The following is a 115,343-nucleotide window of genomic DNA, read 5'->3' as shown; positions in this document are numbered from 1 at the left end:
AGGCCCGTCGCAGAAGCCGCAGGAGCCCATGCCCAGCGACCCACAGCCCGCCTCCGCACCGCAGAAGAAGAGCGCGGGACGGGACCTGGGCGCGGCCATAGGGGTGGGCGTCGGGCTCGGCGCGGTGATCATCGCGTCGTTGTTCATCGTCAAGGCCGTCTTCATCGGCGTGATAGCGGTCGCTGTGGTCGTGGGGCTGTGGGAGCTCACATCGCGGCTGGAGGAGCGCAAGGGCATCAAGGCGCCTCTCGTGCCGCTGGCGCTCGGCGGTGCGGCGATGGTCGTCTCCGGTTACGTCCGGGGCGCCGAGGGTGCGTGGGTGGCGATGGCACTCACCGCGCTGGCCGTCCTGGTCTGGCGCATGACGGAGCCCCCCGAGGGCTATCTGAAGGACGTCACGGCCGGTGTGTTCGCGGCCTTCTACATCCCGTTCCTGGCCACGTTCGTCGCGCTGATGCTCGCGGCCGACGACGGCTCATGGCGGGTGCTCACGTTCCTGCTGCTCGCCGTGGTCAGTGACACGGGCGCGTACGCGATCGGCTGGCGCTTCGGCAAGCACAAGCTGGCGCCGCGCATCAGCCCCGGCAAGACCCGCGAGGGCCTGGTCGGAGCGGTCACTTTCGCGATGGCCGCGGGTGCGCTGTGCATGGAGTTCCTGATCGACGACGGCACCTGGTGGCAGGGCCTGCTCCTGGGCCTCGCGGTCGCCGCCAGCGCCACGCTGGGCGACCTCGGCGAGTCCATGATCAAGCGGGACCTGGGCATCAAGGACATGGGCACGCTGCTGCCGGGTCACGGCGGGATCATGGACCGGTTGGACTCGCTGTTGCCCACAGCTCCGGTGGTGTGGCTGCTGTTGGTGATCTTCGTCGGGTCGGGCTGACCTGCTGTTGTGTATGCGTCTGTACGTCGCTGACGTGCGGGTTTGTCGGTGAGGGGCTCGTTGTCCACAGGGCGGCGAGTCCCTCTCCGTATGTCTGCGACACTGGTACGGCCATGCCTAAGCCCGGAGAACTCACATTCGTCGCCCCGCGCGGAGCCAAGAAGCCGCCGCGGCATCTTGCCGATCTCACGCCCGCTGAGCGTAAGGAAGCGGTTGCCGCGATCGGTGAGAAGCCGTTTCGTGCCAAGCAGCTGTCGCAGCACTACTTCGCGCGGTACGCGCACGACCCCGCGGAGTGGACGGACATCCCGGCCGCCTCGCGCGGGAAGCTTCAGGAGGCGTTGCTTCCCGAGCTGATGACGGTCGTGCGGCATCTGTCGACCGACCAGGAGACCACTCGCAAGACCTTGTGGCGGCTGTTCGACGGCACGCTCGTCGAGTCCGTGCTGATGCGGTACCCGGACCGGGTGACCATGTGCATCAGCTCGCAGGCCGGGTGCGGCATGAACTGCCCGTTCTGTGCGACCGGGCAGGCCGGGCTCGACCGGAACCTCTCCACCGGCGAGATCGTGCACCAGATCGTCGATGGCATGCGGGCGCTTCGGGACGGCGAGATCCCGGGTGGTCCGTCGCGGCTCAGCAACATCGTCTTCATGGGGATGGGTGAGCCGCTGGCCAACTACAAGAGGGTGGTCGGGGCGATCCGCGCGCTGACCGACCCCGAGCCGGACGGGCTCGGCCTCTCGCAGCGGGGCATCACCGTGTCGACCGTCGGGCTCGTCCCGGCGATCAACCGGTTCTCCGACGAGGGCTTCAAGTGCCGCCTCGCCATCTCCCTGCACGCGCCCGACGACGAGCTGCGCGACACCCTCGTCCCCGTGAACACGCGGTGGCAGGTGCGGGAGGTGCTGGACGCCGGCTGGGAGTACGCGGCGAAGTCCGGGCGCCGGCTCTCCATCGAGTACGCGCTGATCAGGGACATCAACGACCAGGCCTGGCGTGGCGACCGGCTCGGGCGGATGCTCAAGGGCAAGCCCGTGCATGTCAATCTCATCCCGCTGAACCCGACGCCGGGTTCGAAGTGGACCGCCTCGCGGCCCGAGGACGAGAAGGCGTTCGTCGAGGCGATCGCGGCCCACGGGGTGCCGGTCACCGTTCGGGACACCCGCGGTCAGGAGATCGACGGGGCGTGCGGTCAGCTCGCGGCCACCGAGCGGTAACCTGGGCAACATGGCTGCGTACGTGCATCCTTAGGTACCTACATCTTCATATTCCGACAGGGGAGCGCCACAGCGCTGAGAGTGCGGTAGCCGGGCCACCGGTGGGCCGCAGACCCTCAGAACCTTGCCCAGGTCATTCTGGGTAGGAAGTTCGGTCAATACTCAAGCTGTTGCGCCCTGCCCGGGAACTGTCAGAGGTTCCCGGGCAGGGCCGCGTCTCTTCCTGGTCATCCCAGGAGGAATTCAGTGAGCAAGAAGAAGACGATCACGGCCGTCGTCGCTGTCGGTGTGGGGTTGGGGCTCGTCACGCTCTCCGCGTGCGGCTCGACCGATTCCGGTTCCGGGAGCGGTGGTGACTCCAAGACGGTGACTCTCGTCAGCCATGACTCCTTCGCCTATTCCAAGGACGTGCTGAGCGCCTTCGAGAAGGAGTCCGGGTACACGGTCAAGGTCCTCAAGGACGGCGACGCGGGGCAGGCCGTCAACAAGGCGATCCTCACCAAGGACAACCCGCAGGGCGACGTCTTCTTCGGCGTCGACAACACCCTGCTGTCCCGCGCGCTCGACAACGGGCTCTTCCAGTCGTACGACGCCAAGGGCTCGGACCAGATCCTCCCGGAGTACCGGGTCGACGAGGACAAGCACCGGGTGACGCCCATCGACACGGGCGACATCTGCGTCAACTACGACAAGGCCTACTTCAGCGAGCACAAGCTGACGCCGCCGCAGTCCTTCGAGGATCTGATCAAGCCCGAGTACAAGAACCTGCTCGTCACCGAGAACGCCTCCACCTCCTCGCCTGGCCTCGGCTTCCTGCTCGGGACCGCGGCGAAGTACGGGGACGACGGCTGGCAGGACTACTGGACCAAGCTCAAGGCCAACGGCGTCGAGGTCGTCGACGGCTGGGAGCAGGCGTACAACGAGGACTTCTCCGGGTCCGCGGGCGGCAAGAAGGCCAAGGCGGACCGTCCGCTCGTCGTCTCCTACGCCTCCTCGCCGCCCGCCGAGGTCATCTACGCCGACCCGAAGCCGACGACCGCGCCGACCGGCGTCGCGACCGGCACCTGCTTCCGGCAGGTCGAGTACGCGGGGCTGCTGAGCAACGCGAAGAACACCAAGGGCGGCGAGGCGCTCATCGACTTCCTGATCACCAAGCAGTTCCAGGACGACATGCCGCTGAACATGTTCGTCTACCCGGTGGTGGAGGGCGCGAAGGTGCCGGCCGAGTTCACGGAGTTCGGGCCGCAGGCCAAGGACCCCGAGACCATGGCCCCCAGCAAGATCGCCGAGAACCGTGACCAGTGGGTCAAGTCGTGGACCTCACTCGTACTGAAGTAACGCCCCGGGCGCGAAGGAAGTCCCGTCGGGGAGGTGCGGCGCGGCTCGGGCTGATGGCCCTGCCGATCGCGTTCTTCGGCGTCTTCTTCGCCTACCCCGTGGCGGCGATCGTGGCCCGCGGCCTCAAGGTCGACGGGGTCTGGCAGTTCGGGCGGATCGGGGATGTCCTCGCGCAGTCCGACATCCGGCACGTGTTGTGGTTCACCACCTGGCAGGCGCTTGCCTCGACCGCGCTCACACTGCTGATCGCGCTCCCCGGCGCGTACGTCTTCGCGCGTTTCGATTTCAGGGGCAAGCAGGTGCTGCGGGCGGTGGTGACCGTGCCGTTCGTGCTGCCGACGGTCGTCGTCGGTACGGCGTTCCTGGCGCTGGTCGGCCGGGGCGGGCTGCTGGACGAACTGTGGGGCGTACGGCTCGACACCACCGTCTGGGCGATCCTGCTCGCGCACGTCTTCTTCAACTACGCGGTCGTCGTCCGTACCGTCGGCGGGCTCTGGTCGCAGCTCGACCCGCGTCAGGAGGAGGCCGCCCGGATGCTCGGCGCCTCCCGGTTCGCGGCCTGGCGCAAGGTGACGCTGCCGGCCCTGAGCCCGGCCGTTGCCGCCGCCGCGCTGATGGTGTTCCTCTTCACCTTCACCTCCTTCGGTGTGGTGCAGATCCTCGGCGGTCCCACCTTCTCGACCCTCGAAGTCGAGATCTACCGGCAGACCTCGGAGATCTTCGACCTCTCCACGGCGGCGGTGCTGACGATCATCCAGTTCGTGGCGGTGGGCGCGATCCTCGCCGTGCACGCCTGGACCGTACGGCGCCGGGAGACCGCCCTGCGTCTGGTGGCCCCGGAGACGACCGCACGCCGGCCACGCGGTGCCGGGCAGTGGGCGCTGCTCGCCGGGGTCCTCGCGACCATCGCCGTGCTGCTCGTGCTGCCGCTCGCTGTGCTGGTCCAACGCTCCCTGGGCGCCCCCGACTTCGGGTACTACAGGGCGCTGACGACCGACGACAGCGGCATCTTCCTCGTCCCGCCGATCGAGGCCATCGGCAACTCGCTGCAGTACGCGCTCGCCGCCACCGCCATCGCCGTACTCATCGGCGGTCTGGCGGCCGCCGCCCTCACCAGACGGGCGGGCCGTCTCGTACGAGGCTTCGACGCGCTGCTGATGCTGCCGCTGGGCGTGTCGGCGGTGACCGTCGGGTTCGGGTTCCTGATCGCGCTGGACGAGCCACCGCTCAACCTCAGAAGCAGCTGGATCCTGGTGCCGCTCGCGCAGGCACTGGTCGGTGTCCCCTTCGTCGTACGGACGATGCTGCCCGTGCTGCGGGCGGTGGACGGGCGTTTGCGGGAGGCCGCCGCGGTGCTCGGGGCGTCGCCGTGGCGGGTGTGGCGCGAGGTCGATCTGCCGATGGTGCGGCGGGCGCTGCTGGTCGCGGCCGGGTTCGCCTTCGCGGTGTCGCTGGGCGAGTTCGGGGCGACCGTCTTCATCGCACGGCCCGACAATCCCACGCTGCCGGTCGCCGTGGCCCGGCTGCTCGGGCGCGCGGGCGACCTCAACTACGGCCAGGCGATGGCCCTTTCGACCATCTTGATGGTGGTGTGCGCGGTGGCGCTGCTGCTGTTGGAGCGGGTACGGACCGACCGGACCGGGGAGTTCTAGATGCTGCTGAGCCTTGAGACCGCGACCGTACGCTTCGGCGGGCGGGCGGTGCTCGATGCCGTCGACCTCGCGGTCGCCGAGCACGAGATCGTGTGTGTACTGGGGCCGAGCGGCAGCGGCAAGTCGACGCTGCTGCGGGTGGTGGCCGGGCTCCAGACGCTCGACGCGGGCCGGGTGTTCCTCGACGACCGCGACCAGGCTCAGGTGCCCGCGCACCGGCGGGGCGTCGGCCTGATGTTCCAGGACCACCAGCTCTTCCCGCAGCGCGACGTGGGCGGCAATGTGGCCTTCGGGCTGCGGATGCACGGGGCGGACAAGGCCGAACAGGCTGTACGGGTAAGCGAGTTGCTGGAGCTCGTCGGGTTGCCGGGCGCCGAGCACAGGGCCGTCGCCGCGCTCTCCGGTGGTGAGCAGCAGCGGGTCGCGCTGGCGCGCGCCCTGGCGCCGCGCCCCCGGCTGCTGATGCTCGACGAACCGCTCGGCCAGTTGGACCGCTCGCTGCGCGAGCGCCTTGTCGTCGAACTCCGTGAGCTGTTCGGCGAGTTGGGTACGACCGTGCTCGCCGTCACGCACGACCAGGGGGAGGCCTTCGCGCTCGCCGACCGGGTCGTGGTGATGCGTGACGGGCGAATCGCCCAGTCGGGTACGCCACTTGAGGTCTGGCAGCACCCCGCGGACGAGTTCGTGGCGCGCTTCCTCGGCTTCGACAACGTGGTCGACGCGACGGTGAGCGGGGAGGCCGCGGACACTCCGTGGGGGAAGGTTCCGGTGCCGGAGGGCACCCGGCAGGGGCCGGGCACCCTGCTCGTACGGCCCGCGGGCGTACGGCTGGTGGACGCGGTGGAGGGGCTGCGCTGCACCGTGGTCGCACGGACCTTCCGCGGCACTCATGTCGCCGTACAACTGCAACCGGAGGACGCGCCCCGGCTCGAAGCGGCGTGCACGCTCAGGGATGCGCCGGTCCCCGGTGATCAGGTCGGGGTCGAGTTCGACGCCGCTGAGATCATCGTCCTCGGCTGACCGCCCGGCGCCCGAAAATGATGTACTCGCAGCACCGTCCGCCGCATAAAGTGCGGCTCATGACGTCACTCGGAGTGCTCGGGCATGACCGCTACTGCGACGCGATCGAGGTGCAGGTACGGCAGTTGAGGGACGTGGTGACCTCGGACGGCGTCGAGCTGTCCGCCACCGTGCCGACCTGCCCGGCCTGGTCGCTGGAGCAGCTCCTACGGCATACCGGCGGGGCGTTGCGCTGGGCCGAACTCCTCGTCCGTAAAAGGGTGCAGGAGTACACCCCCGACGGGAACATTCCCCTCGGTCAGGGGCCGGAGGCCGAGGGCGATCCCGCTGCCCTGGACGCCTGGCTCGCGGAGACCGGTGAGATGCTCGTCGGCACGCTGCGGGAGGCGGGGCCCGATGTGAAGGTCTGGGGGTGGGCCGGGGTTCTCACCTCCGGTTTCTGGGCGCGCCGGATGACACACGAGCTGGCGATCCACCGCGCCGACGCGACACTCGCCGCGGGGCTGCCGTACGAGGTCGACCCCGATGTGGCCGTCGACGCGATCGACGAGTGGCTGGGGATCGTGGAGTTCGTGCAGCGGACGCAGCCGCACGACGCGGCGAAGGAACTGCGCGGGCCCGGCCGCAGCATCCACCTCCACGCCACCGACCCGCCCCCCGAGTTGAACGCCGAGTGGGTCGTCGAACTCACCGAGGAAGGTGTCGCCTGGCGCCGGGGCCATGAGAAGGCGACCGTCGCGCTGCGGGGTCCGCTGACCGACGTACTGCTGGCCTTCTACCGCCGACTGCCGCTGGATGCCGGGCGGTTGGAGGTGCTGGGGGAGCGCGAGCTGCTGGATTTCTGGCTGGAGCGGGCGACGTTCGGGTAGGTCCGTGCCGCGGGTGCCACCAGGGGCACGTACTGCGCCGCGGGTGCCCATCAGGGTCATGTTCTGCGCCGTGGGTGCCATCAGGTCATGCTGCGCCGTGGGTGCCACCAGGGGCACGTCCCTGCTCCGCGGATGCCATCAGGGTCATGTCCTGCCCCGTGGGTGCCCGTCGGGGTCGCGTCCCGCGCCGCGGCTGCCCGTCAGGGTCGCACAGGCGTGTGGCCCGTCTCCTCGATGAGGGGACGGGCCACACGTTCGTACGGTGTGAGGATCAGGCCTTCGTCGCGCCACGGCGGCGCATGCCGAAGAACACCGCTCCGCCACCGACCAGGACGAACGCACCAGCGACGCCGGCGATCGCCGGGGTGTTGGAGTTCGCACCGGTCTCGGCGAGGTTGGACTCACCGGCCGCGGGGGACGGGGCGTTGCTGCCCGTCGTGGCGGGGGCGGTGGTGCTCTCGGCGGGCGACGGGGTCGCCGAGTCCGAAGGCGTCGCCGACGGGGCGGGCGTCTCCGAGGCCGGAGGCGTCGTGGCCGGCGGAGTGGTCTCCGTGGACGTGCACGCCTTGTCCGGCACGGTCAGGTTCGGGGAGATGTCCTCGTCGACAGCGTTGTTCTCGGCCTTGATGTGGACGCGGTACTTGGCCTTGGGGGCCCAGTCCTCCGAGAACGTGACGGTGGCGCCCTCGCGGGTGCCCACCACGGTCTCCTCGCCGACGAGCTTCGCGTCGGCGCCGTTCGACTCGAGGTAGACCGACACCGTGGCCTTCACGCCCGAGGCGTCGATGTCGGTGACGGAGATGGTGCCCTTCCCGCTGTCGTCGCACGCGGCGACAGCGGTGAAGTCACGGATGTTGCAGGCCATTGCGTTGCCGGCGACGCCGAGCGCGAGCGCGGCCGTGGCTGAAGCAACACCCAGGATTCGCACAGAACGTGCGGTACGGCGAGATATGGACACGATTGCCCTTCACGGGATGCGCAACTGCGGGGGGTGAGAGGGGCGTTCTGCTGCTCTGCTGCGACAACAGCGCCCCCAGTAGCCTCACTGGTTTATAAGCGCCAGCTAAGTGCTGTCAATGCATATGCCCTTGCCGAGGCGTTGGCTTTACCTTGTCGTTAACCACCGAGACGTTTGAGTGCGTCCGGAGCGTCCTCGATACGGTCAACAAGGGCGATTCGGGACTCCATCGCGCGCTCACGGGCGAGCGACTGGAGGAGGGGCCACGTCGGGTGCTTCTCGGTCCAGTGGGCGCGGTTCACGAGAACCATGGGCGTCGGCTCGCCACGGGACTCGTAGTAGTTCGGCGTCGCGTTGTCGAAGATCTCCTGTACGGTCCCGGCGGCGCCCGGCAGGAAGACGACGCCCGCATTCGAGCGGGCCAGCAGGCCGTCCTCGCGGGTCGCGTTGGCGAAGTACTTGGCGATGTGCGCGGCGAAGGCGTTCGGCGGCTCGTGGCCGTAGAACCAGGTGGGGATGCCGACCGAGGCGCCACCGGCGGGCCAGCGCTCGCGTACGTCGAAGGCGGCGCGTGCCCAGTCGGTGATCGAGGGGGTGAACGACGGCGCCCGCGCGAGGAGTTCGAGGGCCTCGGTGAGCATCTCGTCGTCGAAGGGGGCCGCGTACGCGCCGAGGTTCGCCGCCTCCATCGCGCCCGGGCCGCCGCCGGTGGCGACCGTGTAACCGGCGCGCGCCAGCTCACGGCCGAGGCGCGCCGCCCCCTCGTACGCCTGCGTGCCCCGTGCCATCGCATGGCCGCCCATCACGCCCACCACCCGCGCGCCGACGAGGAGTTCGTCGAGTGCGTCGGAGACCGAGTCGTCATGGATCGCGCGGAGCATCGACGAGAAGACGTCGCCGTCGGCCTTGGTCTGCTGGAACCAGGCGTACGCGCGGGCGTCCGGCGTGGCTTCGTAGCCCGCGTCGAGCCGCTCGAAGAGTTCGTCGGGGGAGTAGAGCAGGCCACGGTAGGGGTCGAAGGGCACGCCGGGGACGGGCGGGAAGACCAGCGCACCCGCCGCGCGTATCCTCCCCGCCGCGTCGGCGTCCATCGGGCAGCCGAGGAAGACGGCGCCCGCGGTGTCCAGGGCCAGCAGATCCCTCGTACGGGCCGTCAGGTCGACTGCCTGAACACGGAAGTGGGCGAGTGAGCCGTGCTTCGAGACCACCTCGTCGAACTCGGCGAGGGACTCGATCTCACGGTCCTGGGAAGCGTGGCTGGGGGTCGGTTGCGGCTGCACGCGGCCATGCTAGGCGCACGGGCGGCGGGGTTCGGGGGCGGCCCGGAAATGCGGCCGGGCTGGGGACGGGGTCGCCGGGGGCGGTGGGGGTGGTGGGGGCGAGGGGTTGCAGTTGGTGGTGCTTGAGGGGACGAGGGGCTGCTGTGGTGGTGCTGGGGAGGCGCGGGGCGGCAGTGGTGGTGCTGGGTGGGCGCGGGGCGGCAGTGGTGGTGCTGGGTGGGCGAGGGGCTGTGGTGGTGGTGAGTGGGCGGGGGCTGTGGTGGTGCCGAGGGGCTGCGGTAGGTGGTGGGGTGCCTTGGGCGACCTCGGGCGGGGCGGGGCGTTGGGGCGCCCGGTGCCGCACGCATGCCGCCTGTGCCCGGCGTTCGCGCCCGTGCCGGGCTTGCCGCTCGTGCCCGGCGCCCGCGGTTGTGGCTCGGGCCTGCCACCTGTGCCCGGCGCTCGCGCTTGTGGCTCGTGCCCGGCGCCCGCGCCCTGTGCCCGTGGCCGCGCTTGCCGCTCGTGCACAACGCTCGTGCCCGGCGCCCGCGGTTGTGGCTCGGGCCTGCCACCTGTGCCCGGCGCTCGCGCCTGTGGCTCGCGCCCGGCGCCCGCCGCTAGCACCCGCGCTCGTCGCCCACGCCCGCCACCCGTGCCTGCCGCCCACTGCCCCCCCCGTACGCCGGCCCCGCCCCCGTACGCCGCCCCCGTACGCGCCCATGTCCTCTGTCGTGAGGGAGCCGGGCGCCCGTGTGTGTGGGTCAGCCCTGGACCGCTGCCGGGTCCATCCACGTGACCTCCCAGGTGTGGCCGTCCGGGTCGTCGAAGGCGCGGCCGTACATGAAGCCGTGGTCCTGGGTCTCGCCCGAGGCCGAGCCGCCCGCCGCGATGGCGTTGTCGACGAGTTCGTCGACCTTCTCGCGGCTCTCGGCGCTCAGACACAGCAGGACCTCGCTGGTCTTGGTGGAGTCCGCGATCTGCTTCTTCGTGAAGTCGGCGTAGCGCTGCTTGCTCAGCATCATGGCGACGATCGTGTCGCTGATCACCACGCAGGCGCAGTCGTCCGTCGAGAACTGCGGGTTGATCGTGTAGCCCAGCTCGGTGAAGAACTTCTTCGAGGTGTCGACGTCGGCGACGGCCAGGTTCACGAAGATCATCTGCTGGTACATGTCCAGGTCTCCCATCGGTGCGGTACGGCGCTGTGGTGTCGTACGCAGGGATAGACCGGGGGTCCGCGCGGAACTCATCGCTCGGCGCGGACTTTTCTTCTCCGGGCGGTCAGCCGACCAGGGGGAGCGCCGCAAGTTCGGCGACCGCCCAGGTCAGCGGCCCGAATACGGCGAGCAGCGCGCCCACCCGCAGGGCGGCGGCGCTCCGGAGCATGGTCGCAGGCGCGCCCAGCCGTAGCAGTGCCGCCGTGGTGTCCGCGCGCGCCTGCTTGGCCTCCAGGGCGGCCGTCGCCAGGGTCAGCAGGGTGCACCCCGCGACCACCAGGACGCCGAGGGTGGTCAGCGGACCGAAGTCGGGGCGTGCGCCGGTGTAGAGCGTGGCCACCGCGTACCCCCCCGACGCCACCGCGCACACCACGCCGAGCGGCTGCCCGATCCGTCGCGCCTCCGCCTGGAGCACCCGGCCGGCGAGCAGCCGCACCGCGCCCGGTCGTACGGCCTGGAGCAGCCGCCCGCAGGCGTAGGTGATCGCAGGCCCGGCAAGCGCCAGGCCGACCGCGGTCAGAGCCCAGCCGGCCAGCACCCCGGCGGGGCCGCCCGCGAAACCGCCGGGCAGCGCGTGACCGGGGGCCGCGCCCGAACGGCTCGCGTACGTCTCCACGGCGAGGCCCGCCGCGAGCACGGCGGCGCCCCAGGGGAGGCCGCCCGGGGCGGTCTGGGAGGTGGGCGGGAGCCCGGGGACTTCGAGGAGCCGCGGGTCGTGGGTGCTCATGTTGTCGTCCGGGCTCGCGTCGCTGCGGGCGCTGCCGGAGCGGTCGTATGCGGCTGCGTCGTGCGACGCGGAGGCGGCGGTGACGTCGTACGTGTCCGCCTTCCTGGTGGCGGCGCTGATGTCGTACGTGTCCGCGCCCCCGGTGGCGCCGGTGATGTCGTACGTGTCCACGTCCCCGGCGGCGTCTGGCTGAGCGTGCGTCCGCGTGCCCTTTTCGGCCTGCTGGGGGTCGGACGCGCGGCCCTTCCCCGCATGTCGAGGCGCGCGCCGGGGTGTGCGCGCCGGGGCGTTGCCCACCGCGCCAGCGCGTGCCGCGAGCCACGCGCCCCCGCGGCGTACCGTCGCGTCCCGCGGACGCAGTACCACCGCGCTCGCCGCCGACGCCGCCAGCGGCACCAGTGCGAGCAGGGTCAGCGCGGCGGGCAGCGGGAGCGGCTGGTCCGCGGCGAGGAACTCCGCCGCCGCGCCGTCGAAGGGCATCCCCGTCAGGTCACCGCGCAGGTGCAGGAAGAAGAGCAGGGCGAGCAGTGAGCCGAGGGTGCTGGACAGGGCGGTGGTGACCGCCGCGATGGCCATCAGACGGCCGGGGCCGAGTCCGATGGCCGAGAGCCCGGGGCGTGGTCGGGTGCCCGGGTCGGTGCGGGCGACCGCGACCGCGAAGTACACGGTGGCGGCCAGCGGAGCGGCGCACCAGGTCAGGCGGAGCACCGAGGCGGCCGAGGCGTCCGGATGCGCCATGGCGTACCCCAGCGTGCACAGCAGCAGGAAGCCGGTGGCCGCCGACGCGGCGGTGACCAGGAGCCGGCGCAGCTGGACCAGGGGGTCGGCCCTGCGGGCTAGACGGAGAGCGAGCACGCGGCCCGGCCTTCCGACTCGGTGACCGGCGGCAGATGGACGGTGTTCACGCGCCGCCCGTCCAGGAGCGAGACCGTGCGGTCGGCGAGCGCCGCGATCTCCGCGTCGTGTGTGGCCAGGACGACCGTGATGCCGTGTGAACGGGCCGCCGTGGTGAGCGTACGCAGCACATGGGCGCGGTCGGCGCGGTGCAGCGGGGCGGTCGGCTCGTCGGCGAAGAGCACGGTGGGCGAGGGGACGAGCGCGCGGGCGACGGCGACGCGCTGGCGCTCGGCCTGGAGCAGGTCGTGCGGGCGCTTGCGGGCGCAGTTGCCGATGTCGAGGCGCTCCAGCCACTCCAGGGCGGCGGTCTTGGCGGCCCGGCGGCCGCAGCCGCGGAGCATCAGCGGCAGCGCGGCGTTCTCCCAGGCGTTCAGCTCGGGGACGAGGATCGGACTCGGGTCGATCCAGCCGAAGCGGTCGCGGCGCAGCCGTTCGCGGGTGAGTGGGCCCATGGTGTGCACGGGCGTGCTGTTGAACCAGATCTCGCCCTGGTCCGGCAGGAGCTGGCCCGCCAGGCACCGCAGCAGCGTTGTCTTGCCGCTGCCGCGCGGGCCGCCGACGGCGAGGATCTCGCCCTCCCGGACGCCGAGCGAGACACCGCTGAGCGCGGGCGAGCCGTTGTGCTTGACGTGCAGGGCGCGTGCCCAGATCACGTCGTTGTCAGGCGGGGCCACCATCGCGTACACCTCGGTTCAGATCTGATTTGCCTTGCCAAGTCCCCCGGTCGGGGGAACGAAGGCAGGGCCGATCGGTCACTGGGCACGCTAGGTAGTCGGGGCCGGGAGGCCGGACAGCACGCGGCCCCGGGCGGCCCATTCTCACTCGAACGGGCGGCACCGGGGCCGGTGTTGATCACAGGATCACAAGGATCCGGGGACCGGGGCGCGGGGCGCGGCTCAGAGCTTCGTCCACGCCTCCGTCAGTACCTGACGGACGATCCCCTCGATCTCGTCGAAGGTCGACTGGTCGGCGATCAGCGGCGGCGACAGCTGGATGACCGGGTCACCGCGGTCGTCGGCGCGGCAGTAGAGGCCGTACTCGAAGAGCTTCTTGGAGACGAAGCCGTAGAGCACGCGCTCCGACTCCTCGTCGGTGAAGGTCTCCTTGGTGGCCTTGTCCTTCACCAGCTCGATGCCGTAGAAGAAGCCGTTGCCGCGGACGTCGCCGACGATCGGCAGGTCGTGCAGCTTCTGCAGGGTCTGGAGGAAGTTCGCCTCGTTGTCCAGCACGTGCTGGTTGAGGCCCTCGCGCTCGAAGATGTCGAGGTTGGTGAGCGCCACCGCCGCGGAGACCGGGTGGCCGCCGAAGGTGTAGCCGTGCAGGAAGGTGTTGTCGCCCTGGTAGAACGGCTCGGCGATGCGGTCCGAGATGACGGTCGCGCCGATCGGCGAGTAGCCCGAGGTCATGCCCTTGGCGCAGGTGATGATGTCCGGGACGTAGTCGAACTTGTCGCAGGCGAACATCGTGCCGAGGCGGCCGAAGGCGCAGATGACCTCGTCGGACACGAGCAGCACGTTGTACTTGTCGCAGATCTCGCGGACGCGCTGGAAGTAGCCGGGGGGCGGCGGGAAGCAGCCGCCCGCGTTCTGCACCGGCTCCAGGAAGACCGCGGCGACGGTCTCGGGGCCCTCGAAGAGGATCTCCTGCTCGATCTGGTCGGCGGCCCAGCGGCCGAAGGCCACCGGGTCGTCGCCGTGGATCGAGGCGCGGTAGATGTTGGTGTTCGGCACCTTGTGCGCGCCCGGGACGAGCGGCTCGAAGGGGGCCTTCAGGGCCGGCAGGCCGGTGATGGACAGGGCGCCCTGCGGGGTGCCGTGGTAGGCGACCGCGCGTGAGATGACCTTGTACTTCGTGTGGTTGCCGGTGAGCTTGTGGTACTGCTTCGCCAGCTTCCACGCGGTCTCGACGGCCTCGCCGCCGCCGGTGGAGAAGAACACCTTGTTCAGGTCGCCCGGCGCGTAGTGCGCGAGGCGCTCGGCGAGCTCGACGGCCTTGGGGTGGGCGTAGGACCAGATCGGGAAGAAGGCCAGCTGCTGCGCCTGCTTGAACGCCGTCTCCGCGAGTTCCGTGCGGCCGTGCCCCGCCTGGACCACGAACAGGCCCGCGAGACCGTCGAGGTAGCGCTTGCCCTTGTCGTCGTAGATGTAGGTGCCCTCACCACGCACGATGGTGGGAACGGGCGCGTTCTCGTACGAGGACATGCGGGTGAAGTGCATCCACAGGTGGTCGTACGCGGTCTTGCTGAGGTCCTTGGTGCTCACGGCTATCGGGTTCCCCACATGTAGGTCTGTTTCTTGAGCTTCAGGTAGACGAAGCTCTCGGTGGAGCGCACGCCGGGGAGGGCCCGGATGCGTTTGTTGATGACGTCCAGCAGGTGGTCGTCGTCCTCGCAGACGACTTCTACGAGGAGGTCGAACGAGCCCGCGGTCATCACCACGTACTCGACTTCCGGCATCGCGGTCAGGGCGTCGGCCACCGGCTCCAGATCACCCTCCACGTTGATGCCCACCATCGCCTGCCGGCGGAAACCCACGGTGAGCGGGTCCGTGACGGCGACGATCTGCATCACGCCCTGGTCGAGCAGCTTCTGGACGCGCTGACGCACGGCCGCCTCGGAGAGGCCGACGGCCTTGCCGATCGCGGCGTACGGGCGGCGTCCGTCCTGCTGGAGCTGCTCGATGATGGCGAGGGAGACGGTGTCCAACGAGGGACTGCCGTTCCTGGACTCGCGGGAGTCCCTGGGGTCTGCGCTTCGACTGGCCACGGCTTCACTCTGCACGACGTCTCGACGGATCCGCAAGGCCGATGCGATGAAATTCGTTGTTTAGGGGTGTCAGTGTTGCGGATTTCGCAGTTCTGGGGCGATCGGGGGTGTTGAAAACGTGGGTGCACGGATTAGGGTGGGTGTCTCAGTGAATGGACATCCGACGTCACCTGAGGTCATGGATGTCCGCAGTCATCCGAAGTCATCCGAAGCCAATGGACACCTGAACCTGGAGGGCCGGCAGTGAGCACCGAGCTGCGTCGTCTGCGCAACTACATCGATGGTGAGTTCCTGGACGCCGCCGACGGGCGGACCACCGAGGTCATCAACCCCGTGACCGGCGCGGCGTACGCGACGGCACCGCTGTCCGGTCAGGCGGACGTGGACGCCGCGATGGCGGCCGCCGCCGCGGCCTTCCCGGCCTGGCGCGACCAGACGCCGTCCGAGCGTCAGCGCGCGCTCCTCAAGATCGCGGACGCGTTCGAGGAGCGTGCCGAGGAGCTGATCGCGGCCGAGGTGGAGAACACCGGCAAGCCGATCGGGCTGACCCGCTCCGAGGAAATCCCGCCGATGGTCGACCAGATCCGCTTCTTCGCGGGCGCCGCCCGGATGCTGGAGGGGCGCAGCGCCGGCGAGTACATGGAGGGCCTGACCTCCATCGTCCGCCGCGAGCCGATCGGGGTCTGCGCGCAGGTCGCGCCGTGGAACTACCCGATGATGATGGCGGTGTGGAAGTTCGCCCCCGCGCTCGCGGCCGGCAACACGGTTGTCCTGAAGCCGTCGGACACGACTCCCGCCTCCACCGTCCTGATCGCCGACATCATCGGCTCGATCCTGCCCAAGGGCGTCTTCAACGTCGTCACCGGCGACCGCGACACCGGCCGCCTGATGGTCGAGCACCACACCCCGGCGATGGCCTCCATCACAGGCTCCGTGCGCGCGGGCATGTCGGTCGCCGAGTCGGCGTCCAAGGACCTGAAGAGGGTTCACCTGGAGTTGGGCGGCAAGGCTCCGGTCGTCGTCTTCGAGGACACCGACATCGCCAAGGCCGTCGAGGACATCTCGGTGGCGGGCTTCTTCAACGCGGGCCAGGACTGTACGGCCGCCACCCGCGTGCTGGTCCAGGAGACCATCCACGACGAGTTCGTGGCCGCGCTCGCCAAGGCCGCCGCCGAGACGAAGACCGGGCAGCCGGACGACGAGGACGTGCTGTACGGCCCGCTGAACAACCCCAACCAGCTCAAGCAAGTCTCCGGGTTCATCGAGCGGCTCCCCGCCCACGCCAAGGTCGAGACGGGCGGCCACCGGGTCGGCGAGGTCGGCTTCTTCTACGCGCCGACCGTCGTGTCCGGTCTCAAGCAGGACGACGAGATCATCCAGAACGAGGTCTTCGGTCCGGTCATCACCGTCCAGTCCTTCACGGACGAGGCGCAGGCCATCGAGTGGGCCAACGGCGTCGAGTTCGCCCTCGCCTCCTCGGTGTGGACGAAGGACCACGGACGGGCGATGCGGCTGTCGAAGTCCCTCGACTTCGGCTGCGTGTGGATCAACACCCACATCCCGCTGGTCGCCGAGATGCCGCACGGCGGCTTCAAGAAGTCCGGCTACGGCAAGGACCTTTCGGCGTACGGGTTCGAGGACTACACGCGGATCAAGCACGTGATGACGTCGCTGGACGCGTAGTACGAACACATCAAGTGCACGGCCCCGGACGGGAGTTGATCCGTCCGGGGCCGCGCCCTTCCCCCCCTCCGCGATGGTCAGGCGTTCTTGGTGGCGCCGGTCAGTGAGGGGAGGCCCTCGGTGGCGCCGGGCTCGATGCGCTCGCCTTTGCCCTTGCCGGGCAGGCCCGGGCGGCCGGGCAGGCTGCCGGGCGTGGCCGGGAGGGTGATGCCGGCTTCCTTCAGGAGTGGCGCGCACTTCTTGACCGCGGCGCGGTACTTCTTCGTGACCGGGTTGAAGTCGCCGCCCTTCAACTTCACCTGTAGACGGACCGATCCGTCGTCGGCCTTGACCGCGTGGAAGTCGGGGAACTGCTTCTGGCCCTCGCCGCGCATGCAGCGGGCGAACGCCTTGTTGGCCTCGTTGACATCGTCCGGGGCGTCGTCGGTCGGGGCGTACGCCACCCCGATGCTGCCGGCTCCGATGGGAGGCCGGTCGGTGCCGGGCGAGGCGCTGGGTGTGCCGGAGGGTTCGGACGCCGTGGCCGCCGACGCGGTGACCGTTCCGAGCGTGACGGCGGTGATCAGGACGCAGGCCAGGACGAGGCGCCGGGGCCGGTTCGCCAGTGCGGGCATGTGGGTTCTCCTGTCGTGGTAGTGGTGCTTGCCTTCCTCCACACAAGCCCGCGGGCGGTAACGGCACGGGAACGGCCGGGCTTATGCCTGTGTAACCGCCGCGTCGGCACACTGACCGGCATGCGTGTGCTGGTGGTCGAGGATCACGAAGAACTCGCCGAGACCGTCGCAGGGGGGCTGCGCCGCCACGGGATGGCGGTCGACCTCGCGTTCGACGGTCCTACGGCGCTGGAGCGCGCCCAGGTCAACGGCTACGACGTCGTCGTACTCGACCGCGACCTGCCCGGGATGCACGGCGACCAGGTGTGCCGGACGCTGGCCGCCGAGGGTGGCAGGGCCCGGGTGCTGATGCTCACGGCGGCCGGGACGGTGGCCGATCGGGTCATGGGCCTCGGCCTCGGGGCCGACGACTACCTGCCCAAGCCGTTCGCGTTCACCGAACTCGTCGCACGGATCAGGGCGTTGGCGCGCCGTTCGCAGCCCGCGCTGCCGCCGGTCCTGGTCCGTGGCGAGCTGCGGCTGGACCCGGCGCGGCGGCAGGCGACCCGCGAGGGCACGGAACTCGCCCTCAGCCCGAAGGAGTTCGCGGTGCTGGAGATGCTGCTCGGCGCGCAGGGAGCCGTCGTGTCGACCGAGGAGCTGCTGGAGCGGGCGTGGGACGAGGCGGCCGATCCGTTCACCCACACCGTGAAGGTGACGGTGAGCCGGTTGCGGCGGAAGCTGGGGGAGCCGGGGGTCATCGAGACGGTCGAGCGGGCGGGGTACCGGATCCTATGAAGTTTTCTCCGCATCCGACGAAGGTCCCTTCGCGTGCCTTGCGCCTCCCTTCGCTTCCGGCGTTCCCCTGCGGCCTTCGGGGACCGCGCACCATCCGATGGCGGCTCACGCTGCTCTACGGCGCGCTGTTCGCGGTGGCCGGGGCGGCCCTGCTGGCCTTCACCTACGTGCTCGTCGCCACCACCGAGCCGACTCTCACGGGCGGTTCGCCCGGTCCGGTGTCGCTGGACGGTACCGGTGGGCCCGCGGGCCCGGACGCGCCGCCGCAGGATCCGGCGAAGGTCGCCGCCTACGTCGAGGAACGTCTCTCGGTGCTGCGTGCCGAGCAACTGCACCAGTTCCTCATCGAGTCGGCGGTCGCGCTTGCGGTGATGACCGTGGTCTCGGTGGCCCTGGGCCGGCTGATGGCCGGACGGGTGCTGGCGCCGCTCCGTACGATGACCGCCGCCGCCCGTCGTATCTCGGCGGACAACCTGCACGAGCGGCTCGCCGTGCCCGGTCCCGACGACGAGCTGAAGGCGATGGCCGACACCTTCGACGCCGTCCTGGGCCGTGTCGAGGGAGCGTTCGAGGCGCAGAAGCAGTTCGTCGCCAACGCCTCGCACGAGCTGCGCACCCCGCTCACCCTCCAGCAGGCGATCGTGGATGTCGCGCTCGACGATCCGGACGCCTCGGTGGAGAGTCTGCGGGCCGCGTGTCTGCGGGTGCGGGCCGCGGGGCAGGAGCAGGAGCGGCTGATCGAGACGCTGCTGACCCTGGCGCGCAGCCAACGGGGGCTCCAGCGGCGGGAGTTCGTCGACCTCGCGGAGGTCGTGCGGGCGCGGTTGCCCGAGGGCGGGCCACGGGTGGAGACCGATCTCGGCCCCGCCCTTGTACTCGGGGATCCGCAGTTGATCGAGCGCCTGGTCGTCAACCTCGCCGACAACGCCGTACGGCACAACCACCCGGAGGGTGAGGAGAGCTGGGTCCGTGTGTGGACCGGGCTCGACGGCGGGCGCCCGGTCCTGCGGATCGCCAACAGCGGTCCGGTGATCCCGCCCGGCCAGATGTCCGGGCTCTTCCAGCCGTTCCGCCGCCTGGGCGCCGAACGCGTCGGGAGGCGCGACGGGCTTGGCCTCGGCCTGTCGATCGTCGCGGCCGTCGTCGCCGCGCACGGTGGCACGGTCGAGGCGTGGTCGCGCCCGGAGGGCGGGCTGAGCGTGCGGGTCGGCTTTTCGCCGGGTGTGCCCGTACGGCCGGCGCCCGCCGCCGCCGTCGTCCGTACGAAGTGATCGACAGGGTGTCGGTTCGGTGCGCGAGCGCTCGACGCAGCGTCCATTGTCCCGGCCGGGCCGGGGGCGGGATGCTGCCCGGGTGCCCGTGAACCGGAAGACCTCGCCCCTGCCCCGCCGGTCACTGCTGCGCGCCCTGGGCGGTGGCGCGGCCCTCGGCGCCCTGGCGGGGTGCGGGGTGCCCGCCGCGTACGTGTCGCCGGGTGACCGGGCAGGCGCCGACCTCTCCGCCCGCGACAAGCGGCTGACGTGGGCGAACTGGCCGCTGTACATCGACACGGACGACGAGGACACGACGAGGCGGCCGACCCTGGACGCCTTCGAGAAGAGCACCGGGATCTCGGTCGACTACGTCGAGGAGATCAACGACAACGACGAGTTCTTCGGCAAGATCAGCCCGTCCCTGATGAACCATCAGCAGACCGGCCGCGACCTGATCGTCATCAGCGACTGGATGTGCGCACGCTTCGTCCGCCTCGGCTGGGTCCAGGAGATGGACCGGGCGAATCAGCCGAACGTCACCAAGTACCTTGACCCGCTGCTGCGTTCGCCCGCCTTCGACCCCGGTCGCAGATCCACCGTGCCCTGGCAGTCGGGGATCACCGGCATCGCGTACAACCGTCGCAGGGTCGGTCGCGAGATCAGGCACGTCTCCGACCTGTGGGCGGACGACCTCAAGGGCCGGGTCACCCTTCTCTCCGGCCTCGACGAGGCGTTCGCGCTGCTGATGCAGGGCAACGGCGTCGACATCACCCGATGGACGCCGGACGACTTCCACCAGGTCTGCGACCAGGTCGAGAAGTACGTGCACAACGGCCAGATCCGGCGCTTCACCGGCAACGACTACATCAAGGACCTCTCCAGCGGAGACGTGCTCGCCTGCCAGGCGTACTCCGGCGACGTGATCCAGCTCCAGGCCGACGACCCCGACATCCGCTTCGTCGTCCCCGAGGAGGGCGCCGAACTGTGGGCAGAGTCCCTGATGATCCCCAACCTGGCCCGGCACAAGGCCAACGCGGAGAAACTCGTCGACCACTACTACCAGCCCGAGGTCGCCGCCGAACTGGCCGCCTGGGTCAACTACGTCTGCCCCGTCCCCGCCGCCCAGGACGTCCTCGCCTCCTCCAAGGACGAGGACACCGCCGCCCTCGCCGAGGACCCGCTGATCTTCCCGGACGCCACCATGCGCAGGCGGCTCGCGATCGCGCGCGACATCGAGTCCTCGGAACGTACGGAGTTCGCAAAGCGGTGGAACGCGATCGCGGGGCTGTAGTGGGGGCGGAACCTGAGGTTTGCCGGAGAGGAGCCGCTGACCGTTTGATCTCGGTGCGGCAGCGCAGCGTTCCAGCAACTCCCTTGCCGGGGCTCAGGGTTACGGTGCGACGTGCGTGGGAGTCGTGAAGAGTTCTCGCATGGTTCTGGGGATTCGGTCAGGGGAACGGAAAGATCGGGGGGCTTACTCGGCGCTCGCGAACAGGTCGGGCGCCGCTCCATGCGATGGGAGACCGATCAACGATGTTCACTCCGGTGCGGAGCAGAGTACGGACGGCCGCGCTCGCGCTCATGGCCGTTACGGCACTCGCCTTCGGCGCGACCACCACGACCGGCGCGGCAGCGGCCCCCGCCGCCGCTGCCGCGAAACAAGGACCGACCTCGGTGGCGTACGTCGAGGTCAACAACAACAGCATGCTGAACGTCGGCAAGTACACCCTTGCCAACGGCGGCGGCAACGTCTTCGACATCGCCGTGATCTTCGCGGCGAACATCAACTACGACACGGGCACGAAGGCGGGGACCCTGTACTTCAACGAGAACGTGCAACGCGTCCTCGACAACGCCGCCACGCAGATACGACCGTTGCAGCAGAAGGGCATCAAGGTCGTCCTCTCGGTGCTCGGCAACCACCAGGGCGCGGGCTTCGCCAACTTCCCGTCCCAGCAGGCGGCTTCGACGTTCGCGAAACAACTGTCGGACACCGTGACCAAGTACGGCCTCGACGGCATCGACTTCGATGACGAGTACGCCGACTACGGCAACAACAGCACCGGCCAGCCCAACGCCAGCTCGTTCGTGTACCTGGTGTCGGCACTGCGCGCCAACATGCCGGACAAGATCATCAGCCTCTACAACATCGGCCCGGCCGCGTCGCGCCTGTCCTACGGCGGCGTTGACGTCACGTCCAAGTTCGACTACGCCTGGAACCCGTACTACGGCACCTGGCAGGTCCCCGGCATCGCCCTGCCCAAGTCGAAGCTGTCGCCGGCGGCCGTCCAGATCGGCGGTACCTCGCAGAGCACGGCAGCCGCCCTCGCCACCCGCACGGTCAGTGAGGGGTACGGCGTCTATCTGACGTACAACCTCGACGGCGCCAATCGCAGCGCCGACGTCTCCGCGTTCACCAGGGGGCTGTACGGCAGTGACGCCGTCTACACGCCGTAGGCCGACCACACTCCCCGGCATCCGGTACCCCCTTGGGGCCTGCCGCATCCCGTAGGCCCGCGCCCCGGGCAGGCCGCGCTTTCGACAACGATGTCGGAGGCGCGGTCGCCACAGGTACCGTGACCTGCGCCGTACCAAAGTGCCAACTGTCTCTCTGATTCTGTGCTTCCGGTCGCTGAAGCCGCTAGGCATCAGCCCAGGTCGCGAACGCCGCCCGATACGAACTAGCAATTTTCGTCACATTGTGTGACCGAGTGACAGCAATGCCCCCCACGGACGTACGTGGGGGGCATTGCTCACCTCATCCGTCTACGGCGCGTCCACCACCGTGCCCGGGACCACCTGGCTGCCGGGAAGCGGCACACCGTCGTAGTCGGTCACCGCGAGACGTACCGACTCGGCCGGCTCGGCCACCTGGTCCTTCACCGTCGGCACGGCGAACTCGGCGCTGGTGGCCCCGGCGGGGATGCTCGCGTACACCCACTGGATCACCTGGGAGAGGGGGCGCTCCGGGTCGGGGAGCTCACCGAGAAGGTCCATCAGCCACTGCGGGTCCACGTCCTTGGTGGACAGCTCGGCGCCCTCCGTGACCGGGAACGCCAGGACCGGCTGCCAGGTGTCCACGTCGGCGGGCGCGGAGAGGGTGAGCTGCCAGGTCAGCGTGTCTCCCTCGGTCCCCTGGTCCTTGACCGGGGTCAGGCCGACGGTGGGCTCGGGGTCGTCGTTCTGCGCGGTGACCCCGCCCCGGTAGGAGCCGATGACGGCGCCGCGTACGGCCTTCGCGAGGACGTCGTACCGCTCGTCGTAGTCGAAGCGCGTGTTGCCCTTCACCTCGATGGCCACGTCGACGGCGTTGCTGCCGGGCTTCACCGTGACCACTCTGCTCGTCGACTCCCGGGTGTCGGGGTCGACGACAGCGATGCGGACCTTGCCGCTGCCGTGCCCGGAGACCTGTACCGGGACGTGGTAGGTCTGGGTGCCGGAGTCGCCCTCCTTGACGGTGAGCCGGCCGATGTCGACGCGCGGCAGCGCCGCCGCCCTGACCGCCGGGGTACCGGGAGCCCAGCCCCAGGCGTCCATCAGCCAGGCCTGTCCGGACCCTGAACGCGGAGTCAGCTCAAGGGACTTGATGTGCTTCAGATCCAGTCCGGCGCGAGTGGCCGCGGTCAGCGGGACGCGCAGTTCGCGCGCCCAGTAGGAGGACGTGCGCGCGCTGCCCGGCAGCCCGTCGACCCGGATCTGGCCGAGCTCGGCCCGGCGGCCGGAGGAGTCGGTGACGGTCACGTCCAGCTTGGTGCCTGTCGTGTTGGGGGGCACGAACACGCGCAGCGCCAGGCTCTTGGCGCCGGAGAGGGACACCGGAGCGGCGGGGCGGATCTTGGTCGCGGTGCCAGGCGCCGACCACTTCAACGCGAGCGCGCCGCGGCCGGCCTCCTTGTTCGTCCACCACCACGCGAAGTGCGGCGACGAACCCTCGGCGTCCGGGGGCAGACAGGCGACGGCCGGGTCGGGGTCGAGCGCCGCGCACAGCCTGCCGCCGGTCACCTTCACCGGGGCGTCGGGCAGGAAGCCGCCCGTACGGCGGGCGCCGACCGCGTGGGTCAGCACGCGGGCCGGGTCGGCGGACGGGGCGCGCCGGCCCGAGCCGTCGAGCAGCGGGCGCACCCGGTCGTCGCCACCGACGAACAGCCGGGCCGCGGCGGCGATGTAGGTGGAGCCCGCCTTGTGCTGCTGGTCGGCGGTCAGCCGGGTGCTGGTCCCCGGAGAGCACACCGGGTCGGGCTCGGCCTCCTCGAACTCCCAGAAGTCGTCCCAGGAAGGCGCCTCGGACTTGCCCGGCGTCCACTCGGTGTTGAAGAAGTTGTGGTTGGCGCCGACCACGTAGACGGCGCTGTGCAGGGCGGTGCCCTGGCTGACCCCGCGCGTCCCGTCGACGTACACCTCGCCCTGGAGGTCGGAGACGTCGCCGTCGCAGCCGGGAAGGATCGTCGTGGACGGCACGTCGGCGACCGGATTCTGGCCGAAGATCGTCGGTCCGATGAGGACGGTCCCGCGGATCTTCCAGCGCACCGGGCCCTTGTAGCCGTCCTGCGCGGCGGGCGGCGGGTAGAGGCTGTCCAGGGCCGCCCGGTTGACGCCTTCGCCGCCTCGCGAGTGGCCGACGAGCAGGACCTGGGAGAGGTCGGCCTTCGCCGCGCCGGGCACGCCCGCGGGGGCGGTGGCCGGCTTGGCGGACCATTCGGCCCACTTGGCGAGGTGCTGGCGCACCAGCGAGGAGCGCGCCTGCGCACCGCCGTCCTCGGCCTCCCAGTCCTGGCCGTTGATGCCGTTCGCGGAGATCGACACCGTCACATAGCCCTGGGAGGCCAGCAGCTTCTGGTCCTGCAGATAACCCTTGTGGCTCGGGATCGGCTGCGTGCCGGCCGAGCAGGGCCACTCAAGGTCCCAGTCGTCCTCGGTCCCGCCCGGCTTGAAGCAGGTGGGGTGGCGGCCGTGCAGGAAGAGCGCGAGGGGCCGCTTGCCGGTGGCGCCCTTGGGCGCGACGACTACGGCCTCCATCTCCACCGGCGCGGCGAACCCGGGCAGCTTCACCGGGTCGAGGTCGTACTCGCCGGTGACCGTGGAGTACGAGCCCGGCTTGCCGGGGTCCACGGAGTTCGCCGGGAGCTGGGCGAGGGGCTGGACGGCCGCCGGGGAGTTCGTCGCCTTCTTGCCGGTGCTGTCGGCGGGCGCGTCCAACCGGCGTCCGCTCGCCAGGACTTGGAGGTCCTTGAGAGGCGTGGCCCGGTTGACGGCGAGTCGGAACGTGCGGCCGTCCTTGGCCGGTTTCGGTACGCCGAGCAGTCGGCCGTCCACGTGGAACTCGACACGGGCGTCGCCCGCTGGCACGGGCGTGTCCGACCGCCAGACCAGCTCCCGCGTGCCGCCCTCCCCGGTGACGCGCCAGCCCGGCGGCAGTCCGCTGTCGGCGTTCGCCGTCAACGGCGTTGCCTGGGACGGCTGTTGGGCCTGGGCGAGTCCCGGTAAGCCCGCCAGGGCCGCGAGCACGGCCACGGCGGTGACACCTATTCGCCGGGTTCGGTTCAAGGGTCCCTCCTCGCACTTGGAGCGAGGGCGTCCCGTCCGTCCCGAGAGCCCTTCACGCCTCGTAAGGAAGCGAATCGGGGCCTGTGGGTTGCCTGTGCCGGGGAAGTGCCTCCGGGCAGGGCATGAATCAGGTCACGGGGACCGTCCAGCCATCGGGCATGAATCAGGCCATGGGGACTGCCTGACCACCGGACAGGAACCAAGTCACGGGGACTGCCTGGCCACCGGACAGGAATCGGGGCACTGTCACCGTCCAGCCATCGGACGCATCGGATTACCGGGACCCTCTAGCCGTCGAAGCCGCCGCCTCCGAATCCGCCGCCGTGCCCGCGCTCCTCGGATTCGGTCGGCGCCGTGGTGGGGGCCGTGGAGCCGTCGGCGGCGGTGAAACCGGCCTTGTCGAGGGCGGACTGGAGGGACGCGGCATAGCTCTGGCTGGTATAGGTCGCGCCGCTGACCGAGTCGATCGCGGCGCTCTGCTTGGACAGCGCGCTCTCCCGCAGGGCCGGCACCGCGCCGTTGCTGATCTGCACCGACTGCGGTTCGTTGCCGGGGATCTGGAGCGGCTTGACGTCGGTGATCTTCCCGCCCTCGATGGTGACTTGAACCTGCGTGTTGCCGAACTGGGTGCTGATGACAGCGCCGGTGGCGGTGGTGGTGGAGCCGCTCTTCGAGACGGTCGCGTCCTGACTCGCCGTCGAGGAGGACGAAGAGGATGACGCGACCGTCGGGACGGCCTCGTGGGGCTTGAACATCAGCACGCCGGTGGTGCCGACAACGGTCGCGACCAGGACGATCGGGGCACGTCGCATGGGGTTCTCCAGACATGGCCGAGGCTGCCGCCATTACCGGCGGTCAGCAGGTCAGAACGCGAAGTCCTCGTGGTGGATGTGGAGTTCGGGCACCCCGGCGCCACGGGCGGCGGAGATGACCGTACGGGTGAACTCGTCGGGGCCGCAGACGAAGACGTCCCGGCCGGCGATGTCGGGGACGAGGGTGTGCAGGGCCGCCGCGTTCAGATGAACGGCCTCCCGCGGCCCGGTCAACGCGTGCAGCAGACCGCGACGTTTGCCGACCAGGCGCTCGAACTCGTCCAGGTGCGCGATGTCTTCGGAGTGCCTGCCGCGCAGCAGGACGACGACGTGGGTGTCCCGGGGCAGGTCGTCGAGGAGGGCGCGGATGGGCGTCGTACCCACACCGGCGCCGACGAGCAGGACGTTCCGGGACTGCCGTGCGTCGGCGGTGAAGACCCCGTACGGGCCCTCGAAGGCCACCCTGGTGCCCGGGGTGAGCCGGGACAGAGCCGTGCTGTGGTCACCCAACTCCTTGACCGTGATGCGGAGATGGTCTGCCTGAGGGGTGGCCGACAGGGAGTACGGGTGGGCCTGCCACCACAGCTCACGGCGCAGGAAGCGCCACATCATGAACTGTCCGCCGGCCGTGGGCAGCCGCTCCAGATGCCGCCCGCTGAGCACGATGGACCAGGTGTTCGGCCCTACGGCAGACACCTGGGCGACGCGCAGGTCGTGCCGTACGGATCGCCACAGCGGGAGCCCCACCCGGAAGGCGAGTACGACGATCAGCGCGCCCACCCACAGCGAGGTCCACCAGGCCGTGGCCAGCGAGTGCCCCACGAACGGCGCACCGGTGTCGACCTGGTGGACGAACGAGAGGCCCAGGCCCAGGTAGGTGTAGAGGTGGACGGCCCACCAGGTCTCGTACCTCATCCGGCGTCGTGCCCGCCGGTAGGAGGTGACCCCGGCGGCCAGCAGCAGGGCGCTGCCGACGGTGGCCGACAGAACGCCAGGGTAGGTCCACAGCAGTTGGCCGATCTCCGCCAGGATTCCCGTCTTCGCCGCGAGCGCGTATCCGACGGTGATCAGGACGGCGTGCGCCAGCAGCAGGTATAGACCCCAGGGAGCGATGCGCCGGTGCCAGACGATCAACCGGTCCTGGCCCAGGGCGCGTTCCAGCGGCGGGATGCGTGCCGAGAGGAGCACGGTGATGACCATGGCGTAGCCGCTGAGCATCCCGGTGACGCGGCCGAGCGCGGTGGCGATGCCGCCCGGGGCGTGCAGTGCGCTGACGGTCTGGGCGCCGATGCCCAGCGCCAGTGAGATCCCGAGGCCGAGACCGGTGGCCGCGGCCAGCGCGTCGACGACCAGGGGGCGGCGGGGGGCGGGCAGCCTGCGGCGTACCCGCCCGGTGCGCCGTGACGACGGAGGAGCCGAAGGAGGGGGCCAGTTGCGCGGGCGGACGGGAGGCTTGGGAGGGGGCTGCCGGGAGATGCGGGGAGCGGTCATGGTGACTCCTCGGCTCTGTCGGCCAGCGGGAAGCCCGGAGTGAGATACACGCGTTCGTCGTCCTGCACCGTCATGGCCTCGTATCCGTCGAGGCTCAGCGTCCAGTCGGCGGCCTTGCGCCCCATGGCGAAGGCCGCGGTCGCGTACGCGTCGGCGGTGCCGAGGTCGGGGCCGCACACGGTGACGGACAGCAGCCCGGTGGGGTGGGCGCGGGTGTGCGGGTCGACGATGTGCTCGCCGCGCTCGTACGTTCCCGAGGTCGCCACCGCGAGCCCGTTCGCGTGCACCACCCCGGCCAGCGCGCCGCGGTCGCTCGGGTGCTGGATCCCGATCCGCCAGGGCAGTCCGGCCTCGCGGCTGCCGCGGCTCACGACGTCGCCGCCGGCCGTCAGACAGAAGTCCGTAATGCCCCAGGCCACCAGCACGTCGGCGGCCCGCTGCACCGACCAGCCCTTCACCAGGGCGGACGGATCCAAGGACCCCGTCGCCCATACGTCGAAGTATCCGTCCGTCTCCTTGCGGAGTTCCTCGCACCTCTCCAGCACCCACGCCACCTCGGCGTTCGTGTGCCTGGGCGGCAACTCCCCGCGTCCGATACGGGAGATGGCGCTGTCCGGCCGGTAGGTACTGAAGAGGGCGTCGACTTCGTGCAGCCAGCGCACCACCCTGCCCGTACCCGAAGCGGCCTTCTCCTTGCGGCAGTTGCGCAGGTCGATGGAGACCACGGTGCCCATGACGTGTTCCACATGGACGTGCCGAGCAGGCAGGCCGGTCGCGAAGTCTGTATGGCCTTGAAGTCTTGTCATGGGGCTCCTTGGGAGCTGACGGTGGTCTGCGCTCACCTTCCCGAGCGGACCTCTCAGTTCCCTCTCAGGTCGGGGCGGATGCCGGGTCTCCGGCTGCTTTTAAAGGGGAATCTCAGGCAGTAGCACGGTGAACATCGTCGAACCCGGGCCGCTCTGGAAGGTCAGAGTGCCCTCGTGGGCCTCCACGATGGCCGCCGCGATGGACAGGCCGAGGCCCGCACCGGCACCGCCGTTGCCGACGCCCGGGTTGCCCGGGTGGCGGCGGTCGGCGCGGGTGAAGCGCTCGAAGAGTGTCTGCCGGAGCTCCGGGGGGACTCCGGGGCCGTTGTCCGTGACGGACAAGGTGCAGTGCTCCGGGTCGTGTTGGCTCACCCGGACGGTCACCAGGGTGCCGGCCGGGGTGTGCAGACGGGCGTTGGCCAGGAGGTTGGTCAGTACCTGCGCCAGGCGGTCGCAGTCGCCGGTGACGGTGACCGGCGTCTCGGGCAGGTCCAGGACCCAGCTGTGGCCGGGGCTCGCTGCCCGGGCGTCGTCCGTGCAGTCGATGACCAGGCGGGTCACGTCGACCGGTTCACGCCGCAGCGGGCGACCGGCGTCGAGGCGGGCGAGCAGCAGCAGGTCGTCGACCATCGCACTCATCCGCGCCGCCTCGGCGGCCACCCGGTCGAGGGCCCGCTCGACCTTGGCGGGCACCGGGCCGGGGTGGCGCAGAGCGAGTTCGGCGTGGCCGCGGATCGAAGCGACCGGGGTGCGCAGTTCATGGCTGGCGTCGGCGGCGAAGCTGCGCAGCCGCTCCTCACTGGTGTGGCGTTTGGCCAGCGCCTCCTGGACGTGGCCGAGCATGCGGTCGAGGGCGGCGGCCACCTGGCCCGCCTCGCTGTGCGGGTCGCCTGCCGCCGTCGGGCCCGGCAGGGTGACCGCACCGCTGTCCAGTTTCAGGGCGGCGACGGCAGCCGCGGTGTCCGCCACCCGGCGCAGGGGGCGCAGCGAGCGGCGTACCCACAGGGCACCGGCGACTCCGGTGATCACCAGTGCTCCGCCGAAGACCACGGAGGAGGCCATGGCCAGGCGCTTCACCGTGTCCTGGAGCGGCGCCAACGGCAGGCCGCTGACCAGGATGTCGTCGTCCTTTCCCGCGCAGGCGTAGACGCGGTAGTCGCCGAGGGTCGAGAGGGTGACGCTGTGGGCGCTGCCGTCGGTGGGGATGCCGTTGAGCGTGGCTTCGTCGGCCGCGTCGAGGGTGACCCAGGTGCGCCGGTTGGCCCGGACGACGGCGGCGTCACTGATCCTCGCGTCGGTCAGCCGTGCGCCGAAGGTGCCGATCGCCTGCCCACGTGTGTCGGCGCTCCTGTCGACCATCGTGCGTCCTTGGTCGTTGTCCGTGACTGTCTGCTGCTCCGTGAGTTGCCGCAGCGTGGAGGGGAACAGGCAGCCGGAGTCGGCGAGTTGGTGATCGAGTTGGCCGGTGAGGTAGCTGCGCAGCGCGAACACGCTCGTCAGCCCGACGGTCGCGCAGCTCAGCGCGAGCAGGACGACCAGGACACAGGTGAGCTTGGCGCGCAGCGTGCGGGGGCGCAGCCGGTCCATCCGGGAGCGCGTCGCCGGGTTCATGACGTGGTGGGTTTGAGGACGTAGCCGACGCCGCGCACGGTATGGATCATCGGCGGTCGACCGGCGTCCACCTTCTTGCGCAGATACGAGATGTACAGCTCGACGACGTGTGCGTGGTGGCCGTAGTCGTAGGACCAGATCCGCTCAAGGATCAGCGTCTTGCTCAGCACCTGGCGCGGATGGTGCATCAGCAGCCGCAGGAGGGCGTACTCGGTGGGGGAGAGGGCGATGACCTCACCGTCCCGGGTGACTTCGTGGGCGTCCTCGTCGAGTACCAGATCGCCGACGGTCAACGCGGTCTCTCCCGCACTCCGGCGAGCCATGCCCGCCCGCCGCAGCAGGCCGTGCAGCCGGGCGGTGACCTCGTCCAGGCTGAACGGCTTGGTGACGTAGTCGTCGCCGCCCGCCCGGATCCCGGCGACCCGGTCCTCGACCGCGTCCCGTGCGGTGAGGAACAGCACACAGACCAGGGGGAGTTCGGCGCGGATCTCGCGCAGCACCGTGAACCCGTCGGCGTCGGGGAGCATCACGTCGAGGATCACCGCGTCCGGCCGGAACTCGGCCGTTGTCCGCACCGCCGTCGCCCGGTCCGCAGCCGGGCGTGCGTCGTAGCCCTCGTAGGCCAGCGCCCCGCACAACACCTCGGTGAGGTCCGGCTCGTCGTCGACCACGAGAACCCGGACACGGGTGCCGTCGGGGCGTACCAGTGGCGGTGCCGTGGCCGCGGGGTCCGCAGGGCGTGGAGTCACCGTGACATCACTACCGTCCGATTCTGAGATTCACCTGAGATGTACGCGCCCGGTGCGCGGGTTCGGAGCAGGACACCGAGCGGTCGGCTCCACCGATGACGCGCTCTTCTTCCTGGCCAGCGGTACTCCACGGCCCGGGAAGGACGTGCTCGGGCAACTGGCCCTGAACCAGGCGCTGAGAGCGGCCTGAGAGGTCTGCCGTGCAGGGTGACGGCCGGGCCAAGGGGGACTCCACGGCGCCGGGCCAAGGGGGACTCCACGGCGCCAGGCCAAGGGGTACTTCAGGGCCAGGCCGTGGGGGACTTCAGGGCCAGGCCAAGAAGGCGCTCCCGCATTTCGACGTCCACCCCCCCCACAAGGAGACACATGACCACGCTCAACCCCTCCGTGCTTGAGGGCCCATTGCCACCTCGGACGGCTGAGGACGTCGGCCGCACGGCCAGTCCGTCATGGGAACGGCCCGCCTTCTGGGCGCTGTTGTGCATCGCGGCGGTGGCCTTCCTCTGGGATCTGGGGGCGTCGGGCTTCGGGAACGAGTTCTACGCGGCGGCCACGCAGGCCGGCGGCGAAAGCTGGAAGGCCGCCTTCTTCGGGGCATCGGACGCCGGAAACTCCATCACCGTGGACAAGCCACCGGTCGCGCTGTGGCCCGTGGACATCTCCGTGCGCCTCTTCGGACTCGGGTCCTGGCAGATCCTCGCCCCCGAGGCGCTGATGGGCGTCGCCACCGTCGGCGTGCTGTACGCGGCCGTGCGGCGACTGTACGGACCGGCCGCCGGTCTGCTGGCCGGTGCGCTGTTGGCGCTGACTCCGGTCGCCGCCCTGATGTTCCGCTTCAACAATCCCGACGCGCTGCTGACCCTGCTCATGGTGGGCGCCCTGTACTGCTTCCAGCGCGCACTGGAAGGGAACCGGGCGGTCCGCTGGATGGTGCTCACCGGGGTCTGCTTCGGTCTCGCCTTCCTGGTCAAGACCCTGCAGGCGTGGCTGATCCTGCCTGCTCTGACGCTGGTCTACCTGGTCTGCGCGGCCCAGCCGCTGGGCAGGCGGATCGGCCATGTCCTGCTGGCCGGGGCTGCGATCGTGGTCAGCAGCGGCTGGTGGGTGGCCATCGTCGAACTGTGGCCCGCCGACTCCCGCCCGTACGTGGGCGGTTCCACCAACAACAGCTTTCTCGACCTGACCCTCGGCTACAACGGACTGGGCCGCCTCACCGGTGAGGAGAAGGGCGGCGGCGTCGGCGGTGGCTCCTCAACGAGCGGCATGCCAGGCGGCGCCGGAGGCAGGGGCGGGGCCGGCGGCATCACCCGCATGTTCGACAGCGCGCTGGGCAGCCAGATCTCCTGGCTCCTGCCCGCGGCGCTGATCCTTCTGGTGGCCGCGCTGGTGGTCACCCGCAGGGCCGCCCGAACCGACCTGCACCGTGCGGGCTTTCTGGCCTGGGGCGGCGCACTGCTGTGCACCGCGGTGACCTTCAGCTTCATGTCCGGGATCTTCCACGAGTACTACACCGTCGCGCTGGCTCCGTACATCGCCGCGCTCGTCGCCATGGGCACGGTCCTCCTCTGGCGCCTGCGAGGCCGCGCCGCGGCGGCGGCCCTGGCGGCGACGGTCGCGGCAACGGCGGGGTGGGCGTTCGTCCTGCTCGGCCGTGCGGAAGGCTGGACCTCCTCACTGCGCTGGCCGGTACTGGTCGTAGGGGTGCTGGCGGCAGCCGGGATCGCGCTCGCGCGTCTCCTTCCGCGGCGCCTGGCTCTCGGGGCGACGGGGCTCGCGCTGGCAGCCGTACTGGCCGGACCGGCTTCCTACACGTGGGCCACGGTCACCACGGCACACACCGGCCAGACCCCCCTCGCCGGCCCCGTCTCGGGAGCCGACGCACAGGGACACGGCGGACCCCCTGGCGCAGGCGCGTCCGAAAGCGGGGCAGCACAAAGCGGCGGGCAGAGCGGTACCGCTGCCTCCGGACAAGGCGCACCATCCGGTACGGCGAAGGGTGGCAGCGGCAGCAGGCTGGGGAGCGTCGACGCGGTCACGCCTCAACTGCGGGCCACGCTGGCCGCGGACGCCTCGGCCTACACCTGGGTGGCCGCGACCGTCGCCTCGGACAATCAGACCTGGCTGCAACTCGCCGTCGGCGAACCGGTCATGCCCATCGGCGGCTTCAGCGGCGGAGACCCGGCACCGACCCTGGCCCAGTTCAAGCAGTACGTCGCCGACGGGAAGATCCACTATTTCGTGGCCCAGGGCGACGAGGACGGCGGCTTCAGCCGCGACGGCACCGACACCACCGGATCACAGATCTCCGCCTGGGTGACGACGACCTTCACCCCGCGGACCGTGGGCTCGACGACGCTGTACGACCTCACCGCGGCGACGAGTTGATGTCGGGTCGGGTCGCGGCGACGAGTTGATCTCACGTCGGGTCCCTGCGACGAGTTGATCTCGCATCGCGCCGCGGCCACCAGCTGATCTCACGTCAGCCACCGGACTCCATGACTCACGTTGCTCGCTCGCCGTGTGCAGGGCGACCGAGCAGCGCGAGGCTCCGGATTCGACAGGCATCCGGCACCCACCTTTGCCATCTCTTTGCAACCCGCCCCACCGCAGCTTCGTCTCTCCTCGCGATCCGTACCCAGCCCGCCGGTCAAGAGCGCGGGCGGACCGATGAAAGAGAGCGATTCATGCGCCGAACTGTCCTGAGCGCCATGGCACTCGCGTGCACCGCCGTGCTGGCGAGCACGGTGCCCGCGTTCGCCGACGGGACCTCCCCGAGCCCGGTGCCCACCCGCGCGGCCGAGAGCGTGTCCCCGACCCCGGTTCCGAGCGCCGAACCGAGCAAGGCGCCCGCCCAGAGCGCCGAACCGACGAGGGCGCCTGCTCCGAGCGAGGTCGCCGAGGTACCTAAGGGAGCGCCCGACACCGGTGTGGCGTCGGCACAGTCCGGAACCGACGGCGCGCTGATCGGCGGGGGCGCGGCCGCGGTCCTCGCGGCGGGCGGCGCGGTGTTCTATCTCGTACGGCGTCGGCAGGCGACCGGGGTATGACCTCGCCCTCCAGGCGGGCGTTCACCACCGCGGCGGTGGCCTCGCTGCTCGTGAGCTGCGGTGGCGGCGGCCGGGCCGGGGAACAGCCCGCGACCGCGCGCCCCGGCACGAGTGGGAGCACCTCGCCGTCCTCGCGGTCCTCCGCGAAGGCGACGCATGCCCTCGCGCGTTCGGTCCCGGTCAGGCTGCAGATCCCGGCCATCGAGGTCGACACCCCGGTCATGCGGCTCGGGCTGGCCTCGGACGGCACCGTGCAGGTCCCCCCGATCGCGGCGCACGACCAGGCGGGCTGGTACCAGCACTCGCCGACGCCGGGTCAGACCGGCCCGTCGGTGATCCTCGGCCATGTCACGGTCGGCGACTACGGGGACGGCGTCTTCCGCCATCTCGCGGGGCTGCAGCAGGGAGACAGGATCGAGGCGCGCCTGGAGAACGGCACAGCTGCGGTGTTCGGAGTCACCTCCGTACGGACGGTCGCCAAGGCGGACTTCCCGACGGACGACGTCTACGGTGACGTGGGCCGGCCGGAGCTGCGGCTCATCACCTGCGGCGGGACGCTCACCGATGACGGCTACCCCGACAACGTGATCGTCTTCGCCGCGCTGAGCGACGCAAGTCCCTGATCCGCCCACCGCCCCCTGGAACACGGATCCTGGGCCGTTGTGCCGTACGACAGCGGCCCGGGATCCTTCCCTCACCCCCCCACGAGTGCATCACGACCATGGAGAGCGTTGAAACGGTCCCGCGAGAAGGCAGCGTCCGAACTGTTCGCCGCCCTCTACCCGCGCCTCGCCGGCTGGTGCCGTCGCCTGGTCGACGACGACGAGACGGCCCACGAGATCGCCTCGGAGGCGTTCACCCGGCTCTGGGCCCGCTGGACATCGGTGGAGGAGCCGCGCGGGTTCCTCTATGTCACCGCGGCCAACCTCGTCCGGGACCATTGGCGCAAGACCGAGCGCGAACGCAGAGCCGTGCGCCGCGCGACGGTCGAAGCCGCCGTACGCCCGCAGATCGAGCAGGCGGACCCCTCGGTACGCCTGCTCGTGCAGTCCCTGCCGGAACGACTGCGCGTCCCGATCCTGCTGCACTACTACGCTGACATGCCGATCCGGGAGGTTTCCGTGCTGACCGGGCGCAAGGAAGGAACCGTCAAGGCCGACCTCCACGCGGCCCGAGAACTGCTGCGAGCCCACCTGAGGAGAAGCCTTGATCACACACTCTGACCACGGTCCGGACTCCGACCCCGACGACCCCCTCGCCATCATCCTGCGGCCCTCCTCCGAGTACCTCGGCCCGCCCCCGGGCCGCTACGAGGCGATTCGCCGCGGTGCGGTCCGTCGCAGGCTGCTCCGCGCCGCCGCCGGGGTCGGCCTGTCGTGCGCGGTCGCCGCCGTCATCTCGCTGCCCGTCCTCCTGGCGACGCCCGAGCCCGCCGTTTCCCCGACGGTCCCCCTCGCCCCGCCCCCCGCGACCAGCCCGCTGCCCGCGTCCAGCGCCCCCGCCACGCCCGCTCCTCCGACCAGGAGCAGCCCTTCATCGGCGCCCACCCCGTCGGCGAAGCCCGACCCCGCCGACTCCCGCCCCAGCAGGGGCGCCTTGACCGGCAGCCTCAGCACCCCGACCCGTGCGCCGTCGGAGACACCGCGCTCCCCGGTCACCGAGGCGTCGACGGTTCCGAGCACGGCCGAGCCCACACAGGCGGCCTCGCGGGGGTGACGGCAGTGGCGCCGTCGCACGCGGAGGCGCGTCGAGTGCTCGGCCGCTGCGTCACGTACGGCGCGAGCTGTGTCCCGCGGGGCGGCGGTTCCGGTGGTCACGGCGGCGACCGCGGCCACGGTGAGGCCGGCGTGTGACACCGGGGCGGCCAGGGAGAGTTCACCGAGCCGGTACTCCTCGTGCGCTCCGGCCGGGCCGGTCTCACGGATCCGCGCCGGCTGGGCGCGGAGGGGGCCGGGCGCCGTCAGGGTGTACGGGGTGTGGCGTACGCCGGTGGCAGGCGGGCCGTGTCCGTACGCCGGTACTACCTTTCCCACCGCGGTCGCGTGCAACGGCAGCCGTTCGCCGTTCACCAGACACAGTGCAGTGCAGTGCCGTCCGCCGGGACCGCGACGTCCGCGTGGCCGCCTGTACGGGCTGTCAGCGCGCGCAGCGCAGGCAGCGCGGCGTCGAGGAGCCCGCGCGGACAGGAGCCAGCGCGGACAGGGAGCCGCGGCGCCGAGCCGAGTGCCCGGACGCGTGGTGAGCCACGACTTGAGGGGGCCAGTTTTGAACGCGTTCAACTCCAGGCGTACGCTCCTGTCATGAGCGACAGATCCGCCCTTCTGAAGGGCATCCGTGCGTGGTTGGGCCTCTTCGTCGTCTGCCTGGTGCTCAGCGGGGCCACGGCCTTCCCCCTGGTGCACGAACTGCGCTGGACCGAGGAGGTGTTGAGGGCACTGTCCGTGCCCCACCACCTTCCCGGTCTGATGGACTGGATCGAGCGGGTGCGCCAGGGACTCGACGCCACCGACGCGGAGTACCCCTTCGTGCTGTACGGCACGGACTGGCTGGCGTTCGCGCATCTGGTGATCGCGGTCGCGTTCTACGGGCCCTACCGCGACCCCGTACGCAACATCTGGGTCGTCGAGTTCGGCATGATCGCCTGCGCCGGGATCATCCCGCTCGCACTGATCTGCGGGCCGATCCGGGGAATCCCCTTGTGGTGGACGGTCGTCGACATGTCGTTCGGGATCATCGGGGTGATCCCGCTGTACGCGGTACGCAGAATGATCAAGCGCTTGGAGGCGCTCACCGCCGTCGCACCTCCGACGGCGGCCGCCGTCACCACGTGAACGTCGCCCGCACGATGCGCTCGGCGACCGGATTCATCCCTTGCCCCTTCGCGTCGGTCGAGTTGACGGAGTAGACGAGGGTCCGGGACAGATCGCGGGTGGCGGCGATGATCGTGGTGTAGCCCCAGCGACCGCCCGACTTCAGCCACAACTCCGTGCCGTCCCCGGCGACATACCGTTCGAGACCCGCGCTCATCGTGGCCCCGGGGACGTCGGCGGGAACCGTGAACATCTCCTTCAACTGCCTTTGCGGCACCACCTGTCCACGGAAAAGGCCCTTCAGGAACCGCTCCAGATCCACCGTCGTGGAGATCATGTCGCCCGCCGCCCAGGCGTCCGTCGCGCCCCACACGGTGACATCACGCAACTCGGTCGTGCCGTCGGCGTGCGGGACGCTCTGGTAGCCGTGGTTGTGCGGCCCGTTGATGGTCGGGTCGGTGCCGGGGAAGTACGTGTGCCGCATCCCCAGCGGTTCGAAGATCCGGCGTGCCGCTTCCTGCTCGTACGAGTGACCGGTGAGCCGTTCTACCAGCAGTGCGAGCACGGTGTAGTTGATGTTGAGGTAGTGCTGCTGGGTGCCCGGCATGAACTCGCGCTCCTTGGCGGTGGCCGAGGCGAGCATCTCCTGGGGTGTGTGGAGGTCGAAGCGGTGCGCGTACACCTCCTCGAAGTTGTCGCCGGGGAGGTCGGCGGCCGGGATGCCGCTGGTGTGGTTCAGCAACTGCCGGGCGGTGACGGTCTCGTACGCCGCCGGGACCAGGTCCGGAAGGTAGTCCCGGACGGGTCGGCCGAGGTCTGCCTTTCCCTCCGCCACGAGCTGGAGCACCACCGCCGCCGTGACCACCTTCGTCGTCGAACCGGCCCGGAACAGCCCGTTCGGGTCCGCCGCCGAGCCGCTTTCGAGATCGTGCACCCCGGCATTCCCGCGCCAACTCCCGTCGGTGCCCCCGACCCGTACGAGCGCGGCCGTCGCGTCGGAGTCCGGCAGCCCGGCGAGCGCGGCGGCCAGGGCATCCGCGTCCGGACCCGCGGTGGTGGACCGGGTGACCCCGGCGGGGGACGCGAAGGCGGGGACGGCCAGTGGGCCTGCCGCCAGGCCCAGGACGAGGGTGGCGGCGGTGACGGTGCGGGCGCATGTACGCATGAACTGCTCCTGGGGCCGGGGTCGACGGACGTCCGTGATCATCCTGCGACTGTCCGAGGCTGGGGGGATCCTCAGTGAGGAGGGCCCTGGCCCTGATGGCGACCCCGAGTAACTGCTTTATGAAGTAAGGGTGTTGTCAGGGACTACCCCTGACTGGGTTCCGTCCGGCGAATCATGTGAGCGCCATGCCGGCCGCTTGAAGACGGTCGACGAACGCCACCGCCGGTGGTCAACGGGCGCCACTGGGACCGGATCTTCCAGGCCGTCCGCACCGATGCCGATGCCGATGCACAGGGCAAGGCACATGCATACACGCACGCGGAGCCCCGAACCGGCTTGGCGCCGTGGGCCGTGGGCCGTGGGCCGTGGGGCGCGCGCCGTGGGCCGTGCGCCGGAAACGGACAAGCACGAAGCGCCCACGCCGACCTGCTCACCGGGCCATGTTCACGCGGGCCTTCGGCCCCTTCGCCCGGTGCGAGCGAAAGGGCCGTGGGCGTCGCGTGGTCAGCGGGCGGCCTGCATGTCGTGGAGCAGGGCGGTGCCGCGCTCGCCGGGGAGGACGAGGTTTCCGTCCGTGATGATGGCGAAGCGCTCCATGCCGGGCACAAAGAGGTTCACCACGGCAACGTCGTCGGTCACGTACTGCTCCCGGCGGTAGACAGCGCAGCCTCGCTGGGTCAGTACGTCCAGCAGGTGGTCCAGGTGCCCTTGCGGTGAGCCGGGAGCCTCGGTGTCCTGGAACGCGACGTACTCGGTCCGTTCCTTCAAGGGCTCGGCGAAGTCCGCGAGGTAGCAGGCGTGCAGCCGGGGATGGCCGCCTGTCTTGATTCGCCGTGTGGGCAACTGGTCGGCGAGGCGGTCTTTCAGGGGTGCGCCCAGGTACTGCTGGATCAGTTCGGTGAGCGACCGTTCGATCGCGTAACTGCGGGACAGGGATGCGCCGCAGCCCCGGACGTGGGAGGGCTCGCCCGGTGCGGGCTGCACGTAGGCCGTGTACGCGGGTACTTCCACATCCGTCGTCATGTCGATGATCCAGACGCGCTGTCCGGTCATCGCCTCCGCGGCTGCCAGCAGCTCGGTCAGGTCCTGCGGCAGCGTCGCGGGGTCGAGCACGCGCAGGGGCCCGGGCCGACGGGAGAGGAACTGGTCCACCAGCAAGAGGGAGAGGGCGTCGCGTTCGATGATCTCGTTCAGCCCGTGGACGGATGCTTCCGTGACGTCGGAGCCTCCTGCCCACCCGCTGTTCACGGAGTACCGCCCCACTGACACATAGGGGTAGTCGTCGCCGACCGCGGTGCGCAGAGCGGCGGAGTGGTCTTCGAGGTAGTCGGGTACCGAGAGGAACAGCGGTATCCAGATGCTCGGGCCGCCTGTCAGCGCGTCGTACGACAGGCATGCCAGCGGCTCGTCCGGCCCTTCGGTCAGCAGGGCGACAGCCTTGTCCCGTGCCGATTCTCCGGTCGCCACTTCGTACGCCGAGCGCAGCGTCAGGTCGTCGGCCGTCAGCCGGTCGACTCCGCTGAGGTGGTGTTCCAGCGCCTCGAAGACAGCGCCCACGCGTGACTCTTCAGTGTGGCCCTTGCCCATGCCCAAGGCGCCGTGCGCTATGTCCTGTCCGCGGTGCAGGGTGCAGAGCCATGCCCCCGGATCCGCGTCGGTGACGGCCTCAAGGCGAGCGGTCAGGCCCAGGCCGGAGACGGCGCGCATGCTGGCGTCGAAAGCCTCGGCAAGGGCGAGGGCACGTTCGCCGCACTGTCGCTCAGCAGCAGAAATGGAAGAGCTCTTTCCCATGTGGATTTCTCTCCTCGTTCGGAAACGGAGACGAAACCGCGGCCCGGAAGAATAGTCCCGGGCCGCGGCGTTCATTCGACTGCTACCGGGCGGAGGCGTCAGGCGTTCTCGACGTCCTCCACTCCGTCCGGCGTCTCGTCGGCGAGCTCGGCAAGCGCCTTGGTCTCGCTGGCGGACAGAATGGTCTCCTCCGGGCTGAATCCGTACTTTTCACCGATGAAGCCCATGGTGTTCTCCATTCATTTGGCGGCGCACCGGCCCACAGGTCGGCGCGCCGATCTCGGGTGCCTCGCAGTGAGTGGCGATAAGTCGCTCGCTGCGATGAATGAAGTCTTGCCGACCCGTCACCTCTTCGCCGCCTGAATGCTGGCCAACTCCCCTTTTCATCAATGGAGTTGATCTGCACATGGTCCGCCCATGCGAAAGGAATGGTTGCACCAAGTTCCTTTCGGCGTGCCCCGATTTGCGCCCGCGCCGACGCGGCCGGATGAGACTGGGCTCATCCGTTCATTAATTCTGATTCATCGGCTCGTGTCCGAAATTGGCTCCTGCCTCCTACCTCCTCCCCTCCTATGGATGGCCGGATCGCTGCCCGGAACAGAGGCGGGTTGGACCGGCGGGCATGCTGGAGACAGCGGTGAGCTGCTGATCGGGCTGTGGGTGGGGGAGGAACGGACGCCCAGGAGATCGCACCGCTAGGGGAGTTGGGCGGAGAGCAAGGGCGGGGCCACTACCCCTTGCGCAGGGCGCACAACGTGTCGATCCGGTTCGTCGTGATCGAGTCGACGCCGAGATCGAGGAGTCTCCGCATGGAGCGCCGGGTGTCGGGCGTCCAGACCGACAGCAGGTAGCCGTCGCGGTGGACGCGCGCGGTGAGGTCGCGGTCGACCAGGCTGAAGCGGTAGTTGAGCCAGCGGGGGCGCACCGCGTCGAGGAGGGCGGGCCGCGGCGGCGCCGACGTCGTCCAGGTGAGCGCGATCTCCGCTGCGGAGTCGGCGGCGCGCACGGCGAGCATGGCCGCGGCGCCCGAGCAGTAGTACACCCGTTCCTCCGCGCCGCAGTCACGGATGACGTCCACAATCCGGCGTACCGCCCCGGCGTCGGGCGCGCCCGGCAGGTCGACCATCATCCGGCCGTCCCCGGTCGCGGCCAGCGCGTCCGCCAGTGTCGGCACTCCGCCACCCGTGAGCCCGCGCACCTCGTCCGAGGAGAGCGAGCCGAGCGGCCGGTCGTGGTCCCACAGCCGCTTCAGCGTCGAGTCGTGCAGGAGGACGGGGACGCCGTCACGGGTGAGCCGTACGTCGATCTCGACCGCGTCCGCGCCCAGTCGGAGCGCGGAACGCAGCGAGTCGATCGTGTTCTCGCGGACGCGGTAGGGGTCGCCGCGATGGGCCACGGCAGTCACGGTGCGCATGGCCCCATTGTGAAGGTTCGGCGCCGCGAAGCGGCTCGTTGAGGCGTGGTGGCCGGGTGACGGGTGGGTGGGTCAGGGCGTGAGCCACGCCGAGGCGTACGTGTCGATCTCCTCGGCGAGTTTCGCCTTGCCGGGCGCGTCGAGGAACGACGCCTCGACGGCGTTCTTGGCGAGTGCGGCGAGGCCGAGTTCGTCGAGGTCGAGGAGACGGGCGGCGACCGCGTACTCGTTGTTCAGGTCGGTGCCGAACATCGGCGGGTCGTCGGAGTTGATGGTCACCAGGACCCCGGCCCGGGTGAACTCCTTGATGGGGTGCTCGTCGAGCGTGCGGACCGCGCGGGTCGCGATGTTGGAGGTCGGGCAGACCTCCAGGGCGACCCGGTGTTCGGCGAGGTGCGCGAGCAGCTTCGGATCCTGGACGGAGCTGGTGCCGTGGCCGATACGGTCGGCGCGCAGGTCGTTCAGCGCGTCCCAGACCGTCTCAGGGCCCGTCGTCTCGCCCGCGTGCGGCACGGAGCGCAGGCCGGCCGCGATCGCGCGGTCGAAGTACGGCTTGAACTGCGGTCGCGGTACGCCGATCTCGGGTCCGCCGAGTCCGAAGGAGACAAGCCCCTCGGGGCGCAGCCGGTCATCGGTGGCGAGCCGTACCGTCTCCTCGGCGGCTTCGAGGCCCGCCTCACCGGGGATGTCGAAGCACCAGCGCAGTACGACACCGAGCTCGGCCTCCGCCGCCTTGCGGGCGTCCTCGATCGCGTCCATGAAGGCGCGCTCGTCGATGCCACGGCGGGTGGAGGAGAACGGGGTGATGGTCAGCTCGGCGTAACGGACCTGCTGGCGGGCCATGTCCCGCGCGACCTCGTACGTCAGCAGCCGGACGTCCTCCGGGGTGCGGATCAGGTCGACGACGGACAGATACACGTCGATGAAGTGGGCGAAGTCCGTGAAGGTGAAGTAGTCCGCGAGGGCCTCGGGGTCGGTCGGCACCTTGGAATCGGGATGCCGGGCGGCCAGCGTGGACACGATACGGGGGGAGGCTGAGCCGACGTGGTGCACGTGCAGTTCGGCCTTGGGCAGCCCGGCGATGAAGGCGTGCGGATGACGGGCGGCATCGCGTGGGGTGTGGTGGTCGGTCAAGGTTCCTCCCCGGAACGGCGTCCCTGCAACGCGGTAGATGGGACGCGGGTGATCGGCTGATCGGTGGTTCAGGGATCATCGTAGGCGGCGGCCCATCTGGTACAGGCTCGGGCCGTAGCATGACGGAACGTACGACGGAGGGGGACCCTACGCATGTCCGAGGACGCGCAGACGCCGGGAGCACCACAGGACGCGGCCGCGGCCGCGTGGGCTTCCGGGGGAGAGGCAACCCCGCCACCGCGATCCGCCGCGACGTCACCGGGAGACCAGCCGTCGGATTCCGCACCTGCGGCTGTTACTCCTGCTGCGGGGGTTCCGTCGGGTGAGTCGGTGGAGGGGAGCCCACTGCCGTCCGACGCGACGCCGTGGGCGAACCGGGCGCCTGGTTCGGTGCCTGAGGCTGCCGCTCCCGCCTCGGGGGTCCCGTCGGGTGAGTCGGCGCAGGGGGCCGGACCGCTGCCCGATGCGACGTCACCGGGGGGTCACCCTTCGGGCTCCGCATCCGAGGCTGCCGCTCCTGCTCCGAAGGTCCCCTCGGATGCTCCCAAGGTCCCCTTGGATAAGCCCGCGGCCGAGCCGAACCCCGAGCCGAACCCCTGGGCGGCCCCGGAGGACAAGGCTCCCTTCCGGGAGAACGGTGCCACGGGGGCCGCACCCGCTCCCGTGCACGACCAGCGGACGGTCACGTCGTTCCCAGGCGCGGGAACGCCGGCCACACCCGCCCCACCCGGCGCAGGCGCCCCCGTCCCCCCGTCCTGGGACAACCCCTTCGCACCCCCTGCCGCTCACATCCCCTATCCCCAGCACGCCTTCTACCCTCAGCCCGCCCCCGGACAGCCCGCCCCTCCTCCCCCCTTCGCTCCTGGGGGACCCGGCCAGCCGCCTCCGTACCCGTACGGCTACCCGTCCCACCCGCCGCAGCAGCCCTACTACCCGGGCGCCCCCGGCTATGGCGGCTGGCCCGCCATGCCCATGGCGCCGAGCAACGGCATGGGCACCGCCGCGCTGATACTCGGCATCGCCTCGGCGGCCCTGTTCTGCGTGTGGCCGCTGACGTTCGTGATGGGGATCCTCGGTGTGGTCTTCGGTGCGATCGGCCGCCGCAAAGCAGCTCGTGGCGAGGCGACGAACCCGGGCCAGGCGCTGGCCGGGATCATCTGCGGAGCGGTCGGCATCGTCCTGGCCATCGCGCTGGTCGTGTTCATCGTCGCCTTCGCGGACGACAGCGCATCCGAAATCGACTCGGGCACGGACGGCGACGGCTTCTCCACGTCATTTGTCCTGGAGCAGCTCCGCTAAGTGCTCCGCCGGAAGTGCGGGGATGTGCCGTCGATCGTCTGCGGCACCATCGTGGCTGGTCGCGCAGTTCCCCGCGCCCCTTCAGGGCGATGCCGAACCGCAGCGGACTTCACCCGCCCTGCTCGGCAGCCCCGCGGACCAAGACGGCCCGAGTCCGCCAGCCGCCCCGCGGGCCAACACCCTCCGAGCCCCCTAGGCCCTGTCGTCACATTCCCGTCTGCCTCGCGACGCCATGCACGCACCTGACGCCGCGAGGCCGCCCTCCGGGCGACGACGGGAATGTGACGACAGGACCTAGCAGCCCGGCGAACCAAGCCCTCCCCGGGCGACTCCGCCGGATATCTCCCCACCGTCCTCGACCGCCCCCCGGAGCCGCCCCCGGGCCTCCATCAACGCGAACCCCAGCAGATTCAGGCCCCGCCACCGCCCCGGATCCGTCGCCCGCTCGTCGTCGGCCGCCAGCCCGATCCCCCATACCCGGTCCATCGGGCTGGCCTCGACGAGGACCCGCTCGCCCGTGCCCAGCAGAAACTCCCGCAGCTCGGGATGCGCGGCGAACTTGTGGACGGTGCCCTCGACCACGATCGCGAAGCGCTCGCGCTCCCACACGGCGTCGTCGAAACCGCGCACGAGCCGCCCCGCCTTCTTGGCCACCGCCGGACTCGGCGCCTCGACAGCGCGCCGCTCCGCCTCCGGGTCCCCGAAGAGCCGCGCCTTGCTCGCCATCATCCAGTGCTCGGCCGTCGCGTATGCCACGCCGTCCACGGTGAACGGCGACGGCCACCACTGGCTCAGACAGCTCGCGCTCACCTGACCGTCCCGACTCGGCCGGTGCCCCCAGAAGTGCAGGTACTTCACCCTCGCCCCCGAGCGGACCTTGCTGACCAGCGCGTCCCGTGAATCGATCTTCCCCATGCACGCGAGTCTGGCATCCACCACTGACAATCCGTCCTGCCTTTTCCAAGGGGACTCGACACCTGGTCGACAGATTCCGTCGCGTAACCAAAAGGCAACAACGGAATCACTTGTTGGAGTCCCCTTGCTCTGCCAGGATCGGCACTCAAATCGAGCTGGAGCTACGCCGACCCCCGCAGGACGGGGAGGGTGGCGGAGGAGAGCGACATGCACAATCCGGGCCATCGCTTCCAGGCGCAGGACCGCTTCGCGGACGGCGCGCAGTACATCGCGGGCCGACTGACCAAGGGCACCTCCGGCCGTACGTTCGCGGTCGTCGACCCGGCCACGGGCGAGGAGATCTACACGTACGAGCTCGCGGGCACCGCCGACGTGGACGCCGCTGTCGCGGCCGCCCGCGCGGCGTTCCCCGGCTGGTCCCGCGCCACCCCCGGCGAGCGCTCCGACGCGCTGCACCGCTTCGCGGCCGTGCTCGCCGACCGCGCCGGGGAGTTCGCCGATGCCGAGTCCTTGCAGTGCGGCAAGCCGCTCAAGCTCACCCGGGAGTTCGACGTCCCGGGGACCATCGACAACACCGCGTTCTTCGCGGGCGCGGCCCGCCACCTACAGGGCCAGTCCGCGGGCGAGTACTCCGGCGACCACACCTCGTACGTACGCCGTGAACCCATCGGTGTCGTCGGCTCCATCGCGCCCTGGAACTACCCCCTCCAGATGGCTGCCTGGAAGATCCTCCCGGCGATCGCGGCCGGTAACACGATCGTCCTGAAGCCCGCCGAACTCACCCCGCTCACCTCCCTGCTCTTCGCCGAGGCAGCCACGGTGGCGGGCATCCCCGACGGTGTCATCAACATCGTCACGGGAGCGGGAAAGGATGTTGGTGAGCATCTCGTCGGCCACCCCGACGTCGTCATGACCTCCTTCACCGGTTCGACCGCCGTCGGCAAGCGGGTCGCGGAGATCGCCACCTCGACCGTCAAGCGGCTTCATCTGGAGCTGGGCGGCAAGGCGCCCTTCGTGGTCTTCGACGACGCGGATCTCGACGCCGCCGTCAACGGCGCCGTCGCCGGTTCGCTCATCAACTCCGGGCAGGACTGCACGGCCGCCACGCGCGCGTACGTGCAGAGGCCTCTCTATGAAGCGTTCGTTTCCCAAACGGCCGACCTCATGGCGCGTGTCCGCGTGGGTGACCCCTTCGCGCCGGACACCGATCTCGGACCGTTGATCTCGCACACCCAGCGCGACCGCGTCGCCGGATTCGTCGACCGTGCGCGCTCCTACGCGCGCGTGGTCGCCGGCGGAGCGGTCCCGCAGGGCGACCTCAAGAGCGGCGCCTACTACATGCCCACCCTTGTCGCCGACGCCTCCCAGGACAGCGAGATCGTGCAGTCCGAGATCTTCGGGCCCGTGCTCGTCGTGCTGCCCTTCGACACCGACGACGAGGGCATCGCGCTGGCCAACGACACGCCGTACGGACTCGCCGCCTCCGCCTGGAGCCGTGACGTCTACCGCGCCAACCGCGCGACCCGCGAGATCAAGGCGGGTTGCGTCTGGATCAACGACCACATTCCGATCATCAGCGAGATGCCGCACGGCGGATACAAGGCGTCCGGCTTCGGCAAGGACATGTCCGCGTACTCGTTCGAGGAGTACACACAGATCAAGCACGTCATGTTCGACAACACTGGGGTTGCCGAGAAGGACTGGCACCGCACGATCTTCGGGGACCGGAGCTAGCCGATTCACGTCGGCCCGCGCCGAGTGGCAGACCAGGCCGCGACCACGGCCGCGACCCTTCCGAAAGGGCACCAGGATCATGGAGCAGTACGAGCCCGAACGCCTGTCCCCGGTCCAACTGGCCGCCATGCGGCGCAGCCTCAGGAACGGCAGGGCCTCTCTCGGCCGCCGTTCACTGCTGCGCGCCTCGGCGGGCGGTGCGCTCGCCATCGGCGGACTCGGGGCGCTGAGCGCCTGCGGGATCCCCGCGGCCGGCAAGACCCAGGGCGGTGTCTCCGCCGACGACCTCTCGGCCAAGGAGAAGACGATCAACTTCTCCAACTGGACCGAGTACATGGATGTCGACGAGAGCGAGAAGCACCACCCCACGCTGGACGCCTTCACCAAGCAGACCGGCATCACGGTCAAGTACACCGAGGACATCAACGACAACGCCGAGTTCTTCGGCAAGATCAAGCCGCAGCTCGCCGCGGGCCAGGACACCGGCCGCGACATCATCGTCCTCACCGACTGGCTGGCCGGCCGACTGATCAGCCTCGGATGGGTCCAGAAACTGGACCCGTCCAATCTGCCGCACGCCTACACCAACCTGTCGCAGCAGTTCCGCAACCCCGACTGGGACCCCGGACGTGCCTACTCCTATCCCTGGCAGGGCATCTCGACCGTCATCGCCTACAACAAGAAGGCGCTCGACGGCATCGAGGTGAAGTCGGTCTCCGACATGCTCGACAACCCCAAGCTCAAGGGGCGCATCGGCTTCCTGACGGAGATGCGCGACAGCATCGGTATGACGCTGCTCGACCTGGGCAAGGACCCGTCCAGTTTCACGGACGACGACTTCGACGCGGCGATCGCCCGTCTCCAGAAGGCCGTCGACAAGGGCCAGATCCGCCGCTTCACCGGCAACGACTACACGTCCGACATCACCAGCGGCAACTTCGCGGCCTGTATCGCCTGGGCCGGTGACGTCGTCCAGCTGAAGGCGGACAGCCCGGACGTCGACTTCGTCATCCCGGACAGCGGCTACATCACCTCGACCGACAACATGCTGATCCCCAACAAGGCGCGCCACAAGACGAACGCCGAGCGGCTCATGGACTACTACTACGAGCCCGAGCCGGCCGCCGAACTCGCCGCCTACATCAACTACGTCTGTCCGGTCGACGGCGTGAAGCCGTATCTGGAGAAGATCGACAAGGATGCGGCGAACAACCCGCTGATCATTCCCGACCAGGCCATGGCCGCCAGGTCGCACGCCTTCCGCCTGCTCAGCAGCAAGGAAGAGACGGCCTACGAAGAGAAGTTCGCGAAGCTCACAGGGGCGTGACCATGATGACGACAGACAACAGCGGCGATGTCCGCCTCTCCGGGATCAGCAAGACGTACGGCGCCTTCACGGCCGTACACCCGCTCGACCTGACCGTGCCGCAGGGATCGTTCTTCGCCCTCCTGGGGGCGTCGGGCTGCGGCAAGACGACCACCCTCCGCATGATCGCCGGCCTGGAGGAGCCCACTTCGGGGACCGTGCACCTGGGGGAGCAGGACGTGACGAACCTGCCGCCCTACAAGCGCCCCGTGAACACCGTCTTCCAGTCCTACGCGCTCTTCCCGCACCTCGACATCTTCGAGAACGTCGCCTTCGGGCTGCGCAGGCGCGGCATCAAGTCGGTGAAGAAGCAGGTCGAGGACATGCTGGAGCTCGTACAGCTCGGCGAGCAGGCCCGTAAGAAGCCGCACCAGCTCTCCGGCGGCCAGCAGCAGCGTGTCGCCGTGGCCCGCGCGCTGATCAACACCCCCAAGGTGCTGCTCCTCGACGAACCGCTCGGCGCCCTCGACCTCAAGCTGCGCCGCCAGATGCAGCTGGAGCTCAAGCGCATCCAGACCGAAGTCGGCATCACGTTCGTGCACGTCACGCACGACCAGGAGGAGGCCATGACGATGGCCGACACGGTCGCCGTGATGAACGCGGGCCGTGTCGAGCAGCTCGGCTCGCCCGCCGACCTCTACGAGAACCCGAACACCACGTTCGTCGCCAACTTCCTCGGCACCTCCAACCTCATCGAGGCCGAGGTCGACTCCAGGAGTGGCGACGAGATCGTCCTCAAGGCGGGCGGCGGCAAGCTCCTGCTGCCCGCGGCGCGATGTTCCGCGCCCACGACGACCGGCGGCAAGGTGCTGGTGGGCGTGCGCCCGGAGAAGATCTCGCTCACGCACGCCGACGACGCGGGCGAGATCCCGGCCGGACGCAACCGGATCACCGGCAAGATCGCCGACTCCAGCTTCATCGGCGTCTCCACGCAGTACGTCATCGACAGCGCCGTCTGCCCCGAGTTCGAGGTCTACGCCCAGAACATCGACCGCGACCCCCGGCTCACGCCCGGCACCGACGTCGTCCTGCACTGGAGCCCGGCGCACACCTTCGGCCTGGACGCGGCCCAGGACATCGACGCGGGCGTGGAAACAGTCGACGAGGAGGCCGCCTGATGGCCACCGTCACCGAGGCGCCACCCCTCGCGCCGCAACCGGCAGAGAAGCCGCCCCGCAGACGCGGCCGTCTCACCCCGTACTGGCTGCTGCTGCCCGGCATCCTCTGGCTGCTGGTGTTCTTCGCGCTGCCGATGGTCTACCAGGCCTCCACGTCCGTGCAGACGGGCTCCCTGGAGGACGGCTACAAGGTCACCTGGCACTTCGCGACTTACTGGAACGCGCTGGCGGACTACTGGCCGCAGTTCCTGCGCTCGGTGCTCTACGCGGGCTCCGCGACCATCCTGTGCCTGGTCCTCGGCTACCCGCTCGCGTACCTCATCGCCTTCCGCGCGGGGCGCTGGCGCAACGTCGTCCTCATCCTGGTCATCGCGCCGTTCTTCACCAGTTTCCTGATCCGCACGCTCGCCTGGAAGACGATCCTCGCGGACGGCGGCCCGGTCGTCGCCACCCTCAACTCGCTGCACATCCTGGACGTCACCAGCTGGCTCGGCATCACGGCCGGTGACCGCGTCCTGGCCACACCCCTCGCGGTGATCTGCGGTCTCACGTACAACTTCCTGCCGTTCATGATCCTGCCGCTCTACACCTCACTCGAACGCATCGACGGACGGCTCCACGAGGCGGCCGGCGACCTGTACGCGAAGCCGTTCACGACCTTCAGGAAGGTCACCTTCCCGCTGTCGATGCCCGGTGTCGTCTCCGGCACGCTGCTGACCTTCATCCCGGCCAGCGGCGACTACGTGAACGCCGATCTGCTCGGCTCCACGGACACCCGGATGGTCGGCAACGTCATCCAGACCCAGTTCCTGAGGATTCTCGACTATCCGACGGCGGCGGCACTCTCCTTCATTCTCATGGCCGCGATCCTCATTATGGTCACGCTCTACATTCGCAAGTCCGGGACGGAGGATCTGGTTTAAATGGCCTTCGTACGCTGGTTCAAGAGGCATCTCGTCGTCATCGGGGGACTGCTGACACTCGGATATCTGCTTCTGCCGAACGTCGTCGTCACGGTGTTCTCCTTCAACAAACCGAAGGGGCGCTTCAATTACGAGTGGCAGAACTTCTCCACGGACGCCTGGACCGACCCGTGCGGCGTCGCCGACATGTGCGGCTCGCTCTCGCTCAGTCTCCAGATCGCCGTATGGGCGACGCTCGGCGCCACCGTCCTCGGCACCATGATCGCCTTCGCCCTGGTCCGCTACCGCTTCCGCGCGCGCGGCGCCGTCAACTCGCTGATCTTCCTGCCGATGGCGATGCCCGAGGTCGTGATGGCCGCCTCACTGCTCACCCTCTTCCTCAACATGGGTGCACAGTTGGGGTTCTGGACGATCCTGATCGCCCACATCATGTTCTGCCTCAGCTTCGTCGTGACGGCCGTCAAGGCACGCGTCATGTCGATGGACCCGCGTCTGGAGCAGGCGGCCCAGGACCTGTACGCGGGACCCGTGCAGACCTTCGTCCGCGTCACCCTGCCCATCGCGGCCCCCGGAATCGCCGCGGGCGCGCTGCTCGCCTTCGCGCTCTCCTTCGACGATTTCATCATCACCAATTTCAACGCCGGCTCGACCGTCACCTTCCCCATGTTCGTCTGGGGCTCGGCACAGCGCGGAACACCCGTTCAGATCAATGTCATCGGTACGGCCATGTTCATCGTCGCCGTAGTGTTCGTCCTGTCCGGAATGGTCATCAGCAACCGCCGTAGCAAGCAAAAGACATAAAGGCAAAAGACAAAAGGCACTAGAGTAAAAGACACAGAGACACAGAGACACAAAAACGCAAAGACACAAAGACACAAAGGCGCAATCGCAAGATTCCTGTAGGGAGTTGAAATCATGGCCCCAAGCGCCATGACCCGTTGGACCAAGTCCCTTTCCGACGCGCAGCCGGTGTCCTACTGGCTGGACGACCCCGGCAAACCCCACCCCGAACCCGCCCTCACCACCACCGAGACCTGCGACCTGCTCGTCGTCGGCGGCGGTTACAGCGGACTGTGGACCGCGCTCCTCGCCAAGGAGCGCGACCCGCGGCGCGAGGTGATCCTGGTGGAGGGCCGTGAGGTGGGCTGGGCCGCCTCCGGCCGCAACGGCGGCTTCTGTGCAGCCTCCCTCACTCACGGTCTGGCCAACGGCCTCACCCGCTGGCCGGACGAGATCAGGAAACTGGAGGAGCTGGGCGCCCGGAACCTCGACGAGATCGAGGCGGCCGTCGCCCGCTACTCCCTCGACTGCGACTTCGAGCGCACCGGCGAGATCGACGTCGCCACCGAGCCGTACCAGGCGGCCGAACTGCGTGAGTGGCACGAGGAGTTGCGGCGCGAGGGCCTGGCGGACGGCACCGAGTACCTGGACGCCGAAGCGGTACGGGAACAAGTCGACTCACCGACATTCCTGGCCGGTCTGTACGACCGCCGCGGCGTCGCCATGCTCCACCCCGCCAAGCTCGCCTGGGGCCTCAAGCGGGCGTGCCAGGAGCTCGGCGTCCGCGTGTACGAGCACACCCCGGCGCTCCAACTGAAGCCGCACGGCGCCGAAATGGCCGTACGCACTCCGTACGGCTCGATCCGTGCCCGTCGCGTGGCCCTCGGCACGAACATCTTCCCGAACCTGGTCAGGCGCGTCCGCGCGTACACCGTCCCCGTCTACGACTACGCGCTGATGACCGAGCCGCTGAGCGCCGACCAGTTGGCGTCCATCGGCTGGAAGAACCGCCAGGGACTGGGGGATTCGGCGAACCAGTTCCACTACTTCCGGCTGTCCGCCGACAACCGGATCCTGTGGGGCGGCTACGACGCGATCTACCCGTACGGCGGCCGGGTGCGCGCCGAGTACGACCACCGGCCGGAGACGTACGCGAAGCTCGCAGGCCAATTCTTCACCTGCTTCCCGCAGTTGGCGGGCGTCCGCTTCACCCACACCTGGGGCGGCGCGATCGACACCTGCTCGCGCTTCTCCGCCTTCTTCGGTACGGCGCACCAGGGCAGGGTCGCCTACGCGGCCGGCTACACCGGGCTCGGCGTGGGCGCCACCCGGTTCGGCGCGGACGTGATGCTCGACCTGCTGGCGGGCGAACGTACGGAACGCACCGAGCTGGAGATGGTCCGCAAAAAGCCGCTGCCGTTCCCGCCCGAGCCCTTCGCCTGGACGGGCATCGCGCTCACCAAGTGGTCGCTGGCGCGGGCCGATGCGCACGGCGGGCGGCGCAATCTGTGGCTGAAGACCATGGACAGGCTCGGGCTCGGCTTCGACAGCTGAACCGTGCAGCGGGATGCGGATCCACGGCGTACGCCCTGCTCGGACACTGTGACCCGGCTCACTATCAACAATTATTCAGAACCCGCGTAATGATCGGCCCGAACCTCGCTCTCCCCTGTGACGCGACCGGCGTCGACATGAGAGAGGGAGGTTCCGCCATGACAGGGGCTAAGACGGCGGTCGACTGGCTGGCATCCGTAGCTCCGGATCCCGAGGCCTGCCGCTGGGAATGGGAGCGCAATCCGCTGGGGATCGCGCTGCTGCCCGCGGGCAAGGCCTGGGACGTACTCATCCTGCCGGGCGAACTCGGCTACCCCACGCTCGACGTGCTGACCCGGGTGATCGACCAACTCGGTCCCGTGCTCGTCGACTTCGGGGACGCCCGGATGGGATTCTTCGTGCCCGCGGGCACCGCGGCCCGGTGGCTCGGCACGGGGGTGCGCACAGCGGGCCGCGGTACGTGGATCGTGGTGCCGTACCCGGGAAGGACGACCGGCGGCGGCGTTCGCTGGCTGATCCCGCCGGACGGCTCCGGCACCCTCACCGACCCGGCGCTTCTCGAACTGGCCATGCACGAGGCGGCGGCAGGTCGCGCCGGAAACGAGGACCGATAGCCGTGCCGGGGCCGGCCCCCGGTGACAGTCGCAGGATTCGCCAACAGGTCCTGAGGTTCTGGAGGTTCACGAGGTCCTGAGGTTCCTGAGGTCTTGACAACAGGATTGGTCTGGACCAAATTGGGCGCGCTTCACCCCTCCAATTCCCCCATGCCCGGAGGCAGTCGTGGATCGCACCCGACGCAACGGATCACTCACGCGTCACAGACTTCTCGCCGTGTGCACGGCCACCTTCCTGGCCGTTCCCGGCATGACCGCGCTCTCGTCGGCCGCCCGTGCGGCCGACGCGGACCTCGCGAAGAACGGCGGTTTCGAGTCGGGCCTGGACAACTGGACCTGTACGGCGGCGACCACCGTCAACTCACCCGTACGGAGCGGAAGTTCCGCGTTGCAGGCGACCCCGGCCGGCAGCGACTACGCACAGTGCTCCCAGTCGGTGACCGTTCAGCCCAACTCCCAGTACTCCCTTGCCGGTTACGTCCGGGGCAGTTACGTCTACCTCGGCGCGAGCGGCACCGGCACCACCGACGTCTCCACCTGGACCCAGTCCGCGACCGCCTGGCAGCAGCTCACCACGACCTTCCGCACCGGCGCCGCCACCACCAGGGTCACCATCTACACGCACGGCTGGTACGGCACCGGCGCCTACAACGTCGACGACGTCTCCCTCCTCGGCCCCGCCGTCGACCCGGGCCAGCCCCCGGCCGCACCCACCGGTCTGACAGCCGGCACGGTCACCTCGTCGAGCGTCGCCCTGTCCTGGTCCCCGGTGACGGGCGCGACCGGGTACGCCATCTACCGCAACGGCGTGAAAGTCCAGACGGCGACCGGGACTTCGGCCACGGTCAGCGGACTCACCGCCTCGACGGCGTACACCTTCCAGGTCGCGGCGGTGAACGACGCGGGCGAGTCGCCGAAGTCGGCGACGGTGACCGCGACGACGACCGCCGGCGGTGGCGGAGGCTCGACCGAACACGCCCTCGTCGGCTACCTCCACGCCAGCTTCGCGAACGGCGCCGGGTACACGCGGCTGGCCGACGTCCCCGACAGCTGGGACATCATCGACCTGGCCTTCGGCGAACCGACCACCACCACCTCCGGCGACATCCGCTTCACCCGCTGCCCGGTCGCCGAGTGCCCGACTGTCGAGAGCGAGGCCGACTTCAAGGCGGCGATCAAGGCCAAGCAGGCGGCGGGCAAGAAGGTCCTGATCTCCATCGGTGGCGCGAACGGCCAGGTGCAGCTCACGACCACAGCCGCCCGCGACACCTTCGTCACCTCGGTGTCGAAGATCATCGACACCTACGGCCTGGACGGCCTGGACATCGACTTCGAGGGCCACTCACTCTCGCTGGACGCGACCGACACGAACTTCAAGAGCCCGACCACTCCCGTGATCGTGAACCTCATCTCGGCCCTGAAGACCCTGAAGGCCAAGTACGGCGCCGGCTTCGTGCTGACGATGGCTCCGGAGACCTTCTTCGTCCAGCTCGGCTACCAGTACTACGGCACCGGACCGTGGGGCGGCCAGGACCCGCGCGCCGGCGCCTACCTCCCGGTCATCTACGCCCTGCGCGACGACCTGACGCTGCTGCACGTCCAGGACTACAACTCCGGCTCGATCATGGGCCTCGACAACCAGTACCACTCCATGGGCGGCGCCGACTTCCACATCGCGATGACCGACATGCTCCTGACCGGCTTCCCTGTCGCCGGCAACGCGAGCAACGTCTTCCCGGCCCTGCGCCCCGACCAGATAGCCATCGGTATGCCGGCGACGACGAACGCGGGCAACGGCTATGTGGCGCCTTCCGAGGTCAACAAGGCCCTCGACTGCCTCACCAAGAAGACCAACTGCGGCACGTACACCACCCACGGCATCTGGCCGGGACTCCGCGGCCTGATGACCTGGTCGATCAACTGGGACCGGTACGGGAGCTGGGAGTTCCAGAAGAACTTCGACAGCTATTTCGGCTGAGCAGCAGCCACAGGCAGAACAACAGCACCGTGCACAGACACCAGCTCGCCACCACGTCCAGCGGCCAGTGGAAACCGCGCCGGACCAGCCCGAAAGGCACCGCGAGGTTCAGGACGGCACAGGCGGTGACCAGCGCGCGGCGGGCGCGAGCGGTGCGGAGCCAGGGGAGGAGTACGAGGGTCGCGGCGCCGTACGCGATGGCGGCGGTCGCCGTGTGGCCCGAAGGATAGAAGCCCGTGCCCGGGCCCATCACCGGTGGGCCCGGGCGGGCGATCAGTTCCTTCGTCGGCACGATCAACGCCGGCACGGCGGCCATCAGCGCCGCCGCGGCGACGGAGGGCAGCCACCAGCGATGCCGCCCGGCCCGGCGGCCGCGCCGAGCGACGTACACCAGCACGACGGCGAGGACGGGGACGGCGACCGCGATGTTGCCGAGGTCCGCGAGGAGTTCGTAGATCCGGGCCGGGTGTACGAGATGGCCGCTGAGGCGTTCGTCCGCGCGGGCGAGGGGGCCGTGGGCCGCGACCTGCCAGGTGATCAGCGCGAAGAGGAGGGCCGGGAGGCCGAGAAGGAGGGAGAAGGTCGGCCACTCCGGAACAGGGGGGGTAGTTCCGGAGTGGCCGACCGGATCGGATCGTCGCACGCCCCGGGGGGTTTGGGGCGGGCGACTGTCCGATCGGTGAGGAGATTCGGAGCTGGAAGCTCCGGGTGTGTGCGCGAGGGCACGACCAGGGCGAAGCTGGGGAGGCCCCGACCCGGTGCCGCCCACAGTCCCCTGTGGGCGGGGTGTATCTCTCATCTGGGTAGAACCTACGACAGGGGAACCGGGTCCGACAGACGGAATCGCGTCCCGTCATGCACCTCGCACACCTTCTTCACACGGCCTGACGACCGTCGACCCACCCCGGCGGCCAAACGGAATCCGGTGCGAGGGGCAGCAGGATTCCGCTGGTGGGGCGCGTGGGACGGGTCAGATACGGGCGAAGGCCTGCTCGATGATGTCGAGGCCCTCGTTCAGGAGGTCCTCGCCGATGACCAGCGGGGGCAGGAAGCGGAGGACGTTGCCGTAGGTGCCACAGGTAAGGACCAGGAGCCCCTCCTGGTGGCAGGCCTTGGCGAGTGCGGCGGTCGCCTCGGCGTTCGGCTCCTTGGAGTCGCGGTCCTTGACCAGCTCGATGGCGATCATGGCGCCGCGGCCGCGGACCTCGCCGATGATGTCGAACTTGTCCGCCATCGCCGACAGGCGCGCCTTCATCGTCGCCTCGATCGCCTTCGCCCTGGCGTTGAGGTCGAGCTCCTTCATCGTCTCGATGGCGCCGAGGGCGCCGGCGCAGGCCACCGGGTTGCCGCCGTAGGTGCCGCCGAGGCCGCCCGAGTGCGCGGCGTCCATGATCTCGGCGCGGCCGGTGACGGCGGCGAGCGGGAGACCGCCCGCGATGCCCTTGGCGGTGGTGATCAGGTCCGGGACGATGCCCTCGTCCTCGCAGGCGAACCACTGGCCGGTGCGGCAGAAGCCGGACTGGATCTCGTCGGCGACGAAGACGATGCCGTTGTCGGTGGCGAACTTGCTGAGGGCGGGCAGGAAGCCCTTGGCGGGCTCGATGAAGCCGCCCTCGCCGAGCACCGGCTCGATGATGATCGCGGCGACGTTCTCGGCCCCGATCTGCTTGTTGATCATGTCGATGGCCTGGGCGGACGCCTCGGCGCCCGCGTTCTCCGGGCCGGTCAGCCAGCGGTAGCCGTACGCCACCGGCACGCGGTAGACCTCGGGCGCGAACGGACCGAAGCCGTGCTTGTACGGCATGTTCTTCGCGGTCAGCGCCATCGTGAGGTTGGTGCGCCCGTGGTAGCCGTGGTCGAAGACGACCACCGCCTGCCGCTTGGTGTACGCACGCGCGATCTTGACGGCGTTCTCCACGGCCTCGGCGCCGCTGTTGAACAGGGCCGACTTCTTGGCGTGGTCGCCCGGGGTCAGCTCCGCCAGCGCCTCGGCGACGGCGACGTACCCCTCGTACGGCGTGACCATGAAACAGGTGTGGGTGAAGTCCTGGAGCTGCGCGGAGGCCCGGCGTACGACGGCCTCGGCGCTCGCGCCCACGCTGGTCACGGCGATACCGGAGCCGAAGTCGATCAGGCGGTTGCCGTCGACGTCCTCGATGATGCCGCCGCCGGCGCGCGTGGTGAACACGGGGAGCACCGAGCCCACACCGGCCGCGACCGCGGCGAGGCGTCGGGCCTGCAATTCCTGCGACTTCGGGCCGGGGATGGCGGTGACGACGCGGCGCTCCTGCGGAAGTGCGGTCATGAGGGGCTCCCTGATGATCTTGCGAAACCGGACGGTCCCCGGCGGACGGAGCGCGCCGGGCGGGGGGATTTCGGACGCTTGACTGCTTTCTTCGCAGGTTAGGGCCGGGGGAGGGGGGTGGGCATGCTCCACGGGGGAGATGTTCGGGGCGCCGATTGTCCGCGGTGGACATAGCGGGCCGGGCGGCGAGCGAGGGCGTCTCCCCGCAGGTCCGGCCGTGTAAGCGGTGAACTCCCCCTGCGGGGGCACTAGATTGGCTCGCGGACGAGGTACGGAGCGGCTGGTCAGGGGGCAAAGGCGATGGACAGCGACGGGACGCGGGACGCGCGGGGCACGCATGCCCATCCTGTGCCGCGTCCGGCGGGACCCCCGGACGTGCCGGCGACACCACCCCGGCCCGCACGGGCACCGGGGATGCCGGCGTTGCCGGACGGGTCCGACTTCCTGGCGTGGGTCCGGGCGGCCAGGCCGGAGGCGGCGCCCGGGGTGTGGCGGTTCGGATACCGGCAACGGCCGGACGAGGAGCCCGAGCAGATTCCGGCGCGACAGCTGCTGAGCGGCGCCGTGATCGCTTTTCTGGTGGGGTGGCTGATCTGGTCGCTGCTCTGGAACGGTTACCTGGGCGGCTGGTGGGTCATCCCGCTCGACCTGTTCACCCCTGACTCCTGGCGTCAGAGCGACGACCGCGTCGGGAACGCGTTCCTCTGGTACGGCTACTACACGCTGATCGCCCTCGCCATCATGTTCGGCGTCGGCCGCCTCGGCCGCTGGGGCGAGGTCTGGCGGCGCTACGGACCGCCCGCCTGGCGCCGCGCCGCTCCCGTGAGCGAACGGCCGCCCGCGCCCGAGGAGGACCCCGCCCAGTGGAACCAGCTCCGCGCCGCCGGTGCGTCCGACGCCGCCGACCGGCTCGCCGCCGAGGCCCGCTCGGGGCTGATGCGCGATGTCGACCACGCCCGGATCGCCCGCGCCTGGCAGGCCGTACGGAGCGGGCGGCACAGCCTCGCCACCTTCACCGGGGCGGTCCTGAAGGACGGGTCCGCCGCCTGTCTGCACCCCTCAGGGGCGCGCGACCTGCCCGGACGGCACGCGCTGCACGACCTGGTGACCGGACAGGTGCGACTGGGCACGACCGCTGAGGACGCCCGCAATCCGTACGCCTATCGCGGCACCGGTCTCGCTCTCGGCCCCGACCTCCTCGGCACCTCGCTGCTCGCCGTCGGTCCCCCCGGATCCGGCAAGACGGGCGGCATCGTCTGGCCGCTCGCCGAGTCGCTCTGCCTGCACGCGCTCGCCGGGCGGGCCGCGGTGGTCGTCATCGGCGCCGCGGGTGCCGGGCTCGGGGCCGCCGACGCGTACGACGTCGTCGTACGGATCGGGAATCCCGAGTCCGTGTACGACCTCGACCTGTACGGCGGGACCACCGACCCCGACGAGGCCGCCGCCGTACTGGCCGAGGCGCTCGTCGGGGATCTGGCCGATCCGCACCCCGGGGGCGACAGCCGTCGGTCGACGACCGTCCTCGCCCAGCTCCTCGGACCGTTCCGGGCCGTCCACGGTCGGTTCCCGTCGGTGCCCGAGCTGCGGCAGCTCCTCGACGGTTCTCCCGGTCCGCTCGGGGCGCTCCGCAAGGCCCTCGAGGACAGCGGGAAGGAGTCGCTGCTGCGCGAACTCGACGCGCGGGAGCGGCAGTTGGGTCATCCGGGGGATGTGGGAGGTGTGCTCGCGGACCGGGTCGCGCTCCTTGACCGGCCCGCGTTCGCCGGGTTCTTCGACACCTCGGGACAGTCGCGCCCCTTCTCACTCCGGGCCCTCGACCACCCCGTACGGGTACGGATCGACCTGCCGGCGCGCGGGCACGCCGACGCCTCACGGATCCTGGCACGGCTGGTGCTCGCGCAGTTCACGGCGAGTGTCGCGGTACGGGAGGACCGGTCGCTGTTCGCCTGCCTGGTACTGGACGACGCGACCGGGGTCGTCACACCCGAGGCCGTACGGGGCATCCAGCGGCTGCGGTCCGGCAACGCGGGCGCCGTGCTGACGCTCCGGACACTCGACGACGTGCCGCGGGCGTTGCGGACTCCGCTGCTGGGTGCCATCGGGTGCCGGATGGCGTTGTCCGGACTCACGCCCTGGGACGGGCAGGACTTCGCCGAGGTCTGGGGCAAGGAGTGGATCGAGGCGCGCGACGTCACCGACCGCCAGATCATCGCGGAGACCCCGGCGGGCAAGGCGCTGCACATGGTGCGGCGGGTGATCACCGGACATGCGCCGACCGCCCGGGCCGTCACCGTCCGCCAGGTCGAGCGGGAGCGCTGGTCCGCGTCCGAGCTGGCGCACGGGGTGCCGCCGGGGCACGCGGTGCTGTCGCTCACGAGCGTGCGGGGCGAGCACGCACCGCCGCTGCTGGTGGATCTACGCGGCTGACGCCGGTGGATCCGCGACGGCGGGTGCGCGTGGGGCTACGGCGCTGACCTGTACATCTGGACATATGGTCACGGCCGTACCGTACGGTGAGGCAGAATCGGCATAGGTCGTTCATACGTCGCGGCCAAAAGATCACCTCGCCGGTGACCGTCGAGGATCCTGTGAAGACCTGAGAATCCGAAGGCCTGAAGGTCCCATGCCACCCACGCTCGCCTCGCTCGTCCACCACTCCGCGCTCAAGCTCACGGTGCGCGCGGGCGAGGGACGGCTGGACGTGCCCGTGCGCTGGGCGCACGCCAGCGAGCTCGCCGACCCCGTGCCGTACATGGAAGGCGGGGAACTCCTCCTGATCACCGCGCTCAAACTGGACGCGGACGATCCCGAGGTCATGCAGCGCTATGTGAAGCGGCTGGTGGGAGCTGGGGTGGCCGGGCTCGGATTCGCCGTCGGGGTCCACTACGAGGAGATCCCGAAGGCGCTCGTCGACGCGGCTCAGGAAGAGGGGCTGCCGCTCCTCGAAGTGCCCCGGCGTACGCCCTTCCTGGCCATCAGCAAGGCCGTCTCCGCCGCCATCGCCGCCGATCAGTACCGGGCCGTGACCGCGGGGTTCGCCGCGCAGCGCGAGCTGACCAAGCAGGCGCTCACCGACGGACCCGAAGGGCTGCTGGCCTCGCTCGCCGGGCAGGTCGACGGATGGGCGGCGTTGTACGACGCCTCCGGTGCCGTCGTCGCCACCGCGCCGGAGTGGGCGGGGCGGCGGGCCGCGCGGCTCACGCAGGACGTGGAGCGGCTGCGGGACCGGCCTGCGCCCGCCAGTTCGGTGGTCGGCGGCGAGGACCGGGTCGAACTGCACTCGCTGGGCACCGGACGACGCCCGCGCGCCGCACTCGCCGTCGGCACCGCCGCCGCCCTCGGTACCGCCGAGCGGTACGCCCTGCACTCGGCCATCGCCCTGCTGACGCTCACCACGGAACGCTCCCGCTCCTTGCAGGCGGCCGAGCAGCGGATCGGTGCGGCGGTGCTGCGCATGCTGCTCGCCGGGGAGTCCGACCACGCCCGGGCCGTCGCCGGGGGCCTGTTCGGCGAGCTTCTCGACGCGCCTTTCCGGCTGATCCTCGCCGAGTCGGCGTCCGCGTCGGCCGCCCGGGCGCACGCCGACGGCCACGCGCGCGTGGCCGCTGCCGCCGTCTCCTCCCTCGCACCCGCGGCGCCCGACACCGCGGGTGATCCGCTCGGCGCGCTCGCCGAGGTCGTGGAGTCCGCGGCCGCCCGTTCCGGCGAGGCCGTACTCGTCGTACCCGACGGGGAGCGGCTCGTCGTGCTCGCCGTGGACGGCGGCGCGGCGGTCGCCGCCTGTCAGGAGCACGCGGCGGCCCTGGAGGCCCAGCGGGCGTCCGCGCGCGAGCAGTCCGGCGGCGGTGACGAGGTCGAGCTCGTGGTCGGCCTGTCCGCGCCCGCCGGGCCGATCGCCGCAGGCGCCGCGTACAAGCAGGCCGAGCAGGCGCTGTCCGTCGCCCGGCGGCGCGGGCGCTTCCTCGTCGAGCACGAGGAGCTGGCCGCCGGGTCCGTGCTGCCGCTGCTCGCCGACGACGCCGTACGGGCGTTCGCCGACGGGTTGCTTCGGGCGCTGCACGAGCATGACGCCACCGGGCGGGGGGATCTGGTCGCCTCGCTGCGGGCGTGGCTGTCCCGGCACGGGCAGTGGGATGCGGCGGCTGCCGACCTGGGGGTGCACCGGCACACGCTCCGCTACCGCATGCGGAGGGTCGAGGAGATTCTCGGGCGCTCGCTGGACGATCCGGATGTCCGGATGGAGCTCTGGCTGGCGCTGAAGACCACGGCGGCGGCGGGGGAGTGAGGGGTTTCCTCGTCCCCTCCGCCCCTACCTGTCCCATCCTTCCGGGGCTACGCCCCGTTTCAGCCCGTCCGGCGTTTGAGGACGAGGCCGTTCAGGCCGATGCGGGGGCCTGGGGCGGCAGCCCCAGGAACAAGGGACGGGCAGGGGCGGAGGGGGCGAAAAACCACCCCCGCACCTTCCCGCCACCGTGCCAAAGCGGCGCACCCCCCACCCCGACTGCTCCTACTCGGACAAACGACCCCTCGCTGCCCCGGCAATACCGTTGACGACGAAAGCCACGCCAACCAACCTCGGAAGGGCCGGACTCGCACATGCCAAAGGAAAATGGGGCAGCCACCCACGCCTTCTGGCTCGCCGGCCGCCAGGCCACCGGCGAGACCACGCTCGACGTCACCTCCCCGTGGGACAACCGGCTCGTCGGCCAGGTCAGCGTGCCGACCGACGCCCAGGTCGAGGAAGCGGTGGCCGCCGCGTACGCCGTACGGGACGAGTTCGCCGCGACCCCGGCGCATGTCAGGGCCGCCGCCCTCGACCACGTGTCGAAGCGCCTGGCCGAGCGGACCGAGGAGATCGCCGGGCTCATCTCCGCCGAGAACGGCAAGCCGATCAAGTGGGCGCGCGGCGAGGTCGGCCGCGCGGTGTCGGTGTTCCGGTTCGCGGCCGAGGAGGCCCGCCGGTTCAACGGAGGCGAGGCGCAGCGGCTCGACACGGACCTCGGCGGTCAGGGCCGGCTCGCGCTGACCCGCCGGTTCCCCAAGGGCGTCGTGCTGGGCATCGCCCCCTTCAACTTCCCGCTCAACCTGTGCGCCCACAAGATCGCCCCGGCCATCGCCGCCGGCGCGCCGATCATCCTGAAGCCGGCGCCCGCGACCCCCCTGTCGGGCCTCCTCATCGGCGAGCTGCTGGCCGAGACCGAGCTGCCCGCCGGTTCGTGGAGCATCCTGCCGGTGTCGAACGAGCGGATGCCCGCGCTGGTGCAGGACGAGCGGCTGCCCGTCATCTCCTTCACCGGGTCCGAGAAGGTCGGTTACGCGATCATGGACAGCGTGCCGCGCAAGCACTGCACGCTGGAGCTCGGCGGCAACGGCGCGGCCGTGGTGCTGGCCGACTGGGCGAGCGACGCGGACCTGGACTGGGCCGCCACCCGCATCGCCACCTTCTCCAACTACCAGGGCGGCCAGTCCTGCATCTCCGTGCAGCGGGTGATCGCGGACGCGTCCGTGTACGACCGGCTGCTGCCGCGCATCGTCGCCGCCGTCGAGGCGCAGGTCACCGGGGATCCGTCGGACGACAGGACCGACGTCGGCCCGCTGGTCGGCGAGGACGCCGCCAAGCGCGTCGAGGCGTGGGTGGAGGAGGCGGCCGGGGCCGGTGCCCGTGTGCTCACCGGCGGCAAGCGGGACGGTGCCGCGTATGCGCCGACCGTGCTCGCCGACGTACCGCAGGACACCACCATCTCCTGCGAGGAGGTCTTCGGGCCGGTTCTCACCGTGCGGCGGGTGGAGGGCGAGGCCGCCGCCTTCGCCGCCGCCAACGACTCCAAGTACGGGCTCCAGGCAGGCGTGTTCACGCACGACCTCCAGACCGCGTTCCGCGCCCACCGCGCCCTGGAGGTGGGTGGCGTCGTGATCGGTGACGTGCCGTCCTACCGTGCCGACCAGATGCCGTACGGCGGTGTGAAGCAGTCCGGTGTGGGCCGCGAGGGCGTGAAGTTCGCGATGGACGACTACACGTACGAGCGGGTGCTGGTTCTGACGGGTCTCGCCCTCTGACCTCACTCCCCAAACTACTAGCTCATGGGAACCATTTTCATATAGGCTCCCGATGAAGGGCCCGGCGCCGATGCCTTCCGGTGCCGGGCCCTGTGCGTCGTCGGCCCGCGCGTTGGGCCGAACGCTGCGCGAGGACTGGTGGGGTCATCCGGAATCAGGTAAATACGATCGAGTAGAACCGATCGGTAACGTGCGCCCGAAGATCGGCGAAATGGGTGCACAAGATCGGGGTACCGGAGCGTAGGAGATCGGTACACGAACCCCTGTTCCCGATGCGCGGCGAGGTGACCCTCATGACCGCAACACCCCACAAGCCCACCGTCACCGAACGTGAGGCACGGCAGGTCGCCGAGGCCGCGCGCGAACAGGACTGGCGCAGGCCCAGCTTCGCCAAGGAGCTGTTCCTCGGCCGCTTCCGGCTCGACCTGATCCACCCGCACCCGCTGCCGGCCGACGAGGACGCACGGCGCGGCGAGGAGTTTCTCGCCAAGCTGCGCGACTTCTGCGAGACGAAGATCGACCCGGCGCTCATCGAGCGCGAGGCACTGATCCCCGACGAGGTCATCAACGGCCTCAAGGAACTCGGCGCCTTCGGCATGAAGATCGACACGAAGTACGGCGGTCTGGGCCTCACCCAGGTCTACTACAACAAGTCGCTCGCCCTGATCGGCTCGGCGAACCCCGCGCTGGGCGCGCTGCTCTCCGCGCACCAGTCGATCGGCGTACCGCAGCCGCTGAAGCTCTTCGGCACCCAGGAGCAGAAGGACACCTTCCTGCCGCGCTGCGCCCGCACCGACATCTCGGCGTTCCTGCTGACCGAGCCGGATGTGGGTTCCGACCCCGCCCGCCTCGCGACGAGCGCCGTACCGGACGGCGACGACTACCTCCTGGACGGCGTGAAGCTCTGGACGACCAACGGCGTGGTCGCCGACCTCCTCGTCGTCATGGCGCGGGTGCCGAAGTCCGAGGGCCACAAGGGCGGCATCACGGCCTTCGTCGTCGAGGCGGCCTCCGAGGGCATCACCGTCGAGAACCGCAACGCCTTCATGGGCCTGCGCGGCCTGGAGAACGGCGTCACGCGCTTCCACCAGGTCCGGGTGCCCGCCGCGAACCGGATCGGCCCGGAGGGTTCGGGCCTGAAGATCGCCCTGACCACCCTGAACACCGGCCGGCTCTCGCTCCCCGCGATGTGCGTGGGCGCCGGCAAGTGGTGTCTGAAGATCGCCCGTGAGTGGTCGGCGGCGCGTGAGCAGTGGGGCAAGCCGGTCGCGTTCCACGAGGCGGTCGGCGCGAAGATCTCCTTCATCGCGGCGACGACGTTCGCACTGGAGGCCGTCCTCGACCTGTCCTCCCAGATGGCCGACGAGGACCGCAACGACATCCGCATCGAGGCCGCCCTCGCCAAGCTGTACGGCTCCGAGATGGCGTGCCTGATGGCCGACGAGCTGGTCCAGATCCGGGGCGGCCGCGGCTTCGAGACCGCGGAGTCTCTGGCGGCGCGCGGGGAGCGGGCGGTACCCGCCGAGCAGGTCCTGCGCGACCTCCGTATCAACCGCATCTTCGAGGGCTCCACCGAGATCATGCACCTGCTGATCGCCCGCGAGGCCGTGGACGCCCACCTCTCGGTCGCCGGTGACCTCATCGACCCCGACAAGTCCCTCTCGGACAAGGCCAGGGCGGGCGCGAACGCCGGTGTCTTCTACGCCAAGTGGCTGCCGAAGCTGGTCGCCGGCCAGGGTCAACTCCCGCGCGCGTACGCCGAGTTCAATCAGGACGTCGACCTCTCCCCGCACCTCCGCTTCGTCGAACGCAGCGCCCGCAAGCTCGCCCGCTCCACCTTCTACGCCATGTCCCGCTGGCAGGGCCGGATGGAGACCAAGCAGGGCTTCCTGGGCCGGATCGTCGACATCGGCGCCGAACTCTTCGCGATGAGCGCGGCCTGTGTACGCGCCGAACTCCTGCGCACCACCGAGGAGCACGGCCGCGAGGCCTACCAGCTCGCCGACGCCTTCTGCCGCCAGTCCCGCATCCGCGTCGACGAACTCTTCGGCCGGCTGTGGACCAACACCGACGACCTCGACGGCAAGGTGGTCAAGGGAGTCCTGGCGGGCAGGTACGAGTGGCTGGAGCAGGGCGTCATCGACCCGTCGGGCGAAGGCCCCTGGATCGCCGACGCGTCGCCTGGTCCGAGCGAGAAGGAAAACCTCCACCGCCCCATTCGCTGACCTTTTCCCCAGGAGCACACAACAGCCCCGTCCGTAATTCCGCCGCTTGCCGCACCGAAACTGTGCGCCAACAATGAAATGAGTGGAATGGCGAACGGGCGTCCGCATTCTCCAGTGGGCCCGCCACTGGACACGGGTGCTCATGGACGCCGCTCAGTTGTGGGGGAATTCCCATGCCAGCCAAGGGCCTTGACGCCATCACCGGCAGGATCATGCGGGCCGGTGAGGGCCGGATGCTGCGCCGCCTTGAGCGCGTGGCCGAACAGGTGGGCTCCCTGGAGGAGGACTTCAAGGAGCTGACCGACGAGGAACTCCAGTCGCTCACACCGGAGTTCAAGGAGCGGTACGCCGAGGGCGAGAGCCTCGACGATCTGCTGCCGGAAGCCTTCGCCGCGATGCGCGAGGCCGCGCGCCGCACCCTGGGTATGCGCCACTTCGACGTCCAGATCATGGGCGGCGCGGCGCTCCACCTCGGCAACATCGCCGAGATGCAGACCGGCGAGGGAAAGACCCTCGTCGGGACGCTCCCTGTGTATCTGAACGCCTTGTCCGGCGAGGGCGTTCACCTCGTCACGGTCAACGACTACCTGGCCGAGCGCGACGCCGAGTGGATGGGCCGCGCGTACCGCTTCCTCGGCCTGACCGTCGGCGTGATCAAGACGCAGTCGACGCCGGCCGAACGCCGCGCCCAGTACGCCTGCGACATCACGTACGGCACCAACACCGAGTTCGGCTTCGACTACCTGCGCGACAACATGGCCTGGTCAAAGGACGAACTGGTCCAGCGCGGCCACCACTTCGCGATCGTCGACGAGGCCGACTCGATCCTCATCGACGAGGCACGCACCCCATTGATCATCTCAGGACCGGCCGACCAGCCCACGCACTGGTACGAGTCCTTCGCCAAGTTCGCCCTGCGGATGAACGGCGTCCTGGTGCAGGAGGAGCAGTTCACCACGCCGACGGAAAAGGACCGGCTCGCCGAGCTGCGGACCCGGTACGACTACGAGTACGACCCCAAGAAGCGCACCGTGTCGATCCTGGACCGCGGAGTGGAGTACCTCCAGGACCAGTTGGGCATCGAGAGCCTCTACGAGTCCGACCACACCCCGCTCATCGGACACCTCGGCAACGCCCTCAAGGCCAAGGAACACTTCAAGAAGGACAAGGACTACGTCCTGGTGGACGGCGAGGTCCTGATCGTCGACGAGCACACCGGGCGCATCCTCGCGGGCCGCCGCTACAACGAGGGCCTGCACCAGGCCATCGAGGCCAAGGAAGGCGTGACGATCAAGGACGAGAACCAGACGCTCGCCACGATCACCCTCCAGAACTTCTTCCGCCTCTACGACAAGCTCGCCGGCATGACCGGCACCGCCATGACCGAGGCGGCCGAGTTCCACCAGATCTACCAGCTGCACGTCGTCCCCATCCCCACCAACCGGCCGATGGTCCGCGTCGACGACCCCGACCAGATCTACCGCACCGAGGAGGCGAAGTACGCCGCGATCCTCGCCGACATCGCCGAGCGGCACGCGGCCGGCCAGCCGGTCCTGGTGGGCACCACCTCCGTGGAGAAGTCCGAGGTGCTGTCCGCGCGGCTGCGCAGGGAGGGCATCCGGCACGAGGTACTCAACGCCAAGAACCACCAGCGCGAGGCCCAGATCGTCGCGCAGGCCGGACGCAGGGGCGCGGTCACCGTGGCCACCAACATGGCGGGCCGCGGCACCGACATCATGCTCGGCGGCAATCCGGAGGCGATGGCGCTCGCCGAGACCGGCGCGGACACGGACCCCGAGGACCGACAGAAGGTCCTCGACCGGATCACCACCACGGCCGCCGCCGAACACGACGAGATCAAGAGGCTCGGCGGCCTCTACGTCCTGGGCACCGAACGCCACGAGTCACGGCGCATCGACAACCAGCTGCGCGGCCGCTCGGGCCGTCAGGGCGACCCGGGAGCCTCCCGTTTCTACCTGTCGCTCCAGGACGACCTGATGCGGCTGTTCCGCGCCAACGTGGTCGACCGCGTGATGTCCATGGCGAACGTCCCCGACGACGTACCCATCGAGAACAAGATGGTCACCCGCGCCATCGCCTCCGCCCAGGCCCAGCTGGAGCAGCAGCACTTCGAGTCCCGCAAGGACGTCCTGAAGTTCGACGAGGTCCTCAACCGGCAGCGCACCCTCATCTACGCCGAACGCCGCCGGGTCCTCGCGGGGGAGGACCTGCGCGAACAGGTCCTGCACTTCATGGACGACACCGTCCGGGCCTACGTCGAGCAGGAGACCGGCGAGGGCTTCGCCGAGGAGTGGGACCTGGAGCGGCTGTGGAGCGCCCTCAGGCAGCTCTACCCCGTGCGGATCACCGTCGAGGACCTGGAGGACGAGGCGGGCGACCGCGCGAACCTCACCGCCGCCGAGCTGCTCGACGCGGTGACGGAGGACATCCACGCCCGCTACGAGGACCGCGAGGCCGAACTCGGCGCCGACGCCCTGCGTGACCTGGAACGCCTGGTCGTTCTCTCCGTCCTCGACCGCAAATGGCGCGTGCACCTCTACGAGATGGACTACCTGCGCGACGGCATCGGCCTGCGCTGGACGCTCGGCCGGGAGCCGATCGTCGAGTACGAACGCGAGGGCTTCGACATGTACGGCGCGATGACCGAGGCCATCAAGGAGGAGTCCGTCGGCTATGTGTTCAACCTCGACGCCGGGGCTCCGGCCGCCGAGACCCGTCGCGGGCCGACCGACGGACTTCACTTCACCGCGCCCACCCTCGACACGGCGGAGGGAGTCATCGAGGGCGCCTTCACCCCGGCCGACACCGCTCCCGAACCCGCGGAGGAGACCCCCGCGGGGGAGGGCGCCCGGCCCGCGAGGTCGAGGGCCAGGCGCCGCCGCAAACGGTGAGGGCGGGTCAGCAGTACTTGTCGCTGGGATCCCGCGTCGTCCACGAGCACGAGTCGACCTTGCTGCCGGTCGCCTTGGTGAGCGTGGCGGTGTCGCTCGTGTTGTTCCAGACGTACGCGCGGCGGTTCTGGTACCGGTTCGCCGAGGTGTCCGTGCCCTTACCGGTGTGCACCTTGACGGTCTTGCCCGCCCCGATCTTGATGTTGGGGAAGGTGTACTTGTGGTTCGCGATGTCCTTGAGGATCCAGCCCTTGACCGAGATCGCCGTGGAACTGGTGTTCTTGAGCAGTACCCATTCGCCGTTCAGGCTGGCGTTCGAGCCGGTGTCCGATCCCGGGCTGTCGAACCAGACCCGGTTGATGGTCACACCGCCGGCGGCCTGAGCCGGAGTGCTGAGAAATGTGCCGGTCAGTGCCACGGCGCCCGCGAGAGCGGGCAGGGCAGCGCGTATTCGCATGATCCGCATGAGAAACCCCCCAGGGTTTTGTCCACCGGTCGGTCGTCCACCGACCGGTGATGCAGTGTTATCACGTGATCTTCACGTTGGTTTCACAAAGGGTGATTTCAGTTCCTCCGGCACACGTAGGTGCTAATGGGACCGGAAGAGGGCGCGCTGTCCTGCGCGTGACGCATTGCGGCCACAATGGGGGAATGAGCGACAGTCCAGCGCCCCTCGCTGATCCGCATCTTGTCTTCGATCCCGTGAACGGAGTCCGGGATGTCGTGATCCTCGGCTCCACCGGCTCGATCGGCACCCAGGCCATCGACCTCGTGCTGCGCAACCCCGACCGGTTCCGGGTCACCGGGCTCTCCGCCGCCGGCGGACGGGTCGGACTGCTCGCCGAGCAGGCCCACCGGCTGCGCGTCCGGACAGTCGCCGTGGCGCGCGAGGGCGTCGTACCAGCACTGAAGGAAGCCCTCGCGGCGCGGTACGCCCCTGGTGAGGCCCTTCCCGAGATCCTCGCCGGGCCGGCCGCGGCCACCCACCTGGCCGCCTCCGCCTGTCACACCGTGCTGAACGGAATCACCGGCTCCATCGGCCTCGCGCCCACCCTCGCCGCCCTGGAGGCGGGCCGGACCCTCGCGCTCGCCAACAAGGAGTCGCTCATCGTCGGCGGCCCGCTGGTGAAGGCGCTGGCCAAGCCCGGCCAGATCATCCCGGTCGACTCCGAGCACGCCGCCCTGTTCCAGGCCCTCGCCTCCGGCACCCGGGCAGACGTACGGAAACTCGTCGTGACCGCTTCCGGGGGCCCCTTCCGGGGACGTACGAGATCCGAACTGGCCGCCGTCACCCCCGAAGCCGCACTCGCCCACCCCACCTGGGCCATGGGGCCGGTCATCACCATCAACTCCGCGACCCTGGTCAACAAGGGGCTCGAAGTCATCGAGGCGCACCTCCTCTACGACATTCCCTTCGAACGGATTGAGGTGGTCGTGCACCCGCAGTCGTATGTCCACTCGATGGTTGAGTTCACCGACGGATCGACGATCGCCCAGGCGACGCCCCCCGACATGCGCGGGCCCATCGCCATCGGGCTCGGCTGGCCCGAGCGCGTGCCCGACGCCGCGCCCGCCTTCGACTGGACCAAGGCCTCGACCTGGGAGTTCCACCCCCTCGACACCGACGCGTTTCCGTCGGTCGCCCTCGCCCGGCATGTCGGGCAGCTCGCGGGCACGGCCCCGGCGGTGTTCAATGCCGCCAACGAGGAGTGCGTGGACGCGTTCCTGAGCGGCGGACTGCCGTTTCTCGGGATCGTGGAGACTGTCACCCGAGTGGTTGAGGAACACGGCACACCGGTTACGGGAACTTCCCTGACCGTCGCGGACGTCCTCGAAGCGGAGACCTGGGCGCGTGCCCGGGCCCGCGAACTGACGGCACAGACGAAACAGACAGCGCAGACGACGACCGCGGAGGCTCGTGCATGACGACCTTGATGATGATCCTCGGCATAGTCGTCTTCGTGGTCGGCCTGCTCATCTCGATCGCGTGGCACGAGCTGGGGCACCTGTCGACGGCCAAGCTCTTCGGCATTCGCGTGCCCCAGTACATGGTCGGTTTCGGCCCGACCATCTGGTCGCGCAAGAAGGGCGACACCGAGTACGGCATCAAGGCGGTCCCGCTCGGCGGCTACATCCGCATGATCGGCATGTTCCCGCCAGGACCGGACGGCAGGATCGAGGCCCGCTCGACCTCCCCCTTCCGCGGCATGATCGAGGACGCCAGGTCGGCCGCCTTCGAGGAGCTCAAGCCCGGCGACGAGAACCGCCTCTTCTACACGCGCAAGCCGTGGAAGCGCGTGATCGTGATGTTCGCGGGCCCCTTCATGAATCTCATCCTGGCCGTCGCGATCTTCCTCGGCGTGATGATGACGTTCGGCATCCAGACCCAGACCACCACCGTCGGCAAGGTCTCCGACTGTGTCATCCAGGGCAGCGAGAACCGGACGAAGTGCGCGGCAGGCGACGAGGCCGCGCCCGCCAAGGCCGCCGGCCTCCAGGGCGGCGACAAGATCGTCGCGTTCAACGGCAAGTCCGTCACCGACTGGTCGACCCTCCAGTCCGACATCCGCGCCAACCCCGGCAAGGACGTCACCCTCACCGTCGAGCGCAAGGGCGAGCAGCTCGTCCTGAACGCCCACCTGATCAAGAACCAGGTCAGCAAGAGCGACGGCAACGGCGGCTATGTCGAGGGCAAGTACGTGTACGCCGGCTTCCTCGGCTTCACACCCGCCACCGGCATCGTCGAGCAGTCGTTCGGCCAGTCCGTGGACCGCATGGGCGACATGATGCAGAACGGCGTGGAGTCGCTGATCGCCCTGCCCAGCAAGGTCCCCGCCCTCTGGGACGCGGCCTTCGGCGACGGTCCGCGCGCGGCCGACTCCCCGATGGGCGTGGTCGGCGCCGCCCGCATCGGCGGCGACGTCTTCACCCTCGACATCCCGGCCTCGCAACAGATCGCGATGATGCTGTTCCTGGTGGCCGGCTTCAACCTCTCCCTGTTCCTGTTCAACATGCTCCCGCTGCTGCCGCTCGACGGCGGGCACATCGCGGGCGCGCTCTGGGAGTCGCTGCGCCGGAACCTGGCGAAGGTGCTGAAGCGTCCCGACCCGGGCCCCTTCGACGTGGCCAAGCTGATGCCGGTCGCCTATGTGGTGGCCAGCGTCTTCATCTGCTTCACGATCCTGGTGCTCATCGCCGACGTAGTTAACCCGGTGAGAATCTCCTAGTAAGACAGCGTTCGCGGCGGCCGGGCAGACTGACTGCCCGGCCACCGCCGTTGTGTGCGGCCGGCCGACCACCATTGAGTGCGTTTACCGGCGGGATGTGCTTGGGCCGCTGCCCGTGCCGTAATCTCGAAGCCTGGAGCCCACGATTCCGGGACCTTGATCCACAACTTGGGGTTGCACAGCAGATGACTGCGATTTCTCTCGGCATGCCGTCCGTTCCGACCAAGCTGGCCGAGCGCCGCAAGACCCGGCAGATCCAGGTCGGAACCGTGGCCGTGGGCGGAGACGCACCCGTCTCGGTGCAGTCGATGACGACGACGCGTACGTCGGACATCGGCGCCACACTTCAGCAGATCGCCGAGCTGACCGCCTCCGGCTGCCAGATCGTCCGGGTCGCCTGCCCCACCCAGGACGACGCCGACGCCCTCGCGGTGATCGCCAGGAAGTCCCAGATCCCCGTCATCGCGGACATCCACTTCCAGCCGAAGTACGTCTTCGCGGCGATCAACGCCGGCTGCGCGGCCGTGCGCGTGAACCCGGGCAACATCAAGCAGTTCGACGACCAGGTCAAGGAGATCGCGCGGGCCGCCAAGGACACCGGCACCCCGATCCGGATCGGCGTCAACGCGGGCTCGCTGGACAAGCGGCTCCTCCAGAAGTACGGCAAGGCGACGCCCGAGGCGCTCGTCGAGTCCGCCCTGTGGGAGGCGTCCCTCTTCGAGGAGCACGACTTCCGGGACATCAAGATCTCGGTCAAGCACAACGACCCCGTGGTCATGGTCAACGCCTACCGCCAACTGTCGGCGGCCTGTGACTACCCCCTCCACCTCGGCGTCACGGAAGCCGGTCCGGCCTTCCAGGGCACGATCAAGTCGGCTGTCGCCTTCGGCGCGCTGCTGAGCGAGGGCATCGGTGACACGATCCGCGTCTCCCTCTCGGCCCCGCCCGTCGAGGAGGTCAAGGTCGGCATGCAGATCCTGGAATCGCTGAACCTCAAGCAGCGGCGCCTGGAGATCGTCTCCTGCCCGTCCTGCGGCCGCGCGCAGGTCGACGTCTACAAGCTGGCCGAGGAAGTCTCCGCCGGCCTCGACGGCATGGAGGTCCCGCTGCGCGTCGCCGTCATGGGCTGCGTGGTGAACGGCCCGGGCGAGGCCCGCGAGGCCGACCTCGGCGTCGCCTCCGGCAACGGCAAGGGGCAGATCTTCGTCAAGGGCGAGGTCATCAAGACCGTCCCCGAGTCGAAGATCGTCGAGACCCTCATCGAGGAAGCGCTGAAGATCGCCGAGCAGATGGAGGCGGACGGAGTCGCTTCGGGCGAGCCGTCGGTGTCGGTGGCGGGCTGACCTCTTTCCCTGGCCGGTGCCGAGATCTTTCAGCCCCGGCCGGGGATCTTTCAGCCCGTCCGGCGTTTGAGGACGAGTCGGTGCCATCCCGAGCCCCCACCCACCCGCGGGGGCGGCACTCTTCAGCCCCGGCCGGGGCTGAGATTTTCAGTCCGTCCGGAGTGTGAGGACGAGCGCGTTCAGCGCGACGGCGGGGGTCTGGGGGCGGCAGCCCCCAGGAACAAGGGACGGGCAGGGGCGGAGGGGGCGAAAAACCCTCCCCACCCCAACGGGGCGGCGCGCCACAACCGTGGCAGGTACAGTGCGGAGATCAGCAGATCCGTATGGTGAGGCCCCCGCACGTGTTGACGCAGACCACCACAAGGGTCCTCGAACCGAGTGACCTGGACGCCGCGCTCGCCGTCCTCGACCGCGAGCCGGTCACGAACGCTTTCGTCGCCTCCAGGGTCCAGGTCGCCGGCCTCGATCCCTGGCGCCTCGGCGGCGAGATGTGGGGCTGGTACGAGGACGGCATGCTTCAGTCCCTCTGCTACGCCGGCGCCAACCTCGTGCCGATCTGCGCAACCCCCCGAGCCGTCCGCGGCTTCGCCGACCGCGCCCGCAGGGCCGGCCGCCGCTGCTCCTCGATCGTCGGCCCCACCGAGGCCACCGCCCAGCTGTGGCGCCTGCTCGAACCGAACTGGGGCCCCGCCCGAGACGTCCGCCCGCACCAGCCCCTGATGGTCACCGACCGGCTCCCCACCGCCATCGCCCCGGATCCGTACGTCCGCCGCATCCGCAAGGACGAGATGGAGACGATCATGCCGGCGTGCGTGGCGATGTTCACCGAGGAGGTCGGCGTCTCGCCGCTCGCCGGTGACGGCGGCCTCCTCTACCAGGCCCGCGTGGCCGAACTCGTCGGCTCCGGCCGCTCGTTCGCCCGCCTCGACCGACACGGCAAGGTCATCTTCAAGGCCGAGATCGGCGCCGCCACGACACAGGCCTGCCAGATCCAGGGAGTCTGGGTCGCCCCCGAGTACCGGGGACAGGGCTTCGCGGCCCCGGGCATGGCAGCGGTCCTGGGCTACGCCCTCGCGGACGTCGCCCCGGTCGTCAGCCTGTACGTCAACGACTTCAACACGGCGGCGCGGCGCACCTACCAGAGGGTGGGCTTCAGAGAAGTCGGCGCATTCATGAGCGTCCTTTTCTAGCCCGGCGCTCCTGCCGACCGCCCGGTTCCGGCCGCGCCACGGCAGTCAGTTCTGAGCCGCGGACGTGCCCTGTAGTCTCCCCGGCATGCTGCGCTTCCCCGGTCAGGGCCCCCGCACCCCCGACGACGTGGTCATCGGCCCGCTGGATCTCACTGCGCGCGTCGACGAGGCGCTCGCCGTGCAGGCCCTCGCCTTCGGGCTCGGCGCCGACGAGATCGCCGTACGACGCCAGATCGTGCTGCGGCACCTGAGCTATCCGGGAGCCCGCGCGCTCGGCGCCACCACCGTCGACGGACGGCTCGTCGGCTTCGTCTACGGCATGCCGAACGACCGTACGCACTGGTGGTCCACCGTCGTCGAGCCGTATCTGCGTGGCCAGGGCCACGACAACTGGCTCGACGACTCCTTCGTGATCACCGAACTGCATGTGCACCCACACCACCAGAACCGGGGAGTGGGCCGCGCACTGATCACCACCATCACGGACGACGCCGCGGAACCCCGTTCGATCCTCTCCGCCATCGACACGGACAGCCCGGCCCGCGGTCTGTACCGCTCGCTGGGGTACGAGGACCTGGCCAGGCAGGTTCTGTTCCCCAGCGCGCCGAAGCCGTACGCGGTGATGGGTGCCCCACTGCCGTTGCGGCGCCGCTGACGGGGAAACGGATTTCCGGGGACGGCGGGCCCCCGGCTAACCTCCTTGGCATCACCCTTGAGCAGCAGGAGTCAACAATCATGGCCCAGGTCCAGCGCATGTCCCGTTTGATGGTCAAGACGCTGCGTGACGACCCGGCGGACGCCGAGACGCTCAGCCACAAGCTGCTCGTCCGCGCCGGCTATGTGCGCCGTACCGCCGCTGGCATCTGGTCCTGGCTGCCGCTGGGCAAGAAGGTCCTCGACAACATCTCCCGGGTCGTCCGGGAGGAGATGGACGCCATCGGCGCGCAGGAGGTCCTCCTCCCCGCGCTGCTGCCCAAGGAGCCGTACGAGGCCTCCGGCCGCTGGCAGGAGTACGGCGACCTGCTCTTCCGTCTCAAGGACCGCAAGGGCGCGGAGTACCTGCTCGGTCCGACCCACGAGGAGATCTTCACCCTCCTGGTGAAGGACCAGGCGTCCTCGTACAAGGACCTGCCGGTCATGCTCTACCAGATCCAGACGAAGTACCGGGACGAGGCCCGCCCGCGCTCCGGTGTGCTGCGCGGCCGCGAGTTCCAGATGAAGGACTCGTACTCCTTCGACACCACGGACGAGGGACTCGCGGAGTCGTACGCCCTCCACCGCGCCGCCTACCAGAAGATCTTCGAGCGCCTGGGCCTGGACTACCGCATCGTGTCGGCCGTCTCCGGCGCGATGGGCGGCTCGGCCTCGGAGGAGTTCCTCGCGCCCGCCGCCGCCGGCGAGGACACCTTCGCGGACTGCCCTGCCTGCGACTACGCGGCCAACACCGAGGCGGTCACCTTCGCGCTGGCGCCCGTGGCCGGTGAGCACGGCCCGGTCGAGGAGCTGGACACCCCCGACACCCCGACCATCGAGACCCTCGCCGCGCTCCTCGGCGTCCCCGCCTCCGCCACCCTCAAGAACCTCCTGGTCAAGGTCGACGGGGAGATCGTCGCGGTGGGCGTCCCCGGCAACCGCGAGGTCGACCTCGGCAAGCTCGGCGAGCACCTCGCGCCCGCCGTCGTGGAACTGGTGACGGCCGAGGACTTCGAGGGCCGCGAGGATCTCGTACGGGGCTATGTGGGCCCGCAGGGTCTGGAGAAGGTCCGCTACATCGCCGACCCGCGCATCGCCCCCGGCACCGCCTGGATCACCGGCGCGAACAAGGTCAACACGCACGCGAAGAACGTCGTCGCCGGCCGCGACTTCGAGGTCGACGACTACCTCGACGTCGTGGTGGTCGAGGAGGGCGACCCCTGCCCGTCCTGCGGTACTGGCCTCAAGCTCGACCGTGCCATCGAGATCGGCCACATCTTCCAGCTCGGCCGCAAGTACGCCGACACCTTCCAGCTCGACGTCCTCGGCCAGCAGGGCAAGCCCGTCCGCGTGACCATGGGCTCGTACGGCATCGGTGTCTCCCGCGCGGTCGCGGCCCTGGCCGAGCAGTCGGCGGACGACCAGGGGCTGTGCTGGCCCAAGGAGATCGCTCCGGCCGACGTGCATGTCGTCGCCGCGGGCAAGGCGCTCCAGACCGAGCTGGCCCTCACCGTCTCCGAGAAGCTCGGCGCCGCGGGTGTACGTGTCCTGGTGGACGACCGGGCCGGTGTCTCGCCGGGCGTGAAGTTCACCGACGCCGAGCTCATCGGCGTACCGCAGATCCTGGTCGCCGGGCGGCGCTCGGCCGAGGGCGTCGTGGAACTCAAGGACCGCCGCACCGGCGAGCGCGAGGAGCTGACGGTCGACGAGGCGGTCGCCCGCCTGACGGCGTAACCCTCGATCGGGCTTCCACGGCTCTTCGATTGCTTGAAGTCTGGAATTAAAGACGTCTCTCAGAGACTTCTTCTCGGCCCTATGGTCGCCGCACAGGCTTCTCTCAGGCTGCTCCCCGACCGTATGACGTGACAGCGCGTCATACGGAGGGGAGCAGCCAATGACAGGCAGCGAGTGGGGGGCCGCCGCGGCGGTCCGCAGAGGGACACGGCGTACGGCGGCGGTGGCAGCGGCCGTGACACTGGCGGCGGCTGCCGGGATGTTCGCCCTGATCGGCACGATGCAGGCGGACGCGAACACGGCGGCGAGCGGCAGCACGGACTCCTCGTCGAGTTCGACGGGTTCGTCCTCGGACTCTTCGTCTTCTTCGTCTTCTTCCTCGTCGGACTCGAGGCTCCAGGCGCCGTCCGACAACCCCACGTCCGTGGGCGGCGGCTCGGCCGACTCCACCTCGGGGGCGTCATGACCGCCGCCGCCGACTGGCGTGCCCTCGGCACGAGCGTCCGCCTGGTCACCACCGACCCGACTCTGCTGGACTCCTGCAACCTGCTGCTCGCCCGGCATCTCGCCGAGGTCGACGCCACGTGCAGCCGGTTCCGCGAGGACTCGGAGCTGGCCGCGCTCGACGGCACCGAGGGCCGGCCGGTCAAGGTCAGCCCGCTCCTCGCGGAGGCCCTGGCCGTCGCGCTGCGCGCCGCGGAGGCCACCGACGGCGCCGTCGACCCGACGGTCGGCTCGGCCATGAACGCCCTCGGCTACGACCGCGACTTCCACCTGCTCAAGGTGGACGGCCGCCCCGTGCGGCTCACCGTGCGCCCGGTCCCCGGCCGACGCCTGGTGACCCTGGACCGCGCGACCAACACGGTCACCGTCCCGGCGGGGATCCGCCTCGACCTCGGCGCCACCGCCAAGGCCTGGGCCGCCGACAGGGCGGCGAAGACGCTCGCCGAGGCGGCCGGCTGCGGAGTCCTGGTGAGCCTCGGCGGCGACACGGCCGTCGCGGGCGAACCACCGCACGGCGGCTGGCGCATCCGCGTCCAGGACGCCACCGGTGCCGTGGACGAGATCCCGGCGGCCGGCTCGTACACCACCATCGGCATCCGCAGCGGCGGCCTCGCCACCTCCGGCACCACCGTCCGCCGCTGGCGCCGCGGAACCCACAACCTCCACCACATCCTCGACCCCCGAACCGGCCTGCCCGCCCAGACCCCCTGGCGCACGGTCTCCGTGGCAGCAGCAACCTGCGCCGACGCCAACGCCGCGAGCACAGCGGCCCTGGTGAAGGGCGCGGGAGCAGAACGCTGGCTGACCCACCTGGGCCTCCCGGCACGACTGGTGGCAAACGACGGCACGGTGATCACGACACCGGGCTGGCCGACACCAACTTCTGATCCGGGACGGGCGTCGTCAGCCCGTCCGGCGTCCCGGGAGGACGCACCCACTTCTCGACCGAGGCCGCCATCTCCACCTCGCCCGGCGTCGTTTGAGGGCGAGGGGGTGCCATCTCCGTCCCCCACCCACCCGGTGGGCCTCCGCCCCGTTTCAGCCCGTCCGGCGTTTGGGGACGAGCGCGTTCAGCGCGATGCGGGGGTCTGGGGGCGGAGCCCCCGGGAACAAGGGACGGGTAGGGGCGACGGGGGCGAAAACCCCTGGACCCCAGCCACAACCGAGGCCGCGGCATGACCGACTCCGCGATCCTCTGGTACGCCAACCGGGCCACCGGCGCGATCTGCCTGGTCCTGTTCACGGTCGTGGTCCTGCTCGGCATAGCGGTACGGCTACGAGCCCGCCTTCCCGGCCTCCCCCGCTTCGGCACCGTAACCCTCCACCGCACCCTCTCCCTCTCCGCCCTCGCCTTCCTCACCCTGCACATCACAGCCGCCGTCGTGGACGGCTACGTCAACATCACCGTCCTCGACGTCCTCGTCCCCTTCGCCTCCGACTACCAGCCCCTCTGGCTGGGCCTGGGCACGGTGGCCCTGGACCTGATGATCGCGCTCGTGGTGACCAGCCTGCTGCGGGCCAGGATCGGCCCCCGCACCTGGCGCGCCGTCCACTGGCTGGCGTACGCGTCCTGGCCGATCGCCCTGATCCACGGCATCGGCATCGGCACGGACACCGGATCCACCTGGATGCTGTGGCTGACGATCTCCTGCGTGACCGCCGCGCTCACGGCCTTCGGTATCCGGGTGGCCCACGCGGCCCGCGAGTCGAGGCTCACCCCGTCGGCCCTCCTCCACACAGCCGAACTCGATGCGGCCGAACTCCGCACAGCCGAACTCCGTACGAGGGCGGGAGCTCGCTCATGACCATGACCTTCACGGACATCTACATGTCACCCCGTCTGCTCGCCCCCGGCGGCACTCCGGCCGGCCACATCACCCACCAGCAGCGCTACGGCCCCGTGGCGTACGGCAACCCGGCGCACCTGCTGCGCACGCTCGCCGAGTCCGGGCTCACCGGCCGTGGCGGCGCCGCGTTTCCCACGTACCGGAAGGTGGGCGCCGTCGCCGAGGCGAGCCGCCGCTCGGGCCGCGTCCCGGTCGTCGTGGCGAACGGCGCCGAGGGCGAACCCGCCAGCCACAAGGACAAGACACTGCTGCGTCTCTCGCCCCATCTCGTCCTGGACGGGCTTCAGTTGGCGGCCGAGGCGGTCGGCGCGGGGGAGGCGTACCTCGCTGTCGAGGACGGCGCGACTCCCCTGGAGAGGGCACTCGCCGAGCGCCACGACCCGCTGCCCGTGCGCGTCGTACGCGTCCCGAAGCGCTTTCTCTCCGGCCAGTCGTCGGCCCTGGCCCAGTACCTCTCCGGGCAGGCCGCGCTGCCCCGCGACCAGCATCCCCCGGTCCGTGAGCAGGGCGTGCGCCGGGCCCCGACCCTCGTCCAGAACGTCGAGACGCTCGCGCACCTCGCCCTGATCGCCCGCTACGGCGCCGACTGGTTCCGCTCGGCGGGCACGCCGGACGAGCCGGGCAGTGCCCTGTGCACGGTGTACGCGCCGGGCCGGGAGGTACGCGTGGTGGAGGCGCCGTTCGGGATGCCGCTGCACCGCCTGCTCCCGCTGGACGGCGTCGGCGCGGTGCTGACCGGTGGCTACCACGGCACCTGGCTCACGGCCGCCGAGGCCGCGACCCGCACCCTGACGGCCGACGGTCTCGGAGCGGGCGTCCTCATCGCGCTGCCCGCCGACCGCTGCGGCCTCGCCGACACGGCCCACGTGCTGCGCTATCTCGCGCTGGAATCGGCAGGCCAGTGCGGGCCCTGCCTCAACGGCCTGCCGCGTATCGCCGCCGCGTTCCAGAACCTGGCCGCACCCGGCCCGCAGGGCACCAGCCGGCAGGACATCGCCCGCTGGGCCGGACTCGTCGAGGGCCGCGGCGCCTGCCACCACCCCGACGGCACCGTCCGCCTGGTTCGCAGCGCGTTCACGACCTTCGCCGCCGAACTCGACGCCCACGCCAGGGGCCGCTGCACCGCATCCGACCGTCGCCCGCTGCTGCGGGTCCCCGAGAACCGGAGCTGACATGGAAGCAGGCGCGGAACTCGACGTCGACTGGACCGCCTGCAAGGGCCACGGCCTCTGCGCGGAACTGCTCCCCGAGCACATCACGCTCGACGAGTGGGGCTACCCCCTGTTCGCTCCGGGCCCGCTCCCCCGAAGGGCCCTGAAACGCGCCGGAAGAGCCGCGGCCGACTGCCCGGTCCTCGCCCTCAAACTCACCCCGGCACAAGGGAGTTGAAACCGCAGACGAGTTGAATCCGCAGGGGAGCCGAATCCGCAGGGGAGCCGGAATCGCAGGGGAGTCAGAACCGCAAGAAGGTCAGAGCCACTCCGCGAACTCCAGCAGCAGCTCCGCATCCTGCGCTCGCCCGACCCGCCGCGCCCGTACCCCCGACTCGACCGCCCGGAAAAGGGTCCAGCCCCGCAGCCGCTCCTGGTCCACGTCGAGTGACTCGGCGAGCCGCTTCACCCGTCGACGTGTGGTCGAGGACCCAGAGGACGACGCGATCAGGTCCTCCACCCGGTCGCGGACCAGCCGGGCCAGATCGAAGGCGCACTCGCCGACCACCGGATCGGGACCCACGGCCAGCCACGGCATGCGCTCACCGGCGAGCACCTTGCTCTGCCGGAAGGTGCCGTGCAGCAAGAGCTCCTCGGGTGGCCCCGCCAGAAGTTCCTCGCGGGCCGTGAGCGCCGCGTCCACCAGGGCGGTGACCTCCGCGTCTCCGCCCGCCGAGGCCCGCATCGCCTCGGCCTGCCGACCGGTCCGCTCGGCGACGGTCTCGAAGACATGCCCGGCGGGCGGTTCGACCCATAGCCGCCGCAGTGTCCCGGCCGCCTCCAGCAGGGCCTTCGCCTCGGGCAGCGAGCGCACGGACAGGTCGGGATGCAACCGCTCCAGCAGCAGGACGCCCTGCGCGTCACCGGGGTTGAGCAGTTGCACGGCACCCCGGCCGTCCCAGTGGGCGAGCGCGGCACGCTCGCTCTCCGGACGGGCCCGCTCGGGCGCCAGCTTCAGCACGGCCGGCGTACCGTCGGCCTGCCGCACCAGGACCACCAGGCTGCTGCGCCCGCCGGGCGCCTGCACCCGTTCCACGGTCAACTCGCGTAGATCAACCGCCTGTTGAGCCAGCACAGCCAGCTTGTCCAGCCAGTCGCCGGCCCCACCGGTCCCCTCGGCACCGGCGGCTCCGTTGCGCTGCGTCTCGCCGAGCGCCCGTACGAGGCGCTGCGGCGGTTCGAAAGCCATGCGCGAGTGGTTCCCTTCCAGATGGCGTTACGTCGGTGAGGGTGCCGACGCCGACGGGGTGGCCGCCCGCTCGGCGAGCCCAGGGAAGGCTACGCTCTCGCCGCTCCACCGCACCGCCCGTACCGCCGCCTCGCGCAGCGCCTCGGCGGCCGTGCGCCGCCGGTCGCCCGTCGAGGCACGTACGAGATCGGAGTACACCCCGGCCACCCGTTCCTCCAGCTCGGCCGCGAGCCGTACGGCCGCGCCGGAGTCCTTCACCTGGAACGGCAGCGCGTACGCCGCCGCGGATGCCTCGGGACTGCCGCCCAGGTCCCGCACCGCCCGCGCCAGCTCGTCCCGCCGCGCCCGGTGAGCGTCGTACCCCGCCCTGGCCTCGGTCCTGCGCGCGTCGTCGATCTTGCCGCCGACCACGCCGTACCCGTAGACGGCGGCATGCTCGGCACCGAGCGCGGCCTGTAGGGCCTTCAGCTCGGCCGCCTTGGCTTCCTTGGCTCTGTCGGTGTCCTTGGTGCCGCTCATTTCGTCCCCTCCGTCAGCAGATACGCGTGCGCCGCCCCGGCCGCCGCGACCGAGGCCAGCAGTCGGGCCAGCTCTCCCGGGACGTCGAGCAGGGTCTTCGTACGCTGGTCGGCCAGGGTGCGCTCGGCCGCCGCGAGGTCGGCGAGGGCGCCCTTTTCGTCGGTCGGTACGGCGGGGGAGGCGCTGGGGGACGCCGAGGCGGACACGGAGGCGGTCGGCGAGGCGGACACGGAGGCGGTCGGCGAGGCGGTCGGTGTTGCCGATGCCGACGCGGGCTGCCCGGTGTCGAACGCCGCCGCGTGCCGTACGACTTCCGCCCGCAGTGGGCGCAGACGCTCCGCCAGGGGCGGGTGCGCGGTGATCACGGTCGCGTACCGCTCGGCGAGCGCCTGGCTGTCGCCTGCCGCACGCGCGCGTGCCCGGTCGGCGGCCGACGGGCTCCCGCCGGTGCTGTCGATGGACGACTTGGGGGCGGAACAGCCCGCGAGCGCGAAGGTGGCCGCAGCCGACGCGAGCAGGGTCCTTCGGCGCGGGCCCGAGGGGGTGCGCGACGGCGGGGTGAACGGCACGGGAGACGTCCTCGACAGGCTCGTACGAAAGGAAGGGCTGCACGCCCGTGATCACGGTACCCGCGCCTTGGTCGATCGCTCGCCAGCGGCTCTCCCCGGCCACGGGTTCGGCCGGTTTGTTTCGCTCCTGCCGCCTCCGCCCCCTCCTGTCACCTGGGGAGTGCCGCCGCGTCCGGCCACGACACGATGGACGGCAACACCCCCGGCGACCGGATACCCTTTGACCTGACACGCGAGACCTACCCACAACAGCACACGCGGCCGAGGAGTCACCCGGATGAGCACCACCCTTAGCGAGAGGCTGCGAGAACTGCTGGAACCGCTCGTCAGCTCTCAGGGACTTGATCTCGAAGAGGTCGAGATCGAGTCGGTGGGGCGCAAGCGTGTACTGCGTGTCGTGGTCGACTCGGAGACGGGTGCCGACCTGGACCAGATCGCCGATGTGAGCCGCGCGCTCTCGGCGAAGCTCGACGAGACGGACGCGATGGGCGAGGGCGAGTACACCCTCGAGGTCGGAACCCCCGGTGCCGAGCGCGAGCTCAAGGAGCACCGTCACTACGTACGCGCCACGGACCGCCTGGTGAGGTTCCAGCTGACCGAAGCCTCCGGGGCCGGCGAGCTGATCGCCCGGATCCTGAAGGTGGACGACACCGGAGTCGACGTCGAGGTGCCCGGCGTGAAGGGGCGCAAGCCCACCGCCAAGAGGCTCGCCTTCGAGGACATCGCCAAGGCGCGCGTCCAGGTCGAGTTCAACCGCAAGAACAAGACCGACGAGCAGGACCAGCACGACGAGCAGGACCAGCAAGACGAGCAAGACGTGCGAGAAGAGCACGAAACGCACGAAGAGAACGCAGAGGAGGCGTAGCCGTGGACATCGACATGAGTGCCCTGCGGGGTTTGGTGCGGGAGAAGGAGATCTCCTTCGACCTGCTGGTCGAGGCGATCGAGTCGGCCCTCCTCATCGCCTACCACCGCACCGAGGGAAGCCGTCGGCACGCGCGCGTGAAGCTCGACCGGGAGACCGGTCATGTGACCGTGTGGGCGAAGGAGGACCCCGAGGACCTGGAGGAGGGGCAGGAGGCGCGCGAGTTCGACGACACCCCGTCGGGCTTCGGCCGTATCGCCGCGACCACCGCCAAGCAGGTCATCCTGCAGCGCCTGCGGGACGCCCAGGACGACGCGACGCTCGGCGAGTACGCGGGCCGCGAGGGCGACATCGTCACCGGTGTCGTGCAGCAGGGCCGCGACCCCAAGAACGTCCTCGTCGACATCGGCAAGCTGGAGGCCATCCTGCCCGTGCAGGAGCAGGTCCCCGGTGAGACCTACACGCACGGCCTGCGCCTGCGCTCGTACGTCGTACGGGTCGCCAAGGGCGTCCGAGGTCCGTCCGTGACGCTCTCCCGCACGCACCCCAACCTGGTGAAGAAGCTGTTCGCCCTGGAGGTGCCGGAGATCGCCGACGGGTCCGTCGAGATCGCCGCCATCGCGCGCGAGGCGGGCCACCGTACGAAGATCGCCGTCCGCTCCACCCGGTCCGGGCTCAACCCCAAGGGCGCCTGCATCGGCCCCATGGGCAGCCGGGTGCGCAATGTGATGGCCGAGCTGAACGGTGAGAAGATCGACATCGTCGACTGGGCGGACGATCCGGCGGAGATGGTGGCGAACGCGCTGTCCCCGGCCCGCGTCTCCAAGGTCGAGGTCGTCGACCTCGCGGCCCGCTCCGCGCGCGTGACCGTCCCCGACTACCAGCTGTCGCTGGCGATCGGCAAGGAAGGGCAGAACGCCCGGCTCGCGGCCCGTCTCACGGGCTGGCGGATCGACATCCGCCCGGACACCGAACAGCCCGCCGAGCAGCGCGGGGAATAGACCCGGGAATACGCCGGGGAATAGATCCAAGCCGCAGGTGGCTGAGATCACGACAGTTTTGTGCGCGGCAACTGTTCGATTCTTGCCCCAAAGGGGTGAGGTCGGTACGGGGAGGTAGACTCAAGAGTGTCTGGCCGGACGCGAGCCCGCGCATGCCCTGAGCGCACCTGTGTGGGGTGCCGGGAGCGAGCGGCCAAGAAGGATCTGCTGCGCATCGTGGCGGTCGAGGGTGAATGTGTCCCCGATCATCGCGGTACGCTGCCCGGCCGGGGTGCGTATGTACACCCCGCCCTGGTCTGTTTCGACCTGGCGGTCCGCCGCCGGGCGTTCCCAAGGGCGCTGCGTGTCCCGGGATCACTCGACAGCAAGGCGTTGCGCCACTACGTCGAGTAGGTAACACCGTAAGACGTGTCGTACGGAACCCCCGTGCGGCCCTGGTACCCCGCGAGTTGGAAGTAGGTCGAGATTGCGATGAGCACTCGATGAGCACGCGATGAGTACGCCCATGAAGTAGCGACGGTCCGGACGCAACCCGGACCTAAAAGGAGCGAAGTGGCTAAGGTCCGGGTATACGAACTCGCCAAGGAGTTCGGGGTTGAGAGCAAGGTCGTCATGGCCAAGCTCCAGGAACTCGGTGAGTTCGTCCGTTCAGCGTCCTCGACGATCGAGGCGCCCGTAGTACGCAAACTGACAGATGCCCTCCAGCAGGGCAACGGCGGCGGCAAGCCGGCGCCGCGCAAGGCCGCGCCCGCCAAGCCGGGTGCGCCTTCTCCCGCGCAGGCCGCCCGTCCGGCAGCCCCGCGCCCGCCGGCCCCCAAGCCGGCGGTGGCCGAGAAGCCCGCGGAGGCCGCTCCGGTCACCCCGGTCATTCCGTCCACTCCTGCCTCGGGCCCGCGGCCGGGTCCCAAGCCCGCGCCGAAGCCCGTCGTGGCCGCTCCGGCTCCGGTCGCCGCCGAGTTCACGGCGCCTCCGTCGGCTCCCGCGGCTCCGGCCGCCGGCGCCGCTCGTCCGGCTGCTGCCCGTCCGGGCGCTCCCAAGCCCGCCGGTGCCCGTCCGGCCGGTCCCGCCCAGGGTGGCCCGGGTCGTCCCGACCGTCCCGAGCGTACGGACCGTCCCGAGCGTGGCGACCGCCCCGACCGTCAGGGCGCTGCGCGCCCGGGTGGCCAGAGTGCGCGTCCCGGTGCTCGTCCGGCCGGTCCGCGTCCGGGCAACAACCCGTTCACCTCTGGTGGCTCCACCGGTATGGCGCGCCCCCAGGCGCCCCGTCCGGGCGGTGCTCCGCGCCCGGGTGGCGCAGGCGCCCCCGGCGCTCCGCGTCCGCAGGGCGCGGGTCAGGAGCGTGGCGACCGTGGTCCCCGTCCCCAGGGCGGTCCCGGCGGCGCTCCGCGTCCGCAGGGTGGTCCGGGCGGTGCCCGCCCGAGCCCGGGCGGCATGCCTCGCCCGCAGGGTGGTGCTCCGCGTCCCGGCGGCGCCCCCGGTGGTAACCGTCCGAACCCCGGCATGATGCCGCAGCGTCCCGCTGCGGGCAGCCCGCGTCCGGGCGGCGGTGGCCCCGGTGGCGGCCGTGGTCCCGGTGCCGGTGGCGGTCGACCCGGCGGTGCCGGTGCCGGTCGTCCCGGTGGTGGCGGCGGCGGTTTCGCCGGTCGTCCGGCCGGTCCCGGTGGCGGTGGCGGCGGTTTCGCCGGTCGTCCCGGTGGTCCGGGTGGCGGTGGCGGCGGTTTCGCCGGTCGTCCCGGTGGTCCCGGTGGCGGTGGCGGCGGTCGTCCCGGCTTCGGTGGTCGTCCGGGTGGTCCCGGTGCCCGTGGTGGCACACAGGGCGCCTTCGGTCGTCCCGGTGGTCCCGCGCGTCGTGGTCGCAAGTCGAAGCGGCAGAGGCGCCAGGAGTACGAGGCCATGCAGGCCCCGTCGGTCGGCGGCGTCATGCTGCCTCGCGGCAACGGACAGTCCGTCCGCCTGTCGCGCGGTGCCTCGCTCACCGACTTCGCCGAGAAGATCGGCGCCAACCCGGCGTCGCTCGTCGGCGTGATGATGAACCTCGGCGAGATGGTCACTGCCACGCAGTCCGTCTCCGACGAGACGCTGAAGCTCCTCGCGGACGAGATGAACTTCGTCCTCGAGATCGTCAGCCCCGAGGAGGAGGACCGCGAGCTGCTCGAGTCCTTCGACATCGAGTTCGGCGAGGACGAGGGTGGCGAGGAGTTCCTCGTCGCGCGTCCGCCGGTCGTGACCGTCATGGGTCACGTCGACCACGGTAAGACCCGACTGCTCGACACCATCCGCAAGACGAACGTCGTTGCGGGCGAGGCCGGCGGTATCACGCAGCACATCGGTGCGTACCAGGTCGCCACCGAGGTCAACGGTGAAGAGCGCAGGATCACCTTCATCGACACCCCGGGCCACGAGGCGTTCACCGCCATGCGTGCCCGTGGTGCCAAGTCGACCGACATCGCGATCCTCGTGGTGGCGGCCAACGACGGTGTGATGCCCCAGACGATCGAGGCGTTGAACCACGCCAAGGCGGCCGACGTGCCGATCGTGGTCGCGGTCAACAAGATCGACGTCGAGGGCGCCGACCCGACCAAGGTGCGCGGTCAGCTCACCGAGTTCGGTCTGGTGGCCGAGGAGTACGGCGGCGACACGATGTTCGTCGACATCTCCGCCAAGCAGGGCCTCAACATCGAGGCTCTCCTGGAGGCCGTGGTCCTCACCGCGGACGCCTCGCTCGACCTGCGGGCCAACCCGGAGCAGGACGCGCAGGGTATTGCGATCGAGTCCCACCTCGACAAGGGCCGCGGCGCCGTCGCGACCGTCCTGGTCCAGCGAGGCACCCTGCGGGTCGGCGACACCATGGTGGTCGGCGACGCGTACGGCCGTGTCCGAGCGATGCTCGACGACAAGGGCGACAACGTGGAAGAGGCGGGTCCCTCGACCCCGGTCCTCGTCCTCGGTCTCACCAACGTCCCGGGCGCCGGCGACAACTTCCTGGTTGTCGACGAGGACCGTACGGCGCGTCAGATCGCCGAGAAGCGCGCGGCGCGTGAGCGCAACGCCAACTTCGCCCGCCGGGGTGTCCGGTTCTCCCTGGAGAACCTGGACGAGGCCCTCAAGGCCGGTCTGGTGCAGGAACTCAACCTCATCATCAAGGGCGACGCGTCCGGTTCGGTGGAGGCTCTCGAGTCCTCGCTGCTCCAGCTCGACGTCGGCGAAGAGGTCGATATCCGTGTCCTGCACCGCGGTGTGGGTGCGGTCACCGAGTCGGACATCAACCTGGCGACCGGCTCCGACGCCATCGTCATCGGCTTCAACGTCCGCGCTGCGGGCCGCGCGGCTCAGATGGCGGAGCGCGAGGGCGTCGACGTCCGGTACTACTCGGTGATCTACCAGGCCATCGAGGAGATCGAGGCGGCCCTCAAGGGCATGCTCAAGCCGGAGTACGAGGAGGCCGAGCTCGGCACGGCGGAGATCCGCGAGGTCTTCAAGTCGTCCAAGCTGGGCAACATCGCCGGTGTCCTGGTCCGTTCGGGAGAGGTCAAGCGCAACACCAAGGCGCGCCTCATCCGCGACGGCAAGGTCATCGCGGAGAGCCTCAACATCTCCGGTCTGCGTCGCTTCAAGGACGACGTCACCGAGATCCGCGAAGGCTACGAGGGCGGTATCAACCTCGGAAACTTCAACGACATCAAGGTCGACGACGTCATCGCGACGTACGAGATGCGCGAGAAGCCGCGCTCGTAAAGCGAAGGTCTGAGCTGGTCGGGGTGACTGTGTCACCCCGACCAGCTCAGCGTCTTTTAGGGGCGCGGGGAACTGCGCGACAAGCCCCCACCGGCCGACAGCCGAAGAACAACCCAGGGGGTCTGGGGCACAGCCCCAGAAGGACGGGACGGGTAGGGGCGGCGGGGGCGAAAATATCCGTCGAGCACCCCCACCGGTTCGTTGTACGGTTCTGATGTCCCTGCCAAGCGCATTGGCAGGCCATCTATCCCGTACCGGCGGGACATCCGGTTACACATGTACGTGGGGACGCTGTCCTTCGATCTACTCCTCGGCGATGTCCACTCGCTCAAGGAGAAACGCTCTCTCGTCCGGCCGATCGTCGCCGAACTTCAACGGAAGTACGCGGTGAGCGCGGCGGAGACGGGAAACCAGGACCTGCACCGCAGGGCAGAGATCGGCCTCGCGGTGGTCTCCGGCGACACCGAGCACCTCACCGACGTACTGGACCGGTGTGAACGGCTCGTCGCGGCACGACCGGAGGTGGAACTGCTGTCGGTACGGCGCAGACTCCACACGGACGACGACTGACAACAGCGGTCGGCGTCCGACGAAGACTGACGGAACAAGCAAGGCGAAGAAGGAGACGGACCAGTGGCCGACAACGCGCGGGCTAAGAGGCTGGCGGACCTCATCCGAGAGGTGGTGGCCAAGAAGCTGCAGCGCGGGATCAAGGATCCGCGGCTCGGCACCCACGTCACCATCACGGACACCCGGGTCACGGGTGATCTGCGGGAGGCGACCGTCTTCTACACGGTGTACGGGGACGACCAGGCGCGGGCGGAGGCCGCCGCGGGCCTGGAGAGCGCCAAGGGCGTGCTCCGTTCCGCGGTCGGTGCGGCGGCGGGCGTGAAGTTCACGCCGACGCTGACCTTTGTCGCGGATGCCCTGCCGGACACCGCCAAGACCATCGAGGACCTGCTCGACAAGGCGCGGGCCTCGGACGAGAAGGTGCGCGAGGTCTCCTCCGGCGCGAAGTACGCCGGTGACGCCGACCCGTACAAGAAGCCCGACTCCGACGAAGAGCCCGACTCCGTCGAAGAGCCGGAAGACGACGAGACGGACGACGCCACCGGATGACCGAGAAGCACCGGACGCCCGACGGACTTGTCATTGTCGACAAGCCGTCGGGCTTCACTTCGCACGACGTGGTCGCCAAGATGCGCGGGATCGCGAAGACCCGCCGGGTCGGACACGCCGGCACCCTCGACCCCATGGCGACGGGCGTGCTCGTCCTCGGCGTCGAGAGGGCCACCAAGCTCCTGGGGCACCTGGCGCTCACCGAGAAGGAATACCTGGGAACGATCCGGCTCGGGCAGAACACCCTGACGGACGACGCCGAGGGTGACTTCACCTCGTCCACGGACGCCTCCGGCATCGAGCGGGACGCCGTCGACGCCGGCATCGCCAAGCTGACCGGCGACATCATGCAGGTGCCGTCCAAGGTCAGCGCCATCAAGATCAACGGAGTGCGCTCGTACAAGCGGGCGCGGGACGGCGAGGACTTCGAGATCCCGGCCCGTCCGGTGCGGATCTCGTCGTTCGCGGTGTACGACGTTCGCGTCGCCGTCGCCGAGGACGGCACACCGGTGCTCGACCTGGTGGTGTCGGTCGTCTGCTCGTCCGGGACGTACATCCGGGCCCTCGCCCGAGACCTGGGCGCTGACCTGGGCGTCGGCGGTCATCTCACCGCGCTCCGCCGCACCCGGGTCGGCCCGTACAAGCTCGACTCCGCGCGCACCCTCGACCAGCTCCAACAGGAGCTGACCGTGATGCCGGTCGCGGACGCCGCCGCGGCCGCGTTCCCGCGCTGGAACGTGGACGAGGGGCGGGCGAAGCTGCTTCTCAACGGCGTACGCCTGGAGATGCCCGAGGAGTACGCGGGGCGCGGCGCCGTCGCGGTCTTCGACCCGGCGGGGCGGTTCCTGGCACTGGTGGAGGACCAGAAGGGCAAGGCGAAGAGCCTGGCGGTGTTCGGCTGACGCCGACCGCCCGCATCGCTGTGCCGAACCCGCCCGTGGAGCGGCGGTCACGGGGTCTTGTGCCCGCCGCTCCACGGTCCCCCCTCGGTTCCCCCACCCAAGGGTGTATCCATCCGCCCTCGTCTGTTCACCCCTTCGGGCAGGCGCTCGGAGTGAAGCGGGGGAGCGGAAGGGGGCGCGTTCGCCAGGCGATCTGTCGCGCTGATCACCCCACGCCTACCGTCGAAAGCAGGAGCGCGGCGGGGAGGTTCGAGCATGGCGGGACGGGGCCCGCGGACCGGGGGCCGGCACGTACCGGTCGACAGCAGGAAAGTACTCGACGGCCGACAAACAGCGGACGACACCCGGGCCATGGAGGCCCATGACCGGGCGGCGACAGGGACCGATACCTCTCGGACACCCGACGACGACCCTCGGACACCCGACGACAGCCGGGAGATCCTCGACGAAGCCCTGGTACGCGTCTGCGACCTGGCGGGGCGTCCGCGTGGCACGGGGTTCGTCGCCGACCACCACGGCACGGTGATCACCAGCCACGAAGCGGTCGACGGACTGACCTGTCTTGTCCTGCACACTTCCGGCGGCCGCACCTGCGTGGTCACCGACGACGCCGTCACGTCCCTCCCGGACGCCGATCTGGCTCTCGTACGCACCGAAGGCCTCGGCGTGGACCCGCTCCCCGTCACCGTGCGGAGCCGCGTCGAGGCCGGCACGTACGTCCGGATCGCCGCGGGCGGCTGGCGCGAGGCCCGGGTGCTCGGCGCGTCCGCCGTCACCTACACGGCGACCGACCGCTTCCATCTCCTGGGCGAGGCACTGGAGTTGGCGATCGGCACGGCCGGCGCCGACGCGCTGCGGCTGGGCGGCGGTGCCGCCGGTGGGCCGGTCCTCGACGCCTCGACCGGGGCGGTGGTGGCGGTCCTCGGCACCGCGCTGCACGGCGGGCACAGGGTGGCGGGCCTCGCGGTCCCGCTGCGGGGTCCGGACGCCGAAGGACCACTCACCGCGCTGCTCGCCCGCAACGCGGCCACGGTGCCCGCGTACGGGGCCGATCTCAATCCGGCCGGGGTGCTGGAGCTGACGGCGACCTCCGTGGGCTCGGACGGGCCGGGGACTTCTGTGGGCCCGGACAGCGGTCACTCCGGGCCCGTCGAACGGGCCGATGCCGTGCGGGAGTTCGCGGCATTCGCGGACAGCCCGGCCGCCGTGCTCGGGCTCGTCGGCCGGCCCGGCAGCGGTCGTACGACGGAACTGGCGGCCCTCGCCGCACGCCGCACCCGAGGTGCGGAACCGGCGCCCACCTTGTGGCTGCGAGGCGCCGACCTCCTCGACACGGACCTTTCGGTGGCGGACGCGGCGGCACGGGCGCTGGAGCGGGCGGGCCGGATCGTGGCGGCCTCGCGAGAGGGCCCTCACCCCGGAGGTTCCGCGGCCTCGGACGTGCTGCCTCCCGAGGCGTACGGCGGTGAGCTGGGCGATATCGGGCCGGAGAGGCTGGCCCGGGTGGCGCGGGACGCGGGGCGGCCGTTGCTGCTGCTCCTCGACGGTCCCGAGGAGATGCCGCCCGCCCTCGCCCACCGGATGCCCGAGTGGACGGCGGGCACGGCGGACTGGCTGCGGGAGAATGGAGCGCGGCTCGTGGTCGCCTGCCGGGCGGAGTACTGGGAGCAGGTGGGGGCGGAGTTCCCGGCGGAGTTGCTGCACCGGGCCGCTGCCTCCTCCGTCCTTGCCGGTCCCTCCGTGTACGAGGCCGGGCGGTTTCCCGCCTGTGTGTGGCTGGGGGACCTGACCGAGGGCGAGGCGCTGCGGGCCCGGGCTCGCGCGGGGATTCCCGAGGGTGTGCTCGCGGCGGCCGACGCACGGCATCCGCTGACCTTGCGGCTGCTGGCCGAGGTGCGGTCCGCACTGCCGGAGTCACCTGCGGGGCCGCTCGACCGGGATGAGGTGTTCGCCGCGTACCTGGACCTCATGTGCCTGCGCGTCGCGGTCCGGCTCGCCGCGGCGAACGGGCTTCGGGGGGCGGCCGTACGGCGGCTCGCCGCCCAGGTCTCCGGCCAGGTGCACGAGGCCGCACGGCGCTGTCTGGGGCCCGGACAGGGGGAGTTGGACCGCGCCTCCTTCGAAGCCGTCTTCCCGTGGGGACCCGCCTCCGGACGCCGCCTCGGCGCCACCACCGGCTGGGCCTCCGCCGTCCTCACCGAGGGCCTCCTCGTCCCCGCGGGCAACGGCTACCGCTTCGCCCACGAGGAACTCGCCGACTGGATCCAGGGCACCCACCTCGACCTGGACTCCGCCCTGCACGCGCTGGTGCACCGGGGGCGCGCCGACTCGGCCGGGTCGCGGAAGCCGGCGAACACGGCTGACGGGGCTTCGGCTGGGAGGGGCACGGCTGACGGGGCTTCGGCTGGGAGGGGCGCGGTGCCGTCCTGGGTGGCCAAGGCCTCCGCCCCGCCTCGCGCACTCCCCGTCCCCCGCCATCGCATCGGCCCGGTCGTCCAGGCCCTGCTCCTCCTGGCCCGACAGCAGGGCCCCGCCGAGTTGGCCCTCCGGCTGGAGGAGCTGGTGCACGCCCTGGACGACCTCCTGCCGCCGAGGACGGCACCGCTCGGCGACCCCGCCTGGTGGGCCGCCCACCTCTGCGCCGACGCCCTGCTGCGGCTGCCCGACGCGCGTCCGTACGCCGGGGTGCTGCGGCTGCTCGCCGAGCGGATCGTGACGTGGCGGGAGCAAGGGCGGGGCGTGCCGGGGGAGTTCGGGCCGGCGTTCTGGGAGGCGGCGGCGCTGCCGGAGGCGGAGCGGTTCGAACTGCTGAGGTGCCTGGTGGTCGCCGACGAGGCACCGAACCCCGCGAGCCAGGAAGGCGAACCCCGTTACCTGGACGCCGTGGCCCGTCTCCTCACCAGCGACCCCACCGCCGTACAACCGCATCTCACTCCCTGGTTCCACGACGACCGCCCCCTTCCCGCGACCCCGCACGCGACCGTGGCGACGGCCGCGCAGGCCTTGCTGTACGCGTACCGGCGCCGCGCTCTGGACGATCTCGCGGAGGCGCTCGTCGCCGTCGCGCACCGGCGTGGCGACGAACTGCTGGCCGTACTCGCCGAGGAGGAACCGTCGGCCGTGTGCCGGGCGGTGGACCGGTGGGCGCATGACGAGCGCCCTGCGCGGCGGGTGGCGGCGGTGGCGTACGGGTTGCGGGCCGCACCGCATGTGCGGACCGAGGCCGACCGGGCGCTGCTGCGTTACGCGGCGCTCGCGCTGCTGGCCCGCCCCGCCGACTGCTCCCTGCACGGCGGAGCGCTCGGCCTCCTCGTACAGGACCCGTGGACCCGGGCCAGGTACCTCCCGCAGGCGCTGGAGCGGTTCACCGCGGGCGATCCGCAGCTGCCCGCGAGCGCGCTGGTGGCCGCCCTCACGACCCATCCCGACCCGGTGCTCGCCGCCTTCCGCACCCGGCTGTGGCAACCGGGCGCGGGTCCGGACACGGACGAGACGCTGCGCACCCTTGCCGATGTCACCACGCCCGCCCTGGCCCGCCGGGTCGCCGCCCTCGTCCGCGAGGTGGTGGAGCTGCGCCCGGCGGCCGCCGCGCAGGTGGCCGGGTACGTCGACCGGCACCTCGACCACGGTCCGGAGGCGCGCGCGGTGCTCTTTCCCCTGGTCAACGGACTGGTCACCGGCTGCCCCGCACCGGTGCGGTCGGCGCTCGCGACCGTGCTCGCCGCGTCGGGCAGCCCGGTCTCCCGCCCGCTGCGGCGCGAGCTGCTCGACCTCCTTCTCGCGCACGAGCGGGACCCGGCCGTCCTCGACGCCCTGCTGCGGGCCGCCGCGGCCGGTGCGGCCCGCAGAGGGGAGGACCGCACCCGCGAGCTGGTGCACCGAACGGGCCTCCTCCTGGTTCGCACTCCGGCCGGCGCGACCGGCTTCGACCGCGGCCTCGTCGACCTGGCCCGTACCGTCCCCGGCTTCGCCGCCCTGGTGGCCCGCTGGCTGACCGGCGCCCCCGAGGAGTGGGCCGGCGTGGTCGGCCCGAGCACCCGCCGCATGATCGAGAACCTGGCCGGAGTGCGGGTCCCCGCCTGACCCGCGCGCAGTGGTGCGGGATGCGTCACAGCCTGATGCCGATGCAAGCTGAGCGCACCCGGCATGGCACTCTTAGAGCTGCGAATGAGGCATTCACGGACACAGGTTCGACGAGTTTGCGACAAGGAGCAGACACAGTGCAGCGCTGGCGTGGCTTGGAGGACATCCCCGAGGACTGGGGGCGCAGCGTGGTCACCATCGGTTCCTACGACGGGGTGCACCGCGGACACCAGCTGATCATCCGGCATGCCGTGGATCACGCCCGTGACCTGGGCGTTCCCTCCGTCGTCGTCACCTTCGACCCGCACCCCAGCGAGGTCGTGCGCCCTGGCAGCCACCCGCCGCTGCTCGCCCCGCACCACCGCCGTGCCGAACTGATGGCCGAGCTGGGTGTGGACGCCCTCCTCATCCTTCCGTTCACCAAGGAGTTCTCGAAGCTGTCGCCCGCCGACTTCGTGGCGAAGGTTCTCGTCGACAAGCTGCACGCGAAAGCGGTCGTGGAAGGTCCCAACTTCCGCTTCGGCCACAAGGCCGCCGGGAATGTCGACTTCCTCCGTGAGCAGGGCGCGACCTACGACTTCGAGGTCGAGGTCGTCGACCTGTGCGTGACCGGTGACGCGGGTGGCGGGGAGCCCTTCTCGTCGACGCTCACCCGGCGGCTCGTCGCCGAGGGCGATGTCGAGGGCGCGCGCGAGATCCTCGGACGCCCGCACCGCGTCGAGGGCATCGTCGTACGCGGCGCCCAGCGCGGCCGTGAACTCGGCTTCCCGACGGCCAACGTCGAGACCCTCCCGCACACCGCCATCCCCGCCGACGGCGTCTACGCGGGCTGGCTGCACGTCGCGGGCGAGGCGATGCCCGCCGCCATCTCCGTGGGCACGAACCCCCAGTTCGACGGCACCGAGCGCACCGTCGAGGCGTACGCCATCGACCGCGTCGGCCTCGATCTGTACGGTCTGCACGTCGCCGTCGACTTCCTCGCCTTTGTGCGCGGCCAGGCCAGGTTCGACTCCATCGAGTCGCTGCTGGTGGCCATCCGGGACGACGTGAAGCGGTCGTTGGAACTGATCGAGGCGTACGGGGGCGAGTAGGTCTGCGGATCGGCCGGCGTTCTGGAGGCACCGGCCGCTCCTTTCCCGTCGTGACGGGATCGGCCGGGATTCTGGAAGCACCGGCCGATCCTTTCCCGTAGTGACGGGATCGGCCGGCGTTTTGGAAGCACCGGCCGTTCCTTTCCCGTAGTGACGGGATCGGCCGGCGTTTTGGAAGCACCGGCCGCCCCCCTCACGTAGTGACGTGGGCCCTCGCCCAATGACACGCCACCTGCGTCTCGGCGCCCCCGCCGAGCACCTCCAGATCCTGGCTCCGGCACGCGTCCGCCACGCCCGCCCGCTCCGCCTCCCCGCTCGCCAGGATCTGGCAGCGGGCGTGGAAACGGCAGCCGGAGGGGATGCGGGACGGGTCCGGGGGCTCGCCGGTCAGCACCACCGGGTCGCCCGGGGCTTCCGGCAGGACGGACAACAAGGCTTGTGTGTACGGGTGTTGAGGAGCCGTCAGGACCTGTTCGACCTCACCGGTCTCCACGATGCGGCCCAGGTACATCACCGCGACCCGGTCGGCGATGTTCCACGCCAGGCCCAGGTCGTGGGTCACCACCAGGGCGGACAGGCCGAGTTCGGTGCGCAGCCGCAGGAGCAGGGCGAGGATCTCGCCGCGTACCGAGGCGTCCAGGGAGGCCACCGGCTCGTCGGCGACGATGAGTTCGGGCTCCAGGACGAGGGCGCCCGCGATGACGACCCGCTGGCGCTGGCCGCCGGACAGCTCGTGCGGGTAGCGGAGGAAGAAGCGTTCCGGTGGGCGAAGTCCCGCCCGGGAGAGGGCATCCGCGACCGCCGCCCGCTCGTCGCCGCCGTACCGGTGGATACGCAGCCCCTCGGCGACCGCGTCGTACACCGTGTGCCGGGGGTTGAGCGAGCCGCTCGGGTCCTGGAGGACCAGTTGGACGCGTTTGCGGTATGCCTTCAGTGAGCGTGAGGAGTAGTCGAGGGGCTTGCCGTCGAAGGTGACGCGACCCCCGGTCGGCGGGACGAGGCCGAGGAGCGAGCGCGCCAGCGTTGTCTTGCCGCAGCCCGACTCGCCCACCAGCGCGACGATTTCGCCGCGCCGGATGTCGAGGTCGACTCCGTCGACGGCGCGGGCCGGGTCGGCGCCGTGGCGTCCGGGGAAGGTGATGTGCAGCCCCTCGGCGCTGAGCAGCGGTGGTGTCGTCACGGGAGGTGTCGTCATGGCGTGCTCCTGGCTGGTTCAGCTGCTACGGCCGCCCCCACGTGCACACAGGCCGCCCACCGCCCCGCCCCCGCGTCCCGCAGCGCCTGGTCCTCGGTCACGCAGGAGTCCAGGGCCACCGGGCAGCGGGAGTGGAACGTACAGCCGGACGGCAGCGCGGACGGGTCCGGCGGGTCGCCCGGCAGGCCGCGCGGCGCGAACCGGGAGGCCGTGTCGCCGATACGTGGGAAGGCGGCCGACAGGGCATTGCCGTACGGGTGTCGGGCATCCTCGTAGACCTGCCGGGCCGGCCCTTCCTCGACCACCCGGCCCGCGTACATCACCGCAAGACGGTCGCAGGTGTCGGACAGGACCGCGAGATCGTGGCTGATCATGATGAGACCCAACTCCTGCTCGGTGACGAGCTGTTGGATGAGGCGGAGGATCTGCGCCTGGATCATCACGTCGAGCGCGGTGGTGGGTTCGTCGGCGATGACGAGCCGGGGATCGCAGGCCAACGCCATGGCGATCATGACGCGTTGACGCTGCCCGCCTGAGAGTTCGTGCGGGTACGCGTCCGCGCGGGCGGCGGGGAGGCCCACCTGTTCGAGCAGTTCGCCGGTCTTCCGCTTCGCGCCCGCCGCGGTCGCCTTCCTGTGCAGCAGGATCGGCTCGGCGATCTGGTCGCCGACGCGGTGCACGGGGTTCAGCGAGTGCATGGCGCCCTGGAAGACGATCGAGGCGCCCGCCCAGCGGACCGCCCGCACCCGGCCCCACTTCATCGTCAGCACGTCCTCGCCGTCGAGCAGGATCTCGCCGGTCGTGCGCGTCCCGGCGGGTAGCAGCCGCAGGAGAGCGAGTGCGAGCGTGGACTTGCCGCAGCCCGACTCGCCCGCGATGCCGAGTTTCTGGCCCGCGTCGAGTGCGAGGTCCACACCGCGTACGGCGGCCGCCCCGCCGGCGTACGTCACTTCGAGGTTGCGGACCTCAAGGAGGCGTTGTCCGGTCGTCGTGCTCAACGTGCCACCCCCAGCTTGGGGTTGAGGACCGATTCGACCGCGCGTCCGCACAGCGTGAACGCCAGCGCGACCCCCGCGATCGCGATACCCGGCGGCACCAGATACCACCACTTCCCGGCGCTGACCGCGCCCGCCTCCCGTGCGTCCTGGAGCAGTCCGCCCCACGAGACGACCGTCGGATCGCCGAGCCCGAGGAACGCGAGCGTCGCCTCGGCGAGGATCGCGGAGGAGATGATCAGCGTGGTCTGGGCCAGCACCAACGGCATCACATTGGGCAGCACATGGCGGGACATGATGTGCCAGTGCCCGCCGCCCAGCGCCCTGGCCCGCTCGATGTACGGCCGCGACTCCACCGCCAGGGTCTGCGCACGCACCAGCCGGGCCGTCGTCGGCCAGGTCGTGACGCCGATCGCCAGGATGATCGTGCCGAGTGAACGGGACAGCACGGTCGCCAGCGCGATGGCGAGGACGAGGGTCGGCATGACCAGGAACCAGTCCGTGATCCGCATCATCACGGTCGCGAACCAGCCCCGGAAATGACCCGCCGTGATCCCGATGACCGCGCCGATCGCGACGGAGAGCACGGCGGCCAGCAGCCCGACGAGCAGCGACACCCGCGCGCCCCAGACCACGAGCCCGAGCAGATTCCGCCCGAACTGGTCGGTCCCCAAAGGGAATTCGGCGCTTGGGCTCTCCATCGGCCCGCCCGGCGCGTTCGTCACACTCTGCACGTCGGAGCCGACGGTCAGCGGTGCGGTCAGCGCGAGGAGCGCGAAGAGGCCGAGGGCGGCGAGCCCGAAGACACCGGCACGGTGGCTTCGGTACTGCTTCCAGAAGCGGGCTGCGGAGGCGCGGCGGCGCTGCCGGGCGAGCGTGCGCGGGCTCGCTGTCGCCACCTGCGGGGTTGCTTCGGTCGGCACCGGTCCGCCCGACTCTGTTGTGGTCATCGGCCCACCCGTGGATCCAGCAGCGGATAGATCAGATCGGCCAGCGTGTTCATCACGATCACCGCCGCCGCGAAGAAGAAGAACAGCCCCTGCACCAGGGGCAGATCGGGCACGCTCAGGGCCTGGTAGAAGAGCCCGCCGAGACCAGGCCAGGAGAAGACGGTCTCGACGAGGATGACGCCGGCGACGGTTCGGCCGAGGTTGATGAAGATCAGTGTCACGGTCGGCAGCAGGGCGTTGGGCACGGCGTGCCGGCGCCGTACGAGGTCGTCCCGCAGGCCCTTGGCCCGGGCCGTGGTCAGGTAGTCGCTGCCCATCTCGTCGAGCAGCGCCGAGCGCGTCACGAGCAGCGTCTGCCCGTACTCGACGGCGACCAGTGTCACCACCGGGAGGACGAGATGGTGGGCGACATCGACGACGTACGCGAAACCGGTCTCGCCGTTCCCCGACTCCATGCCGCCGGTCGGGAACAGGCCGGGGATCGGGCCGATGCCCACCGAGAAGACGATGATCAGCAGCAGCCCGAGCCAGAAGGACGGGATGGAGTAAAGGGTGAGCGCCAGACCGGTGTTGAGCCGGTCGCCGGTCCCGCCGTTGCGCCACGCGGAACGAGTACCGATGAAGACGCCGAGCGCCGTGAAGAGGACGAACGACGTGCCGGTGAGGAGAAGGGTGTTCGGGAGTGCCTCGGTGATCTTGTCGATGACGGGAGCCCGGAACTGGTACGAGGTGCCGAGGTCGCCGGTGAGCGCCTTGGCGCAGTAGTCCGTGAACTGCTCCCACAGCGGCAGATCGAGTCCGAACTCCTTCCGGTAGTTGGCGAGTTGCTCCGCCGACACCGGGCGGCCGCCCGTCATGTACTTGACGGGGTCGCCGGGGATGAGCCGGAAGAGGAAGAAGCTGGTGACGAGGACGGCGAGCAGTGAGACGGCCGCGCCGCCCAACTTGCCCGCCACATACCGCGGATAGGCGGTCCTGCTGCGCGCCCGCGGCCCGCGGACCGACGGCCCGGCCTCAGCCGGACCGCCGATCGCCGCGGTCGGCGAGGGTGTTGCTTCAGCGGTCATGGACTCTCACTCGGTGGGGGCTGCTCGCGGCTCGGTGGCGGGGGACCCGTGGCACTCGCGGTCGCTACTCGCGGTCTTCGGCGGTCGAGCGGCGTCGCATCGCGAAGAACGCGCCGGCGCCCACGAGGACGACGATGCCCGCGACGATGCCGATGATGACCCCCGTGGAGCTCGAACCGTCGGAGGACTCACCGGAGGAGGCCGCCGGAACCGCCGACCACCAGCTCCAGTAACCGTCCTGGCCGTAGATGTTGCCCGCGGCCTTCGGCATCGTCTCGATCGACTCGATCTGGTCGGTGCGGTAGGCCTCGACCGCGTTCGGGTACGCCATGACGTTCATGTACCCGGTGTCGTACAGCCGCGATTCCATCTGCTTGACGAGGTCTGCCCGTTTGGCGGTGTCGTACTCGGCGAGCTGCTGGTCGTAGAGCTCGTCGAACTTCTTGTCGCAGATGAAGTTGTCCGTCGCACCGGTGTCCTTGGGGGTCGCCGGAAGCGCGCCGCAGGTCTGGATCGACAGCAGGAAGTCGGGGTCGGGGTTGGCGGACCAGCCGTCGAAGGCGAGGTCGTAGGTGCCCGCGAGCCAGGGATCGGTCACGTTGTCGAGGCAGTTGAGGGTGACACCGATACCGAGCTTGCCCCACCACTCTTTCAGGTACTGTCCGACCGCCTTGTCGTTCGGGTCGGTGGCGTGGCACAGGACGCGGTAGGTGATCGGCTTGCCGTTCTTGCCGACGCGCTTGCCGTCGCCGTTCTTCTTGTAGCCCGCCTCGTCGAGGAGTTGGGCCGCCTTGGCCGGGTCGTACGACAGCTTCTGGCTCGCGGACGGCTCCCAGAAGTAGTCGGAGAAGCGGGGCGGGATGTAGCCGGCGCCTTCGACGGCGTGGCCCTGGAAGACCTTGTCGATGAGGGCCTTGCGGTCGACGGCCATGAACAGCGCCTGTCGCACCTTCTCGTTGAGCAGCGACTCGTGCCCGTCGCCGAACTTCTGGCCGTTCTTTGCCTGGGCGCCCGGGTTGACGGCGAGCGCGTAGAAGCGGCGGCCCGGCGCGTCGTTGACCTTGATGTTCTTCTGGGTCTCCAGGGTGGCCGCCTGAGCGGGCGTCAGACCGAAGGTGAAGGACACCTCGCCCTTCTGCAGGGCGGCGACGGCGGCGTCGTTGTCCTTGTAGTACTTGAAGACCAGCTCGTCGAACTTGGGGGAGCCGCGCCAGAAGCTCTTGTTGGCCTTGAGCCGTACGTAACTGTCGGCCTTGTAGTCGGTGAGGATGAACGGTCCGTTGCCGACGACGGGGAAGCTCTTGTCGTTGTTGAACTTCGAGAAGTCCCCGACCTTCTCCCAGACGTGCTTGGGCACGATCGGTACATCGAGCGCGGTCATCGTCGCCTGCGGCTTCTTCAGTTCGATGACGAGCTCGGTGGGGCTGGGGGCCGTGACCTTCTTGAAGTTGGCGACGAAGCTGCCGTTGGCGGTGGCCGCGCCGTCGTCGGTCATGATCTTGTTGAAGGTCCAGGCCGCGTCCTCGGCGGTGGCCTGCTCGCCGTCCGACCACTTGGAGTCGGAGCGGATCGTGTAGGTCCAGGTGAGCTTGTCGGCCGAGGGCGCCCACTTGGTGGCGAGGCCGGGGACGGCGTGGTTGTCCGCGGGGTCGTAGTTGGTCAGGTACTCGTACATGAGCCGGTGAATGCTCGTACTGACCAGGCGGCTCGCCAGGAACGGGCTCAGCGAGTCGACGCTCTGCGCCACCGCGACGGTGAGGGTCTTCTTGCCCTCCTTGGCCTGGGCCTGCTGGGGCGCCGGGTTGAGGGGGGTCGCGAGACCGGCGGTGAGGGTGAGGGCCGCGGCTCCCGCGGCGGCGATGAGCCGCAGCCATCCAACGCGTACGGCACGGCTGCCGTGCTGATCTGGTGTGTTCATGGGTCGGTGACCTCGCGTCATCGCTCGCACAGGGATGGCTTGTTGAACCGGTGGGACTGATGGAACCGACGGAACCGATGGAACACGGTTGATCGGGTGACGCCGACGGGGTTGATCTGTGTGTCTACCAGCGGCGCTCTGTGAACGTCAACGGCGCACGAACCCCATGTGGCCTGCGGAAATAACGAGTTGACGCGAATTTTCCACTCATTGGTTCAGACCGCTGAAGCCCTCCAGGTGGGGGCCTGACGGCGCCAAACGCCTGCGGATACGCGTAGGACCCGCACCGTACGGAGACGATGCGGGCCCTGGCGTGAAGCGGTCCCTCGAAAGGGTCCGATCGGGTTACTGCTGAGGCGGCGCCGGCGGCTGGAAGGGCTGGCCGGGCTGGGGCGGATACGGCTGTCCCTGGTGCGGCGGGTACGGCTGGCCCGGTTGCTGCGGGTAGCCCTGTCCCGGTTGCGGGGGGTAGGGCTGACCGGGCTGCGGCGGATACGGCTGTGCGGGCTGCGGCTGCTGGGGGGCCTGCCCCGGTGCCGGTGCCGGCTGTCCGGGGTACGGCTGGCCCGGGTACTGCTGGTACTGCTGACCGGGCAGCGGCGGCGCGGCCACCGGCGGCGGGTTGCCGTCCGACGTCCAGAGCCCGTGCGACTGCTGGTGGCGCGCGATGTCCTCGGCCACCATCGCAGAGAGGTCGAAGTACGCCTCCCGCACCTTCGGCCGCATCATGTCGAGGTCGACCTCCGCGCCCGCGGACAGGTGTTCGTCGAAGGGCACGACGACGACACCGCGGCAGCGCGTCTCGAAGTGGCTGACGATGTCATCCACCTTGATCATTTTTCCGGTCTCGCGTACCCCGGAGATGACGGTGATGGACCGCGAGACGAGATCCGCATACCCGTGCGCCGACAGCCAGTCGAGCGTCGTACTGGCGCTGCTCGCACCGTCGACCGACGGCGTCGAGATGATGATGAGCTGGTCGGCGAGGTCCAGCACACCGCGCATCGCGCTGTACAGCAGCCCGGTGCCCGAGTCGGTCAGGATGATCGGGTACTGCTTGCCCAGTACGCCGATCGCGCGCCGGTAGTCCTCGTCGTTGAACGTGGTCGACACCGCAGGGTCGACGTCATTGGCGATGATCTCCAGGCCGGACGCGGCCTGGGACGTGAACCGCCGGATGTCCATGTACGAGTTGAGGTGCGGGATCGCCTGGACGAGGTCACGGATGGTGGCCCCGGTCTCGCGGCGCACACGGCGCCCGAGCGTACCCGCGTCCGGGTTGGCGTCGATCGCGAGGATCTTGTCCTGCCGCTCGGTGGCGAGTGTCGAACCGAGCGCGGTGGTCGTGGTCGTCTTGCCCACGCCGCCCTTGAGGCTGATGACGGCGATCCGGTAGCACGACAACACCGGCGTACGGATCAGGTCCAGCTTCCGCTGGCGCTCCGCCTCCTCCTTCTTCCCGCCGAGCTTGAACCGCGACGAGGCGGCAGCCGGGCGTCCGCTCTTGGCCTTCTGCTTCTTGTTGTTGAGCAGCCGGTCGGAGGAGAGCTCCACCGCCGCGGTGTAACCGAGAGGGGCGGCACCGGGATTGATGGGCTGGCGCTGGTCGTGCTGCACGGGCTGCGGCCAGGCGGTCCCGGCTCGCGGGTCGACAGGCGCGTGCGCCTGCGCGGCGGGCGGAACGGGGGGACCCTGCGGGGGCTGTGCGTCGTACTGCTGCGGTACGGGCGGTTGGCCCGGCTGAGGTTGGGGCTGCCCCTGCTGGGGGTACGGCGGGGCCGCTTGCGCCGGCGGGAGCGGATCGGCCGGCGGCGCGGGCGGGTTGGGGAAGCCGTAACCGGCCTGGGGCGCGGGGGCGTGGGGTGACTGCGGTGCGGGGGGCTGGTGCGGGAAGCCGTATCCCGGCTGCGGAACCGCGGGTGCTCCCTGGGGAGGGAAGCCGTAACCGGGCGCTGGGGCGGGCGGGTTGAGCGCGGGGGCGGGCGGAGTGGGCGCCGCCGGTGCCGGTGCCGGTGCGCTGGGTTGCGGGAAGCCGTAGCTGCCTTGCGGGGTGGGGCTCGGGGCCGGAACGCTGGGCTGCGGGAACCCGTAGCTTCCCTGCGGTTGCGGTTGCGGTTGCGGTTGCGGTTGAAGCTGTGGCTGTGGGTAGGGCGCTTGCGCCGGAGGGGCGGCTGCCGGGGACGGCGGTGCCACGACCGGGGACGGAACCTGCGGCGGCGCCGGAACCGGGTTCTCGAAGGCGGGCGGGTACACCGGTGCGGGCGCCTGCGCCGGGCCGGCGGAGACGGGTACACCGGGGGAGGGCCACGCCGGCGGCGCCGCGGGCGGCTGGGCCTGGAAGGGCCGGCCTGGTGCCGGGGCCGGTGCCGGCGGCTGGAACGGCTGACCCGGTGCGGGCGCGGGCGGCTGCGCCCGCGGCGGCTCCTGTACGTGTCCGGCCTCGGCCGCCACTGGTTCGGTGGACGCGGGCCACTGCGCCGCGGGAGCGGGCGCCGCAGGCTGATAGGCGGGTGGCAACGGCGGCAGCCCACTCTGAGGAAGCGGCGGCGGAGCCCACGCGGGGGGAGCGTCCTGCGCGGAGCCTTCCCCGCTCGACCCGGCCCCGGCGACCACGTCCTGATGCTCGGCGTCCTGCGGCAGCGCGTCATTGACGTCGTCCTGCCGCGGCTCGGCGTCACCGGCCTCGTCGGCCGCTTCGACTGTGTCGTCGGCTGCGGAGCCCCGCAGTTCCACGACCTCGCCGCCGTCGGAGGAGTCCAACTCGGCGTCAGCCGGTGCATCGTCCCGTACGACGTCTACATCTGCGGCCGCGTCACTGCCGTCGCCCGAGCCGTCGGACTGGTCAGCAGCTGCCGCCGTAGCGGTATCGGCAGCGGCATCCGTAGCCACCGGCGTCGCCCGCTCCGCGACCTCACGCTTCACGGCCCGAGCGGAGATCCGCATGGTCGCACCGCTCTCCAGATCCCCGTCGCCGGTCTCCCCATCGTCGGAAGCGGCGACGGGCGCGGCCGGAGGTGTGGTGGGCCCCGGCTGGAGCGGCAGATTCGGCAGCGCGGTCGGACCGCCCGCGACAGGACTCACCACCACCAGCGGCGGCACGGAAGACGTTCCCCAAGCCGATGATTCCGGCGCGGCCGCGGCGTCTGAACCCGTCGAGGACGAAGCCTCCGCGTCGGGAACCTCCGAAGTGCCTGAAGTATCGGAGTCCTCGGAAACCTCCGAAGCGACCGAGACCTCAGAGGCGTCGGAGACCTCAGAGGCGTCGGAGCTGCCAGAACTCCCTGAGTCCTCCGGGACGCCCAAGGCCTCCGGGCCTCCCGAATCCTCCGAATCCTCAGAGTTTCCCGAGTCCTCCGGTTCCGCCGCCGGCTTCGACTCCGAAGCTCCGTCCCTCGAACTCCCCGAGGCGTTCTGCGTGTACCAGGCCGGCGGTGCGTAGTCGATGGTGAACTCGCCCGTCGTCTCGACGGCGGACTCCGCGTCGGAGTGGTCATCGCCGGGCGTGGCCCAGCCCCCGCGGATGCCGTCCCGATCGCTGTTCACAATTCCTCCTGGTGTGGTCGAGCCCCCTGATGCGGCGCGATGCCGGGGCGGGACGTGGTCGATCCGTCCACGGGCTCTGGCGTCCCGCCGGTCCCAGCCTAATCACCACCACTGTCAATAGGGCAGGCCCGTCCGCCCCACCGCGGCTGCCCGCTACGTCACACCCTGCCCAGAAGTGGCGTACGCACGTGCACTATTGACCAGCAAAGCGGACAAACGGTGTCATCGAGGTGAGCGTGCCGAGCGTGAGCCGCGGCCTGCCCTCCCCTTGTGCGGTCTGCCCTCCCCTTGTACCCCGTCCGTGCCGGGTACTTGGGCGGTTGGCGAGATCCTCGTGAAGAGGTGTGCGCGGCAGCCCATGAAGTGATGCACGGCCAGGCACACAAACACGAAAAGGCGGCCGACGCAGCGCCCCGCCGCATCGACCGCCTCGCCCTACCACTCCGCTGCGAGCCGTCCGCCCTACTCCGCCGGCGCTCCGCCGTTGTGCGGCGCGGGCTCCAGGTCGAACTCCCCGTCCCGGGCCCCGAGCACAAAGGCCCGCCACTCCGCCTCCGTGTACCGCAGGACCGTGTCGGGGTCGAGGGAGGAACGCATGGCCACCGCGCCCTCGGGCAGGTACGCGATCTCCACCCGCTCCTCGTGCTCCTCCGTGCCCGGCGCGCTCAGCCACTCGACGCCCGAGATGTCGAGGGCGTAGAGCTCGTCCTTCTCCCGCTCCTTGCGCGCCTTGACGTCCTTGTCCGCTTCCTCGGCCATGTTCCGGCGGCCCCTTCCCCACATACGAAAGACCTGTCCACTCACCCTAGTGGCCTGGTCCTCGCCGTACGGGCGGGTTCGGGGACCGGGTAAGCCGGGTCCTTGCGGGCTGGTAACCTGTGAAACGGCCGTTTGTGTACGCGCCCCCGGAGCCCACCGCTCCGGAGGCCGCGCGCAGCGGATCCGCCTCCCGAGTACCGGAAGATCCCCTGAGATGTGGACCAGGGGCACTCGGTGGCACATCACAGACTACGAGGAGTACGCGTGTCGCTCGACGCCGCAACGAAGAAGCAGCTCATCACCGAGTTCGGCCAGAAGGAGGGCGACACCGGCTCCCCCGAGGTCCAGGTCGCCATGCTCTCGCGCCGTATCTCGGACCTGACCGAGCACCTCAAGACCCACAAGCACGACCACCACTCCCGCCGTGGTCTGCTGATCCTGGTCGGTCAGCGCCGCCGCCTGCTGCAGTACCTGGCCAAGAAGGACATCCAGCGCTTCCGTGCGCTGGTCGACCGCCTGGGCATCCGCCGCGGTGCGGCGGGCGCCAAGTAAGACGCCGTGAGAGGGAGCGGTTCCCATCATTCAGGGGGCCGCTCCCTTTTGCTGTACGTGCTCTAGGTGCGGAGTGTCACCGACGCTTTGTACTGTGGTAGCGCAACGCAATACGCAGGACACAGCAGGCACGAAAGAAGTACGTACGAACTCAGCGTGATGACGCCCCGCCCGCCGGGCAGGGAACCGTCGCGACACTGAACGAGGAGAAGCGCACCTCGCCGCCGCCGGTCCTCGGTAGTGGCCCCCGGGGAAACACGAACCCGGGTGCTTCGATCGAAGACCGGCCAGCACCAGAAGGAGCGCTTCTCCGCCGCTGTCCCTCTGCCACACGGGCAGGATGGGGCGAAAGACGAAAAGTATCGGAGAAAACGCTAGTGGAGAACGAGACCCACTACGCCGAGGCCGTTATCGACAACGGATCCTTCGGCACCCGCACCATCCGCTTCGAGACGGGCCGGCTGGCCAGGCAGGCCGCCGGATCCGCCGTCGCGTACCTGGACGACGACACCATGGTGCTGTCGGCCACCACCGCCTCCAAGAAGCCCAAGGAAAATCTCGACTTCTTCCCCCTCACGGTGGACGTCGAGGAGCGGATGTACGCCGCCGGCAAGATCCCCGGCAGCTTCTTCCGCCGTGAGGGCCGTCCCTCCGAGGACGCCATCCTCACCTGTCGCCTGATCGACCGCCCGCTGCGCCCGTCCTTCAAGAAGGGCCTGCGCAACGAGATCCAGGTCGTCGCGACGATCATGGCGCTCAACCCCGACCACCTGTACGACGTCGTGGCGATCAACGCCGCCTCCGCGTCCACGCAGCTGGCCGGTCTGCCCTTCTCCGGCCCGATCGGCGGCGTCCGCGTCGCGCTGATCAACGGCCAGTGGGTCGCGTTCCCGACGCACACCGAGCTCGAGGACGCCGTCTTCGACATGGTCGTCGCGGGCCGCGCCCTGGAGGACGGCGACGTCGCGATCATGATGGTCGAGGCCGAGGCCACCGAGAAGACCATCCAGCTGATCGCGGGCGGCGCCGAGGCGCCGACCGAGGAGGTCGTCGCCGCCGGTCTGGACGCCGCGAAGCCCTTCATCAAGGTGCTCTGCAGGGCCCAGGCCGACCTCGCCGCGAAGGCCGCCAAGCCCACCGGCGAGTTCCCGGTCTTCCTCGACTACCAGGACGACGTCCTGGAGGCCCTGACGGCCGCGGTCAAGAGCGAGCTCTCCCAGGCGCTCACCATCGCCGGCAAGCAGGACCGCGAGGCCGAGCTGGACCGCATCAAGGAGATCGCCGCCGAGAAGCTGCTCCCGCAGTTCGAGGGCCGCGAGAAGGAGATCTCCGCCGCGTACCGCTCGCTGACCAAGTCCCTGGTGCGCGAGCGCGTCATCAAGGACAAGGTCCGCATCGACGGCCGTGGCGTCACGGACATCCGTACGCTCGCCGCCGAGGTCGAGGCCATCCCGCGCGTGCACGGCTCGGCGCTGTTCGAGCGTGGCGAGACCCAGATCCTGGGCGTCACCACCCTCAACATGCTCCGCATGGAGCAGCAGCTGGACACCCTCTCCCCGGTGACCCGCAAGCGCTACATGCACAACTACAACTTCCCGCCGTACTCCGTCGGTGAGACCGGCCGCGTCGGTTCCCCGAAGCGCCGCGAGATCGGCCACGGCGCGCTCGCCGAGCGCGCGATCGTGCCGGTCCTGCCGTCGCGCGAGGACTTCCCGTACGCGATCCGTCAGGTGTCCGAGGCCCTCGGCTCCAACGGCTCGACGTCCATGGGCTCGGTCTGCGCCTCCACCATGTCGCTGCTGAACGCCGGTGTGCCGCTGAAGGCCGCCGTCGCCGGTATCGCCATGGGCCTGATCTCCCAGGAGATCGACGGTCAGACGCACTACGTCGCCCTCACCGACATCCTCGGTGCGGAGGACGCCTTCGGCGACATGGACTTCAAGGTCGCCGGTACCAAGGAGTTCGTGACCGCCCTCCAGCTCGACACGAAGCTGGACGGCATCCCGGCCTCCGTCCTGGCCGCGGCTCTCAAGCAGGCCCGCGACGCCCGCCTCCACATCCTCGACGTGATGATGGAAGCGATCGACACGCCGGACGAGATGTCCCCGAACGCCCCGCGGATCATCACGGTCAAGATCCCCGTGGACAAGATCGGTGAGGTCATCGGCCCGAAGGGCAAGATGATCAACCAGATCCAGGAGGACACCGGCGCCGACATCACGATCGAGGACGACGGCACCATCTACATCGGTGCCCAGCAGGGCTCGCAGGCCGAGGCCGCGCGCGCCACGATCAACGCGATCGCCAACCCGACCATGCCGGAGGTCGGAGAGCGCTACCTGGGTACGGTCGTCAAGACCACCACCTTCGGTGCGTTCGTGTCGCTGCTCCCGGGCAAGGACGGTCTGCTGCACATCTCGCAGATCCGCAAGCTGGCCGGCGGCAAGCGCGTGGAGAACGTCGAGGACGTGCTCGCCGTGGGCTCCAAGGTCCAGGTCGAGATCGCCGAGATCGACTCCCGCGGCAAGCTCTCCCTGATCCCTGTGGTCGAGGGCGAAGAGGGCGACGACAAGAAGGACGACACCGACCAGTGACGTCCACCAGCTCCACGGCGACGGCCCGCACCTCTCCCGAGGCGCGGGCCGTCGCCCGTACCCAAACCCTCATCAAGGGCGAGAACGGCATCGGCACGGTCCGCAAGACCACCCTCCCCGGCGGCCTGCGCATCGTCACCGAAACCCTCCCCTCCGTTCGCTCCGCCACCTTCGGCATCTGGGCGCACGTCGGCTCCCGCGACGAGACCCCGACACTGAACGGCGCGACCCACTACCTGGAACACCTGCTCTTCAAGGGCACCCGGCGCAGGTCCGCCCTGGACATCTCCTCCGCCATCGACGCGGTCGGCGGTGAGATGAACGCGTTCACGGCGAAGGAGTACACCTGCTACTACGCGCGCGTGCTCGACACCGACCTCCCGCTCGCCATCGACGTCGTGTGCGACATGCTCACCGGCTCGCTGATCGAGCAGGCGGACGTCGACGCCGAGCGCGGTGTGATCCTCGAAGAGATCGCGATGACCGAGGACGACCCGGGCGACTGTGTGCACGACCTGTTCGCGCACACCATGCTCGGCGACACCCCTCTCGGCCGCCCGGTCCTCGGCACGGTCGACACGGTCAACGCCCTCGGTGCCGACCGCATCCGCCGCTTCTACAAGAAGCACTACGACCCGACGCACCTCGTGGTGGCCTGTGCGGGCAACGTCGACCACAACAAGGTCGTACGCCAGGTCCGCGCCGCCTTCGAGCAGGCGGGCGCCCTCAAGGGCCCCGACGCCACGCCGTTCGCCCCGCGCGAAGGCAGCCGAGCCATCCGCACCGCGGGCCGCGTCGAACTGCTCGGCCGCAAGACCGAGCAGGCCCATGTCGTCCTCGGCATGCCGGGCCTGGCCCGCACCGACGAGCGTCGCTGGGCGCTCGGCGTGCTGAACACCGCTCTCGGCGGCGGCATGTCCTCCCGCCTCTTCCAGGAGGTCCGCGAGAAGCGCGGCCTGGCCTACAGCGTGTACTCGTACACCTCGGGCTTCGCCGACTGCGGCCTCTTCGGTGTGTACGCGGGCTGCCGCCCGAGCCAGGTCCACGACGTGCTCAAGATCTGCCGCGACGAGCTCGACCACGTCGCCGAGCACGGCCTCTCGGACGACGAGATCGGCCGCGCCATCGGCCAGCTCCAGGGCTCCACCGTCCTCGGCCTCGAGGACACCGGCGCGCTGATGAACCGTATCGGCAAGAGTGAACTGTGCTGGGGCGAGCAGATGTCCGTCGACGACATGCTGGTCCGGATCGCATCGGTCACCCCGGACGAGGTCCGCTCGGTCGCGCACGACATCCTGGGGCAGCGGCCCTCGCTGTCGGTCATCGGCCCCCTCAAGGACAAGCAGGCCGCCCGTCTGCACGAAGCGGTCGCGTAAGTCCTCGGCCGGTGGCGTAAGTCCTCGGCCGGTGGCATAGGTCCTCGGCTGGTCGTGGAAGTCCTTGACTGTCCTCGACTGTCCTCGACTAAGGAAGCAGGAAGATGAGCAAGCTGCGCGTGGCGGTCCTCGGTGCCAAGGGCCGTATCGGAGCCGAGGCGGTACGAGCCGTCGAGGCTGCCGAGGACCTGGAGCTGGTGGCCGCGCTCGGCCGGGGCGACAAGCTGGAGACGCTGACCGAGACCGGCGCCCAGGTCGCCGTCGAACTGACCACGCCTGCCTCGGTGATGGACAACCTCGACTTCTGCGTACGGCACGGCATCCACGCCGTCGTCGGCACGACGGGCTGGACCGACGAGCGCCTCACGCAGTTGCGGACCTGGCTGTCCGGCTCCCCGGAGACCGGCGTGCTCATCGCGCCCAACTTCTCCATCGGCGCCGTACTGACCATGAAGTTCGCCGAGGTCGCCGCGCCGTACTTCGAGTCCGTCGAGGTCATCGAACTGCACCACCCGAACAAGGTGGACGCTCCCAGTGGCACCGCCACGCGCACCGCCCAGCTCATCGCCGCGGCCCGGGAGCGCGCGGGCAGCACCCCGCAGCCCGACGCCACGGCGACTGCCCTGGACGGCGCCCGCGGCGCGAACGTCGACGGGGTGCCCGTGCACTCCGTACGCCTCCGTGGCCTCCTCGCCCACCAGGAGGTCCTGCTCGGTGGCGAGGGCGAGACCCTCACCATCCGTCACGACTCCCTCCACCACAGCAGCTTCATGCCGGGCATCCTGCTCGGCACCCGCCGCGTGGTGACCACCCCGGGCCTCACCTTCGGCCTGGAACACTTCCTGGACCTGAACTAGAAGCCATGCGCGCGAAGCTCACATACGCCATCACGGCGGCCGTCCTGGTCGCCTACTTCGTGCTGGTCGGCTGGCGCGGGCTCCTGCTCATCCAGGCCGGCACGCTCCTCACCGTCACCTTCGGTGTCGCGGTGCTGATCCTGCCGGTCATCGGCGTCTGGTTCCTCTGGAAGAACACCCAGTTCGTCCGCAGGGCCAACCGCCTCGCCGCCGAGCTCGACGCCGAAGGCGGCCTGCCCGTCGACGAGTTGAAGCGCACGGCGGGCGGCCGCATCGACCGCGACTCGGCCGACGAGGTCTTCGCCAAGCGCAAGGCCGAGACCGAGGACGCCCCGGACGACTGGCGCAGCTGGTTCCGCCTCGCGATCGCCTACCACGACGCCCGCGACACCCCGCGCGCCCGCAAGGCGATGCAGCGAGCGATCGCACTGCACGAGGGCAGGCCACCGGTGGAAGCCTGAGAGCCACGACGAAGGGGCCGGCCCGCGATGTGCGGACCGGCCCCTCCCCAATTCCCGTCGGCGCTGAGGCTCAGGCCCGCCGGTACTCGTCCGCCCACACCTCGATGGCGTCCGCCGCCCGGTCGAAGGCCTCCACACGCGCCAGGAAGTCCGTGCCGTGCGAGGTCAGCAGCGGCGGCAGGTCGTTGGGCGCACGATCCCTGCGTACGAGGGTCAGTGCCTGCCCCTGAACGGTGCGGGGCAGCCCGAGCCAGCGCACCGGCTGCTGCACCGTCCGTACCGCGACGACCTGCGCCCAGGGCGTCGTACTCGTACGGAGGAAGCTCACCCGGCGCAGCCCCTGGGCGCTCACCCAGACGCCCACCCGCAGCAGTCGCAGCGCGCAGAGTATGGCGAGCGCGGCCCCGCCGAGGCAGGCCGCGGCGCCGGCCGGAGTCCCGGTGACCGCGATGATGACCGCGGCGACGAGTACGTACGAGACCAGCAGCAGGACGAGCGCGGCCGCGCCCACCCGCCACGGCCCGGGACGGTAGGGACGCCGCCAGTGGTCGCGGTTGTCGAACGGCAGCGCGAGGTCGTCCGCCACCTCGTCAAAAGCGCGGTCCGCCGTCAGGAAGGGCAGGGGCACGATTGGTCCTCACTCAATCCACGCATGGGCTGGCTGTGCCCGGTGAGGTTATCGAGCCGGGTCCCCGCTCACCACCCTTGGGGGTCCGGATGAGTCAGTGGCCGTGCGACGCTTCGGACTGCTGCGTCGTCGCGGACGTCTGATCCGCGGATGACTTGTCCAAGGTCAATGCGGGCATTCCGATGATCAGGGCGCCCGCGAGCCCCGCGATCACGGTGAGTCCTATCAGCCATCGGCCGGCCATCTGACTGGCGGACGGACGCTCACGGGGTGGGGGAGTGACATTGCTGCGGAACTGGTCTGCTTCGGCGAGGAAGGCAAAGGGAACGGGCTCGCGCCGACGGAGCATGGGGACTGCTTCTCCTCTGGGGACTCGAACGAATCGTTGTCACCAATACAGACGAGCGAACGCCCCGATCGGTGCCCTGTTTCGCCGAATTCGCAGAAGTTCGCGGTCTAATGTCGCGGCACGCCACCGAACGCCCTGTTGTCGGTGCCGGGCCGTAGAGTGGGCGCCGCCCGAGCCTGTGATGGGAAGGACCCTCTCCACCGTGACCGACACCCCCGCCGACGACCTCAAGCCCAGCTTCCGCAGCGATGTCACCGTCGAGCTGGTCAAGCACACCGCGTCCGACTCGGACGTGCTGTTCGCCGCCCGCGTCTCGACGCTCGGCGAGCAGTCGCTGGACGAGCTGAAAAAGGACCCGGAGCGCTCAAAGGGCCTGCTCAACTACCTGATGCGGGACCGGCACGGCAGCCCCTTCGAGCACAACTCGATGACGTTCCTCATCAGCGCCCCGATCTTCGTCTTCCGCGAGTTCATGCGCCACCGCGTCGGCTGGTCGTACAACGAGGAGTCGGGCCGGTACAGGGAGCTCCAGCCGGTCTTCTACGTCCCGGGCGAGTCCCGCAAGCTGATCCAGGAGGGCCGCCCCGGCAAGTACGTCTTCGTCGAGGGCACCCCCGCGCAGCAGGAGCTCACCGGCCGCGTCATGGAGGACTCATACCGTCAGGCGTACGAGGCGTACCAGGAAATGCTCACCGCCGGTGTAGCCCGAGAGGTCGCCCGTGCGGTCCTCCCGGTGGGCCTCTTCTCCTCGATGTACGCCACGTGCAACGCCCGCTCGCTGATGCACTTCCTGGGCCTGCGCACCCAGCACGAGCTGGCCAAGGTCCCGTCCTTCCCGCAGCGCGAGATCGAGATGGTCGGGGAGAAGATGGAAGCGGAGTGGGCGAAGCTGATGCCGCTCACGTATGCGGCCTTCAACGCCAACGGGCGCGTGGCGCCGTAGCGCGCTTCCGCACGCCTTCCGGCACAGATGTACGGATGGACCGTGCGAAGTGTCCGTATTGCGGCATTTCGGGAAGTTCATCTAGCCTGATCAAACGGACCCGGCACTGCTTGAACCCCCGAGCAGGCAGTGCCGGGCTCCACCTTTGTCACGACTTGTCGCCTGCCCCTAGGGCAGACCCCGCCCTGAGCAGCGAGTAGCGTATTACCCATGGCTCCGACCTCCACTCCGCAGACCCCCTTCGGGCGGGTTCTCACCGCCATGGTCACGCCCTTCACGGCGGACGGCGCGCTCGACCTCGACGGCGCGCAGCGGCTCGCAACCCACTTGGTGGACGCAGGCAACGACGGCCTGGTCATCAACGGCACCACCGGCGAGTCCCCGACCACCAGCGACGCGGAGAAGGCGGATCTCGTACGAGCCGTACTGGAGGCGGTCGGCGACCGTGCCCACATCGTCGCCGGCGTCGGCACGAATGACACCCACCACAGCATCGAGCTCGCCCGAGCCGCCGCGAAGACCGGCGCGCACGGCCTGCTGACCGTCACGCCGTACTACAACAAGCCCCCGCAGGAGGGCCTGTACCGGCACTTCTCAGCCATCGCCGACGCCACCGAACTACCGGTGATGCTCTACGACATCCCCGGCCGCAGCGGCGTACCGATCAGCACCGAAACCTTGGTGCGCCTCGCCGAGCACCCCCGTATCGTCGCCAACAAGGACGCCAAGGGAGACCTCGGCCGAGCCAGCTGGGCCATCGCCCGCTCCGGCCTCGCCTGGTACTCCGGCGACGACATGCTGAACCTGCCGCTGCTCTCCGTGGGAGCCGTCGGCTTCGTCTCCGTCGTCGGCCACGTCGTCACGCCGGAGCTGCGCGCCCTGGCGGACGCCTTCGCGAGCGGCGACGTCCACAAGGCCACCGAGATCCACCAGAAGCTGCTTCCCGTCTTCACCGGCATGTTCCGCACCCAGGGCGTCATGACGACCAAGGCCGCGCTCGCCCTCCAGGGCCTGCCCGCCGGACCGCTGCGCGCCCCGATGGTCGAGCTGACGCCCGAGGAGACTGCCCAGCTCAAGATCGATCTTGCCGCCGGCGGGGTACAGCTCTAACTACAGACTTCACAACTGAATACGTACGACAACGCAGGCCACGAGCCTGCAGCCCACACGACAACTGCTACTGCACGAACGTCACGCGCGCCACGTGCCTTGCCAGGTACGTGGCGCGTGTGGTGAGGAGAGTCTTTTGAGTCATCCGCATCCTGAACTCGGCGCCCCGCCGAAGCTCCCGAAGGGCGGCCTGCGGGTCACCCCGCTCGGCGGCCTCGGTGAAATCGGCCGGAACATGACGGTCTTCGAGTACGGCGGTCGTCTGCTGATCGTCGACTGCGGAGTGCTCTTCCCCGAAGAGGAGCAGCCCGGAATCGACCTGATCCTGCCGGACTTCACGTCCATCAGGGACCGCCTCGACGACATCGAGGGCATCGTCCTCACGCATGGCCACGAGGACCACATCGGCGGCGTCCCCTTCCTCCTGCGGGAGAAGCCGGACATCCCGCTGATCGGCTCCAAGCTGACCCTCGCTCTCATCGAGGCGAAACTCCAGGAGCACCGCATCCGCCCCTACACCCTCGAAGTCGCGGAGGGCCACCGCGAACGCATCGGCCCCTTCGACTGCGAGTTCGTCGCGGTCAACCACTCCATCCCGGACGCCCTCGCGGTCGCCATCCGCACCCCCGCGGGCATGGTGGTCCACACCGGCGACTTCAAGATGGACCAGCTCCCGCTGGACGGCCGCCTCACGGACCTGCACGCCTTCGCACGGCTGAGCGAGGAAGGCATCGACCTTCTCCTCTCGGACTCGACGAACGCCGAGGTCCCGGGCTTCGTCCCGCCCGAGCGCGACATCTCGAACGTGCTGCGCCAGGTCTTCGCCGGCGCCAGTAAGCGGATCATCGTGGCGAGCTTCGCCAGCCATGTGCACCGCATCCAGCAGGTCCTGGACGCCGCCCACGAGAACGGCCGCAGGGTCGCCTTCGTCGGCCGCTCGATGGTCCGCAACATGGGCATCGCGAGGGACCTGGGCTACCTGAAGGTCCCGCCGGGCCTCGTCGTCGACGTCAAGACGCTCGACGACCTGCCGGACAGCGAGATCGTGCTGGTCTGCACGGGATCCCAGGGCGAGCCGATGGCCGCGCTGTCCCGGATGGCCAACCGCGACCACCAGATCCGCATCGTCCAGGGCGACACGGTGATCCTCGCGTCGTCGCTCATCCCGGGCAACGAGAACGCGGTCTACCGCGTCATCAACGGCCTGACCCGCTGGGGCGCGAACGTCGTCCACAAGGGCAACGCCAAGGTGCACGTCTCGGGCCACGCATCCGCGGGCGAGCTCGTGTACTTCTACAACATCTGCAGGCCGAAGAACCTGATGCCGGTCCACGGCGAATGGCGCCACCTACGGGCCAACGCCGAGCTGGGCGCCCTCACCGGTGTCCCGCACGACCGCATCGTGATCGCCGAGGACGGCGTCGTCGTCGACCTCATCGGTGGCAAGGCCAAGATCTCCGGCAAGGTCCAGGCGGGATACGTGTACGTCGACGGCCTCTCGGTCGGCGACGTGGGCGAGCCCGCGCTGAAGGACCGGCGCATCCTCGGCGACGAGGGCATCATCTCGGTCTTCGTGGTGATGGACGCCAGCACCGGCAAGATCACCGGCGGCCCGCATGTCCAGGCCCGCGGCTCAGGTATCGACGACTCGGCCTTCACCGACGTGATCCCGAGGGTCAGGGAAGTCCTGGAGAAGTCGGCACAGGACGGTGTCGTCGAGCCCCACCAGATGCAGCAGCTCATCCGCCGCACGCTGGGCAAGTGGGTCTCCGACAACTACCGCCGACGCCCGATGATCCTCCCGGTCGTCGTCGAGGTCTGACCCTCGCACGAGCTCAACCAGGAGCGGGGGGGGGGGGGGGGGGGGGGGGGGGGGGCCCCCGCGGCGGGGGGGGGGGGGGGCCCAGGGACGGCCCCCGCCCCCCACCCCCCCCGGGCCCAC

At 70.2% G+C, this 115,343-nt stretch carries 93 protein-coding genes, 1 pseudogene and 1 riboswitch (1 of these 95 running past the window's edge); of the genes and pseudogenes, 58 read left to right on the top strand and 36 right to left on the bottom strand.

Annotated elements, in window-relative coordinates:
• The 6 genes from ACIPC1_RS05735 to ACIPC1_RS05710 all read left to right on the top strand — a co-directional run.
• Positions 1-883, top strand: partial view of a phosphatidate cytidylyltransferase gene (locus ACIPC1_RS05735; protein ID WP_402513593.1) — the 3' portion only. Its footprint begins 248 nt before the window's first position; 883 of the gene's 1,131 nt are visible here — the last part of the coding sequence; its start codon lies beyond the left edge, outside the window; the stop codon is at positions 881-883.
• A 113-nt stretch (positions 884-996) separates the two neighbouring features.
• Positions 997-2,103, top strand: coding sequence for a 23S rRNA (adenine(2503)-C(2))-methyltransferase RlmN (gene rlmN / locus ACIPC1_RS05730; RefSeq protein WP_266474585.1), 1,107 nt, complete (start codon positions 997-999; stop codon positions 2,101-2,103).
• A 48-nt stretch (positions 2,104-2,151) separates the two neighbouring features.
• Positions 2,152-2,270, top strand: a riboswitch (TPP riboswitch).
• Positions 2,271-2,349: 79 nt separating this feature from the next.
• On the top strand, positions 2,350-3,441 hold the full coding sequence (locus ACIPC1_RS05725) for a thiamine ABC transporter substrate binding subunit (protein WP_402513590.1): 1,092 nt from the start codon (positions 2,350-2,352) through the stop codon (positions 3,439-3,441).
• Positions 3,417-5,093: an ABC transporter permease gene (locus ACIPC1_RS05720; RefSeq protein WP_402513587.1), complete on the top strand. Its 1,677-nt coding sequence runs from the start codon at positions 3,417-3,419 to the stop codon at positions 5,091-5,093. Before ACIPC1_RS05725 ends, ACIPC1_RS05720 begins: the two co-directional genes overlap by 25 nt.
• On the top strand, positions 5,094-6,113 hold the full coding sequence (locus ACIPC1_RS05715; protein ID WP_402513586.1) for an ABC transporter ATP-binding protein: 1,020 nt from the start codon (positions 5,094-5,096) through the stop codon (positions 6,111-6,113).
• 59 nt (positions 6,114-6,172) lie between these two features.
• Positions 6,173-6,982 (top strand): maleylpyruvate isomerase family mycothiol-dependent enzyme, encoded by an 810-nt coding sequence (locus ACIPC1_RS05710; RefSeq protein ID WP_402513583.1) that lies wholly within the window; start codon positions 6,173-6,175, stop codon positions 6,980-6,982.
• Positions 6,983-7,253: 271 nt separating this feature from the next.
• Here the strand turns inward: ACIPC1_RS05710 and ACIPC1_RS05705 are convergent, their stop codons facing one another.
• The 7 genes from ACIPC1_RS05705 to ACIPC1_RS05675 all read right to left on the bottom strand — a co-directional run bounded on the left by ACIPC1_RS05705 (position 7,254) and on the right by ACIPC1_RS05675 (position 14,816).
• Positions 7,254-7,910, bottom strand: a complete 657-nt coding sequence (locus tag ACIPC1_RS05705) for an LAETG motif-containing sortase-dependent surface protein (protein ID WP_402513582.1) — start codon at positions 7,908-7,910, stop codon at positions 7,254-7,256.
• A gap of 188 nt (positions 7,911-8,098) precedes the next feature.
• On the bottom strand, positions 8,099-9,220 hold the full coding sequence (locus ACIPC1_RS05700) for an LOG family protein (RefSeq protein ID WP_402513581.1): 1,122 nt from the start codon (positions 9,218-9,220) through the stop codon (positions 8,099-8,101).
• Between the two features lie 740 nt (positions 9,221-9,960).
• Positions 9,961-10,368 carry a VOC family protein gene (locus tag ACIPC1_RS05695; protein ID WP_384378821.1) on the bottom strand — a complete coding sequence of 136 codons (408 nt, stop codon included), beginning with the start codon at positions 10,366-10,368 and terminating at the stop codon, positions 9,961-9,963.
• A gap of 109 nt (positions 10,369-10,477) precedes the next feature.
• Entirely contained in the window at positions 10,478-11,995 is a 1,518-nt protein-coding gene (locus ACIPC1_RS05690; protein ID WP_402513580.1) for a hypothetical protein, read from the bottom strand.
• Entirely contained in the window at positions 11,977-12,714 is a 738-nt protein-coding gene (locus ACIPC1_RS05685; RefSeq protein ID WP_402513578.1) for an ABC transporter ATP-binding protein, read from the bottom strand. Before ACIPC1_RS05685 ends, ACIPC1_RS05690 begins: the two co-directional genes overlap by 19 nt.
• Before the next feature lie 219 nt (positions 12,715-12,933).
• Positions 12,934-14,316, bottom strand: a complete 1,383-nt coding sequence (locus tag ACIPC1_RS05680) for an aspartate aminotransferase family protein (RefSeq protein WP_402513577.1) — start codon at positions 14,314-14,316, stop codon at positions 12,934-12,936.
• Positions 14,301-14,816: an Lrp/AsnC family transcriptional regulator gene (locus tag ACIPC1_RS05675; protein WP_365428805.1), complete on the bottom strand. Its 516-nt coding sequence runs from the start codon at positions 14,814-14,816 to the stop codon at positions 14,301-14,303. The genes ACIPC1_RS05680 and ACIPC1_RS05675 overlap by 16 nt, the downstream gene beginning before the upstream one ends.
• A gap of 228 nt (positions 14,817-15,044) precedes the next feature.
• Here ACIPC1_RS05675 and ACIPC1_RS05670 point away from each other — a divergent pair, with 228 nt between their 5' ends.
• Positions 15,045-16,484 (top strand): gamma-aminobutyraldehyde dehydrogenase, encoded by a 1,440-nt coding sequence (locus ACIPC1_RS05670; protein ID WP_402513575.1) that lies wholly within the window; start codon positions 15,045-15,047, stop codon positions 16,482-16,484.
• Positions 16,485-16,561: 77 nt separating this feature from the next.
• Here ACIPC1_RS05670 and ACIPC1_RS05665 read toward each other — a convergent pair whose 3' ends face one another.
• Positions 16,562-17,098: a hypothetical protein gene (locus ACIPC1_RS05665; protein WP_402513572.1), complete on the bottom strand. Its 537-nt coding sequence runs from the start codon at positions 17,096-17,098 to the stop codon at positions 16,562-16,564.
• Positions 17,099-17,218: 120 nt separating this feature from the next.
• On the opposite strand from ACIPC1_RS05665, the gene ACIPC1_RS05660 reads away from it, so the two are divergent.
• From ACIPC1_RS05660 to ACIPC1_RS05645, 4 genes are all read left to right on the top strand, one after another.
• Positions 17,219-17,875, top strand: a complete 657-nt coding sequence (locus ACIPC1_RS05660; RefSeq protein ID WP_384378803.1) for a response regulator transcription factor — start codon at positions 17,219-17,221, stop codon at positions 17,873-17,875.
• 38 nt (positions 17,876-17,913) lie between these two features.
• The gene (locus ACIPC1_RS05655) at positions 17,914-19,146 is read left to right on the top strand and encodes an ATP-binding protein (protein ID WP_402513570.1); all 1,233 of its coding nucleotides are present in this window, start codon (positions 17,914-17,916) and stop codon (positions 19,144-19,146) included.
• An 82-nt stretch (positions 19,147-19,228) separates the two neighbouring features.
• Positions 19,229-20,419, top strand: coding sequence for a PotD/PotF family extracellular solute-binding protein (locus ACIPC1_RS05650; protein WP_402513568.1), 1,191 nt, complete (start codon positions 19,229-19,231; stop codon positions 20,417-20,419).
• Positions 20,420-20,661: 242 nt separating this feature from the next.
• Positions 20,662-21,585 carry an endo-beta-N-acetylglucosaminidase H gene (locus tag ACIPC1_RS05645; RefSeq protein ID WP_402514804.1) on the top strand — a complete coding sequence of 308 codons (924 nt, stop codon included), beginning with the start codon at positions 20,662-20,664 and terminating at the stop codon, positions 21,583-21,585.
• A gap of 309 nt (positions 21,586-21,894) precedes the next feature.
• Here ACIPC1_RS05645 and ACIPC1_RS05640 read toward each other — a convergent pair whose 3' ends face one another.
• The 6 genes from ACIPC1_RS05640 to ACIPC1_RS05615 all read right to left on the bottom strand — a co-directional run bounded on the left by ACIPC1_RS05640 (position 21,895) and on the right by ACIPC1_RS05615 (position 30,141).
• The gene (locus ACIPC1_RS05640) at positions 21,895-24,672 is read right to left on the bottom strand and encodes a hypothetical protein (protein ID WP_402513565.1); all 2,778 of its coding nucleotides are present in this window, start codon (positions 24,670-24,672) and stop codon (positions 21,895-21,897) included.
• Positions 24,673-24,959: 287 nt separating this feature from the next.
• Positions 24,960-25,484, bottom strand: coding sequence for an FMN-binding protein (locus ACIPC1_RS05635; RefSeq protein ID WP_402513563.1), 525 nt, complete (start codon positions 25,482-25,484; stop codon positions 24,960-24,962).
• Between the two features lie 51 nt (positions 25,485-25,535).
• Positions 25,536-26,975 (bottom strand): ferric reductase-like transmembrane domain-containing protein, encoded by a 1,440-nt coding sequence (locus ACIPC1_RS05630; protein WP_402513561.1) that lies wholly within the window; start codon positions 26,973-26,975, stop codon positions 25,536-25,538.
• On the bottom strand, positions 26,972-27,781 hold the full coding sequence (locus ACIPC1_RS05625) for an FAD:protein FMN transferase (RefSeq protein ID WP_402513558.1): 810 nt from the start codon (positions 27,779-27,781) through the stop codon (positions 26,972-26,974). Before ACIPC1_RS05625 ends, ACIPC1_RS05630 begins: the two co-directional genes overlap by 4 nt.
• A 99-nt stretch (positions 27,782-27,880) precedes the next feature.
• Positions 27,881-29,392 carry a sensor histidine kinase gene (locus tag ACIPC1_RS05620; RefSeq protein ID WP_402513556.1) on the bottom strand — a complete coding sequence of 504 codons (1,512 nt, stop codon included), beginning with the start codon at positions 29,390-29,392 and terminating at the stop codon, positions 27,881-27,883.
• The gene (locus ACIPC1_RS05615) at positions 29,389-30,141 is read right to left on the bottom strand and encodes a response regulator transcription factor (RefSeq protein ID WP_402513555.1); all 753 of its coding nucleotides are present in this window, start codon (positions 30,139-30,141) and stop codon (positions 29,389-29,391) included. The genes ACIPC1_RS05620 and ACIPC1_RS05615 overlap by 4 nt, the downstream gene beginning before the upstream one ends.
• A gap of 366 nt (positions 30,142-30,507) precedes the next feature.
• On the opposite strand from ACIPC1_RS05615, the gene ACIPC1_RS05610 reads away from it, so the two are divergent.
• The 4 genes from ACIPC1_RS05610 (at position 30,508) to ACIPC1_RS05595 (ending at position 34,411) form a co-directional block, all read left to right on the top strand.
• Positions 30,508-32,526: an ArnT family glycosyltransferase gene (locus tag ACIPC1_RS05610; protein ID WP_402513554.1), complete on the top strand. Its 2,019-nt coding sequence runs from the start codon at positions 30,508-30,510 to the stop codon at positions 32,524-32,526.
• Between the two features lie 299 nt (positions 32,527-32,825).
• Entirely contained in the window at positions 32,826-33,188 is a 363-nt protein-coding gene (locus tag ACIPC1_RS05605) for a sortase-dependent protein (protein WP_402513552.1), read from the top strand.
• Complete coding sequence (locus ACIPC1_RS05600; protein ID WP_402513549.1) at positions 33,185-33,811, top strand: class F sortase; 627 nt, start codon at positions 33,185-33,187, stop codon at positions 33,809-33,811. Before ACIPC1_RS05605 ends, ACIPC1_RS05600 begins: the two co-directional genes overlap by 4 nt.
• 108 nt (positions 33,812-33,919) lie before the next feature.
• The gene (locus ACIPC1_RS05595; protein WP_384378767.1) at positions 33,920-34,411 is read left to right on the top strand and encodes an RNA polymerase sigma factor; all 492 of its coding nucleotides are present in this window, start codon (positions 33,920-33,922) and stop codon (positions 34,409-34,411) included.
• Between the two features lie 84 nt (positions 34,412-34,495).
• Here the strand turns inward: ACIPC1_RS05595 and ACIPC1_RS05590 are convergent, their stop codons facing one another.
• Positions 34,496-35,257 carry an IclR family transcriptional regulator C-terminal domain-containing protein gene (locus ACIPC1_RS05590; RefSeq protein ID WP_402513546.1) on the bottom strand — a complete coding sequence of 254 codons (762 nt, stop codon included), beginning with the start codon at positions 35,255-35,257 and terminating at the stop codon, positions 34,496-34,498.
• Positions 35,258-35,488: 231 nt separating this feature from the next.
• Here ACIPC1_RS05590 and ACIPC1_RS05585 point away from each other — a divergent pair, with 231 nt between their 5' ends.
• On the top strand, positions 35,489-36,019 hold the full coding sequence (locus tag ACIPC1_RS05585) for a hypothetical protein (protein ID WP_402513543.1): 531 nt from the start codon (positions 35,489-35,491) through the stop codon (positions 36,017-36,019).
• On the opposite strand, the gene ACIPC1_RS05580 is transcribed toward ACIPC1_RS05585, so the two are convergent.
• The 5 genes and pseudogenes from ACIPC1_RS05580 to ACIPC1_RS05560 form a co-directional block, all read right to left on the bottom strand.
• The gene (locus ACIPC1_RS05580) at positions 36,009-37,163 is read right to left on the bottom strand and encodes a serine hydrolase domain-containing protein (protein ID WP_402513541.1); all 1,155 of its coding nucleotides are present in this window, start codon (positions 37,161-37,163) and stop codon (positions 36,009-36,011) included. The genes ACIPC1_RS05585 and ACIPC1_RS05580 overlap by 11 nt on opposite strands.
• A gap of 504 nt (positions 37,164-37,667) precedes the next feature.
• The gene (locus ACIPC1_RS05575; protein ID WP_402513539.1) at positions 37,668-38,954 is read right to left on the bottom strand and encodes a YcaO-like family protein; all 1,287 of its coding nucleotides are present in this window, start codon (positions 38,952-38,954) and stop codon (positions 37,668-37,670) included.
• Between the two features lie 98 nt (positions 38,955-39,052).
• Positions 39,053-39,181 (bottom strand): hypothetical protein, encoded by a 129-nt coding sequence (locus tag ACIPC1_RS05570; protein ID WP_402513536.1) that lies wholly within the window; start codon positions 39,179-39,181, stop codon positions 39,053-39,055.
• Between the two features lie 503 nt (positions 39,182-39,684).
• Complete coding sequence (locus ACIPC1_RS05565) at positions 39,685-40,368, bottom strand: glycerophosphodiester phosphodiesterase (RefSeq protein WP_402513535.1); 684 nt, start codon at positions 40,366-40,368, stop codon at positions 39,685-39,687.
• A gap of 72 nt (positions 40,369-40,440) precedes the next feature.
• Positions 40,441-41,531: pseudogene (locus ACIPC1_RS05560) on the bottom strand (adenosine deaminase).
• Positions 41,532-42,057: 526 nt separating this feature from the next.
• Here ACIPC1_RS05560 and ACIPC1_RS05555 point away from each other — a divergent pair.
• Positions 42,058-42,801, top strand: a complete 744-nt coding sequence (locus ACIPC1_RS05555) for a DUF4190 domain-containing protein (RefSeq protein ID WP_402513534.1) — start codon at positions 42,058-42,060, stop codon at positions 42,799-42,801.
• A gap of 294 nt (positions 42,802-43,095) precedes the next feature.
• Here ACIPC1_RS05555 and ACIPC1_RS05550 read toward each other — a convergent pair whose 3' ends face one another.
• Positions 43,096-43,716 carry an NADAR family protein gene (locus ACIPC1_RS05550; protein ID WP_402513531.1) on the bottom strand — a complete coding sequence of 207 codons (621 nt, stop codon included), beginning with the start codon at positions 43,714-43,716 and terminating at the stop codon, positions 43,096-43,098.
• Between the two features lie 207 nt (positions 43,717-43,923).
• On the opposite strand from ACIPC1_RS05550, the gene ACIPC1_RS05545 reads away from it, so the two are divergent.
• The 8 genes from ACIPC1_RS05545 (at position 43,924) to ACIPC1_RS05510 (ending at position 53,783) form a co-directional block, all read left to right on the top strand.
• Entirely contained in the window at positions 43,924-45,450 is a 1,527-nt protein-coding gene (locus ACIPC1_RS05545) for a gamma-aminobutyraldehyde dehydrogenase (RefSeq protein ID WP_402513530.1), read from the top strand.
• A 79-nt stretch (positions 45,451-45,529) separates the two neighbouring features.
• Complete coding sequence (locus ACIPC1_RS05540) at positions 45,530-46,777, top strand: spermidine/putrescine ABC transporter substrate-binding protein (protein WP_402513528.1); 1,248 nt, start codon at positions 45,530-45,532, stop codon at positions 46,775-46,777.
• 5 nt (positions 46,778-46,782) lie between these two features.
• Entirely contained in the window at positions 46,783-47,934 is a 1,152-nt protein-coding gene (locus ACIPC1_RS05535) for an ABC transporter ATP-binding protein (RefSeq protein ID WP_402514801.1), read from the top strand.
• Positions 47,934-48,857: an ABC transporter permease gene (locus ACIPC1_RS05530; protein WP_402513526.1), complete on the top strand. Its 924-nt coding sequence runs from the start codon at positions 47,934-47,936 to the stop codon at positions 48,855-48,857. The genes ACIPC1_RS05535 and ACIPC1_RS05530 overlap by 1 nt, the downstream gene beginning before the upstream one ends.
• Positions 48,858-49,658, top strand: coding sequence for an ABC transporter permease (locus ACIPC1_RS05525; protein ID WP_402513525.1), 801 nt, complete (start codon positions 48,858-48,860; stop codon positions 49,656-49,658).
• 114 nt (positions 49,659-49,772) lie between these two features.
• Positions 49,773-51,191 carry an NAD(P)/FAD-dependent oxidoreductase gene (locus tag ACIPC1_RS05520; RefSeq protein WP_402513524.1) on the top strand — a complete coding sequence of 473 codons (1,419 nt, stop codon included), beginning with the start codon at positions 49,773-49,775 and terminating at the stop codon, positions 51,189-51,191.
• A gap of 158 nt (positions 51,192-51,349) precedes the next feature.
• Positions 51,350-51,805: a hypothetical protein gene (locus ACIPC1_RS05515; RefSeq protein ID WP_385731214.1), complete on the top strand. Its 456-nt coding sequence runs from the start codon at positions 51,350-51,352 to the stop codon at positions 51,803-51,805.
• A gap of 250 nt (positions 51,806-52,055) precedes the next feature.
• Complete coding sequence (locus tag ACIPC1_RS05510) at positions 52,056-53,783, top strand: chitinase (protein ID WP_402514799.1); 1,728 nt, start codon at positions 52,056-52,058, stop codon at positions 53,781-53,783.
• Here the strand turns inward: ACIPC1_RS05510 and ACIPC1_RS05505 are convergent.
• Positions 53,722-54,426, bottom strand: coding sequence for a phosphatase PAP2 family protein (locus ACIPC1_RS05505; RefSeq protein WP_402513522.1), 705 nt, complete (start codon positions 54,424-54,426; stop codon positions 53,722-53,724). The two genes, ACIPC1_RS05510 and ACIPC1_RS05505, sit on opposite strands and share 62 nt — an antisense overlap.
• Positions 54,427-54,753: 327 nt before the next feature.
• Positions 54,754-56,088 (bottom strand): 4-aminobutyrate--2-oxoglutarate transaminase, encoded by a 1,335-nt coding sequence (gene gabT / locus ACIPC1_RS05500; protein ID WP_402513520.1) that lies wholly within the window; start codon positions 56,086-56,088, stop codon positions 54,754-54,756.
• A gap of 300 nt (positions 56,089-56,388) precedes the next feature.
• Here gabT and ACIPC1_RS05495 point away from each other — a divergent pair, with 300 nt between their 5' ends.
• From ACIPC1_RS05495 to secA, 5 genes are all read left to right on the top strand, one after another.
• Positions 56,389-58,515: an ATP-binding protein gene (locus ACIPC1_RS05495; RefSeq protein WP_402513517.1), complete on the top strand. Its 2,127-nt coding sequence runs from the start codon at positions 56,389-56,391 to the stop codon at positions 58,513-58,515.
• A gap of 196 nt (positions 58,516-58,711) precedes the next feature.
• Positions 58,712-60,373 (top strand): PucR family transcriptional regulator, encoded by a 1,662-nt coding sequence (locus ACIPC1_RS05490; protein ID WP_402513515.1) that lies wholly within the window; start codon positions 58,712-58,714, stop codon positions 60,371-60,373.
• Between the two features lie 311 nt (positions 60,374-60,684).
• On the top strand, positions 60,685-62,145 hold the full coding sequence (locus ACIPC1_RS05485) for an aldehyde dehydrogenase family protein (protein WP_402513512.1): 1,461 nt from the start codon (positions 60,685-60,687) through the stop codon (positions 62,143-62,145).
• 293 nt (positions 62,146-62,438) lie between these two features.
• Positions 62,439-64,370: an acyl-CoA dehydrogenase family protein gene (locus ACIPC1_RS05480; RefSeq protein WP_402513510.1), complete on the top strand. Its 1,932-nt coding sequence runs from the start codon at positions 62,439-62,441 to the stop codon at positions 64,368-64,370.
• Between the two features lie 173 nt (positions 64,371-64,543).
• Complete coding sequence (gene secA / locus ACIPC1_RS05475) at positions 64,544-67,282, top strand: preprotein translocase subunit SecA (RefSeq protein ID WP_402513507.1); 2,739 nt, start codon at positions 64,544-64,546, stop codon at positions 67,280-67,282.
• Positions 67,283-67,289: 7 nt separating this feature from the next.
• Here secA and ACIPC1_RS05470 read toward each other — a convergent pair whose 3' ends face one another.
• Positions 67,290-67,739 (bottom strand): lamin tail domain-containing protein, encoded by a 450-nt coding sequence (locus ACIPC1_RS05470; RefSeq protein WP_402513505.1) that lies wholly within the window; start codon positions 67,737-67,739, stop codon positions 67,290-67,292.
• Between the two features lie 194 nt (positions 67,740-67,933).
• Here ACIPC1_RS05470 and dxr point away from each other — a divergent pair, with 194 nt between their 5' ends.
• The 11 genes from dxr to ACIPC1_RS05415 all read left to right on the top strand — a co-directional run bounded on the left by dxr (position 67,934) and on the right by ACIPC1_RS05415 (position 79,209).
• Complete coding sequence (gene dxr / locus ACIPC1_RS05465; RefSeq protein ID WP_402513504.1) at positions 67,934-69,208, top strand: 1-deoxy-D-xylulose-5-phosphate reductoisomerase; 1,275 nt, start codon at positions 67,934-67,936, stop codon at positions 69,206-69,208.
• Complete coding sequence (locus tag ACIPC1_RS05460; RefSeq protein WP_402513502.1) at positions 69,205-70,509, top strand: M50 family metallopeptidase; 1,305 nt, start codon at positions 69,205-69,207, stop codon at positions 70,507-70,509. The genes dxr and ACIPC1_RS05460 overlap by 4 nt, the downstream gene beginning before the upstream one ends.
• A gap of 185 nt (positions 70,510-70,694) precedes the next feature.
• Positions 70,695-71,852 carry a flavodoxin-dependent (E)-4-hydroxy-3-methylbut-2-enyl-diphosphate synthase gene (gene ispG / locus ACIPC1_RS05455; protein WP_384389680.1) on the top strand — a complete coding sequence of 386 codons (1,158 nt, stop codon included), beginning with the start codon at positions 70,695-70,697 and terminating at the stop codon, positions 71,850-71,852.
• Positions 71,853-72,193: 341 nt separating this feature from the next.
• Positions 72,194-73,042: a GNAT family N-acetyltransferase gene (locus ACIPC1_RS05450; protein ID WP_402513500.1), complete on the top strand. Its 849-nt coding sequence runs from the start codon at positions 72,194-72,196 to the stop codon at positions 73,040-73,042.
• An 85-nt stretch (positions 73,043-73,127) separates the two neighbouring features.
• The gene (locus ACIPC1_RS05445) at positions 73,128-73,697 is read left to right on the top strand and encodes a GNAT family N-acetyltransferase (RefSeq protein WP_384389686.1); all 570 of its coding nucleotides are present in this window, start codon (positions 73,128-73,130) and stop codon (positions 73,695-73,697) included.
• Between the two features lie 80 nt (positions 73,698-73,777).
• Positions 73,778-75,469: a proline--tRNA ligase gene (locus tag ACIPC1_RS05440; protein ID WP_384389689.1), complete on the top strand. Its 1,692-nt coding sequence runs from the start codon at positions 73,778-73,780 to the stop codon at positions 75,467-75,469.
• A 160-nt stretch (positions 75,470-75,629) separates the two neighbouring features.
• Positions 75,630-75,935: a hypothetical protein gene (locus ACIPC1_RS05435; RefSeq protein ID WP_402513498.1), complete on the top strand. Its 306-nt coding sequence runs from the start codon at positions 75,630-75,632 to the stop codon at positions 75,933-75,935.
• Positions 75,932-77,152, top strand: a complete 1,221-nt coding sequence (locus ACIPC1_RS05430) for an FAD:protein FMN transferase (protein ID WP_402513495.1) — start codon at positions 75,932-75,934, stop codon at positions 77,150-77,152. Before ACIPC1_RS05435 ends, ACIPC1_RS05430 begins: the two co-directional genes overlap by 4 nt.
• On the top strand, positions 77,149-77,778 hold the full coding sequence (locus ACIPC1_RS05425) for a ferric reductase-like transmembrane domain-containing protein (RefSeq protein ID WP_402513493.1): 630 nt from the start codon (positions 77,149-77,151) through the stop codon (positions 77,776-77,778). Before ACIPC1_RS05430 ends, ACIPC1_RS05425 begins: the two co-directional genes overlap by 4 nt.
• Positions 77,775-78,992: an NADH-ubiquinone oxidoreductase-F iron-sulfur binding region domain-containing protein gene (locus ACIPC1_RS05420; protein WP_402513490.1), complete on the top strand. Its 1,218-nt coding sequence runs from the start codon at positions 77,775-77,777 to the stop codon at positions 78,990-78,992. Before ACIPC1_RS05425 ends, ACIPC1_RS05420 begins: the two co-directional genes overlap by 4 nt.
• Position 78,993: 1 nt before the next feature.
• A complete protein-coding gene (locus ACIPC1_RS05415) occupies positions 78,994-79,209 on the top strand; it encodes a ferredoxin (protein WP_402513488.1) in 216 nt (71 codons plus the stop codon).
• Positions 79,210-79,290: 81 nt separating this feature from the next.
• On the opposite strand, the gene ACIPC1_RS05410 is transcribed toward ACIPC1_RS05415, so the two are convergent.
• From ACIPC1_RS05410 to ACIPC1_RS05400, 3 genes are read right to left on the bottom strand one after another with little or no spacing between them, the layout of a single operon-like run.
• The gene (locus tag ACIPC1_RS05410; RefSeq protein WP_402513486.1) at positions 79,291-80,220 is read right to left on the bottom strand and encodes an aminoglycoside phosphotransferase family protein; all 930 of its coding nucleotides are present in this window, start codon (positions 80,218-80,220) and stop codon (positions 79,291-79,293) included.
• Between the two features lie 27 nt (positions 80,221-80,247).
• Complete coding sequence (locus tag ACIPC1_RS05405) at positions 80,248-80,739, bottom strand: ferritin-like domain-containing protein (RefSeq protein ID WP_402513483.1); 492 nt, start codon at positions 80,737-80,739, stop codon at positions 80,248-80,250.
• On the bottom strand, positions 80,736-81,308 hold the full coding sequence (locus ACIPC1_RS05400; protein WP_402513480.1) for a hypothetical protein: 573 nt from the start codon (positions 81,306-81,308) through the stop codon (positions 80,736-80,738). Before ACIPC1_RS05400 ends, ACIPC1_RS05405 begins: the two co-directional genes overlap by 4 nt.
• A gap of 277 nt (positions 81,309-81,585) precedes the next feature.
• Between ACIPC1_RS05400 and rimP the strand changes: the two genes are divergently transcribed.
• The 9 genes from rimP (at position 81,586) to ACIPC1_RS05355 (ending at position 94,104) form a co-directional block, all read left to right on the top strand.
• Positions 81,586-82,173 (top strand): ribosome maturation factor RimP, encoded by a 588-nt coding sequence (rimP, locus tag ACIPC1_RS05395; RefSeq protein ID WP_402513479.1) that lies wholly within the window; start codon positions 81,586-81,588, stop codon positions 82,171-82,173.
• Positions 82,174-82,175: 2 nt separating this feature from the next.
• Entirely contained in the window at positions 82,176-83,174 is a 999-nt protein-coding gene (nusA, locus tag ACIPC1_RS05390) for a transcription termination factor NusA (RefSeq protein ID WP_384389716.1), read from the top strand.
• A 126-nt stretch (positions 83,175-83,300) separates the two neighbouring features.
• Positions 83,301-83,567, top strand: a complete 267-nt coding sequence (locus tag ACIPC1_RS05385; RefSeq protein WP_402513476.1) for a YlxR family protein — start codon at positions 83,301-83,303, stop codon at positions 83,565-83,567.
• A gap of 159 nt (positions 83,568-83,726) precedes the next feature.
• On the top strand, positions 83,727-86,909 hold the full coding sequence (gene infB / locus ACIPC1_RS05380; RefSeq protein WP_402513474.1) for a translation initiation factor IF-2: 3,183 nt from the start codon (positions 83,727-83,729) through the stop codon (positions 86,907-86,909).
• Between the two features lie 276 nt (positions 86,910-87,185).
• The gene (locus ACIPC1_RS05375) at positions 87,186-87,479 is read left to right on the top strand and encodes a DUF503 domain-containing protein (protein ID WP_384389723.1); all 294 of its coding nucleotides are present in this window, start codon (positions 87,186-87,188) and stop codon (positions 87,477-87,479) included.
• A gap of 63 nt (positions 87,480-87,542) precedes the next feature.
• Positions 87,543-88,028, top strand: a complete 486-nt coding sequence (gene rbfA / locus ACIPC1_RS05370; protein ID WP_384389726.1) for a 30S ribosome-binding factor RbfA — start codon at positions 87,543-87,545, stop codon at positions 88,026-88,028.
• Positions 88,025-88,930 (top strand): tRNA pseudouridine(55) synthase TruB, encoded by a 906-nt coding sequence (gene truB, locus ACIPC1_RS05365; RefSeq protein ID WP_402513470.1) that lies wholly within the window; start codon positions 88,025-88,027, stop codon positions 88,928-88,930. The genes rbfA and truB overlap by 4 nt, the downstream gene beginning before the upstream one ends.
• A gap of 351 nt (positions 88,931-89,281) precedes the next feature.
• Positions 89,282-93,013 (top strand): trypsin-like peptidase domain-containing protein, encoded by a 3,732-nt coding sequence (locus tag ACIPC1_RS05360; RefSeq protein ID WP_402513468.1) that lies wholly within the window; start codon positions 89,282-89,284, stop codon positions 93,011-93,013.
• A 137-nt stretch (positions 93,014-93,150) separates the two neighbouring features.
• Positions 93,151-94,104, top strand: a complete 954-nt coding sequence (locus ACIPC1_RS05355) for a bifunctional riboflavin kinase/FAD synthetase (protein WP_384389735.1) — start codon at positions 93,151-93,153, stop codon at positions 94,102-94,104.
• 193 nt (positions 94,105-94,297) lie between these two features.
• Here the strand turns inward: ACIPC1_RS05355 and ACIPC1_RS05350 are convergent, their stop codons facing one another.
• From ACIPC1_RS05350 to ACIPC1_RS05320, 7 genes are all read right to left on the bottom strand, one after another.
• On the bottom strand, positions 94,298-95,299 hold the full coding sequence (locus ACIPC1_RS05350; protein WP_402513464.1) for an ABC transporter ATP-binding protein: 1,002 nt from the start codon (positions 95,297-95,299) through the stop codon (positions 94,298-94,300).
• Positions 95,296-96,297, bottom strand: a complete 1,002-nt coding sequence (locus tag ACIPC1_RS05345; protein WP_402513462.1) for an ABC transporter ATP-binding protein — start codon at positions 96,295-96,297, stop codon at positions 95,296-95,298. Before ACIPC1_RS05345 ends, ACIPC1_RS05350 begins: the two co-directional genes overlap by 4 nt.
• Positions 96,294-97,244: an ABC transporter permease gene (locus tag ACIPC1_RS05340; RefSeq protein WP_402513460.1), complete on the bottom strand. Its 951-nt coding sequence runs from the start codon at positions 97,242-97,244 to the stop codon at positions 96,294-96,296. Before ACIPC1_RS05340 ends, ACIPC1_RS05345 begins: the two co-directional genes overlap by 4 nt.
• Positions 97,241-98,311 (bottom strand): ABC transporter permease, encoded by a 1,071-nt coding sequence (locus ACIPC1_RS05335; protein ID WP_402513458.1) that lies wholly within the window; start codon positions 98,309-98,311, stop codon positions 97,241-97,243. Before ACIPC1_RS05335 ends, ACIPC1_RS05340 begins: the two co-directional genes overlap by 4 nt.
• 64 nt (positions 98,312-98,375) lie before the next feature.
• Positions 98,376-100,229, bottom strand: coding sequence for an ABC transporter substrate-binding protein (locus ACIPC1_RS05330; protein WP_402513457.1), 1,854 nt, complete (start codon positions 100,227-100,229; stop codon positions 98,376-98,378).
• 345 nt (positions 100,230-100,574) lie between these two features.
• Positions 100,575-103,772: an SCO5717 family growth-regulating ATPase gene (locus ACIPC1_RS05325; RefSeq protein WP_402513455.1), complete on the bottom strand. Its 3,198-nt coding sequence runs from the start codon at positions 103,770-103,772 to the stop codon at positions 100,575-100,577.
• 462 nt (positions 103,773-104,234) lie between these two features.
• A complete protein-coding gene (locus tag ACIPC1_RS05320; protein ID WP_402513453.1) occupies positions 104,235-104,531 on the bottom strand; it encodes a DUF397 domain-containing protein in 297 nt (98 codons plus the stop codon).
• A 264-nt stretch (positions 104,532-104,795) separates the two neighbouring features.
• Here ACIPC1_RS05320 and rpsO point away from each other — a divergent pair, with 264 nt between their 5' ends.
• The 5 genes from rpsO to ACIPC1_RS05295 all read left to right on the top strand — a co-directional run bounded on the left by rpsO (position 104,796) and on the right by ACIPC1_RS05295 (position 110,371).
• Positions 104,796-105,083 (top strand): 30S ribosomal protein S15, encoded by a 288-nt coding sequence (gene rpsO, locus ACIPC1_RS05315; RefSeq protein ID WP_019075416.1) that lies wholly within the window; start codon positions 104,796-104,798, stop codon positions 105,081-105,083.
• Between the two features lie 377 nt (positions 105,084-105,460).
• Entirely contained in the window at positions 105,461-107,677 is a 2,217-nt protein-coding gene (locus tag ACIPC1_RS05310; protein WP_384389757.1) for a polyribonucleotide nucleotidyltransferase, read from the top strand.
• Complete coding sequence (locus ACIPC1_RS05305; RefSeq protein ID WP_402513451.1) at positions 107,674-109,053, top strand: M16 family metallopeptidase; 1,380 nt, start codon at positions 107,674-107,676, stop codon at positions 109,051-109,053. The genes ACIPC1_RS05310 and ACIPC1_RS05305 overlap by 4 nt, the downstream gene beginning before the upstream one ends.
• A gap of 104 nt (positions 109,054-109,157) precedes the next feature.
• Positions 109,158-109,910 (top strand): 4-hydroxy-tetrahydrodipicolinate reductase, encoded by a 753-nt coding sequence (dapB, locus tag ACIPC1_RS05300; RefSeq protein WP_402513448.1) that lies wholly within the window; start codon positions 109,158-109,160, stop codon positions 109,908-109,910.
• Positions 109,911-109,915: 5 nt separating this feature from the next.
• Positions 109,916-110,371, top strand: coding sequence for a hypothetical protein (locus tag ACIPC1_RS05295; protein ID WP_384389765.1), 456 nt, complete (start codon positions 109,916-109,918; stop codon positions 110,369-110,371).
• A gap of 70 nt (positions 110,372-110,441) precedes the next feature.
• Here the strand turns inward: ACIPC1_RS05295 and ACIPC1_RS05290 are convergent, their stop codons facing one another.
• Together ACIPC1_RS05290 and ACIPC1_RS05285 are read right to left on the bottom strand one after the other, a co-directional pair.
• On the bottom strand, positions 110,442-110,999 hold the full coding sequence (locus ACIPC1_RS05290) for a hypothetical protein (protein WP_402513446.1): 558 nt from the start codon (positions 110,997-110,999) through the stop codon (positions 110,442-110,444).
• A gap of 94 nt (positions 111,000-111,093) precedes the next feature.
• On the bottom strand, positions 111,094-111,348 hold the full coding sequence (locus ACIPC1_RS05285) for a hypothetical protein (RefSeq protein WP_402513443.1): 255 nt from the start codon (positions 111,346-111,348) through the stop codon (positions 111,094-111,096).
• A gap of 202 nt (positions 111,349-111,550) precedes the next feature.
• On the opposite strand from ACIPC1_RS05285, the gene thyX reads away from it, so the two are divergent.
• From thyX to ACIPC1_RS05270, 3 genes are all read left to right on the top strand, one after another.
• The gene (gene thyX / locus ACIPC1_RS05280) at positions 111,551-112,291 is read left to right on the top strand and encodes an FAD-dependent thymidylate synthase (RefSeq protein ID WP_384389774.1); all 741 of its coding nucleotides are present in this window, start codon (positions 111,551-111,553) and stop codon (positions 112,289-112,291) included.
• Between the two features lie 210 nt (positions 112,292-112,501).
• Entirely contained in the window at positions 112,502-113,401 is a 900-nt protein-coding gene (gene dapA, locus ACIPC1_RS05275) for a 4-hydroxy-tetrahydrodipicolinate synthase (protein ID WP_402513442.1), read from the top strand.
• A gap of 136 nt (positions 113,402-113,537) precedes the next feature.
• Entirely contained in the window at positions 113,538-115,223 is a 1,686-nt protein-coding gene (locus tag ACIPC1_RS05270; RefSeq protein WP_402513440.1) for a ribonuclease J, read from the top strand.
• Positions 115,224-115,343 lie beyond the last annotated feature (120 nt).

The sequence above is a fragment of the Streptomyces sp. NPDC087263 genome, from assembly GCF_044744645.1.
Lineage (GTDB): Bacteria > Actinomycetota > Actinomycetes > Streptomycetales > Streptomycetaceae > Streptomyces.
This window is presented reverse-complemented; position numbering and strand designations above follow the sequence as displayed.

What these genes read in the sequence shown, in the direction of transcription:
- rlmN (WP_266474585.1), top strand. Translation starts at nt 997, where the DNA reads ATGCCTAAGCCCGGAGAACTCACATTCGTCGCCCCGCGCGGAGCCAAG.
- ACIPC1_RS05715 (WP_402513586.1), top strand. Translation starts at nt 5,094, where the DNA reads ATGCTGCTGAGCCTTGAGACCGCGACCGTACGCTTCGGCGGGCGGGCG.
- ACIPC1_RS05710 (WP_402513583.1), top strand. Translation starts at nt 6,173, where the DNA reads ATGACGTCACTCGGAGTGCTCGGGCATGACCGCTACTGCGACGCGATC.
- ACIPC1_RS05695 (WP_384378821.1), bottom strand. Translation starts at nt 10,368, where the DNA reads ATGTACCAGCAGATGATCTTCGTGAACCTGGCCGTCGCCGACGTCGAC.
- ACIPC1_RS05685 (WP_402513578.1), bottom strand. Translation starts at nt 12,714, where the DNA reads ATGGTGGCCCCGCCTGACAACGACGTGATCTGGGCACGCGCCCTGCAC.
- ACIPC1_RS05665 (WP_402513572.1), bottom strand. Translation starts at nt 17,098, where the DNA reads ATGCCCGCACTGGCGAACCGGCCCCGGCGCCTCGTCCTGGCCTGCGTC.
- ACIPC1_RS05660 (WP_384378803.1), top strand. Translation starts at nt 17,219, where the DNA reads ATGCGTGTGCTGGTGGTCGAGGATCACGAAGAACTCGCCGAGACCGTC.
- ACIPC1_RS05645 (WP_402514804.1), top strand. Translation starts at nt 20,662, where the DNA reads ATGTTCACTCCGGTGCGGAGCAGAGTACGGACGGCCGCGCTCGCGCTC.
- ACIPC1_RS05635 (WP_402513563.1), bottom strand. Translation starts at nt 25,484, where the DNA reads ATGCGACGTGCCCCGATCGTCCTGGTCGCGACCGTTGTCGGCACCACC.
- ACIPC1_RS05630 (WP_402513561.1), bottom strand. Translation starts at nt 26,975, where the DNA reads ATGACCGCTCCCCGCATCTCCCGGCAGCCCCCTCCCAAGCCTCCCGTC.
- ACIPC1_RS05625 (WP_402513558.1), bottom strand. Translation starts at nt 27,781, where the DNA reads ATGACAAGACTTCAAGGCCATACAGACTTCGCGACCGGCCTGCCTGCT.
- ACIPC1_RS05620 (WP_402513556.1), bottom strand. Translation starts at nt 29,392, where the DNA reads ATGAACCCGGCGACGCGCTCCCGGATGGACCGGCTGCGCCCCCGCACG.
- ACIPC1_RS05610 (WP_402513554.1), top strand. Translation starts at nt 30,508, where the DNA reads ATGACCACGCTCAACCCCTCCGTGCTTGAGGGCCCATTGCCACCTCGG.
- ACIPC1_RS05605 (WP_402513552.1), top strand. Translation starts at nt 32,826, where the DNA reads ATGCGCCGAACTGTCCTGAGCGCCATGGCACTCGCGTGCACCGCCGTG.
- ACIPC1_RS05600 (WP_402513549.1), top strand. Translation starts at nt 33,185, where the DNA reads ATGACCTCGCCCTCCAGGCGGGCGTTCACCACCGCGGCGGTGGCCTCG.
- ACIPC1_RS05585 (WP_402513543.1), top strand. Translation starts at nt 35,489, where the DNA reads ATGAGCGACAGATCCGCCCTTCTGAAGGGCATCCGTGCGTGGTTGGGC.
- ACIPC1_RS05580 (WP_402513541.1), bottom strand. Translation starts at nt 37,163, where the DNA reads ATGCGTACATGCGCCCGCACCGTCACCGCCGCCACCCTCGTCCTGGGC.
- ACIPC1_RS05575 (WP_402513539.1), bottom strand. Translation starts at nt 38,954, where the DNA reads ATGGGAAAGAGCTCTTCCATTTCTGCTGCTGAGCGACAGTGCGGCGAA.
- ACIPC1_RS05570 (WP_402513536.1), bottom strand. Translation starts at nt 39,181, where the DNA reads ATGGGCTTCATCGGTGAAAAGTACGGATTCAGCCCGGAGGAGACCATT.
- ACIPC1_RS05565 (WP_402513535.1), bottom strand. Translation starts at nt 40,368, where the DNA reads ATGCGCACCGTGACTGCCGTGGCCCATCGCGGCGACCCCTACCGCGTC.
- ACIPC1_RS05550 (WP_402513531.1), bottom strand. Translation starts at nt 43,716, where the DNA reads ATGGGGAAGATCGATTCACGGGACGCGCTGGTCAGCAAGGTCCGCTCG.
- ACIPC1_RS05545 (WP_402513530.1), top strand. Translation starts at nt 43,924, where the DNA reads ATGCACAATCCGGGCCATCGCTTCCAGGCGCAGGACCGCTTCGCGGAC.
- ACIPC1_RS05540 (WP_402513528.1), top strand. Translation starts at nt 45,530, where the DNA reads ATGGAGCAGTACGAGCCCGAACGCCTGTCCCCGGTCCAACTGGCCGCC.
- ACIPC1_RS05535 (WP_402514801.1), top strand. Translation starts at nt 46,783, where the DNA reads ATGACGACAGACAACAGCGGCGATGTCCGCCTCTCCGGGATCAGCAAG.
- ACIPC1_RS05530 (WP_402513526.1), top strand. Translation starts at nt 47,934, where the DNA reads ATGGCCACCGTCACCGAGGCGCCACCCCTCGCGCCGCAACCGGCAGAG.
- ACIPC1_RS05525 (WP_402513525.1), top strand. Translation starts at nt 48,858, where the DNA reads ATGGCCTTCGTACGCTGGTTCAAGAGGCATCTCGTCGTCATCGGGGGA.
- ACIPC1_RS05520 (WP_402513524.1), top strand. Translation starts at nt 49,773, where the DNA reads ATGGCCCCAAGCGCCATGACCCGTTGGACCAAGTCCCTTTCCGACGCG.
- ACIPC1_RS05515 (WP_385731214.1), top strand. Translation starts at nt 51,350, where the DNA reads ATGACAGGGGCTAAGACGGCGGTCGACTGGCTGGCATCCGTAGCTCCG.
- ACIPC1_RS05510 (WP_402514799.1), top strand. Translation starts at nt 52,056, where the DNA reads ATGACCGCGCTCTCGTCGGCCGCCCGTGCGGCCGACGCGGACCTCGCG.
- gabT (WP_402513520.1), bottom strand. Translation starts at nt 56,088, where the DNA reads ATGACCGCACTTCCGCAGGAGCGCCGCGTCGTCACCGCCATCCCCGGC.
- ACIPC1_RS05495 (WP_402513517.1), top strand. Translation starts at nt 56,389, where the DNA reads ATGGACAGCGACGGGACGCGGGACGCGCGGGGCACGCATGCCCATCCT.
- ACIPC1_RS05490 (WP_402513515.1), top strand. Translation starts at nt 58,712, where the DNA reads ATGCCACCCACGCTCGCCTCGCTCGTCCACCACTCCGCGCTCAAGCTC.
- ACIPC1_RS05485 (WP_402513512.1), top strand. Translation starts at nt 60,685, where the DNA reads ATGCCAAAGGAAAATGGGGCAGCCACCCACGCCTTCTGGCTCGCCGGC.
- ACIPC1_RS05480 (WP_402513510.1), top strand. Translation starts at nt 62,439, where the DNA reads ATGACCGCAACACCCCACAAGCCCACCGTCACCGAACGTGAGGCACGG.
- secA (WP_402513507.1), top strand. Translation starts at nt 64,544, where the DNA reads ATGCCAGCCAAGGGCCTTGACGCCATCACCGGCAGGATCATGCGGGCC.
- ACIPC1_RS05470 (WP_402513505.1), bottom strand. Translation starts at nt 67,739, where the DNA reads ATGCGAATACGCGCTGCCCTGCCCGCTCTCGCGGGCGCCGTGGCACTG.
- dxr (WP_402513504.1), top strand. Translation starts at nt 67,934, where the DNA reads ATGAGCGACAGTCCAGCGCCCCTCGCTGATCCGCATCTTGTCTTCGAT.
- ACIPC1_RS05460 (WP_402513502.1), top strand. Translation starts at nt 69,205, where the DNA reads ATGACGACCTTGATGATGATCCTCGGCATAGTCGTCTTCGTGGTCGGC.
- ispG (WP_384389680.1), top strand. Translation starts at nt 70,695, where the DNA reads ATGACTGCGATTTCTCTCGGCATGCCGTCCGTTCCGACCAAGCTGGCC.
- ACIPC1_RS05445 (WP_384389686.1), top strand. Translation starts at nt 73,128, where the DNA reads ATGCTGCGCTTCCCCGGTCAGGGCCCCCGCACCCCCGACGACGTGGTC.
- ACIPC1_RS05440 (WP_384389689.1), top strand. Translation starts at nt 73,778, where the DNA reads ATGGCCCAGGTCCAGCGCATGTCCCGTTTGATGGTCAAGACGCTGCGT.
- ACIPC1_RS05435 (WP_402513498.1), top strand. Translation starts at nt 75,630, where the DNA reads ATGACAGGCAGCGAGTGGGGGGCCGCCGCGGCGGTCCGCAGAGGGACA.
- ACIPC1_RS05430 (WP_402513495.1), top strand. Translation starts at nt 75,932, where the DNA reads ATGACCGCCGCCGCCGACTGGCGTGCCCTCGGCACGAGCGTCCGCCTG.
- ACIPC1_RS05425 (WP_402513493.1), top strand. Translation starts at nt 77,149, where the DNA reads ATGACCGACTCCGCGATCCTCTGGTACGCCAACCGGGCCACCGGCGCG.
- ACIPC1_RS05420 (WP_402513490.1), top strand. Translation starts at nt 77,775, where the DNA reads ATGACCATGACCTTCACGGACATCTACATGTCACCCCGTCTGCTCGCC.
- ACIPC1_RS05415 (WP_402513488.1), top strand. Translation starts at nt 78,994, where the DNA reads ATGGAAGCAGGCGCGGAACTCGACGTCGACTGGACCGCCTGCAAGGGC.
- ACIPC1_RS05410 (WP_402513486.1), bottom strand. Translation starts at nt 80,220, where the DNA reads ATGGCTTTCGAACCGCCGCAGCGCCTCGTACGGGCGCTCGGCGAGACG.
- ACIPC1_RS05405 (WP_402513483.1), bottom strand. Translation starts at nt 80,739, where the DNA reads ATGAGCGGCACCAAGGACACCGACAGAGCCAAGGAAGCCAAGGCGGCC.
- rimP (WP_402513479.1), top strand. Translation starts at nt 81,586, where the DNA reads ATGAGCACCACCCTTAGCGAGAGGCTGCGAGAACTGCTGGAACCGCTC.
- ACIPC1_RS05375 (WP_384389723.1), top strand. Translation starts at nt 87,186, where the DNA reads ATGTACGTGGGGACGCTGTCCTTCGATCTACTCCTCGGCGATGTCCAC.
- truB (WP_402513470.1), top strand. Translation starts at nt 88,025, where the DNA reads ATGACCGAGAAGCACCGGACGCCCGACGGACTTGTCATTGTCGACAAG.
- ACIPC1_RS05360 (WP_402513468.1), top strand. Translation starts at nt 89,282, where the DNA reads ATGGAGGCCCATGACCGGGCGGCGACAGGGACCGATACCTCTCGGACA.
- ACIPC1_RS05350 (WP_402513464.1), bottom strand. Translation starts at nt 95,299, where the DNA reads ATGACGACACCTCCCGTGACGACACCACCGCTGCTCAGCGCCGAGGGG.
- ACIPC1_RS05340 (WP_402513460.1), bottom strand. Translation starts at nt 97,244, where the DNA reads ATGACCACAACAGAGTCGGGCGGACCGGTGCCGACCGAAGCAACCCCG.
- ACIPC1_RS05335 (WP_402513458.1), bottom strand. Translation starts at nt 98,311, where the DNA reads ATGACCGCTGAAGCAACACCCTCGCCGACCGCGGCGATCGGCGGTCCG.
- ACIPC1_RS05330 (WP_402513457.1), bottom strand. Translation starts at nt 100,229, where the DNA reads ATGAACACACCAGATCAGCACGGCAGCCGTGCCGTACGCGTTGGATGG.
- ACIPC1_RS05320 (WP_402513453.1), bottom strand. Translation starts at nt 104,531, where the DNA reads ATGGCCGAGGAAGCGGACAAGGACGTCAAGGCGCGCAAGGAGCGGGAG.
- dapB (WP_402513448.1), top strand. Translation starts at nt 109,158, where the DNA reads ATGAGCAAGCTGCGCGTGGCGGTCCTCGGTGCCAAGGGCCGTATCGGA.
- ACIPC1_RS05295 (WP_384389765.1), top strand. Translation starts at nt 109,916, where the DNA reads ATGCGCGCGAAGCTCACATACGCCATCACGGCGGCCGTCCTGGTCGCC.
- ACIPC1_RS05285 (WP_402513443.1), bottom strand. Translation starts at nt 111,348, where the DNA reads ATGCTCCGTCGGCGCGAGCCCGTTCCCTTTGCCTTCCTCGCCGAAGCA.
- dapA (WP_402513442.1), top strand. Translation starts at nt 112,502, where the DNA reads ATGGCTCCGACCTCCACTCCGCAGACCCCCTTCGGGCGGGTTCTCACC.